The organism is Streptomonospora arabica (assembly GCF_039531585.1).
Lineage (GTDB): Bacteria > Actinomycetota > Actinomycetes > Streptosporangiales > Streptosporangiaceae > Streptomonospora > Streptomonospora halophila.
Genome location: NZ_BAAAQI010000006.1, coordinates 1 through 107486 on the forward strand (window position 1 = coordinate 1; position 107486 = coordinate 107486).

Here is a 107486-nt window from a genome sequence, read left to right on the forward strand (position 1 = left end):
CGAAGCCGGTGGTGGGGTATGTGGCGGGGTTCACCGCGCCGGAGGGTAAGACGATGGGGCATGCGGGGGCGATCGTGTCGGGGTCGGCGGGCACGGCGCAGGCGAAGAAGGAGGCGTTGGAGGCGGCCGGCGTCAAGGTCGGCAAAACCCCCACCGAGACGGCCGAGATCGCCCGCTCGCTCTGTTAACTATCGCCGCACGTCCCGTTTCCGTGAAGAGTCGCCGAAGAGCGCACGCCGCGGCCGTGGCCGCGGACGAGGACTTCGGGGGACCGTTGACGAGGGCCGGCGGCCGCGCGGCCGCCGGCTCCGCAGTTTCGAGCAGCACCGCAACCACCAGGGGAACCCTATGACCCTCATGCTCAAGCCCGGGACCGAATGGACCACCCTGTACCAGCGCTGCCGCGAGATCGCCCCCGAGGCGTTCGCAGCCGAGAGGGTGTACAACCACTGGGGCGGCCGCTGGCGGGCCGACGGCGAGCCGCGGCTGGCCGTCTCGCCCGTCGACGGCACCGAGATCGCCGGCCCTCCGATGGTCGGCGCCGACACCGCCGAGGCGGCCGTGCGCGCGGCGGCCGACCAGCACCGCGCCTGGCGCGTCACGCCGCTGGAGGAGCGGCGCGCGCGGGTGCGCGCGACCGTCGAGGCCTGGACCGAGCACCGCGACACGCTCGCGCTCGCGCTGGTCTGGGAGATCGGCAAGCCGTGGCGGCTGGCGCGCCAGGACGTCGACCGCGCCGTGTCGGGCGTGGAGTGGTACCTCGAACAGATCGAGGACATGATGGAGGGCCGCGCTCCCCTGGAGGGGCCGGTCAGCAACATCGCCAGCTGGAACTACCCGATGAGCGTGCTGACCCACGCCATGTGCGTGCAGGCGCTCGCCGGCAACGCCGCCATCGCCAAGACCCCCACCGACGGCGGCCTGGTGTGCCTGACGCTCGCCGTCGCCCTGGCCGCGCGCGAGGGCCTGCCCTTCACGCTCGTCAGCGGCGGCGGGCGCGACCTCTCGCCGGTGCTCGTGCGCTCGCCGGAGATCGGCTGCGTGTCCTTCATCGGCGGCCGCGACACCGGCGGCCAGGTCGCCACCGACCTCGCCGACCTCGGCAAGCCGCACATCCTGGAGCAGGAGGGGCTCAACTGCTGGGGCGTGTGGGAGTACAGCGACTGGGACACCTTCGCCGGCCAGGTCCGCAAGACCTTCGACTACGCCAAGCAGCGCTGCACCGCCTACCCCCGGTTCGTCGTGCAGCGCTCCCTGTTCGACCGGTTCCTGGGCGCCTACCTGCCCGCGGTGGCCTCGGTGCGCTTCGGCCACCCGCTGGCCGTCGCCTCGGCCGAGGACGACCTGCCCGAGCTGGACTTCGGCCCGCTGATCAACGCCGCCAAGGCCAAGGACCTCACCGCCCAGGTGAGCGAGGCCATCGCGGGAGGGGCGGTTCCGCTCTACCGCGGCTCGCCGGACGACGCCCTGCTGCTGCCCGGCCAGAACACCGACGCCTACGTCGCGCCGGTCTCGCTGCTGGAGCCGCCGCGCTCCTCGCCGCTGTTCCACGCCGAGCCCTTCGGACCGGCCGACTCCATCGTGCTCGTCGACACCGAGGCCGAGCTGATGGCGGCCATGAACGCCAGCAACGGCGCCCTGGTCTCCACGATCTCCACCGACGACCCCGACCTGGGCGCGCGCCTGGCCGCGGAGGTGCGCGCCTTCAAGGTCGGCATCAACAAGCCGCGCTCGCGCGGCGACCGCGACGAGATGTTCGGCGGCTGGGGCGCCTCCTGGCGCGGCGCCTTCGTCGGCGGGAAGCTGCTGGTCCACGCGGTCAGCCGCGGCCCGGTCGGCGAGCGCCCGCCCGGCAACTTCCCCGACTACACCCTGGTCCCGCGCGAGCACTCCTGACCGCGGCACCGACCTCCGCGCCGGCGCCTGAGGGGGCGCCGGCGCGGAGTCCTCGACCGCGGGGTGCGCCGCCCCCGCCACCGCCGGCGGCGCACCCCGTCCGCCCCGCCCCCGCCCGCGTGCTCAGCGCTGCGCTGATCGGCATGGTCGGGGACTGGGCCGATGCGCTGGAGGGCGGCCTGGAGGGACCGCCGGAGTAGGGTGCACCCTCCGCCGTGGGGGCGCCGGTTCCGTCGACCGCTTCCGCACGGCCTGGGAGCGGATCGCGGCCACCTGCGCCGACTCGGCGGGCGACTGGCGCGACGGCATCGAGGCGCCGGCCCGGTCGCGGCACTCTCCGTCCGTCCGCGCGCGGTTGGCCGACGGCTACGAGGAGGGCCGCCGAGCGCTGGGAGCGTGGTTCGGGTTCGGCGCCGGCCCCGGGGCCGACCCTGAGGAGGCGCGCGTCTTCGGCGGATTCCTGTCCCTGCTCATCGGCATGCTCGTCCAGCACGGCATCGATCCGAGCGCGCGCCGACGTCCGGGGACCTCACCCGGGCCCTGCGCCGTATGACCGCCGACGCCGGGGCGGACGGCGCCGGAGCGGCGGCGCGCAAGCGAGGCCCGTGGGGCGGGCCGCCGACCCGCCCCGGCGCGGCGTGCCGCCGACGCCCTCTCCTGGGACAATGGCGCCATGACCTCGTTGCACCTCGTCCAGGAACCCGAAGCCGACGCGCTGTTGGCGTCGGACCCGCTGGCGCTGCTGGTCGGCATGCTGTTGGACCAGCAGGTGGCGATGGAAGTCGCCTTCGCCGGGCCCAAGAAGATCGCCGACCGCATGGGCGGGCTCGACGCCGGCGCGATCGCACGCACCGATCCCGAAGAGTTCGCCGAGCTGTGCGCCCGCCAGCCGGCCGTGCACCGGTTCCCCGGGTCGATGGCCGCCCGCATCCAGTCGCTGTGCGGCTACCTCGTCGAGCACTACGGCGGCGACGCCGCCGCGGTGTGGACCTCGGGCGAGCCCGACGGCCGCGAGGTGCTCAAGCGGCTCAAGTCGCTGCCGGGCTACGGCGACCAGAAGGCGCGGATCTTCCTGGCGCTGCTGGGCAAGCAGCGGGGCCTGCGCGCGCCGGGCTGGCGCGAGGCCGCGGGCGACTACGGCGAGGAGGGCGCGCGCCGCTCCATCGCCGACGTGGTCGACGAGCAGACACTGGCCGAGGTGCGCGCGTTCAAGAAGAGCGCCAAGGCGGCCAAGAAGGCGGCAAAGCCCGAGTAGGCGCGGGCGGCCGGGAGGACGCGGGCGCCGCGCCCGGCGCAGCGCGAACGCCGGTGCCGGGCGCGGCGGCGGTAAGTGTCGGGACCGGCCGGCGCAGGGGGCTGGTGCACGCCGGCCGGTCCCCGCCTACCGGCCCGGTCGGCTGACTCACCCTGGGGCCGCCATAGGCGTCGTGGACGCCGTCTCCAGGGTGATCCGATGCCGGCCGGCGTAGACGTTCATCGAGGCGCCGCGCAGGAATCCCACCAGGCTCAGCCCGGAGTCGGCCGCCAGCTCCACGGCCAGCGACGACGGCGCGGAGACCGCGGCCAGCATCGGGATTCCCGCCATCAGCGCCTTCTGCGCGAGCTCGAACGAGGCCCGGCCCGAGACCATCAGGGCGCTGCCGCGCAGCGGCAGCCGGTCCTCGCGCAGGGCCCAGCCCACGAGCTTGTCGACCGCGTTGTGCCGGCCGACGTCCTCGCGCACGCAGAGCAGCTCCCCCTCCGGAGTGAACAGGCCCGCCGCGTGCAGGCCGCCCGTGCGGTCGAAGACCCGCTGGGCCTCGCGCAGGCGGTCGGGCATCCGCGAGAGGACGGGCACCTCGAAGAGGGGCGCGTCCTCGGCGACCGACCAGTGGGCGACGGTGGTGACCGCCTCCAGACTGGCCTTGCCGCACACTCCGCAGGAGGAGGTGGTGTAGAAGTTGCGCTCCAGCGACGCCTCGGGCACCGCGACTCCGGGTGCCAGAACGACGTCGAGGACGTTGTAGGTGTTGGAGCCGTCGTCGGTGGCGCCGGCGCAGTAGCGGATGGTCGCGATCTGGTCGGGGCCGGTGATGACGCCCTCGCTCACCAGAAAGCCCGCCGCCAGGTCGAAGTCGTGTCCCGGCGTGCGCATCGTGACGGTGAGCGGACGCCCGTTCATCCGGATCTCCAGCGGCTCCTCGGCCACCAGGGTGTCGGCGCGCTCGTCGGCGGCGCCGTCCCGGATGCGCAGGATGCGCTCGCGGACCGTGACCCGTCCCATGGCCCTGCCCCTTTCCGGAGGCCCCTCGGGGCCTCCTGTGCCCGGCGTGCTGTCCCCGACTCGGGTGGCATTCCCGTTCCGGTCCGTTCTCAGTCGCGGCCGGTGCGGGTTCCGCCCGTCTCGGTCGCGGGCGGAACGGATTCCGTCCGCTGCGCCGGGCTGACGGCGGCGGCCCGCGGAGAACGGGCCGCGCCGGCGTCAGTCGTGGCGCCTCTGCTGTACGTGCTGGAAGCCGAACCGCCCCTTGATGCACAGGTTCCCGTGCGTCACCGGGTTGTCGTGCGGCGAGGTGACCTTGACGATCTCGTTGTCCTGCACATGCAGGGTGACGTTGCAGCCGACCCCGCAGTAGGTGCACACGGTGGTGGTCTCGCTCTGGCGCTCCTCGTCCCAGGTGCCCTCCTGGCGCATCTCGTACTCGGTGCGGAACGACAGCGCCCCGGTGGGGCAGACCTCGATGCAGTTGCCGCAGTAGACACAGGCGGAGTCGGGCAGCGCGAAGTCGTGCTCGGTGGAGACGCGGGCGTCGAACCCGCGGCCGGCGATGCCGATCGCGAACGTGTTCTGCCACTGCTCGCCGCAGGCGTCGACGCACTTGTAGCACATGATGCACTTGCCGTAGTCGCGCACGTAGAGGTCGTTGTCGACCTTGGTGGGCTGCTCCACGGTGGCGGCGGTCGCGCCGTCGCCGGCCTCGTGCTCGCCTGCGCGGCGGGCGTCGCGCTCGCCCATCCGTGCGGGCTCGGCCCGGGGGCCGAACCGGTCGGGCCGGGCGTCGTAGCGCTCGTTCCACTCGGGGACGCCGGGTGTGGTGGACAGGTCCACCGACGAGCCCAGCAGCTCCAGCACCATCTTGCGGCTGTGGCGGACGCGCTCGGAGTCGGTGGCTACCGACATGGAGTCCTCGACCTTGCGCGAGCAGGCCGGCGCGAGCGTGCGCGCCCCCTCGACCTCCACCACGCACACCCGGCAGGCGTTGCGCGGGGTGAGGGTGTCGCCGTAGCACAGGGTCGGTACGTCGGTGCCCACGGCCTCGCAGGCGTCCAGGATGGTCGCGCCCTCGGGAACGCGCACCTCCTGGCCGTCGATGGTCACCTCGACCAGGCGGCGGGGCGCCCCAATGACAACCGGTGTGCTCACCGGGCCTCCTTTACGGGTTGTTCCTCCTGCGGACCGAAGACGCCGAGCCGGTCGATGGCCGACTCCACCGCGTTCCACGCGGTCTGGCCCAGGCCGCAGATCGAGGCGTCGCGCATGGCCTCGCCCACCTCGCGCAGCAGCGCGATGTCGGTGCGGCGCGGCCCCGCGTCCTGCGCGAGCCGCACCAGCGCCTCCTCCTGGCGGACCGTGCCCACCCGGCAGGGCACGCACTGCCCGCAGGACTCGTCGCGGAAGAACGCCGCGATGCGCACGAGGATCGCGGCCAGGTCGACGGTGTCGTCGAGGACCAGGATCACGCCCGAGCCCAGGGTGGCCCCGGCCTCGCGCGCCCCCTCGAAGGTGAGGGGGATGTCCAGCTCGTCGCCGCGCACGAACCCGCCGGCTGCGCCGCCCAGCAGCACCGCGCGCGGCAGGCGGGGCCGGCCGTCGGGGCCGGTGCCCACACCGCCGCACATGTCCATCAGGTCGCGCAGGCTGGCGCCGAAGGGGACCTCGTAGACGCCGGGGCGCTCCACCGAGCCGGACACGCAGAACAGCTTGGGTCCGGTGGAGCGGCCGGTGCCGATCGCGGCGTAGGCGGGGCCGCCCATCATCATGATCGGCAGCACGTTGACCAGGGTCTCGACGTTGTTGATCGCGGTCGGCTTGCCGAACACGCCGCGCTCGACCGGGAAGGGCGGCTTGCTGCGGGGCTCGCCGCGCAGCCCTTCGATCGAGTTGAAGATCGCGGTCTCCTCGCCGCAGATGTAGGCGCCTGCGCCGCGGCGGATCTCGACGTCGAAGTCGAACCCGGATCCGAGGATGTCGCGGCCGAGCAGGTTGCGCGCGTGCGCCAGCTCGATCGCGTTCTCCAGCAGCGACAGCGCCCGCGGGTACTCGCCGCGGATGTAGATGTAGCCGTGGTTGGCGTTGTTGGCGAAGCCGGCGATCGTCAGGGCCTCGACGACCGAGAAGGGGTCGCCCTCCATGAGGACGCGGTCCTTGAAGGTGCCCGGCTCGCTCTCGTCGGCGTTGCAGATGACGTAGCGGGGGGTCTCGGGCCGCTTGGCGGTGCCGTCCCACTTGCGGCCGGTGGGGAAGGCCGCTCCGCCGCGCCCGACCAGGCCGGAGTCGGAGACCTCGCGGATGACGGCGCTGGGCCCCATGCGCAGTGCCTCGCGCAGGGCGGCGTAGCCCCCGTTGGCCCGGTAGTCGTCCAGGCTGGCCGGGTCGACCACGCCGATGCGGCGCAGCAGGACCAGGTCGGCCTCGCCCGCCTGGGGAACGGCCTCGCCGGCGGGCGGCTCCGGCGCGGGGCCGGGCAGCGTCGTCGGGGAGAAGGTGGCGCGCCGCCGGGGGCGGCCGCCGTTGAGGGAGGGGCCGTGCCCGTTGGCCGAGGGGCCGGAGGTGCCGGCCTCCGCCGCGGGGACCTCGCCCGGAGCGGGGACGATGTCGTCGGCCGCAGCGGGCGCGGCGACGCTGTAGCGGGGCGGGTCGCCGGCCTCCAGGGAGACCGCGGCCGGCGCGCGTTCGCACAGGCCCAGGCACGGGCTCTCGTGCCAGGTGAACTCGCCCCCCTCGGTGCCCGGTCCTCCGGCGCGCTCGGTCAGCGCCGCGCACAGGCCCTCGGACCCCTTGGCAGCGCACGCGATGTCGGTGCAGACGTGCACCACCCGGCGCGGGCGCTGTTTGAGCGAGAACATGGCGTAGAAGGTCGCGACGCCGTAGGCCTCGGCCGGCGGGATCGTCAGCCGACGGCAGATGTAGTCGAGCGCAGCGGGGCTGATCCAGCCCACGCGGTCGTTGACAGCGTGCAGGGCCGGCAGCAGCAGGTCGCGCCTGCCGCGGGCGGCGTGGCCGCCCTCGGCGAAGCGCAGATCGGAGGCCTGGCGCGTGCCGCCGTCCCACCCCGACTCCGGTGGGCCCAGGACGGCGTCCACGGCCTCACGCTCGGAGTCCTCCGGCACAGCATCCAGGAAGTGCAGGTCCACGTCCCCGGTCACCTCGAATCATGTAAGCCAGGTCACAGACTTTGTATACGGGCTACAGTATGCTTTATTCCGACCGCGGGCAACCCCTGGTCGAACCCGGTTTCGACGCCTCGTGCACGTGCATCAGAGTATGCGCCGAGAGTGATCACGGCAGTCCGCCGGCCGCGGCAGTGGCCGCCCGGGCGCCGTTCGGGCGGCCGCCGCCCCGGTACGCGCCGGGGTGGGCACATCCGTGCCGCTCGGCGGAGCGGGCCGCCTCGGGCCGCGCTCCGCCGTCCGCCGCGTACCCGCGATCCGTGCCCCGGGCACCAGGTGGCGAACAGCGCACCCGGGGACACGGCGCGGACCGCGGGGGAACGGCCGGGACCCCGAGGGGCCCCGGCCGCGGACCGCGGGGCTCGCGGCGCTCAGGGCGAGGCCGGCACCGGCGCATGGTCGGAGGCTCCGGCGGGCGCGGCGCCCTCGGCGACCTTCTCGATGCTCACGGCGGCGGCCTTGTACTCGGCCGTGCCGGCGTCGGGGTCGGTGGCGTCGATGGTCAGCAGCTGGGTGTCCACCTGGTCGGGGAAGTGGAAGGTCATGAAGACCAGCCCCGCCCGCATCTGCGTGGACACCGCGACCGGGACCAGCACCGACCCCCGGCGGGAGGAGACCCGCACGGTCTCGCCGTCGGCGACGCCCAGCTTCTCGGCGTCCTCGGGCGAGATGTCCAGCGTCTCGCCGCGCCGCATGGGCGAGGAGAACCCGCTGCTCTGCACGCCGGTGTTGTAGTCGTCCAGCCGGCGGCCCGTGGTCAGGCGGTAGGGGTAGTCGTCGTCGAGCAGGTCCACCGGCGGGGAGTGGCCCACGATGCCGAACGGCGCCGGCATGCCCCGCTTCTCGGGGTCGGTCGACCACAGCCGCGCGTGCAGGTAGCTGGGCTCCAGGTCCTCCTCGGAGAAGCACGGCCACTGGATGCCCTGCAGCTCCTCCAGCCGCCGGTAGCTCATGCCGCGGTGGATGGGGGAGAGGCTGCGCAGCTCGTCCCAGACGGCCTCGGCCTCGGGCCGCTGCCAGGCGTGGCCCAGGCGCTGGGCCAGCTCGCACATGATCTCGATGTCGTCGCGCGCGCCGGGCGGCGGGTCCAGTGCCTTGCGCACCAGCTGCACCCGGCGCTCGCTGTTGGTGAAGGTGCCGTCGGACTCGCACCAGGAGGCGCTGGCGGGCAGCACCACGTCGGCCAGCTCGGCGGTCTTGGTCAGGAAGATGTCCTGCACCACCAGGTGGTCCAGCCGCTGGAGGCGGCGCGTGGTGGTGAAGGTCTCGGGCTCGGACTGCACCGGGTTCTCGCCGATGATGTAGAGCGTCTTGAGCTCGCCCTCGTCCATCGCCTCGAACATCTGGGTCAGCGTCCTGCCCTTGTGCGGCTGGATGCTGGTGTTCCAGACCGCCTCGAAGCGCGAGCGGACCTCGGGGTCGAGGATGTCCTGGAACCCGGCCAGCCGGTCGGGGATGGCGCCCATGTCGCCGCCGCCCTGCACGTTGTTCTGGCCGCGCAGCGGCTGCAGGCCGGAGCCGTAGCGGCCGACGTGCCCGGTGAGCAGGGCGAGGTTGATCAGCGCCTTGACGTTGTCGGTGGCGTTGTGGTGCTCGGTGATGCCCAGGGTCCACGACAGCTGCGCGCGCTCGGCGGTGGCGAAGGCGTGGGCGAGCTCGCGGATGGCCTCGGCGGGGACGCCGGTCTCGGCCTCGGCCGCCTGCAGGGTCCAGGGCTCGACCAGCTCGCGGTACTCCTCGTAGCCGGTCGTGGCGCGCGCGATGAAGGTGTCGTTGGTCAGGCCCGCGTGGATGATCTCGCGCCCGATGGCGTGGGCCAGCGGGATGTCGGTGCCGACGTTGAGGCCGAGCCAGCGGTCGGCCCACTGGGCCGAGGAGGTGCGGCGGGGGTCGACCACGAACAGCCGGGCGCCCTTGTGCACGCCCTTGAGCACGTGCTGGAAGAAGATCGGGTGGGCGAAGCGCGGATTGCCTCCCCACACCACGATCAGGTCGGTGTCCTCGACCTCGGCGTAGGACGAGGTGCCCCCGCCCGAGCCGAAGGCCGCGGAGAGCCCGGCCACGCTGGGCGCGTGGCAGGTGCGGTTGCAGGAGTCGACGTTGTTGGTGCCCATCACGACGCGGGTGAACTTCTGCGCCATGAAGTTCATCTCGTTGGTGGCCCTGGCACAGGAGAGCATGCCGAAGGATTCGGGCCCGTGCTGCTGGACGCCGTCGCGGAAGCCGTCGGCGGCGCGGTCGAGTGCCTCCTCCCAGGAGGCGGGGCGCAGTCGGCCGTCCTCGCGCACGAGTGGGCGAGTGAGGCGTTCGTAGCTGCTGGGCTGAATGTCGTCCGATCGCATCTTCTAAGGCCTCGCTTGGGTCTCGTGGCCACTGCGGTGCTACAAGTACATCACAGCAATATTGTCTACAGTATGCGCCGCCGGGGCGGCGGGCAAGGGTGCGCAGGCGGGGCGGCGGCAGGGACCGTTCCGCCGGGTGTCGGAAGGCGCGTGCTAGGCGGCGCGCGCGGGTGCGGCGGCGGCCGCGGCGGCGGCCATGCGCTCGGCCACGCTGCCGTCGGTCAGCCGGGCGTTGAGCAGTCGCGCGACCGAGTCGACGGTGCGCAGGGTGGGCACCTCGGCGCCGACCATGTCGGCGAGCTCGACCACGGCGGTGAGGATGACGTCGAGCTCCATGGGCCGGCCGCGCTCGACGTCGTGCAGAGTGGAGGTGCGGTGGTCGCCGGCGCGCTCGGCGCCGGCCAGGCGGCGCTCGACGGAGATCGTGGGGTTGACGCCCAGGCGGGCCGCCACGTCCAGGGTCTCGTTCATCATCGACCGCGCGAGTTCGCGCGAGGAGCGGTCGCGGCAGATCTGGGCCATGGTGGACCGGGTCAGGGCGCTGAGGGGGTTGAAGGTGATGTTGCCCATCAGCTTGACCCAGATGTCCTCGCGCAGGTCCTGCTCGACCGGGCACTTCAGGCCGCCGGCCACCATCGCCTCGCTGAGGTCGGTGCAGCGCCGGGAGATCGTGCGGTCGGGCTCGCCGATGGAGAACCGGGTGCCCTCCAGGTGGCGGATGACCCCGGGCGCCTCGATCTCGGTGGCGGCGTAGACGACGCAGCCGATGGCGCGCTCGACCGGGATCGCCCGGCTGACCGAGCCCCCCGGGTCGACGGTGTGCACCCGGTGGTCGGCCAGCGGCCCCGTCAGCCCGTGGAAGTACCACCAGGGGATGCCGTTCTGGGCGGCGACCACGGCGGTGTGCGGGCCCATCAGCGGGCGCAGCATCGGGCCGCAGGCGGCGTAGTGCTGGGCCTTGAGCCCCAGGAAGACGAAGTCGACCGGACCGACCTCGCGGGGGTCGCTCGTGGCATTGGGGCGGGCGGTGAAGTCGCCCCGGTCGCTGAGGACGCGCACGCCGTCGGCCCGCAGAGCCTCCAGGTGCGGGCCGCGGGCGATCAGGTGGACGTCGGCCCCTCCGCGGTGCAGGGCCGCGCCCGCGTAGGCGCCGATGGCGCCGGCGCCGAGGATGGCGATTCTCATACTGCGCTCCGTTCTCTCGCCCGAACGATTTTGTATACAGTATGCTGATGAGTGCGCAAAGAGCGAGGGGTCTGCAGCGGAAAAGGAACGTGTGAATGCAGGCGAACAGCAAGTTCACCGGTTCTTCTTCGCTGCGGGTCCCTCGCTCGGCAGGGGGCGGATGCGGCCTGGACGGCCACCGCGCCGCCAGGTGCGCTCCGAGCGATCGCGGGCCGGCGAGCCGCCCGCGGGCCCGCGATCGCCGTCCGGACTGCGAAGGGGCGGTGGTTTTCGTAGACTGTCTACATCATTCACTCGAGTCGAGCATCGTGCGACGGGCGGGAGCGGCATGACCACACAGCCGTTGAAGGCCGCGCTGAGTGGACGGGTCCAACGCCCCGTCCCACTTCGTGAGACGGTTTACGAGACCATCCTCAACCTGATCATCACCCGCGAGTTCCCGCCCGGCCGTCACCTGGTCGAGAGCGAGCTCGCCGAGCAGCTCGGCGTCTCCCGCCAGCCGGTGCGCGAGGCGCTGCAGCGGCTGAGCAACGAGGGCTGGGTGGACCTGCGGCCCGGCTACGGCGCCTTCGTCCACACGCCCACCGAGAGCGAGGCCGACCAGCTGCTCGCGGTGCGCGCCGTCCTGGAGACCGAGGCCGCCCGGCTGGCCGCCCTCTCCGCCGCGCCCGAGCAGGTCGAGCACCTGCGCGAGCTGTGGCGCGCCGGCGTCGCCGCGGTCGACGACGCCGACGTCGACTCCGTGGTCACCGCCAACGCCGACTTCCACCGCGGCGTCATCGAGGCCTCGGGCAACCGGGTGCTGGCCGAGCTCGCCGCACAGGTGGACCGCAGGGTGCGCTGGTACTACGCGCCCATCGCGCGCTCGCGCGGCATGGCCTCCTGGGACGAGCACGCCGAGATCATCGTCGCCGTCGCCGAGGGCGACTCCGCAAAGGCCGCGCGCCTGATGAACGACCACACCGAGCGCACGCGGCTCACCTACCACGACAAGATCGACCGCTGACTCCCGCCGCGGCAGGGGGCGCGCGGGTCGCGCGCCCCCTGCCGCGGTCCCCGGCCCGCCGGTGCCGGGCGCGCGGCTCAGACGTGGTCGCGCGGGATGACCGTGTTCCAGGTGCGCGCGGCCACCCGGTCGCCGCCCTCGTAGGCGTCCAGCGTCGCGTTGACGTGGAACTCCTCGGGCGTGGCCGACAGCTCCGTCCGGGTGACCGTCTCCACGTCCCATTCCCCGCGCTTGAAGCGCATCCGCCAGGTCGTCACGCCCTTCGGCGAGGTGAAGTCGTCGCCGCGCACCGTGTAGACCTCCTCGGCGCGGCGGCTCACCTCCCAGCCGATGTCGTCGAAGTACACCGTGCCCAGGTCCTTGACCACCTTCAGCGACGACTCGTAGTCGACGAGGTCGCGCTCGACCTTCCACTGCTGCTCGCCCGGCACCGGGCGGCTGGTGTCCAGCGGCGGGGTCCCCTCGGGCTCGTCGAAGGGCTGCGGAGCGACCTCGTCGGAGCTGTCGGTCGGGCGCACCGGCAGCACCAGCGAGCTCTCGCCCTGCAGCAGGACGGTCAGCAGCACCGGCTGCGGCGGCGGCCAGGCCAGCGGCCAGTACGAGGTCGACACCGAGACCCGCAGCCGGTGCCCCGGCGGGAACGCCTGGGCGACGCCGTTCATCGGCACCGCCACGTTGTAGAGCCTGCCGGGCGCCAGGTCCTCGGCTTCGGCGTGGTCGCCGGAGTGGGTGAGGTTGAGCAGGCCGTAGGTCACCCGGGTGGCGCGCCCGTCGGGGGCCACGTCCGACAGCCGCACGCACACCATCGCCACCGGCCGGTCGACGGTGAACTCCAGGTTGACCACGGGCGCGCCGAGGATCTCCAGCCGCTCGGTGAGCTCGTCGCTGTCGAACACCAGCGACCCGCCGTCGTCCTCGCGCTGGTCGTAGGGCAGGTCCGGAGGCGCGTTGTAGGAGCACCACTTGCCCGCGTACTGGCCCACCGTCAGCGGCGACTCCACCGACGCGGCGGCGGTGGCCACGTCGGCGCCGGGATCGGCGATGCCGTCCTGGGCCAGGGGGTGGGTGCGGCGGTAGACCCGCGGCGAGGGCCAGCGCGGCTCGCCCACCCAGCGCCCGGGGCGCTCGGAGTAGGCGGTGGAGGGGGGAACGCTCTCCTGCATCCAGCTGCGCAGCATGGGCTCGCGCATCACGTCGTTGTCGGCGCCCTTGAGCCAGCGGTCCCACCAGCGCACGCACTGCTGCAGGAAGCCGATGGCCGGTCCGGGCTCGCCCAGGTGCGGGTACTTGTGCGACCACGGTCCGATCAGCCCCAGCCGCGGTACGCTCAGGCCCTCCATCAGCCGGAAGACCGCGTTGGAGTAGCCGTCGGCCCACCCGCTGACGGCCATCACCGGGATCTCGATCGCGGAGAGGTCCTCGCACACCGAGCCGTGCCGCCAGTAGTCGTCGCGCAGCTGGTGGCGCAGCCAGGTGTCCAGCCACAGGCCGCTGCCCTCCAGCCGCCGGCGCCACATCTCGCGCCAGCGCTCGCCCACCACCGCCGGGTCGGGCGGGCAGGAGGTGTAGGCGAACATCGTGGAGGCCCACGAGAGGTTGTCGCCCAGCAGGCAGCCGCCCATGTAGTGCACGTCGTCGGCGTAGCGGTCGTCGGTCGAGCACAGCGTCACGATGGCGCCCAGGCTCGCGGGCCGGCGGGCGGCCAGCTGCAGCGCGTTGAACCCGCCCCAGGAGATGCCCATCATCCCCGTCGTGCCCGAGCACCAGGGCTGGGCGGCCAGCCACGCCAGCACCTCCTCGGCGTCGCGCAGCTCCTGCTCCAGGTACTCGTCCTGGAGCACCCCCTCGGAGTCGCCGCTGCCGCGCAGGTCCACCCGGGCGCACGCGTAGCCGTGCCCGGCGAGGTAGGGGTGGATCGTGGAGTCGCGCTGTGCGGTGAGGTCGCGCTGCCGGTAGGGGATGAACTCCAGGATCGCCGGCACCGGCTCCTCCTCGGAGTCGGGGCGCCAGATCCGCGCGGCCAGCCGGGTGCCGTCGGACATGGGGATCATGACGCCCCGCTCCTCGGCGATCTTGTTGGGCAGTGCCGTGACTTGGCGCATGCGGCCTCTCCCTTCTCGATCACGCCTGGTCGGCGTCTCCCGTCTCCTCGATCTCGAACGGGAGCCGGGCCAGGCACAGCTCGTAGGCGCGCTGCAGGCCCTCGGCGTCGGCGGCGCCGGTGTAGACGACCGCGAGGGCGAAACTGTAGCTGTCCTGCTCGCCCATCTCCGATAGGCGGGTGCCGGGCTCGACCAGGATCTCCGCCGACGTTCCCGGAATATCGCGCTCCATGCGCGCGACGTCCTCCTCGCCGGGGGCCATGCGCACCACCCCGTCGCCGAAGCGGCGCAGGAACCACTTGGCCGCCACCGCGTAGTCGCCGCCGCCCTGCTCCAGTTCGGGTTCGCGGCCCAGCGCGAGGTCGACGCGGTAGGTGTGGTTGGGCCGGCCGTCGACGAAGGACATCAGGCGGGCGTGGGACTGGGAGTGGCGGGGGTTGACCTCCAGCAGCCGCACCTCGTCGGTGTCGGGGTCCCAGAAGAACTCGATGTTGAACGTGGTGTTGTCCAGCCCCAGCCGGGTGACCACGCGGCAGGCGACGTCGCGGACGCGGTTGAGCACGTGCCCGGGGAGCTCGGACGGGTACTGGTAGCGCAGGAAGCTGGGGGAACCGGGGTAGTCGAGGGAGTCGACGACACCGTAGGCGTGGGGGCGGCCCTGGTACACGTAGCCTTCGACCGTCAGCTGCAGCCCGGTGACCTCCTCCTCGGCGAGGCAGGCGGTGCCGCCGGCCTCCGCCACCGCCTCGGGCAGCTCGACCTGCTCCAGCACCCACTCGAAGGGGGCGCCGAGCTTGCCCGCTCCCTCGCCGATCCGGGCGAGGGCGTCGCGGAAGGCGTCGTCGTCCTCGACCCGGAAGGCCAGCTCCGAGGAGAAGCCCTTCACCGGCTTCAGCCACATCGGGTAGCTCATGTGGTCCGGCGGACGCTCGGCGTCGAAGGGGATCGCGGCGAACCCGGGCAGCTCCTCGATGACCTCGGCCTGCTCCAGGCGGCTCCAGTACTTGTGCTCGCACTTGACCACCGCCTCCAGCGGCGGCGCGGGCAGCCCCCGCTCGGCGCACAGGATCGGCACCAGGGTGCTGACCGGGAAGTCCCAGTAGCCCATGATCGCGTCCACCGGGCCGTCGAACGCATCGAGCACGGCGCGGGCCTCGTCGAGCAGGGCCTCCATGTCGTCGCGCTTGCGCACCCGCTCCATGGAGAGGAGCTGGAGGAAGCGGGCACCGGGGATCTCCTTGAGGGATTCGCGGTTGTGCTCGTCCATACCGAGCACGAAAACGTTCTGGCTCATCTCGCACCCCTTTCGGTCCCTCCGTGGTGGCAGCGCCTACCCGCCCGGGGCACGGATGCGACGTGGCCGCCGCGTGATCCACGCCTCGCCGCGGGGCGGTCCCCGCCGGCGCGCGGTACGCCCCCGCCTAAGCTGGGCCCATGGCGCACCGACACCCCAGCAAGCTCAACGCCGAGCACGTGGTCCACCCCGGGGCACGGCGCCTGCTCAAGGCCGAACTGGCCAACTGCGCCGACTGCCGCGCCCACGGCGACGCCGATGCGCTGGCCGACCCCGGGATCCTGGAGTCGCTGCTGCACGGCTTCGTGCTCAAGCGGGCCGAGCAGTGGCGCAACCGCCACTCGCGCTACCCGGTCAACCTCTACGACCTGGCCCCGCCCGACGAGCTGCGCTTCCTGCACATCCCCACCCGCGAGGTGGTGCGGCTGTGCGTGGTCGAGGGGCGCGCGGGCGACCGCGTGGACACCGCCGGCGCGCTGGTCGAGACGGGCAACCTCACCGACGAGGACCGGTCGCGGGTGCTCGGCGACATCGTCGACGGGATCCTGGAGGACGAGGGCTGAGCCCGTGGCCGATACCGGCCCCGATCCGCCCCGCCACGGCTCCGGTGCAGGTCGGCACCGATTGCGGTTGCATCACGATCGGCGGCCTTCGTGCTCCCGCTCGGCGACGGTTCGCCCCCGCCGCGACCGGCTGCCCTGCTCCGCAGCGTGGTGTCGCCGAACCCGCCGGGACGCCAGCGGAGGGGAGCGCACGCGTTCGGCCCCGCCCTGGCGGACGGGACCAGGGGCGCGGCATCGTATGCTGCCCTAGCGGACGCCGAGGCCTCGAACGCCCTGAAGCCGGTTTCGGCGCGTCCCGGAGGCGGTCGCTGCACGCCCGGTTCGGGCAGGCTCCTGCGAATCCATGGAACCTCGGCGGCCGCGTGCGCATCAGACATGTGCGCTTCAGCAACGGAAACATCATCGAGACATCCCGGCGGCGCCGGTGAGCGCGCGCCGCCCAGGGCATTCCGGGGAGGAAACAGCATGAGTTACGGTCCGTCAGGGGGCCAGCCGCCTTACGGCGGAGGAAGCGGAGGTTACGGTCCCCCGCCCCCGCCGCCCCCCGGCCCGCCCGGTGGCGGCGCCTACGGCGCTCCTCCGCCTCCCCCGCCCGGAGCCCCCGGCGGCGGCGGAATGGAGCCTCCGGCCAACAAGGGCAGCGCCATCGGCGCGACCATCGCCAACGGCATCGGCATGTGCCTCACCTGCGGCGGAACCACGATCGGCCTGGTGCTGGGGATCATCGGCATCGTCATGGCCGAGAGCAACCCCAAGGCGGCGCGGACGTGCACGCTGATCTCATGGATCTTCTTCGGGGTGGTCCTCGTCCTCGGGATCATCTGGTGGATCGTCTACGGAATCGCGCTCTTCTCGGCCTCGTCGACGGGCTACTCGACCTATTAGCGCCGCGGGGCCCCGGCCGGCGGACGCGCCGGCCGCTCCGTGCGGCCTCCTCCGCGGGCCCGTCCCTGCGCCCCGGTCCGGCATCGCGCCCGGGCCGGGGCGTTCGCGTGTGCGCGGGCGTGCGCCCGCGCACACGCCGGGCCGCCGGCGCGCCGTCGGCTACCCCTCCAGCGCCGTCTCCACGATGGCGTGCAGCTGCTCGACGATGTCGGCGCGGTCGCGCTCGAAGTCCGGCGTGCTCAGCACCTCGGGGTCGGGCGAACCGACCTCCAGCACCGGCGTGAGGACGTGTCCGGCGGGGATGTCGCGTCCCGTGGCGTCGCGCAGCAGCGTGTTGCGGTAGGCGACCTCGTTGGACACGTAGTCGCCGCCGGCGCCCGCGAGTACGCGCGCGCCGGGCGTGGGCCCGCCCGCCCGCACTGCGGGCTCGCCCGCGCCCGGCACGGCCTCGGTCACCTCGGTGTTGTCGTGGACCGGAAAGCGCCCCTCGGCGTTGGCCAGGACGGCGCGGCGCGGCAGCGTGGAGACCGTCCACTCCGGCAGGGGCCCGGTCGACCCGGGCGCGGGCGGCACCGGCCCCGGCGCGCTCACCCGCTCGTTGTCGGGCGCGGCGCCGCGCATCCCCGCGTTGTAGACCTGCAGGTCGAAGCGGCCCGCCCGGCCCTGGCTCGCCGTGATCACCGCGTCGGCGGCCACCGCGCCCGGCCCGGGGGAGTAGTGCGGCCCCAGCGCCCGCTCGACCATGCCCGCCCCCAGGTCCCGCCAGCGGGTGGGGAAGATCGCGGTGCGCACGGCGGCCCGGCGGCCGCGCGCCTCCAGCACCGACCCGTGCAGGCTCAGCGCCGCGGCGCCCGAGGGGTTGGACCGGCGCACGTCCTCGTCGAGGCCGAAGGGGTCGAATCCGGTGACGATGACGCGCAGCAGCTTGTCGTCGGGCGGGAACACCAGGTCGTCGTGGCCGCGCGAGGCCAGCTCCAGCCGGTCGGCGAGCGCGGCGCGCTGCTCGGCCTCCAACGGGAAGGCGGGACTCCACTCGCGCAGCCGGGCGGTGAGCGTCAGCCGCGCCCAGTACAGGAAGCGGTCGTCGGCGACGCGGTCGCTCTGGCGCACCGCCTCGGTCCACAGCCTGCGCCCGTGCGAGGCGACGACGCCCTCGGCCTCCGGGAGGTCCCGGGCCCCGGCGAGGTCGGCCGCGAACAGCGGGGCCGCGGCCGCGAACCCGGAGCGGCGCAGTATCGCCTGCGGTGCGGCGAAGGAGGTACGGGACTCCTCGGCGGTCATGGCGGTGGCCCTCATGTGCATTGCGGCGTGCTGTCCCCGGCTCCGCGGGGAAACGCCGCGCCTCCTTCCAGGTATAGCGCGGTCGCCGGTCTCGTGCCGAAGCGGTCGCCGGCGGCCCCGCCGCGGCGTTCGGCGCGCAGGACCCGCCGGGTCCGCGGCCGGGCGCGGGGTCCGGCGCACAGCCTCCCACAGGCGGCGGACGATCGGGCGCACGGCCCGCGGCCCCCGCAGGCCCCGCCCGTGCGGGCGCGCGGTCGGCGCCGGCCCGGTTAGGGGCGGGCGGCGCAGGGAAAAAGTCGGATGCCCGCAACCGCCTCTCAACGGAGAGAGAAGGACATGGCAGCCCTTCCTGCGACCGACCACCTGCGCGAGCGCGCCCGAGCGGCCCTGGCCCGCTGCGGGGTCGAGCACCTCGACGAGTCCGCCGGCGGCGGCCACGACGCGCGCACCCCCATCACCGGCGGCACGCTGTTCCAGCTCGCCCCCTCCAGCGCGGCCGACGTCGACAGCGCCGTCTCCACCGCCCGGTCGGCCTTCAGCGACGTCTGGCGCGACACCCCCGCCCCCGAACGCGGCCGCCTCGTGCGGCGGCTGGGCGAGCTGCTGCGCGAGCACAAGAGCGACCTCGCCGACCTCGTCTCAATCGAGGCGGGCAAGATCGGCTCCGAGGCCGCCGGCGAGGTCCAGGAGATGATCGACATCTGCGACTTCGCCGTGGGCCTGTCGCGCCAGCTCTACGGCCGCACCATGGCCTCCGAGCGGCCCGGCCACCGCCTGATGGAGACCTGGCACCCGCTGGGCGTCGTCGGCGTGGTCACCGCCTTCAACTTCCCCGTCGCGGTGTGGTCGTGGAACACCGCCGTCGCCCTGGTGTGCGGCGACACCGTCGTGTGGAAGCCCTCCGAGCTGGCACCGCTCACGGCGCTGGCCTGCCACGGGCTGCTGATGCGCGCCGCCGCCGACGTCGGCGCACCGCAGGAGGTGCACCGCGTCGTGCTCGGCGGCCGCGAGGCCGGCGAGCGGCTGGTCGACGACGAGCGCGTGGCGCTGCTGAGCGCGACCGGCTCGGTGCGCATGGGCCGCGAGGTGGGCCCGCGCGTGGCCGCCCGGCTGGGGCGGTGCCTGCTGGAGCTGGGCGGCAACAACGCCGCGATCGTCGCGCCCTCGGCCGACATGGACCTGGCCCTGCAGGGCGTCGCCTTCGGCGCCGCGGGGACCGCCGGGCAGCGCTGCACCACCCAGCGGCGCCTCATCGTGCACGAGGACGTCGCCGACGAGTTCACCGAACGCGTGGTCGAGGCCTACGGCAAGCTGGGCGAGCGCATCGGCGACCCCTTCGCCGAGGAGACCCTGGTCGGCCCGCTGATCGGCGAGAAGGCGCACCGCTCGATGGACGAGGCGCTGCGGACGGCCGCCGACAGCGGCGGGCGGCTGCTCACCGGGGGCACCCGCCGCCTGGCCTCCGAGGCGCCCGACGCCTACTACGTCGACCCGGCGGTGGTGCGCATGCCGCGCCAGGAGGACGTCGTGCGCCGGGAGACCTTCGCCCCGATCCTCTACGTGCTCACCTACCGCACCTTCGAGGAGGCGCTGGAGCTGCACAACGGCGTACCGCAGGGCCTGTCGGGCTCGGTGTTCACGCGCGACCAGCGCGAGGCCGAGCGGTTCCTGTCATCGGCCGGATGCGACTGCGGGATCGCCAACGTCAACATCGGCACCTCCGGCGCCGAGATCGGCGGCGCGTTCGGCGGCGAGAAGGCCACCGGCGGCGGCCGCGAGTCCGGCTCCGACTCCTGGCGCGCCTACATGCGCCGCGCCACCAACACCGTCAACTACTCCGCGGAGCTGCCGCTGGCCCAGGGCGTGAGCTTCCTGTGACAGCGGCCTGAGCCGGAGGGGGCGGCCGGCGCGGCAGGAGGTCCGGGTGCCGCGCCGACCGGGTCCGGCGTCCGAACGCGCCGCCTGCGGCGGTGGGCGGCCTTCACCGCCGCAGGCCGGCGCATCGCCCGCGCCCCGAAGGCGCGACGCCGGGCCGACTACCCAGAGAGGGGCGCAGCCAACACCTCGGATGCAAAGCCGTCGCAGGTCGTCCCGCATCCGAGACGTGGGCGGGCGCCGCTCACCGCTCGGGCGCCGGATGTGCGGCCAGGCGCTCGTGCACGGTTGCGGCGGCGCGCACCAGCGCCCGGCACCGCGCGAACTCCACCGGTGTGAACGGGACCTCGCGCCGCAGCACCAGCACGCCGCCCTCGGGATCGGGCAGGGTCATCTCCGTGCGCCGCAGTTCCTCGGCCGCCAGCCCGGGCGGGGGAGTGCCGAGCCGCGCGACGTCGCGCGCACCCGACACCGAGGCGAGCACCTCGGCCAGGCTCCTCCGCCCGGCGACCAGGCCCGCCAGCAGGGACAGGGCGCGGGCCGCGGTGTCGGCCGGATCGTGGGCGCCGGCCGGCTCGACGACCGGGCGGCGCCCGCCCGCGCGCGCGGCGGCCCCGCGCAGCGCCTCGGCGCCGACCCCGGGCGGCGCTGCCACGTAGAGCTCGTCGACGGCCTCGTCTGCGGCCTCCTCGGCGGCGGGGTGGACCCGGAGGAGCCGGATGTCCACGCCCTGCCGCGCCATCTGCGCGGTCAGCGCCGCCGGCCCGCCGGGGACGTCGCCGACGGCCACCCGCACCCGCCACAACCGCTCCCGGTCCGTCCCCGCCGCCTGCGGTACCCCCGCGCCTCCGGGTACCGCCGCGGTCCCGCGCGCCGCCGGCCGGCCGCCGGAGGCGCGAGTTCCGGCGCGGTGCCTGCACCAGCGGTGCAGCGTCGAGACCGCCAGCAGGGCGGCCCCGGCCGCCGCCAGCATCCGGCCCCCGTGGTCGCTGTGGCCCAGGGACAGCACCAGCAGGTGTGCGGCGCCCGCCGCCAGCAGCAGCCCGCCCATGTCCACCAGCTCCTGGCCGAGAAAACCCCGCGGCGCCGGCTCGCGGCGCGCACTCCGCCGGCCGCCTCGTGCGTTCGCGTCGGTTCGCAAGTCGTCACCCATGGCCCCGACGATGCCCGCCGCGCGTTTCGCGGGATCGACCGGCCGTGACGGGGCGGTAACGGCCGGGCGTGACGTCGGTCACCGATCGTGACCGGCGGGGGTCCGCTTGCGGCCGCGCCTGCGGCGGACACGCCAATTCGGGGGCTGGTGCGGGATCGTGGGCGGATTCGGGCAGTGTGGAAGTGTGAAATCCGCAGGAGTCGACCCGGAACAGGGCACGGACGAGCGCCTGCCGGCGCTGGGGCCCATCGCGCGCAGGCCGGTGGACCTGCTGGTCGCCGCCGCCGGCATGCTGGCCATCGCCGCCGTGCTGGTCGTCGTCCGCCTCGTCACCGACGGCCAGGAGGCGGCCTACCCGGCCGAGCTGCGCACGCTGCTGCCGCCCTCGGTGCTCGCCCTGGCCGCCGGCGTCGCCAACCTGACGGTCATCGTGCTCGTCGCCGTCACCGCCGTGGAGCGGCTGCTGCGCACCGAGTTCCGCCAGATCGTGCGCGCGCTGGCGGCGGCCGGCTTCTGCTACGGGCTCGTCGGAGCCGCCAACGCGACCGTGCACGCCCTCACCCCCGCGCCGGGGCTGCCGGAGGTCCTCCAGGCGCCGGAGGCCCAGAGCCTGTTCACCTCCCCGCTGCACGCCTACATCGCCGCCGCCGTCGCCTACGTGTGCGCGCTACCGCTGGCCCATCTGCCGCGCGTTCGGGCCGCGATGTGGGGCGGCATCGCCCTGACCTCGGTCTCGGTGCTGCTGGCGGGGGTGACCACGACACTGTCGCTGCTGCTGACCCTGCTGGCCGGATGGACCTGCGCGTCGGTGGCGGCCTATGCCGTGGGCCTGTCGCGGCCGGTCCCGGCCACCGGCCGGCTGGTGCGCGAGCTGCGCCGGTTCGGCTGGGAGCCGCTGGGGCTGACCCCGCTGGGCAGCGACGCCGAGGGGAACCAGCGCTACGCCGTCGACACCGTCGACCGGCGCCTGGACGTGGTGCTGTTCCGGGCCGAGGACACCCACGGGCTGTGGAAGCGGCTGCTGGGCGCGGTGATGCTGCGCGGCCCGGCGGCGCCCTCGGTGCTGCTGGGCGTCCAGCGCAGGGTGGAGCACGCCGCGCTGATGGACTTCGCCGCCCGCGCCGCCGGGGCCGCCGGCCCGCAGGTGCTGGGCGTGGGCGAACTGGGACTGGGCACCGTGGCGCTGGTGACCGAGCACGTGCCGCTGCGCACCCTCGACCAGATCGGCACCGACGAGCTCACCGACGAGGCGCTCGACGAGGTCTACTCCGAGCTCCTCCTGCTGCACCGCAACCGCATCACCCACGGCAACCTGAACGGCTCCACAGTGGGGCGGCGGCTCAACGGGCGGGTCGTGTTCACCGGCCTGGCCAACGGCACGGTCGCCGGCTCGCCGATCAAGGCGTCCCTGGACGTTGCGGCGCTGATGACCCTGCTGGCGCTGCGCGTGGGCGAGCGGCGCGCGGTCGACTCGGCCGTGCGCGTCCTCGGTCGCGACACCGCGGCCGCCGCCCTGCCGTTCGTGCAGACCGCCGGGATGCCGTTCGCGCTGCGCGGCCGGCTGCGCGCCCACCGCGGGACCCTGGGCGCCATCCGGGCCCAGATCACCGGCGCGGTGCCCGAGGCGCAGGCGCGCCCGGCACGCCTGGAGCGGATGCGCCCGCGCACCGTGGTCAGCGTGGTGGTCGCCACCGCGGTGGGGCTCGTCCTCGCCTACCAGCTCGCCGGCGTCGACTTCGGCACCATCGCCGCCGCGGACCTCGGCTGGGCGGCCGCCGCGTTCGCCGCCTCGACGCTGTGCATGGTGGCCGCGGCCATGGCGCTGATGGGCTTCGTGCCGATCCGGCTGAACCTGTGGACGACGGTGCTGGTGCAGTTCGCCGGCTCGTTCGTCCGCATCGCCGCGCCCGCGGGGCTGGGGTCGCTGGCGATCAACACGCGCTACGTCTCCCGGATGGGCGCCTCGGCGGGGCTGGCGATCTCGGCCGTGGGGCTCTCCCAGGCCGTGGGGCTGATCCTGCACGTGCCCCTACTGCTGGTGGCCGCCTACCTGACCGGTACCTCCTACCTCGCCGACTTCTCGCCGTCGGTGACGCTCATCGCGGTCACCGCCGGCCTGGCCCTGGCAGTGGCGCTGGTCCTGCTGGTGCCGGGTTTGCGCCGCGCGGTCCTGGAGCGCGCCCGCCCCTACTTCCAGGACACGCTGCCGCAGCTGCTGGACCTGATGCAGCACCCGCGCCGGCTGGTGATGGGCGTGGGCGGCACACTGCTGCTGACCGCGGGTTTCGTGATGTGCCTGGGCTTCTCGGTGGCCGCCTTCGGCGGCAGCGCCGGCGTCGCCGCGCTGGTCGTGGTGTTCCTCGCCGGAAACGCCATCGGCTCGGCCGCGCCCACCCCCGGCGGGCTCGGTGCCGTCGAGGCCGCGCTGCTGGGCGGGCTGACGACGGTCGCGGGGGTGCCGGCCGCGGTCGGGCTGCCCGCGGTGCTGCTGTACCGGCTGCTGACCTTCTGGCTCCCGGTGCTGCCGGGATGGGGCGCCTTCCATCTGCTGCAGCGCTGGAAGGCGATCTAAAGGCGCCGAGGCGCATCCGGACGTGCGTATCGCGCTTCGGTGCCGCCGCGCGGCCCGGGACGGTGGAATCATGGGTCGGCGACGCAGCCCCGCAGCGGGGGCGGACGGTCCTCGCCGCCGCACCGGTGCGCCCGGACCGCACACGCCTTCGCAGAGCCGGCGCGCGGCGGCGCTGCGGGGCACCCGGGCGCAGGGCCCGCGGGAGCGAGCGCGACGAGGCGGAGGAGCCCGAGGATGGCCAGGAACAAGCTCGCGGAGGAGGCGTGGGAGGAGCTCGCCCGCGCCCAGATCGCGCTGATGCGCAGGTTTCAGGACGACTTCCGCGGGACCGGCATCACCATGCGCGAGTACGACGTGCTCTTCACCCTCTCCCGCTGCCCCGAGGGCTCGCGCATGCGCGACCTCAGCGAGCACGTGCTGCTGACCCAGCCCAGTATCAGCCGCCTGGTCGAGCGCATGGCCGAGGACGGCCTGGTCACCCGCGGCTGCGACCCCGCGGACCGGCGCGGAACCGTGGTCGGGCTCACCGAGCGCGGCCGGGCGGTGCTCAACCGGACCGGCCGCCGCCACGCGGCGGCGATCGAGCAGTACGTGGGCGGTGCGCTGAGCAGCGAGGAGCTGCGCACGCTGCGCGACATCGCCGGAAAGCTGCGCCGCGCGCAGGCGCCGGAGTAGGCCGGGGCCGCGACGGGGGATTGGTTGTGTCCAATTCGATTGTGCTAAATTGACCGCCGTCAAGGAGGGAGAGCCCGAACCATGGCAGACACGCCCGAGCCGCTCGCGCTGGAACACCAGCTGTGCTTCGCGGTCTACGCCGCCTCGCGCGCGATGACCGGCCTCTACCGCGAGCTGCTCGACGGGCTCGACCTCACCTACCCCCAGTACCTGGCCATGCTGGTGCTGTGGGAGCGCGGCGACCTCACCGTCAAGGAACTGGGCACCCGGCTGCGGCTGGACTCGGGCACCCTCTCGCCCCTGCTGCGCCGGCTGGAGGCGGGCGGCCTGGTCCGGCGCAGCCGCCAAGGCGGCGATGAGCGCGTCGTGCACATCACTCTCACCGGCAAGGGCATGCGCCTGCGCGAGCAGGCCGCCGGCATCCCCGCTCAGGTTCTGGACGCCACCGGCGTCTCCGCGGCCCAGGCCGCGGAGCTGCGCCGCACCCTGGAGCGGATCACCGACTCCGCCACCGCCGCCGCCGACGACCTCCGCAGCCGGCAGTGAGCCGGCGACGGCGCACGGCGGGGAAAGCGGCCGCGGCCACCCCAGCCGCGGGCGAAACGCCATCCGAAAGGAAGACAGCGCGATGAAGGTCATGTACACCGCCGAGGCTCACATCGAGGGCGAGGGCCGCAAGGGTCGCGGCCGCACGACCGACGACCGCCTGGACGTCGAGCTCTCGGTCCCCTCGGGCCTGGGCGGCGACGACGGGCCCGGCACCAACCCCGAGCAGCTGTTCGCCGTGGGCTACGCCGCCTGCTTCCACGGCGCCCTCAAGAAGGTCGCCCGCGAGTCCGGCGACTCCGTCGACGGCTCCTCGATCGACTCCACGGTCAGCCTGGGCAGCGCCGACGACGGCCTGACCCTGGCGGTCGAGCTGGAGGTCGCCATCCCCGGCAAGACCCAGGAGGAGGCCCAGAAGCTGGTGGAGGCCGCCCACCAGGTGTGCCCCTACTCCCGCGCCACCCGCGGGAACATCGAGGTGACCCTGACCACCAGGAACGGCTGACACCCCGCCGCAGCGCCGGCCCGCCTCCGCCCGCCTCCGGGCGGGCGCGGGCCGGCGCCCGCGTTAGCCGCCTCCGGCCGCCGGCCTGATCGTCTACCGGGGCGGTGCACCGCTTCGTTACGCTGGCCGCCATGTTGGATCCACTCATCACGCGGGCCGGCCTGCCCGCCGACGCCTCCATGGCCCAGGTGGTCGACGCCGTCCACCGCATCCCCTTCGGGGCCCCGGCCGACCGCAGCGCCCAGGGAACCCTGGACGAGTGGCGGGGCACCAGCACCACCAAGCACGAACTGCTCGCCGCGGCCCTGGAGAAGGGCTGGCCCGAGACCCGGCCGCGGCTGGTGCACCGGGTGCACGTGTGCACCCCCGAGGACGCCCGCGCGCGCCTGGGCGAGGCGGCCGCGGCGGCGGTGCCCGAGTCCGGCGTGCGGGACGTGCACCGCTACCTCGTCGTCGAGCTCGACGGCCGGCGCGTCTCCATCGACGTCACCTACCCCTCGACACCGGGCTGGGACGGCTCCGCGCCGATGCCGGTGGCGGCCGGCGAAGGCCCCGACCACGAGGCCGGCCCCGATGCCGACCGCGAGCTGCGCGTCCTCGAAGCGGCCCACTGCGACCCGCGATCGCGCGAGCACCTCATCACTGCGCTGTCAGCCTCACTGGCCTCCGTCTGAGGTGCGCCGCTGCTGCCAGGCGGCGGGTGGTGTCACTGCGCTGTCGGCCTCGCCGGTCTCCGTCTGAGGTGCGCCGCTGCTGCCAGGCGGCGGGTGGTGTCACTGCTGTCGGCGCCGGCGGCGCCGCCCGAGGTGCGGCCGCGGCCCGCGGAGGCCGCCGCCGTTGTCACCGCGCCGGAGCCTCCGGCCCGGCGCGCCCGTACTCCTCGGCCGCTGCACGTGCCGCGCCCGCCGCCCGAGGCCTCAGCGCGCCGCCGCGGGGGCCGCCGGGCTCTCCTCGGGCACGCGCACGCCCGAGGGGCGCGGTCCCGACCGGCTCAGCGCCATCGCGGTGACGGCGGCGAGCACCACGGCGCCGCCGGCCCACTGGCTCCAGGCCGGCTCCGCGCCCAGCAGCCCGGCGCCCACGGCCGCCGACACCAGCGGGAAGGCCAGCTCGCCCAGCGTGGCGCGGCTGGCCGGTGTCCTGCGCAGTCCCCAGTAGTACAGCGTCAGCGCCAGCAGGCCGGGGATGAGCGCGAGCAGCACCAGCTGCGGCACCTGGGTCCCGCCCACGGCCAGCGAGGCGCCCGACGCGAGGGCGATCGCCAGTGCCACCGGCAGTCCGAACGCGAACCGCAGCGCCGTCACGTGCATGAACGCCAGGCGCGCCCCGGCCAGCCGCCCCAGCACCGTGCCCGCGGCCCACAGCAGCGCCGCCCCCACCGCCAGGGCGGCGCCCTGGGCGTCGCGCACACTCACCGACAGCGGCTCGGGAAAGGCCAGCAGCCACGCGCCGGCCAGCGCCGGCAGTGCGTAGAGCGCGAAGCGCGGTGCCAGCCGCTCGCCCAGCAGCACCACGGCCAGCACGATCGCGAACACCGGCTGCAGCTTCTGCAGGACCTGCGGCGTGATCGGGTCGCCCACGGTGAAGGCCATGGTGAACAGCGTGGTCGCCAGCGCCGACGACCCGCCGCCGACCACGGCGACCGCCGCGATCACAGTGGGACCGGCCTCGGCCAGGGCGCGCAGCGCCGGCACCAGCCACGGCAGCAGCAGCACCACGATGACGGCGTGCTCGTAGAACACGATGGTCGAGGCGGGCAGCACCTGGGCCAGCGGGTCGCGCATCAGCGCCGAGGTCCCCCACAGCCCGGCGGCCAGCGCCACCGCCCACATCCGGTCCGCTCGGCGTGCCTGCACCACGTCGCCGCCCCGATTCCCGCTCGTCGCCGTCACCTGCCTGGTCCGGGCCCACCGTAGCGGCCCCGCCGGAGGCGCACCGGGGCCGCCTCCGCGCCGCCTCCGCCGCGCGATGCGACGGAGCACGCGACACGGCAGAACAGTCCCGCTCCGGCGCTGATTCCCGGGCGCGGAGGCCGATTCGCGTCACAGGGGCGAGAGCGCCCGTCGCGGCCGGTGGCGGAGCCCGCCGGTACCGGCCGCGGAGGCCGCCGCTCCGGCCGTGGAGCGGCGGCCGGGGCGTCCCTCAGGCCGCGGAGTCGAGCAGCAGCAGCCGGTCCAGCATGTCCTGCAGGGTGACCAGGCCGGCGAGGCGGCCCTGCTCCTCCACGAGCGCCAAGTGGGTGCGGCTCTCGCGCATGATGCCCAGCGCGGCGTAGATGGGGGTCTCGCCCTCCATCGTGAGCACCGGCCGCATCAGGTCGGCGGCCGTGGTCTGCGGCGGGCTGGTCAGCGCGTCGCGCACGTGCAGCACCCCCACCGGCTCGGCGCCCTCGCGCACCACCAGCCGCAGGTGGCCGGATTCGCGGGAGACCCGCTGGACCTCCTCCAGCGTCGCCGTGGGCGCCACCGCCGCCAGCTCCTCGCTGGGTGTGGTGATCTCGCGCAGCGGGCGCGAGTTCACCTCCAGCGCGGTGGCCAACTGGTCGCGCCGCTCCTCGTCCAGCGCACCGGTCTTGGCCGAGTGGTCGACCAGCTCGCGCAGGTCGTCGGGTCCGTGCCCGGCGGCGACCTCGTCGACCGCCTGCACGCCCACCCGGTGCAGCGACCAGTTCGCCAGGCCGTTGAGCAGCACCAGCGCCGGGCGGGTCACCCACATGAACGCGCGCATCGGCAGCGCCAGCAGCGTCGCCGAGCGCTCCGGGTGGGAGATGGCCCAGGACTTGGGCGCCATCTCGCCCACCACCAGGTGCACGAACGTCACCGCGACCAGCGCCGCCACGAACGCCACGGCCGTGGCCGCCGCCTCGGGCAGCCAGCCCGTGAACAGCGGGTGCAGCATGTGCTCGACAGCGGGCTTGGTGATGGCGCCCAGGGCCAGGGTGCACAGCGTGATCCCCAGCTGGGAGCCCGCGAGCAGAAGCGAGAGGTCGCGGGAGCTCTTCAGCGCCGCCCGGGCCGAGGCGCTGGTCTCGGCGGCCTCCTCCAGCCGGTAGCGGCGGGCCGCCACCAGCGCGAACTCGATGGCCACGAAGAACGCGCTCAAGGCGATGATGGCGACCGTCGCCGCCATGGCGGCCATCGGACTCATGTCGCTCATGCGCTCACCCCGCTGTCCTGACCGGCGTGCTCGCCGGCCTGTTCCTCACGCAGTTCCAGGCGCACCGTCTCGGGCACGTGCCGGTCGACGGTGCGCACCCCCAGGTCCACGGTGCGCAGCGGCTCCTCCTCGGCGGCGCCGGCGTGGCGGGGGAGCACCACGCTGACGCTGTCGCCCGGGGCGGGGAGCCGCCGGAGCTCGGAGATCACCAGGCCGCCGATGGTCTCGAAGTCCCCCTCGGGAAGGTCGTGGCCGATGAGCCGCTCGACCTCGTCGACGTGCAGCGCGCCGGGGACGAGCCAGCTGCCGTCCTCGCCGACGCGCGCCTCTCCGGCGTCCTCGGGGTCGTGCTCGTCGGCGATCTCGCCCACCAGCTCCTCGGCGATGTCCTCGGTCGTGACGACGCCGGCCAGGCCGCCGTACTCGTCGACCACGCAGGCGAACTCCTCGTCGAAGTCGCGCAGTTGGCGGAGCAGGGACGGCAGCGGCAGCGATCCGGGCACCAGCACCGGGGAGCGCGCCACGTCGGAGACCCGGACGTCGGCCAGCGCGCGGTCGCCCAGCGCGAGCACGTCGCGCAGGCAGATCACGCCCACGATGTCGTCGACGCCGTCGCCCAGGACCGGGAAGCGGGAGTGGCCCGAGGCCATCAGTTCCACGACGCGGCTGACCGGCTCGCCCGCCTCGACCGTGGAGACCTGCGGGCGCGGGATCATGGCGTGCTCGGTGGTGCGGTCGTGGAAGTCCAGCGTGCGGTCCAGCAGCGTGGACAGCTCCGCGGGCAGGTCGCCGCTCTCGCGCGACTCCTCGACGATGTACTCCAGGTCGCGGGGCGTGGCGGCGTGCTGGACGTCCTCGACCGGCTCGATGCGCACCAGGCGCAGCAGCAGGACCGAGGCCTGGTCGAACAGCCGGATGAGCCAGCCGAACACGCGCAGGTAGACGCCCGTGGACAGCGCCAGCCAGCGGGCGACCGGCTCGGGCCGGGCGATCGCCAGGTTCTTGGGGAACAGCTCGCCGAAGACCATCTGCACGACGGTGGAGAACAGCAGCGCGAGGACGGTTCCGACCGCGATACCGGTGCCGAGCGGCACTCCGGCCCAGCCCAGCACCTCGCCGATGCCCTCGCCCACCATCGGCTCGGCGACGTAGCCGACCAGCAGACCGGTGACGGTGATGCCCAATTGGGCGCCCGAGAGCATGAACGAGGTGCGGCCGGTGATGTCCAGCGCGCGCCGGGCGCCGGTGTCGCCCCGGCCGGCGCGGGCCTTCAGGCGGGAGCGGTCCACCGCCATGTAGCCGAACTCCTGGGCGACGAAGAAGCCCGTCGCCGCGGTGATCACCAGGATCACCAGCGCTCCGAGGAGGATGCTGAGGACGACGCTCATTTCGCACGCACCGCCTCGGAGCGACGGACTCCGGTGCGCGCGCTACCTGGTGAAGGAGGCTCGTCGGATTCGGGGGAGCAGCGTCCGGTCAGGGCGCTGCCGGTACTTCGGGACGGGTCCACGTGATCCTCTCTCGACGGGTTTTCAGTGTGGATACGATCGCGGAGCTGGAAAAATTCCCCCGATCCTCCGCTTCGAACCCTGCTCGGGGGGCTTGTTCGCCGGCCGCTCGCAGCGGCGGATGCGTCAGTGCGAGCCGGGGGCCTCCGCGGCCTCGGCGGTGCCCGCGCCCTCGGCGCCGCCGGGCATCTCCCGCCATTCGCGGCGCCGGGTCTCGGCGATGGCGACGGCGGCGGCCACAGCGACGTTCAGCGAGCCGACGCGGCCGATCTGCGGGATGTAGACGGCGGTGTCGGCCGCCGAGAGCAGGCCCGGCGAGCAGCCGTGGTCCTCGGCGCCCACGGCCAGGCAGACGTCGCCTTCCAGTGGGGCCTCGTGCAGCGGCACGGCGCCGCGGGCGAGCTCGACGGCGGCGACGCGGTAGCCCGCCTCGCGGGCGGCGGCCGCGGCCTGCGCGCCGGTGGAGGCCTTCTCCAGGCGGAGCTTCTGCTCGGTACCCAGCGCGGTCTTGCCCACCTGGGGATGGGCCGGATCGGCGGAGTTGCCCGCCAGCCAGACCGTCTCGACTCCGAACGTCGCGCAGGTGCGCAGGATGGAGCCCAGGTTGAACGGCTGGGTGACGGACTCGGCGATGAGGGCGATTCTGCCCTGGGTGCGCCTGCGCCAATGGCGGTTGAGTCGCTTGACGTCAGTGGGGCGCAGCTGCGTGCTCACCTGCGGTGCGTTCCTCGTGTACTGGTCGTTGCCGGTGCGGTTCGTCGTCTCCACGATAGCGGTATCGGGGAGTTCGGGGCAGGGGGCGGGCGCCGAGTGCGGCGCCCCGCCGCCGGGACGGAGGCGTCCCGGTCAGGGCGCGTGGACGCGCAGGACCCGGAATCCGGCACGCGAGGCGGCGCGCTCGGTCGCCATACCCGCCTCCTGCTCCAGCCAGCGGTGCAGCGAGTCGGAGCCCAGGTTGCGCTGGACGACCAGGTGGGCCGTCCCGCCGGGGGCCAGCCGGCCCAGCCAGGTGCGCAGCAGCCGGTGCAGCGCCTCCTTGCCGACGCGGATCGGCGGGTTGGCCCACAGGGCGTCGAACGGCCCGGTAGGCGGGGGTTGCGAGGGCCGGGCGAGGGCGTCGGCCGGCGAGCCGTCCCCGTTCACCAATTGGAAATCTACGTTGTAAAGGCCGTTCTCGGCGGCGTTGCGCCGAGCCAGCTCCAGGGCGCGCCCGTTCACGTCCACGCCCAGCACCGCGGCCTCCGGCGCCCGCGCGGCCATCGCGAGCGCGATCGGGCCGTAGCCGCAGCCGACGTCGAGCAGGCGTCCGCGCTCGGGCGGTGGGGGCACCGACTCCAGCAGCACCCGGGTGCCCAGGTCCACGCGATCGGCGGAGAACACGCCGCGGTCGGTCGCCAGCCGCAGGTGCAGGTCCGGCAGGACCAGGTCGACGGAGGCGGGCCGGCTGGCGGCGGCGGGGTCGGCGTCGAAGTAGTGCTGCGCGCGTTCGCGCCCCTCGCCGGGGGAGCCGCCGTGCTCGCGCCGGTCCACGGCGCCTCCAATCACCACCTGCCCCCGCCGGGGCGTGTCTTGCGGTGCGCCGGGCCTCCGGCGGGACCGCGGGCGGGGTCGCGCCGGGCGCGGCAGCTGTCCGCTCGCGCACCACGGGCGCACGCTACCAGCAGCCGGCCGCCGGCGCGGGTGTGCGCTGGGCCGAAGCGGCGGACCGCCGGTTGCGCAGGGGGACGGTGCCGCACGGGCGCCACGGGGCGGGGCCGGCGCCGAGGCGGTCCGCGCCACAATCCGACCGGTCGGTAGTGTGGTGCCGTCGGAGAGCACGGACGAAGGGAAACAGGTCGTGGGACGTTTTGCCGGCAAGGTCGCCATCATCACCGGAGCCAGCCGCGGGATCGGGCTGGCCACCGCCCGGCGCATCGCCGACGAGGGCGGCAAGGTCGTCGTCACCGGGCGCAACCCCGAGCCGCTGGAGAAGGCGGTCTCCGACCTCGGCGGCGCGGGCACCGCCGTGGGCGTCGCGGGCAAGGCGCACGACGCCGAGCACCGCGACGAGGTCGTCCGGCGGACGCTCGCCGAGTTCGGCCGCATCGACGTCCTCGTCAACAACACGGGCACCAACCCCGTGTTCGACGCGATCGTCAACGTGGACCCCGCCGCGATGGCCAAGATCTTCGAAATCAACGTCATCGCCGCCGCGTCCTGGGTCAGCGCCGTCCACCGCGCGTGGATGGCCGAGCACGGCGGCGCGGTCGTCAACGTCGCGTCGCTGGCGGGCCAGCACCCCTCGCCCGGCCTCGGGATCTACGGCGCCAGCAAGGCCGCCCTGATCAACCTCACCGAGCAGCTGGCCTACGAGCTGGCGCCCGTGGGCATCCGCGTCAACGCCGTCGCGCCGGCCGTGGTGAAGACGAAGTTCGCCGAGGCGCTCTTCGAGGACGAGGAGAAGACCGCGGCGGGCTACCCGCTGGGCCGCCTGGGCGTGCCCGAGGACGTCGCCGCCGCCATCGCCTACCTCGCCTCCGACGAGTCCTCCTGGGTCACCGGCCAGACCCACACCCTCGACGGCGGCCGCACCCTCAGCGCCGGCGTCGAGTAGCACGCCGCCGAGCCGCCGCGGGCCCGGCCCGGCGTACGCGACCGCATCCGCTCCGACCTGCGCAACCGCCCCCCTCCACCGCTCCTTGGAGCGCCATTGCATTCCAACGTGGGCAGGCGGAGGATGGTGGGTAGTCCCGCAGGTGAGGACACTCAGGCGAGCACGTGCCGAGGGGAGTAGCGATGAGAGCCCGGGTCGGAGACCACCTCGTCGTCGAGGGGCCCCGCGACGACATGCACCGCCGCACCGCAGTGGTCACTCAGGTTCGCGGCAGCGAGGGCGCACCGCCCTACCAGGTCCGATGGCTGGACGAGGACGCCGATACCGAGTCCCTGGTCTACCCCGGACCCGACGCCCATATCGAGGAGAACCCCGCCGGGGGCTGAGCCGCCCGGTGCATCAGCTGGAGGTGGGTGACGATGCACACCACGAAGCGGTGGAACATCGACATCCTGCTGTCAGAGGAGTCCGAGGGCGACTCCGCCCGCACCATGGCCGAGGCGGGCCTCGACTCCCAGGACGGCGTGGGGCTGCGCGGCCACGGCATGGCCCGCAAGCACCCCACCGACGACGACGTTCCCGAGATCGGCGACGAGCTCGCGGTGTCGCGCGCGCTCGCCGACCTCTCCCGCCAGCTCCGGCAGGTCGCGGCCGAGGACATCAGCGACCACACCGGAACACCCTGGCGTCCGTGAACCCGGTCCAAAGGCGAGTACGCCGGACTACGGCCGCGGCTCCCGGCCGCCGCGGGGGCGGGACCGGTCCGCGGCCACGGCGTGCGCCGAAGATCCGGCGGCGGGCGGGCCCGGGTGCGGCGTGAGCCGCGCCCCGGCTCGGCGGTGCCGCTGTGCGGCGCGCCCGCGAAAGTGACTCGGGCGCGCGGCGCCGACACGCCCCGCGCGGCCGGATGCGGCCGCCGGGGCACCGACCCCGGGTTTCGGGGCGGACACCGCCTGCGGCCGGTTGTGGTCGCGCTGGGTGTTCGGGTTGTTCACTGATGCGTGATCATGGTGGGGCAGACTCTGGCGGTATGACCACCTCTTCTGGATCGCAGGCCACGCCCTCCCGGGTGCTGGGCACCGCCGACGCGGTCACCGTCGGCGCTGCGGCGATGATCGGAGCCGGCGTGTTCGCGGTGTTCGCGCCGGCGGCGGAGGAAGCGGGTGCGTGGCTGTGGGTGGCGCTGCTGATCGCCGCCGTGGTCGCCTACTGCAACGCCACCTCCTCGGCGCGCCTGGCCGCGCGGCACCCGGAGTCGGGCGGCACCTACGTCTACGGGCGCGAGCGCCTCGGCGAGCTGTGGGGCTACCTCGCCGGGTGGGCCTTCACCGTGGGCAAGGCGGCCTCGTGCGCGGCGATGGCGCTGACCTTCGGCGCCTACGTCGCGCCCGAGCTGGCACGGCCGCTCGCGGTGGCCGCCGTGGTCGCGCTGACCGCGGTCAACTACCGGGGCCTGCGCACGTCGGCGGGACTGGCGCGGGTCCTGCTGGCGGCCGTCCTCGCGGTGCTGGCCGCCGTGGCCGCCGTGGGACTGCTCGGCAGCGAGGCCAACCCCGCCCAGCTGGCGGTGTCGGGCCACTGGCCCGGCTTCTTCGGCCTCCTGGGCGCCGCGGGCATGCTGTTCTTCGCCTTCGCCGGCTATGCGCGCATCGCCACGCTCGGCGGCGAGGTCCGCGACCCCGCGACGACGATCCCGCGCGCGATCGGCATAGCCCTGGCCGGCGTCTTCGTCGTCTACCTGGTGGTGGCCGCCGCGGCGCTGACGGTGCTGGGCCGCGACGGGCTCGCCGAGAGCAGCGCACCGCTGGCCGACACCGTCGCGGCGGCCGGCTGGCCGGAGCTGGTCCCCGTGGTGGCGGCGGGCGCGGCGCTGGCGAGCCTGGGCGCTCTGCTGGCGCTCATCCTCGGCGTCTCGCGGACCGTGGCGGCGATGGCCTCCGACGGCCACCTGCCGCGCTCCCTGGCGGCCACGCACGAGCGCTTCGGCGGCCCGCACCGCGCCGAGGCCGCCGTGGGCGCGGTCGTCTGCCTGATCGTGCTGGTCTCGGACCTGCGCGGCGCCATCGGGTTCTCCGCCTTCGGCGTGCTGGTCTACTACACGATCACCAACGCCTCGGCGCTGCGACTGGGCCCGCGCGAGAACCGGCCGCCGCTGCTGGTGCCCGTGGTGGGCCTGGCCGGGTGCCTGGTGCTGGCCTTCACCCTGCCCCTGAGCTCGGTCGTGAGCGGCGCCGCGGTCATCGCCGCCGGAGCCGCCGTCTGGGCCCTGCGGCGGCTGGTCCTGGACCGCCGGGGCTGACCCCCGCGCCCCGCGGGCCTGCAAGCCCGCTGCGGGCGGAACCGCCCCCGCGCCGCCTCCGCGCTGGGGGAGCGGGTGGAGGGCGGCACAGCCCCTCCTCGGGAGGCGACGGCGAAGACGCGTGCTGCGCGGCCGTTGGCGGCGCCGCGGCGGGTGCGGGCCCCTCGGGCGGGCCTAGCGGGCCGGGGAACCGGTGCCCGACAGCTCCGCGAACGCGCGCAGGGCCGTGGCCGAGAGGGGGATGCGGGCGAGGTCGTCGGCGTCGAACCAGGCGCAGTCCTCGGTGGAGCCGCCGACCTCGACCACCCGCAGCGTCCGCGGATCGGCGACGTGGGCGTGGAAGAACACCCACACCGCGTAGACGTCGCTCTCCGGTCCGGCCGGGCCGAGCTCGCGGGTGCGGCGGTAGTGGCTGATCGCGATGAGCTCGCCCACGCCGCAGCGCTGGTCGGTCTCCTCGACCACCTCGCGGCGCAGTGCCGCGCGGGGCGACTCGCCGTGGTCGACGCCGCCGCCGGGCAGGTGCCAGGTGCCCGCGCCCGGAAACCCCGGGGCGATCCGCGAGAGCAGGATGCGCCCCGCCGGGTCGGTGACCACCCCGTAGCAGGAGAACCGGCGCAGCACGGGCCCGGCGCGCTCGGCCTCCTCCTCGGCCAGAAGGTCGGCCGACGGCTGCGCCGGCAGCGCGAGCGCGGCGCGCACGGGGATGCTCCGCCCGCCGGGGGCGGCCGTGGCCCGCTCCACGGGAGCGGTGTAGTAGATCCGGTCGATGTGCAGCTCCACGGTGCCGCCGCCGGCGCTGCGGGCCTCGGCGAGCTCGGTGCGCACGTCGCAGGGCGCCAACCGGACGTCGGCCGCAAGCCCGGCGGCGGCACGGGCCACCTCGGCGGGGTCGTCGCCGAAGCCGACCCTGGCCCCGGCCAGGCGCTCCTCGCCGGGCGCCCCGCCCGCGTCCAGCACCGCCCGGCCGTCGGCTCCGACCAGGGCGAGGTGGGCGGTGGCGCGGCGCGCGCGCCGCGGTGCGTCCGCGGCGCCGGGGACGCTCACAGTCCCGCGTCGGCGGTGCGGCCGACCTGGGGCTGGGGCCCGGGGGAGGCGGGTGCGCGCGAGGCGTGCACCATCCGCAGCAGGTCGTCGAGTCCCGGCACGGTCTGGACGTCGTGGTCGGCGGCCTCGTTGCGCTCGTGCCGGTCGACGAGCACGGGGTGCAGGCCCGCGGCCACGGCGCCGAGCGCGTCGGCGTGCAGCTGGTCGCCCACGTGCCAGGCGCGCTCGGGCGGGACCTGGACGCTCCGGCAGGCGGCGTGGAAGATGCGCGGGTCGGGTTTGCCCGCCCCCGCGGTGTCGGCGCAGGCCACCGTCGGGAAGAACCCCGCGAGGTCGAGCGCGGAAAGCTTCTCGCGCTGCAGCTGCTCGATGCCGTTGGTGACCACGGCCAGGCGTATGCCGCCGCGGGCGAGCTCGCCGAGAACGGGCACCACGTCGCGGAAGGGCGCCCACGCCGAGCGGTGCGCCGACAGGTAGACCTGGTAGAGCTCGTCGCAGTGCTCGTCGGCGATGTGGGAGTGGCCCGCCTGGATCGCCAGAGCGCGCACGCGCTCGCGGCGCTGCTCCTGCAGGCTGAGGCGGCCGGCGATGTAGGCGCCGAACGAGATGTCGGTCTGGACGTCCCACAACCGGCGGGCGGCGGAGAACTCCGGGTGCCCGAGGCGTTCCATGATCGTGCGCAGTCCCGCCGAGCTGGCGGCGCGGTCGTCGAGCAGGGTGTCGTCGAGGTCGAAGAGGATCGCCTCGGGTGCGGGGGCTGTTGGGGGCATCGTTCCTTTTCCGTCGTCCCTGGTTGAGGGCAACCTCAAACACTGCCACGGTACCGGGCGAACTGCGCAAACGCGGTAGCGGGCCCGGTTCGGGCGGCCCCGTCGCCGCCTCGGACCGGCGCCGATGGGACCGGTCGCGGCCCCTGCCGGCTCCGCACTGGCCGGATGCGGTCACCCCGCTCAGGGCACGCGCTGGTTCCACGCCATCGACGCCACGGCTGCCGCCGCGGCCAAAAGCAGGCCCACGAGCACGAACCGGGTGACGATCTCGCGGTCGACGGTCTCGCTGCCCAGGGAGGATCCGATGTCGTCGTAGACGTCGCTCAGCTCGGCCTCGGACTCGGCCTCGTAGAAGTGGCCGTCGGTGTCGGCGGCCAGCCGCTCCAGGGCGCCCTTGTCGATGTCGGCCTCGACCGGTTCGCCGTTGATCTCGATGATGGCGGCGCCGGTGCCGAAGGCGATCGTGGAGACCGGGACGCCGATGTCGGCCGCCTCCCTGCTCGCGGCGGTGATCGGGCGCCCGCTGGTGTTCTCGCCGTCGGAGAGCAGCACGATCGCCGACGGCGGCGGGTTCCGCCCCGCCTCCTCGTCGAAGGAGCGGATGGACTCCAGGGAGGTGAAGACCCCCTCGCCGATGGCCGTGCCCGGCGACATCTGCAGCGTCTCGATCGAGTCGGTCACGGCCTGGTGGTCGTGGGTGGGCGAGGAGATGACGCTGGCGGTCGAGGAGAACGCCACCAGCCCGACGTTGAAGCGGTCGGGCAGCGAGTCGACGAACCCGCGCGCGGACTCCTTGGCGGCGATCAGCCGGTTGGGGTCGACGTCGTTGGCCGCCATGGAGGGCGACACGTCGATCGCGACCATGATCGTGGCGCGCTCGCGGGGCACCTCGACGGGCATCGCCGGCCGGGCCACCGAGGCGATCAGCACGGCCACGGCCAGGAAGTACAGCGCGGCGCCGACGTGGCGCTGCCAGCCCGACCGCCGGGGCGCCACCCGGTCCAGCAGCGCGAGGTTGGTGAAGCGCAGCGTGTTCTCGCGGCGGCGGAACTGCAGCAGGACGTAGGCGGCGACGAGTGCGGCGAGGGCGAGCAGCAGCCAGAGCCACCCTGGCGATAGGAATGTCACCCGGTCGTCCTTTCTGCGTGCCTGCCTGGATGCCCCCGGAGGCGCTCTTGCTCGGCCGGTGCGAGGCGCCTGCCCACGCGTGCGCGCCGGCCGCCGGGCATCAGCGCGGGATGGCCGGCGTGTGCCGGGACAGCCGGTGGGCGGTGCGGCGCTGCTCGATCACGAACCGCGCCATGTCCGCGATCCAGTCGCGGTCGGTGCGCAGGGTCAGGTGCGGGACCCCGCAGCGGCGCAGCGCCGCCCGGACGGCGGCGCGCTGGTCCTGGGCGGCCTGGCGGTAGTCGCGCCGGACGCGGGGGCTGAGGCGGACCTCGCGCGTGCGTCCGGATTCGGGATCCTGCATCGTGACCAATCCTATGTCGGGAAGGTCGAGTTCGCGGGGGTCGACCACCTCCACCGCCAGGACCTGGTGCCGGCCGGCCAGGCTGCGCAGCGGCCGCTCCCAGCCTGCGGGCGCCTGCGCCGAGACCGCCTCGGGCGGGGTGTCCAGGAAGTCGGAGACGACGACCCGCAGGCCCCGGCGCGACCGGGTGCGCGCCAGGTCCTCCAGCGCGTCGGCGAGGCCGGCGCCCTCGGCGTCGGAGGTGTCGCCCTCGGGCGCGGCCGCCACAGTGGACAGCAGCGACATCAGCGCGGCCTTGCCCGACCGGGCCGGCCAGCGGCGGATGCGGCCGCGGTGCAGGAAGTGCGCGCCGAAGCGGTCGCCCACCCGCTGGGTGAGCACGGTGACCGCGGCCATGGCACCGATCGCGACCTCGCGCTTCTGGTCGTCCACGGTGCCGAAGTCCATGCTGGCCGAGAGGTCCAGCAGCGTCCAGCTCTCCAGTTCGCGGTCGGCGACCAGGTCGCGGACGTGGGGCACGGTGGTGCGCGCGGTCACCGACCAGTCCATCAGCCGCACGTCGTCCTCGCCGGGCTGGTACATCCTGGCCTCGGCGGGCTCGCTGCCCGGGCCGGCCCGCAGCCCCAGGTGCTCGCCGTGCAGCAGGCCCTCCAACCGGCGGACGATGCGCAGGTCCAGCCGGTGCAGGGCCTCGTGCATGCGCGGGTCGAGCCCGGGGCCGATGGGGCGCTGGGGCATCGCCGCCGCCTAGCGCACCGCCGCGGCGGCCTGCTCGCCGCTGGGCGGGTCGTCCCAGATGACGCGGGGCGGCGGCACCGCGGCCAGCACCCGGTCGACGACCTGGGTGGTGGAGACGCCGTCGGCCAGCGCGTCGAAGGTCAGCACGAGCCGGTGCGCGATGACGTCGCGGGCCAGCACGCGCACGTCCTCGGGCAGCACGTAGTCGCGGCCGCGGATGAGCGCCAGCGCGCGGGCGGCGGCGACCAGGCCCAGGCTGGCGCGCGGGCTGGCGCCGACCTCCAGCACCCGCCGCAGTTCGGGCACGCCGTAGCTCTCGGGCTCGCGGGTGGACATGACCAGGCGCACGACGTAGTCGGCGATGAGCTGGTGGACGTGCACCCGCTCGGCGTCCCCCTGCAGCTCCTTCAGCGTGACCGGGTCGAGGATCTGGTGGGGCTCGGGCGGGCGGGCGCTCATCCGCCGCAGGATCTCCATCTCCTCGTGGGCGCGCGGGTGGTCCACGACGACCTTCATCAGGAACCTGTCGCGCTGGGCCTCGGGCAGCGGGTAGACGCCCTCGGACTCCACCGGGTTCTGCGTGGCGATGACGATGAAGGGGTCGGGCAGCGGGTGGGTGGCGCCGCCCAGCGAGACCTGCTTCTCGGCCATGACCTCCAGCAGCGAGGACTGCACCTTGGCGGGCGCGCGGTTGATCTCGTCGGCGAGCACGAAGTTGGCGAAGACCGGGCCCAGCTCCACGTCGAACTGCTCGGTGGAGGGGTGGTAGATGCGGGTGCCCACGATGTCGGAGGGCACCAGGTCGGGTGTGAACTGCACGCGCGCGAACGAGCCTCCGGTGACCTTGGCCAGGGTGGAGACCGCCAGCGTCTTGGCGATGCCCGGCACACCCTCCAGCAGGCAGTGCCCGCGCGCGATGAGCGCGACCATGCTGCGCTCGACCATCTGGTCCTGGCCCACGATGACGGTCGAGACCTCCTGCAGGGCCGCGCGCAGCAGGCGCGTGGGCTCGCCGGTGGAGCCGCCGCCGCGCGGACGCGGCCCGGAGTCCTCGCCGTGCCCGCCCGGGAGCTCGGATCCGGCCATGTCACCAGCCTTTCCAGTGCGGCGCGGTCACCGCTGCCCGCCGCCGGGTACGTTGATGGTCACGCACCGGCGATGCTACCCGCAACGCATGCGGGGAACCGGTCCTCCGGTGCCGACGCGATCAGGGCCGTGGCAGGCGAGAGGAGGCCCCGGTGCCCCTGCACGAGGCGGACCCGCGCCAACTGGGACCGTTCCGGCTGACCGGCCGGGTCAGCGCGAGCGCCGAAGGCGTCGTCTACAGCGGCCGCGACTCCCGCGGACGGCGGGTGAGCGTCGCCATGCTCAGCTCCGGCGCCGCCGCCGACCCCGCCGCGCGCGACCGCTTCGCCGCGGCGGTGCGCGGCGGCAAGGGGATCGCCGACCCGCCGAAGGTGCTCGCCTCCAGCCTCACCAGCCCCGCCGCATCGTGGGTGGCCGTGCGCGGCGGGGGACCGCGCGGCGCCGAGGCCTTCCTGGAGCCCGTGGCGGTGGCGGCGGGCGAGTCGGCCGGCGCCGAGGCGGCGCCCTCCTACGCCCCCTACTGGGCGGGGCGCGGGAGCCCCGGCCCGGCGGCGGCCGCGTGGTCGTGGGCCTCGGTGGGGCACCGGCGGGGGCCGGGGGCGCCGGCGCGCGCCGGGTGGCCCGTGATCGTCGCGCTGCTGGTGGCGCTGCTGCTGATCGCCGTGGTGGTCGTGGCGGTGTTCCTGCTGCTGCAGAACATGTCGGCCCAGGCGAGCCGGCCGCCGCCGCAGCCGTCCTCGGGGACGGGCTCGCCGTCTCCGGGGCCCGGCAGCGGCTCCGACGGGCCGCCGCAGCCCTCGCCGGAGGAGCCCACGCCGACCTCGTCGCCCAGCGGCGACGTACCCAGCGTGGACGTGGACGAGGACGACTACCCGGCGGGCGAGGTCCCCTCCGACCCCGAGGACCAGGCCTAACCGGGCCCGGCGCCGGGCCCGGCCCTTCGTTGCGGAAGCCGGCGCAGCAGGCGGGGGAGCACGCCGGGCGGAGGCCGCCCCCGCACTGCGTAAGCTCAGCAATGCGTACGCCGGGATTGCACAGCGAAACGCATCCTCCGGCGCCCGACCGCAGACCACCTGCCTGCCCTCTGCACGCGGACACATGAGGCAGTGCCCTCAGCCGAGGAGCGCGGCGAGCGGTACAGGAGCACGTTGTGCCACGAGAAGGGCAGGACTGATGCGCCCCATGAAATACACCGTCTCCATCGAGATCGCCCTGCCGCGGGAGAAGACGGCCCGGCTGCTCGCCGACCCGGCACACCTGCCGAAATGGCTGCGGGGCCTGGTGGTGCACGAGCCGCTGAGTGGAGGGCACGGGCAGCTCGGCACGGCGTCGCGGGTCGTGATGCAGATGGGCCGGCGGAAGTTCGAGTGCACCGAGACCATCACCCGCCGGGAACCCGAAGACCTGCGCGAGATCCCGAATACGGGCGTCGTTCACTTCGACCGCGAGATCGTCGGCGAGGGCATGTGGAGCGCCGTGCGCGACCGGCTGACCGAAGCGGGCCCGGAAACGACGCTCTGGGCGAGTGAGAACGAATACCGGTTCGACGGCTTTCTGATGAAGCTGGTGGGGCGTCTGATGCCCGGAGCCTTCCGCAGGCAGTCGCAGCAGCACATGCAGGACTTCAAGGCGTTCGCCGAGCGGGGAGAGGACGTCCGCGAAGCGGCGGACTGATCTGCCGCAACCGGTCAGGCTCCGGCGGCGCGGCGTGGTGGTCTTCCCTTCATGCGTAGACGACCGCTGGGCAGGGTCCGCCGGCGCCGTCCGGAGACGACCGGTGCCGAAGGCGGCGAGACCGCGCTGCGGCGTGCGAAACGCTCCGCAGCCATACCAGGCGTGCGTCCGGAGCGGCCGGCTCGCGGCTCACCACCGAGGAGGGTCCGGTGCCCGATCAGCTTGTCTTCGTCGACGGCGCGGGCCGTCGCTGTGCGGTTCCTCGCAGGCGGAGGGGAGTGCTGCGGAGGACCGCCCGCGGACACGCCGACGCGAAGGGCCGCGTCCGATTTCGGCCGCGTTCGGCGCCCGTGTCCGCAAAAACCGATCACCTCGGCGCCGGCCTGCGTTGCTGCAGTCGTGTGTCCCCGCTGGCGGCGTCCTCGACGAGGGCCGGCCCTCCGCGCGCTCGCCGGTGTCCGGCGTCGGCCACGAGGGAATCTACATCGTAAAGGTGTCCGTAGGAAAACGGCCGCAAGGATTGCCCCGGCCGTGAACGCGGTAGGACCACCACCGCACGTCACCGACCACCGACCCGGAGGAGTCCACCCATGGAGCTGCTCACCGAAGACCAGATCAGCGACGGCCTGCAGCGGCTCGACGGCTGGGAGCGCGACACCGACGGCAGCGACGCGATCCGGCGCATCGTGCGCATGCCCGACTTCATGAGCGGGATCCACCTGGTCACCTCGGTCGCCCACGCCGCCGAGGAGGCCGGGCACCATCCCGACATGGACATCCGCTACAACCGGATCACCTTCCACCAGACCACCCACGCCGCCGGCGGTCTGACCGCCGCCGACATGCAGCTGGCCGCGCGCATCGACGAGCTCGTTTCCGACGCCCTGTCGCACGCCTGAGCCGGGCCGCGGGGCACCCGCGACCCGGCCCGGCCCGTATTCTCCTGCGCCGATGCGCCGATGCGCCGATGCGCCGATGCGCCGATGCGCCGATGCGCCGGGACTAGGGGCGGGTCAAACCCGCCGTGCCCCCAGCCGCGAGCGGCGGATCTTGCCCGAGGGGCTGCGCGGCAGCTCCTCGGCGAACGTGATGTGGCGCGGGTAGGCGTGCGAGGCGAACCGGGTGCGCACGATCTCGCGCAGGTCCTCGGCCAGGTCGTCGTCGCCGACGGCCCCCTCGCCGAGCACCACCGTCGCCGCCACGAGCTGTCCGTGCACCTCGTCGGGCAGGCCGTAGACCGCCGCCTCCTCGACCGCGGGGTGCTCCAGCAGCGCAGACTCGACGTCGAAAGGGCCGATGCGGTAGCCCGCGGAGAGGATGGCGTCGTCGTCGCGCGAGGCGAAGTACAGGTTGCCTGCGCGGTCGCGGGTGCCGGCGTCGCCGGTCAGGTACCACCGGCCGTCGGGGGTGAACCGGGCCGAGGTGGCCGCGGGGGCGTCGCGGTAGCCGGTGAACCACATGAGCGGGCTGTGTTCGGTGTCCACGCCGATGCGGCCGAACGCGCCGGGCGGGGCCTCCTCGTCGGCGACGGCCTCCAGCACGCCGGCGCGCCAGCCCGGCAGCGCCGTGCCCAGCGAGTCGGGGCCGGGCTCGGCGCCCTCGGCGCCCTCGGCGGCCGCGGCCGGGTCGTTGGGGCGGCCCACACACATGCCCAGCTCGGTCTGGCCGTAGTGGTCGCGTACGGGCACGCCGAACACGTCGCGCGCCCATTCCAGCACGTCGGCGCCGAGCGGCTCGCCCGCGCTGGAGAGGCGGCGCACCGCGATCTCGGGCGGCAGGGTCTTCAGGATCGCGCGCAGCGAGCGGTACACCGTCGGCGCGGCGGCCAGGTTGGTGACACCGTGGATGGCCAGGACGTCCAGCACCAGCTCGGGGTCGAAGCCGGCGTCCAGGTGCAGGGTGCGGTGCCCGGCCAGCAGCGGGGAGATCAGGCCGTGGTAGAGCCCGTAGGCGCCGCTGGGGTCGGAGGTGTTCCAGTAGACGTCGTCGCCGGTGACGTCCAGCCCGAAGCGGTGGTAGGCGTGGAAGGCTGCCAGGGCGCGCACGGGAACCGGGACCCCCTTGGCCGGCCCGGCGCTGCCCACGGTGTGCATCAGCACGAAGGGGGAGCCGCCGCCCACCGCGGCGGCGGTGACCGGCGCCCCCGCACCCGCCGCCGCGAGCCCGGCGAGGGTGCGGTCGCCCTCGCGCAGCGGGGCCTCGCCCGTGGTGACCACCCGGGAGACGGACCCCTCGGGAAGGTCGGGGCCGGGGTCGAGCTTGGCGCGCTGGTCGTCGTCGGCGACGACGAGCCTGGTACCGGGCGTGAGGCGGTGGGCGATGGCCGAGGGGGCGAAGGTGGTCAGCAGGGGCACGTGGACCGCGCCGAGCCGCCATGTCGCCAGCGCCGCCACGGCGAGGTCGGCGCCCCGGGCCACCATGGTGGCCACGTCGTCGCCGGCGCGCACGCCCTCCGCGGCCATGCCCGCGGCCAGCGCCGCGGAGCGGTCGGCCAGCTCGCCGTAGGTCACGTCGCGCGCGGCGAGGTCGGCCCCGACGTCGGTGAGGGCGACGCGGTCGCGGGGGTGGCGGTCGCAGAGGAGTTCGGCCACTGATGCGGTGGGAGTGTCGTAGGTGGCGAGCCAGTCGCGTACCTGCTGCGCCGGGTCGGGCATCGGTGGTCGTCCCCTTGTCCGGTGGTGGGTTGGGTGTAGGGCCTGTCTCGTACCAGACTATGTCCCTTCCTGTGATGTGCGTCCCAGGGGCCGGGCGGCCGCAAAGCCGGTGGCGCCCGCGGATCGGTGAGGCGAGGATGTCGGGCATGAACGCAGACGCGGAGGAAGCCGCCCGGAGGCTGGGCCTGGACGAGCAGGCGCGGGCCTGGCTCGACGAGGCCGCCGGGCTGGAGGCGCCCGGCGGGGGGCCGCACCTGGCGCCGCCCTCCCGGGCCCGGGAGGCACTGGCGCCGCTGGGGCCGGCGCGGGCCGACGAGGACGAGATCGCGGCGCTGTGGCCCGACGGCTCCTGGCCCGAGGAGCTGATGTGGGTGGTCGGGCGCATGTACGCGCGCCTGGCGGCAGACCTGGCCGAGGGCCGGACCGAGTGGCGCGACTGGCCGGTGCTGGTGCACTCCGCGGACGCGCGGGTGCGGTGCGCGATGCCGGTCGCTCTGACGGCCGCGGTTCCGCCGGTGCTGGCCGAGCACGCCCGCTGGGGCGTTCCCGCGCCGGTGAGCGCGGCGACCCTCGCCGACATCGGTCGCCACCTGGCCCAGACCCGCGCCATGTTCGGGCGGGTGGGGCTGGAGACGGCGACGTGGGCGGCGCTGCACTTCCGGTGCGGCCTGTACGAGCTGGGGCGGCTGCAGTACGAGCCCGCCACGGTGCGCTGGAATGCGCCGCAGGAGACGCCGGGGCTGGAGTCGGAGTCGGAGCCGGAGCCGGAGCCGGCCCGCGGCGCGCCGGTGCTGCGGCTGCACATCCCCGCCGACGGGCCGCTGGACCCCGAGCAGGTGGACGCGTCGCTGGCGCGGGCCCGGGGCTTCTTCGCCGACTGCTTCGGCACCGACTACCGGATCGCCTCGTGCTCGTCGTGGCTGCTGGATCCGCAGCTTGCGGAGTACCTGCCGGAGTCGTCCAACATCATCGCCTTCCAGCGGCGGTTCGCGCTGGTGGGGGAGGACGCGCCCGGTGACGGCGACGTGTTCCGGTTCGTCTTCGGCATGCCCGCCGTCGACGTGGCCCGCGCTCCGCGGCGGAGCCGGCTGGAGAAGGCCGCGGTCGAGCACCTGCGGGCGGGCCGCCACTGGCGGGTGCGCACGGGCTGGCTGCGCCTCTAGACGAGTGAGTCCGCTGTCGTCAGCGGTCGTAGGCGATCAGGGTCCGTTCGACAGGTGCGTCGGTCTCCCGGTCGGGCCGGATCGCCGCGGCCACAGACGGCAGTCGCCTTCCGGTGCGGGCATGATCCCGGCCGGGCTGCGTCCGCCGCGGGACTCCGGGCCGAGCCGGCCTTTGCGGGTGTCGACGACCGCCGCGGTCCACCGGCGGAACCGGGCCGGGCGGCCGTGGCGCGGGGACTCGTTCTTGCGGTCGGGCCGCACGCGGCGGCGGCGTCGCCTCGGTGACGAAGCGCGCGAACCCCGTTCCGGCGAAGCCCGTGTCGGCCGGGATGACCTGTCCTGCGCGCACGAGGTCGTGGTCGCGCCGCGGCGGTGCGAGCCGGGCGCTAGTCCGCGGAGTCCGGACCGTCGTCGGGATCGGCACCGGCGCTCCAGCCGGCGGTGCCGACCCGGCCGGCGCCGGAGCACTCGCGGCAGCGGCGGGGGACCACCATCTCCCCGGTGATGTCGCTGCCGGAGTAGCCGACGACGGAGACGCGCAGCCCGCTGCCCTGGCAGGCCTGGCAGACGATCATGAGGTCCATCCCCGCAGCATAGGCCGGCGCGCCCCCTGCGGTCAGCCGGCGGCGCGCTCCACCAGGTCCAGGCCGGACAGCAGGGCGGCGAGGCGGTCCTCGTCGTGCCCGACGACCGGGGCGTACTCGGTGACGGCGACGCCGACGACGCTGTGGTGGGCGGCGACGGCGGCGAGCGCGCGGGCGACGGCGGCGACACCGGGACCCCCGGGCGCCGGCACGGAGACGGCGGGCATCTCCAGGGGGTCGCACACGTCCATGTCCAGGTGCACGTAGGCGGGGGAGCCGGCACGGCGGCCGGCGGTGAGGCCGCGGGGGTCGGCGGCGAGCTCGGCGGGGCCCAGCGCGGTGACGGCGCTGTGGGCGATGTAGGCGCGCTCGGGCGGGTCGAGGTCGCGGACGCCGGCGAGCACGACCTGGTCGGGGGAGAGCGCGGGGGGCGCCTGGCCCATCAGGTCGGGATGGCCCTCGCCCAGCAGGGTCCGCAGCGCCATGCCGTGGGCCAGCCCGCTGGGGGACTGGGCGGGGGCGTTGAGGTCGGCGTGGGCGTCGATCCAGTAGACGGTCATGCCGGGGTGGCGGCGGGCGAGGTGCTGGGCGGCGGCGGTGTCGCAGGCGCAGTCGCCGCCCAGGGTGAGGATGCGCGCGGGGTCGCGGCGGGCGAGGCGCTCGCGCATGCGCTGCGCGGTCTGGGCGAGGGTGTCGAGGTTGCGGACGCCGTCGCGGGCGGTGCGGGGGCCTTCGGAGACGGCGATGTGCAGCCGCCCGGCGTGGGTGGGCACCAGGCGGGCCAGGGCGCCGGCTCCGGCGGCCACGCGCACGTCGTCGCCGCCCTGCCAGAGGGGGACGACCAGATCGACCTCGCGTTGCCACACCATGGGTTCACCCTAGGGCCGCGGGGCGCCGGTCGCAGGGGAACCCGGCTACGGACCGTGACCGGCAGCGGCCACGCCCGCGGGTAAACCGTTCCGGCAGCACGGGAGGAAGGGGGCGGCGCCGCTTCGCGGGGGAGGCGGCCACAGCCTCCCCCGCCCGGCCCGGGCCGACCTCAGCCGGCCGGCTTGGCGGCGGTCACGCGGAGGCGCACGTAGTCGGCCCACCAGCTGCCGCTGTGGTGGAGCACCGGGCCCAGCCGGTCGGTGAGGCGGTCGATGAAGGCGTCGGTGTCGGGTGCGCCGGACAGCAGGGGGGCGCCGAACATGCGCAGCCAGTCGGCCAGCCCGTCGTCGCCCTCCAGGCGGGTGGGGCGGTCGAACAGCCACGCGCCGGTGACCTTCAGCCCGGCCTCCTCCAGCACGGCGGAGTACTCGTCGATACCGGGGAAGTACCAGCCGCCGTCCGCCTCGGGCAGGCCCTGTTCGGCGCGCAGGGCGCGGGCGGCGCCCTGGATGGTCCCGACGTTGCCGGCGCCGCCCAGTTCGGCGACCAGGCGGCCGCCGGGGCGCAGCGCGCGGGCGATCCCGGCGGCCGCGGCGCCGGCCTCGGGGATCCAGTGCAGCACGGCGTTGCTGAGCACGGCGTCGAAGCCGGGCTCCAGGTCCAGGCTGCGCAGATCGGCCACACGCAGGTCGAGGTGGGGGAAGCGCTCGCGGGCGCGGTCGATCATCTCCGGGCTGGAGTCGACCCCGACGACCTCGGCCCCGGCGTCGGCCAGAGTCGCGGCGAGGTCGCCCGTGCCGCATCCGGCGTCGAGGATCCGTTCGCCGGGGCGGGGGTCGAGCTCGCCGATGAGGTCGCTGCCGTGGCGGGCGACGAAGGAATGGCGGTCGTCGTAGAGGAGGGGATCCCATCGCTGTACTGCCATGGCGGAAACCTATCGTTTCGTCTCATTGTGCGAAATTCAAATCTCATGATTCGGACGACAGGAGTACGCCTGCGCCCGCTTCCGCGTCCGGGAGCGGGCGGGTGGCCGCGGATGGCGACAGCCTGCCACGCCCGGGCGCCCGCGCGGCAGGGGGGCGTGCGCCGCGCACCGGCCTCGCCGACCGGTCGCCCGGCCGGGTCCGGGGTGCCCGGTGCGCCGCGGAGCCCCGCGGATCGCCGCCTCCGGCGCACCCGGGTGGAGGTTCGCCTGTCGCCCGCCGTGCCCGGCTGGATTCGGTGCGCACGACGTGATAAGCATGGGGTGCTCGGCTGAGAGTTTTCACAGGAACATCGTTCCGGTATCCCATCGGCAACGAAGTTATCACGACGCGACGGTGCCGTCCGGACGTCCTGCGGGCTCCCGGACACCGCCGGCCCCCGGACCAGCGCTCCCGTCACGAAAAAACGCACCCCCGTGGCCACACAGACGCGAAACGACGCTCCCGCCCGCACCCCGGACGCGGCGGGCACCCCGTCCGGACGCCGGTTCCTGCCGGAGGTGCAGGGGCTGCGCGCCGTGGCGGTGGGGCTGGTGCTCGTCTACCACCTCGACCACGACCTGCTGCCCGGCGGCTATGTGGGCGTGGACGTGTTCTTCGTGATCTCGGGGTTCCTGATCACCTCGCTGCTGCTGCGCGAGGCGCGCACCGAGGGGCGGGTGTCGCTGGGGCGGTTCTACATCCGCCGGATCCGGCGCATCCTGCCCGCAGCGAGCGTGGTACTGGCGACCACCGGGCTGGCGGCGTTCTGGCTGCTGCCGGAGCCGCGGCTGGACGAGACCGCCGAGGAGCTGGCGGCCAGCGCCCTGTACGTGGAGAACCTGTTCCTGGCCGACAAGTCGGTGGACTATCTGGCGGCCGAGAGTGCGGCCAGCCCGGTGCAGCACTTCTGGTCGCTGGCGGTGGAGGAGCAGTTCTACCTGCTGTGGCCGCTGCTGTTCGCGGTGTGGGCGGCGCTGGGGGCGCGGTGGTTCCGGCTGCGGGTGGTGGGCGCGGCCATGGGGGCGGTTCTGGCGGTGTCGCTGGTGTGGTCGGTGGTGGTGACGTTCGCGGACCCGGCGCCGGCCTACTTCCTGCCGCAGGCGCGCGTGTGGGAGCTGGCGGCCGGGGGTGTGCTGGCGCTGCGGGCGGGGTCGGGCCCGGGGGAGTGGCCGGCGGGGCTGCGGTGGTGTCTGGGCTGGGCGGGTCTGGGCGCGATCGGGTGGGCGGCCCTGTCCTACAGCGATCAGACGCCGTTTCCGGGGGTGGCGGCGGTGGTGCCGGTGGCCGGTGCGCTGGCGGTGATCGCGGCGGGCGAGAACGGGGGCCGGTGGTCGTCGTGCGGGGTGCTCTCCAGCGCGCCGGCGGTGTGGGGCGGCGGTGTGTCCTATGCGCTGTATCTGTGGCATTGGCCGGTGGTGGTGTTCGCGCCGGCGGTGGCAGCGGGCGGGGTGCAGTCGCCGGTGGGGGCGGCGGTGGCGGCGGCGGTCTCGGTGGTGCTGGCGTGGGTGACGAAGGCGGCGGTGGAGGATCCGGTCCAGCGGTGGGGGCGGCTGCGGTCGGGCCGCGGGGCGGGGGTGTTCGCCGTGGTGGCGGCGCTGGTGGTGGTGTCGGTGGGCGGGGGGTTGTTCTGGCGGCACGAGTGGCTGCGCACCGTCCCGTTCGACCCCGCCGTCCACGTCGGCCCGCGGGCCCTGGGTACCTCCGAGCCCGCGGCGTCCTTGGGCGCACCCGTCTACCCCTCGCCCGTGGCTGCCGGGGACGACCTGCCCGAGGTCTACCGCGACGACTGCCAGGCCGCCAAGGACGAGACCACGCTCGCACCCTGCGTCTACGGCCCCGGCGACGCCGACACCGCGGTCGCCGTCGTCGGCGACTCCCACGCCACCCACTGGGTGCCGGCGCTGCGCAGCATCGCCCGGGAGCGCGACTGGCGGGTGCACGTCTACACCAAGGCCTCCTGCGGGTTCACCTCGGCGCGTCTGGAGCTGCCCGGCGCCGACCGCGCCTACAGCGAGTGCGAGCGCTACAACCGGGCCGTCCTCGACGAGCTGACCGGCGACCTGCGCCCCGACCTCGTCTTCACCAGCTCCAGCGCGCTGGCCACCAAGGACGGCGCCTCCTCCGAGGCCCGGGACCGCGCCGGGATCGCCGCGGGCATGATCCGGCTCTGGGAGCCGCTGGACGAGGCCGGCATCGACATCGTGGTCATCCGCGACACCCCCGCGACCCGGCCCCGCCCGTCCGAGTGCGTCTCCCGGTACCCGACGGAGCCGGAGCGGTGCGGGCGCGCCCGTGACGAGGCCTTCGCGGCCGAGGACCCCCAGCTCATCGCCGCCCGCGAGACCGAAGCCCGCGTCACCGTCGCCGACCTCAGCGACGCGTTCTGCACCGGCGGCATCTGCCCTCCGGTGATCGGCAACGTGCTGGTCTACCGCGACAGCCACCACATCACCGCCACCTACTCCCGGCTGCTGGCACCCGATCTGGAGTCCGCGGCGCAGCAGGCCATCGGCGACCGCTGAGGCGCCCCTCCACGGCGGTACGTGCGCCGCAGCCCGGCGCCCGCCGGTCGCGCCGCCGGATCTGAGTACCGGTACTCGGGCGCCGCCGCCCGGCCGCGGCCAGCATGGGGCACATGAGCACTACACCGGTACGCCCCAGCACGACCTCGGCGTTCTACCTGCAGTCCGCACTGTCCTTCGGCGTCTCGGCCGTCGCCGTGGGCACGGGCATCGTCTTCCTGCCCGTCGACGCGTGGATGCGCGCGTTCCTCGCGCTCGGCGTGCTCTACGTCATCACCTCGGCCTTCACCCTGGCCAAGTGCGTACGCGACCGCCAGGAGGAGACCACCGTCTCCGGGCGGGTGGACCAGGCCCGCCTGGACAAGCTGCTCGCCGAGCACGACCCGTTCAAGACCGACGTCCACTGAAGCCGCGGGCCCGCGCTCTCACTCCTCGAACAGCAGCGCCGCCACCTGCGCCGATCGCCACGTGCCGCGGGCACCGGGACGGGAGGCCAGGTAGGCGGCGCTGCGGCGGGCGCTCCAGCCGTGGCCGCCCCGCAGCCCCGAACCGATCACCCCGAGATAGGACGCGGCGGGCGCCGCCGGCTCCACCGCCGCACTCGGCCAGTGGGCGGTGAAGGTCAGCACCGGGTGGCCGTCGACGTCGCCGCAGTGCACCAGCGTCTCGTAGCGCCCCGCGCCCAGCCGCAGCCTGCCGCGCTCGGGCACGCGCGCCAGGTCCGGGTCGCCGTCGGGGGAGCGGTACATCTCCTGCGCGGCGAAGTCGCCGAGCTGCCCGGACGTGACCAGGTAGGCGCGGGCCGGGGCCGCGCCGGGCAGGTCGGGGTCGTACAGCGCCAGGCCGCCGCCCCACATCCGCGAGGCCAGCGCGAAGTACACGCCGCCGGGCAGCCACACGGCGCACCGTGCGCGCGGCGGCGCGGTGTCGCGGCAGCCGGGGTTGGCGCGGCTGCCGCCGGGCGGGACCCCGCCGGCGAGGTAGCAGGAGAACCGCTCCAGGGACATGTTCGCGCCATAGCTGGCATACCAGACCAGCTCCGGGGATCGCGGCACCGCCGGCCTCCTGCCCGCACGTCCAAGCGACCGGCGTCGCCGGCCGCCCCTCCGCCGGCGCCGGATCAGGTCTGGGCGGGTGCCGGCGCGGGTTCGGGCGCGGCCCGGAGGTCGCGCTCGTAGCATACGCTCTGCGCGCAGGCCGCATACGGGCCGTAGCGCGGGATCCCGCGGTATCCGCAGCGCTCGTAGAGCCGCATCGCCTCCGGCTGCTCCACCCCGGTCTCCAGCCGCATCCAAACCGCACCGCGCTCGCGGCCGGCGTCCTCGAGCGCGTGCAGCAGCGCCGCGCCGATCCGGCGGCCCCGCCAGGCGGGCACCACGTACATCCGCTTCAGCTCGAAGGTGTTTTCGTTGAGGCGCCGCAGCCCGCCGCAGCCCACCACCTCGCCGCCGGGGGACTCGGTGGCCGCCAGGAACACCGCGGTGTTCGCGGCCGAGGGCTTCTCACCCTGCTCGAGGTCGCCGCCGTAGCGTCGGACCGTCTCGGCCTCCTGGTCGCGGCGCAGCCGGACGCCGACGGGGTCGTCCCAGGCCATCTCGCCGATCTCGATGTGCACGATGGACCAGGATAGCCGCGCCGGCGCGGGCCGGCCTCACCGGTCGTCGGCGCCCAGCCGGTAGAGGACGTGCCGTTTCAGCGGATGGCTCTCCGGCAGAGCCGGATGGTCGAAGTCGTCGGCGGAGGAGTGGCGCATGCCCAGCCGCCGCATCACCGCGCGCGAGCGGACGTTGGCGGGGACGGTGAAGGAGACGATCTCGCCCAGTCCGCACTCGTCGAACCCGAACGCCACGGCGGCCCTGGCAGCCTCGGTGGCATAGCCGCGGCCCCAGGCGTGGCGTGCCAGCCGCCAGCCCACTTCCACGGCCGGGGTGAAGTGCGCGGGAAAGACGGTCTGCTGCAGTCCGGTGAAGCCGACGAACTCGCCGGTGGCGGCGACCTCGACCGCCCACAGGCCGAAGCCGTGCTCGGCCAGGTGCGCCTCGATGCGGCCGACCCCGGTGTCGGACTCGCGGCGCGTCCGCAGCCGCGGAAAGTGCTCCATGACCGCGGGGTCGGCGTTGAGCCGGGCGAAGGGCTCCCGGTCGGCGGCCCGCCAGCCGCGCAGCAGCAGACGGGGAGTGCGCAGCCGCACGTCGTCGTCCATGGCGCCAGGGTATCGGCGCCCGCCCGGGCCCGCGGCGCCTGCGCACGCGGGGTCCGGGCGGGCCGCGGGCTCAGGCGTTGGGCGGTAGGCCGGTGCCCGCGCCCCGGCGGCGGAGGCGCACCGGGTCCGGCCGGAGCGGGGGCGCCCCCGCCTCCTCGGCGCCCTGCACCCGAAAGCCCGCGTCGCGCACCATCTGCAGGTCCTCGGCGCCGGGCCCGCCCTCGCTGGTCAGGTAGTCGCCCAGGAAGACCGAGTCGGCCAGGTGCAGCGCGAGCGGCTGGAGGCCGCGCAGGTGGATCTCGCGCCCGCCGGCCAGGCGCACCTCGGAGTCGGGGAAGACCAGCCTGGCGGCGGCGAGGATGCGCAGGCAGCGCTGCGGGGTCAGCTCCCAGCGCCCGGCCAGGGGCGTGCCGTCGAAGGGGATGAGGAAGTTGACGGGCACGGAGTCGGGGTCGAGTCCGCGCAGGTCCCCGAGGACGCCGACGAGGTCCTCGTCGCTTTCGCCCATGCCCGCGATCAGCCCGGAGCAGGGGGAGAGGCCCGCGTGCCGGGCCTGCCGCACGGTGTCGACGCGGTCGGCGAAGCCGTGCGTGGAGCAGATGTCGGCGTAACGCTCGCCGGAGGTGTTGAGGTTGTGGTTGTAGGCGTCGACGCCGGCCTCGCGCAGCCGCTCGGCCTGGCCGGGCGAGAGCAGCCCGAGGCAGGCGCACACCTCGACCCCGGGGTTGTCCTCCTTGATGCGGGCGACGGCGGGGGCCAGGCGGGCGACGTCGCGGTCGGTGGGGCCGCGGCCGCTGGCCACCAGGCAGACCCGCGCCGCGCCGCCCGCGACGCCGCAGGCGGCGGCGTCGCGGGTCTGCTCGGCGCTCAGCCAGGTGTAGGTGACGATGTCGGCGGTGGAGCCCAGCCGCTGGGAGCAGTAGGCGCAGTCCTCGGGGCACAGCCCGCTTTTGAGGTTGACCAGGTAGTTGAGCTTGACGCGGTCGCCGAAGAACCGGCGGCGCACCCGGCCGACGGCTGCGACCAGCTCCAGCAGTCCCTCGTCGGGCCAGGACAGGACGCTGAGCAGGTCCGCGCGGGAGGGGCGTTCGCGGCGCAGGGCCGCCTGGGCGAGTCCGGCCGCGGCGGGCCGGTGTTCGGGTCGGGCCATGGACACGATCCTGGGCCGCCGGGGTCCCGCGGGCCATCGGGCGAACCGGCCAAAGTTCGGGCGCCGGAGTTTGTGCGGGTCGCCCTCGCACCCCTCCAGCCTCGCCACCGGGCACCCGCGCGCGGGCGGGGCGGCACGCAGCCGCTTTGCGCGCTACACGCGCCCGCTCCGCGGATCGTCGAGCCCGCGCCGCACCGCCGGGTTCCGACCGTCCCAGCGGCGGCCACCGTTCCGGTCGGAGGTAAGGCCCGGTCTCATGCGCGGCGCCCGGTCAGGGCCAACAGGCGGCTCTGGGGGCCGGCGTCGTCGCCGACCGGCACCTCCGGTGCGAACAGGGCGCCCGCGCCCGGGCTCCGCCCGCCCAACCAGTCCAGCAGCGCCTCGACCAGGCCGGGGTCGAGCTTCTCGTCGTCGCCGATGGCGCGGGCCAGGTCCCAGGCGTGCACGCCCAGGTCGAAGGTCATCTGCCAGAGGTAGCGCTCGCCCTCGGCGTCGCCGAAGGACAGGTGCACGGTCCGCTCCAGGGCGCCCGGCTGCAGCCAGGCCGACCGCGACTCGCGGGAGGCGACCTCCCAGGTGGCCACGGGCTCCTCGCCGAGCACGTCGCCCTCGTAGCGGTCGCCGGCCTCCTCGATGCGGCCGCCGGCGAGCAGGAACGGCACCCACAGCTGCTCGCCGGTGAGGTGGTTGAGCAGGTCGTGCACGTCCCAGTCGGCGCACGGAGTGGGGTCGGCCCACTGCGTCACCCGGATGGCGCGGACCCTGCGGTCGAACTCCGCCATGGCCCGGCCGTGCAACTCCAGCAGGTCGGTCATCGTGCTTTCCCCCTCGGACTGTGGCATGGGCGATGCGTGTCCCTACCCGGCGCACCGGGAGGGCAATCGGGCGTCCGCCCGGCGAACGGCCCGGGCGGAGCAAGGCTCAGGCGACCAGGTCCCAGCCCTCGCCGCGCAGCTCGGCGGCGATGCGCGCCATCACTCCCTGCAGGGCGGCCGGCGTGGGCACGACCCCTTCGGCGAGCAGCAGGTCGCGGGAGTAGGCCTCGCGCTCGGCGGCGCCGACCTCGGAGCGCGGGCAGACGCGCGCGGTGCCCTCGGCCGACACGGCGATGACCGCATCGGTCGTGGCGTGCATCAGGGCCACCAGGTGGCCGAAGAGCGTGGAGGGAGCGTGCATTGGTCCTTCCGGGGTCGCAGGGCGTCGCGGCCAGTGTCTCAGCCCACGGGCGAATCGCGGGTATCGGAGAGTACGCAAGTCGTATTCTTCATCGACCGAATTGGAGAACCGCAGGACACGGGGCCGACTCCGGCGCCCGAGGCAAACAGCCCGACGTGTGCCGCCCGACGGGGGCCGCGGGTACGGGCGTGCGGCGGCCCCGGCCCCGCGGCCCCACCGGCCCGCCCGAGGGCCGCGGGGCCGCGAACCGTAGCCTGGAACGCACCGCCGCCGAGCCACGGGAGCCGCATGCGCCTACTGCTCGTGGACAACCACGACTCCTACACCTTCAACCTGTTCCAGCTGATCGCACGGGCCGCGGGTGGCGAACCCGACGTGTGGGCCAACGACGACGCGCGCCTGCGTGACGCGGGCCCCGGCGGACTGGCGGGCTACGACGCCGCGGTGGTCTCGCCCGGCCCCGGCCGCCCCGCGCGCCCCCGCGACGTGGGCCTGCTCGGCGCCGCGCTGAACCGCGCACCCGAGGTCCCCGTGTTCGGCGTGTGCCTGGGGCACCAGGCGCTCGTGCACCTGGCCGGCGGAGAGATCGCGGTCGCCCCCGTACCGCGCCACGGCCACCTCAGCCGCATCGGCCACGTCGGACGGGGCCTCTTCGCCGGGATTCCGCAGGACTTCACCGCCGTGCGCTACCACTCGCTGGCCGCGCGAACACCGCTGCCGGCGGAGCTGGAGGCGACGGCCTTCGCCGAGGACGGCGTCGTCATGGCCGTGCGGCACCGCTCCCTGCCGCGGTGGGGCGTGCAGTTCCACCCCGAGTCCGTCTCGTCCGAGCACGGGGCCGAACTCGTCGCCAACTTCCTGCGCATGGCCGCCGGGCACCCCCGGCCCGCCGCCCGCGCGGCCCGCCCCGCCTCCGCCGGCCGCGCACGGGCGCCCGAAGGACCGGCCGTCCGCGGCGCCGCCCCCGGGCCCCCGCCCCCGCACGTGCGCACCCTGGAGCACGCCGTGGACGCCGAGGCGGCCTTCGCCCGCCTCTACGCCGCCCGCAGCCACGCCTTCTGGCTGGACAGCAGCCGCACCGGCGGCACCGCCCGCTTCTCCTTCCTCGGCGACGCCGGGGCGCCCGGCGGCGAGGTGCTGACCTACCGCGCCGGCGAGGGCGCGGTCTCCGTCGCCCCCGCGGACGGGCCGCCGCTCCGCGAGGGCGGGACGATCTTCGACGCCCTGCGCCGGCGCCTCCCCGCCCGGCCCGCTCCCCCCGACGGGCTGCCCTTCGACTTCACCGGCGGCTACGTGGGCTACTTCGGCTACGAGCTCAAGGCCGACTGCGCAGGCGCGGCCGCCCACCGCTCGCAGGCGCCCGACGCCGTCTGGCTGCGCTGCGACCGCCTGGTCGCCGTCGACCACGAGGGCGATCGCACTTACCTCGTCGCCCGCGGCCCCGGGGCCGCGGGCTGGGCCGAGGAGACCGCCGCCGCCCTGGCCGGGCTCGGCCCCGCCCCGCCGCCCGCACCGGCGCCGGCGCCGCCCGGCGGCGACCTGGAGCCGCTGCTGGAGCGCAGCCGCGAGGGCTACCTCACCGACGTCAAGGAGTGCCTGCGCCGGCTGGAGGAGGGCGAGAGCTACGAGATCTGTCTGACCAACCGGCTGCACACCGCCGCTCCAGCCGACGACCTGGACTTCTACCGCCGGCTGCGCCGCGCCGCCCCCGCCCCCTACGCCGCCCTGCTGCGGCTGGGCTCCACCACGGTGCACAGCGCCTCGCCCGAGCGGTTTCTGCGCGTCGACGCCTCGGGAACCGCCGAGAGCCGCCCGATCAAGGGCACCGCACCCCGCGGCGCCGACGCCGCGGCCGACGCGCGCATCGCCGAGGAGCTGCGCACCGGTGCCAAGACCCGCGCCGAGAACCTGATGATCGTGGACCTGCTGCGCAACGACCTGGGACGGGTCTGCGAGGTCGGCAGTGTGCAGGTGCCGCGGTTCATGTACACCGAGTCCTACAGCACCGTCCACCAGCTGGTCTCCACCGTGCGCGGGCGGCTGCGCGCGGACGTGCACCCGGTCGACGCGGTGCGCGCGTGCTTCCCCGGCGGGTCGATGACCGGCGCGCCCAAGGTGCGCACGATGGAGATCATCGACCGGCTGGAAGGCTCGGCGCGGGGCGTGTACTCCGGCGCGCTGGGCTATCTGTCCCACCAGGGCACCGCGGACCTCAGCATCGTCATCCGCACGGCGGTGCGTCGGGGGCCGGATCTGGCCATCGGCGCCGGCGGCGCGATCGTGCTGGACTCGGTGCCCGCGGAGGAGTACGCGGAGATGCTGCTCAAGGCCGCCGTCCCGCTGAGCGGCGGTCGGCCCGCGCCGCTCCCGGCCGCGCGCGGCCGGTGCGACAATACGCGTCGTCGGCACACGAGCACACGCGAGGACGGCCTATGACCCAGCCCTTCGACCCGGGCCCCTTCGACGGCTCCGGCGGCCGTCCCCCGCAGGAACCGCCCCGCCCCGGCTTCGCCCCCGCCGACCCGGCGCCCGGCCCGGCGGGGGTGCCGCCCGGCCCGCCGCCGGGGCGGGCGCCGCGGCCCCCGGCGGCCGACCAGACGCCGCGCCTGGTCGCGGCCTGCGTCGACCTGGTGCTTTCCGTGCTGATCCTCTACGCCGGGTTCATCCTGGTGATGCTGGCCAACCTGGCGGCGGTCACCCTACTGGGGCTGCCCGACAACCGGACCTCGGTGACCGCGGGCACGGTGCTCGCCTGCGCCGTCGCCCTGGCCGCGGTGGTGTGCTACCACTGGCTGCCCGTCGCCCGGCGCGGCCAGACCCTGGGCAAGCGGATCGCCGGCATCCGCGTGGTCGCCTCCGCCACCGGACTGCCGCCGGCTCGCGGTCGGGCCGCCGGGCGCGCCGCCGTGACCGCCCTGCTCGTGCTGCCCTGCCTGCTCGGCCACCTCGTCAGCGGCATCCTGGTCGCCAGCGGCGGCGCGGCCGGCCGGTCGCTGCCCGACCGCGCCGCGCGGACCCGGGTCGTGGCCGCCTGACCGGCTACGCCGGGCGCAGGTCGGCGGCCGCGCGGGCCAGCGCCTGCACATGCTCCCAGTCGCCGGCCGCGACGGCGTCCTCCGGGGTGAGCCAGGTGCCGCCGACACAGCCCACGTTGGGCAGCGCCAGGTAGTCGGGCGCCGAGGCGGCCGTGATGCCGCCGGTGGGGCAGAACCGCACCTGCGGCAGCGGGCCCGACAGCGACTTCAGGTACGGGCGCCCGCCCGCCGCCTCGGCCGGGAAGAACTTCATCGCCGCGGCACCGCGCTCCAGCAGCGCCAGGGCCTCCGAGGCCGTGGCCACACCCGGCAGCGCCGGCAGGCCGGTGGCGGCCATCGCCTCGTACAGGGCGGGGGTGCATCCGGGCGAGACCAGGAAGGCGGCCCCCGCCGCGGCCGCCTGCTCGGCCTGCTCGGGCGTGGTGACCGTGCCGGCGCCCACCGCGGCCTCGGACACCTCGGCGGCGATCCGCTCGACGGCCTCCAGCGCAGCACCGGTGCGCAGGGTCACCTCCACGGCCGGCAGGCCGCCCGCCACCAGCGCGCGGGCCAGCGGCACCGCGTCGGCGGCGTCGGAGAGCACCACCACCGGGATCACCGGCGCCAGCTGGAAGAGGTCCTCACTGCTGCGCGGGTTCATCCGCACCTCCTTGCACGGGGTCGAGGCACTGGTCGAGCCGGGCGGCCGCGCCCAGCAGCGCCGGTTCCTGCGCCACGATCAGCATCGTGGCGACGCTCTGCAGATAGCCGGCCATGCGGTGCTTGTCCTCGAAGCGGCGCCGGAAGCCGCTGGACTGCACGACCGGGATGATACGCGGCAGGATCCCGCCGCCCAGGAAGACGCCCCCGGTCGCGCCCAGCGTCAGCGCCACGTTGCCCGCGAAGCCGCCCAGCAGGCAGCAGAACACGTCCAGCGTCTCGGCGCAGTGCGGGTCCCGCGGCGCCGCGGCGCAGATCTCGGCGGCCGTGCGCCGCGGCGCGCCGAGCCCGCGCACCTCGGCGAGCGCGTCGTGCAGCCGGGCGAGCCCGGGACCGCACAGCAGGCACTCGGCGGTGACCGCGCCCTGGCGGGCGCGCAGGAGGCGCACCACCTCCAGTTCGCGCTCCTCGACCGCGGGCACGTCCACGTGGCCGCCCTCGCCCGGGACCGGGGCCCAGCCGCCGGCCGCGGGCACCAGGCCGGCGACGCCCAGCCCGGTGCCCGGGCCCAGCACCGCCATGGGGCGATCGGGCGCCGCCGGGGGGCCGCCCAGCGGGAGCACGTCGTCCTCACCCAGCCGCGGCAGCGACAGCGCCAGGGCGGCGAAGTCGTTGACGACCTCCAGGCGGTCCAGGCCGAGGCGGTCGCGGGTGGCGGAGGCGGAGAAGTCCCAGTGGGAGTTGGTCAGCCGGATGCGGTCGCCGCCCACGGGCCCGGCCACCGCCACGCACGCCGCTCCGGGACGCGCGGGAGCGTCCACCTGCTCCAGGTAGGCCGCGGCCGCCGCGCCCAGGTCGGCGTGTTCGGCGCCCTCCAGCCGGCGCACCCGGGCCGGGCGGGTCCCCGGCGCCTCCACCAGGCCGAACCGGGCGTTGGTGCCGCCGATGTCGGCGACCAGCCACGGGCGCCGCTCGGACGGCGGCTGAGGCCGGCTCACCGCAGCGCCCCGAAGACGCCGGCACCGCGCTCGGCCGGGCCCACGGCCTGGCGGAAGGCGGCGAACAGCTCGCGGCCGGTGCCGGCGGCCGAGTCCGCGGCCGGCTCGGCGGCCGGACGCTCGTCCAGGTCGTCGGCGCCCCGCACCTCCAGCACGCCCGCGGAGGCGTCCAGGCGGACGAGGTCGCCGTCGCGCACCCGCGCCAGCGGCCCGCCCGCCGCGGCCTCGGGGGAGACGTGGATGGCGGCGGGCACCTTGCCCGAGGCCCCCGACATGCGGCCGTCGGTGACGAGCGCGACCTTGTGGCCGCGGTCCTGCAGCACCCCCAGCGGCGGCGTGAGCTTGTGCAGCTCGGGCATGCCGTTGGCGCGCGGGCCCTGGAAGCGCACGACCGCCACCACGTCGCCGTCCAGCTCGCCGGCGGAGAACGCCTCCTGCAGCCGGGCCTGGCTGTCGAAGACGCGCGCGGGCGCCTCGACGACGTGGTGCTCCGGCTCCACCGCCGAGACCTTGACCACCGCCCGGCCGAGGCTGCCGCGGACCATGCGCAGGCCGCCGTCGGCGCTGAAGGGGTCGTCGGTGCCGCGCAGCACCGTGGTGTCGGTGCTCTCCTCGGGCTCCTCATCCCAAATCAGGCCGTCGGCGCCGAGGGCGGGGCGCCGGCGGTAGCGGTCCAGGCCGGCGCCGGCGACGGTGGCGACGTCCTCGTGCAGCAGCCCGCTGTCCAGCAGCCGGCCGATCAGGTACGCCATGCCGCCGGCCTCGTGGAAGCGGTTCACGTCGGCGGCGCCGTTGGGGTACATGCGGGCCAGCAGCGGCACGACCTCCGACAGTGCGGCGAAGTCGTCCCAGGTCAGCTCGATTCCGGCGGCCTGGGCCACCGCCACCAGGTGCAGGGTGTGGTTGGTCGAGCCGCCCGTGGCCAGCAGCGCGACCACCGCGTTGACGACGGCGCGCTCGTCGACGACCTCGCTGATGGGGGTGTAGCGCTCGCCCAGCGCCGTCAGGCCCGTCACCGCCCGCCCGGCCGCGGCGGTCAGCGCGGTGCGCAGCCCGCTGCCGGGCTGTTCGAAGCTGGCGCCGGGCAGGTGCAGGCCCATGACCTCCATCAGCATCTGGTTGGAGTTGGCGGTGCCGTAGAAGGTGCAGGTACCCGGCGCGTGGTAGGCGGCCGACTCGGCCTGCAGCAGCTCGGCGCGGTCGGCCTTGCCCTCGGCGAAGCGCTGGCGGATTCCGGCCTTCTCCTTGTTGGGCAGGCCTGAGGGCATGGGTCCGGCGGGCACGAACGCGACCGGCAGGTGGCCGAAGGACAGGGAGCCGATCAGCAGTCCGGGCACGATCTTGTCGCACACGCCCAGCATCAGCGCACCGTCGAACATGTCGTGGGACAGCGCGACGGCGGTGGCCATCGCGATCACGTCGCGGCTGAACAGGGACAGCTCCATGCCCGCGCGGCCCTGGGTGATGCCGTCGCACATGGCGGGCACGCCGCCGGCGAACTGGGCGACGCCGCCGGCCTCGCCGACGGCCTCCTTCAGCAGCGCCGGGTAGTCGGCGAGCGGCTGGTGGGCCGAGAGCATGTCGTTGTAGGCCGAGACGATCGCGATGTTGGGCTTGGCGGAGTGGCCCAGCGCGAGCTTGTCGCCCGGAGAGCAGGCGGCGAACCCGTGGGCGAGGTTGGTGCAGCCCAGCCCGGAGCGGGCCGGGCCCTCGGCGGCCGCCGCGCGCATCCGCTCCAGGTAGGCGCTGCGGGTGTCGGCGCTGCGTTCGGCGATGCGCTGGGTGACCTCGGCTATCCGGGGGTGGGGCGTCATCGTGGGGGCTCCGTTCCGTGGCGGGGGAGGGTGTGCTCGGTCCGACGCGGCCGCGCCGTGCCCCCGGGCGCGGGGGCCGGGGGAGCGGGGCCGTCGGGAGGCCGGCGCGGGCCCCGTGCCGGTGCAGGGGGCGTGTCGGCGCTCCAGGGGGCGGTGGGAGGGGCGTGATCGGCGGGCGGGGCGCGCCGACGGCCGGGTGCGGGCTCCCCGGAAACATAGCGGCCGCTTCAGTTACTGGACAAGCTCACTTCTGAACATTGCTTTACAAAAGTGCACATGTTCGCGTCGGTTGCGTGCGGAAGCATGGTTCAATTGGGCATGCCCCGCAGCAAGGCCGCATCCGCCGCCCCCGCCTCCAGCGGACGCGTGCTGGAGCTCATCCGCACCGGCGAAGCCGCCACCCGCACCGAGATCGGCCGACTGACCGGGCTGTCGCGGCCCGCTGTGGCGCTGCGCGTCACCGAGCTGCTGCGCCACGGCCTGGTCACCGAGGGCGCGACCGCACCCTCCAGCGGCGGCCGCCCGCCCGCCCGACTGGAGTTCAACGCGGCCGGCGGCGTGGTCCTCTCCGCCGTACTGGGTATCTCCCGCAGCCAGGCCGCGGTCTACGACCTGGGCGGCGGCCTGCTGGCCGTCGCCGGAGGCTCGCCCGAGGTCGAGCACGGCCCGCACATCGCCCTGCCCTGGCTGCTGGACACCTGGCAGCGGCTGCTGGAGGAGTGCGGGTGCAGCGCCGCGGACGTGCGCGGCAGCGGCATCGGCGTGCCCGGCACCGTCGAGTTCGCCACCGGGCGCACCGAGACCCCGCCGGTGCTGGCCGGGTGGGGCGGCGCGGACATCGCGCCCCTGGTGGCCGAGCGGTTCGCCGCCCCCGTCGTGGTCGACAACGACGTCAACGCCATGGCGCTGGGCGAGCACCGCGCCGTGCACCCCGGCGTCGGAGACCTCCTGTTCGTCAAGGTCTCCACCGGCATCGGCGCGGGCGTCGTCGCCGGCGGCGCCCTGCTGCGCGGCTCGCTGGGCGCGGCCGGAGAGATCGGGCACATCCCCGTGCGCGACGGCGGCGGCACGCCCTGCCGCTGCGGCAACACCGACTGCCTGGAGGCGGTGGCGGCCGGACCGGCGCTGCTGGAGCGCATGGCCGAGCAGGGGCGCCCGGTCGCGGGCGTGGCCGAGCTCGCCGGCCTCGCCCAGGAGGGCGACCCCGACGCCGTGCGACTGGTGCGCCAGGCCGGCCGCAGGCTGGGCGAGGTGCTGGCGGGGGCGGTCAACCTGCTCAACCCCGAGGTGATCGTGCTGGGCGGGCTGTTGGGCCGGGCCCACGACCACCTGGTCGCCGGAGTGCGCGAGGTCGTCTTCAAGCGCTCCATCCCGCTGGCCACCCGCCAGCTGCGCGTGGTCGGCAACCGCAGCGGCGAGCAGGCGGGGCTGCGCGGCGCCGCGGCCGCGGTGCTGGAGAGCGTCCTGGCGCCCGAGGCCGTCAACGCCCGCATCGCCGCGCAGCGGTGAGCGCTCGGCGAGCGATCCGAACCTCCGTTGCGCGGGTTCGGATCCGCTGGCTAGGCTGGGAGCGGCGGTGTTTCGCGCCCAACCTCCCTACCGGTGCTCACGCCACCGGCGTCGGCGGAGGCAAAGGGGACCTCGCGTTCTCGAAACAGCGCGTCGCATACCCGATCGGTCCGCGGCGGAGCCGGAGCGTGAGTCCGCTCGGCCGTTGCGTGGCCAAGGAGTATGCGATGACCGGCAACAAGTCGTTCAAGAGCCGGGTGCGCGCCCGCATGGAGAAGACCGGCGAGAGCTACACCGCCGCACGCCGCCACCTCGTCGGCGCGGCCGAGGACTCCGCCGCCCCCGATGCGACCGCCCCCGCCGGCCCCCGCCCCGAGGGCGTCAGCGCCCTGCTGCCGCCCGACGCCTCAGTGCGCGAGCGCACCGGACGCGGGATCGAGGAGTGGTTCGCCCTGCTCGACGAATGGGGCGCCCGGCAGCGCACCCACACCGAGATCGCCCGCCACCTCACCGCCGACCAGGGCGTGGACGGCTGGTGGGCGCAGTCGGTCACCGTGGCCTACGAGCAGAGCCGCGGTATGCGGGCCCCCGGCCAGCGCTCCGACGGCTCCTTCTCGGCCACCGCGAGCAAGACCGTCGCGGTCTCCGCCGATCGCCTCTTCGCCGCCTTCGCCGACTCCGGGGTGCGCGAGCGGTGGCTGCCCGGCGCCCCACTGCGGGTGCGCACCGCCACCCCGGCCAGGTCGTGGCGCGCCGACTGGTCGGGCGCCGGCGCCGGACGGCTGGTGGCGGCCTTCACCGCCAAGGGGCCGGACAAGGCGGCCGTCTCCCTCGAGCACGAGAAGCTGCCCGACGCGGAGGCGGCCGCGGCGATGCGCACCCACTGGCGCGAGCGCCTCCAAGCCCTCAAGCACCTGCTCGAAGACTCCTGACCCGGCAGGCGGCCCGGCCTGGCGGCAGCATCCGGGCCGCCCGCCGCAATGCCGTCTGGCAGAGGGCCTGCGCCGGTTGCCGAGTAGTGCGCGTGGGGTGCCGGCGCACCGTTGTGCTTGCGGGGGGTTTAGCGGGCCTGGCGGGGTGCCGTGCGGTAGTGGGTGGTCATCCGGCCCGCGTCGTCGAGGACGTGGAAGGCCACCGCCGGGGGGTGGGTCTCGTAGGCGCTGCGGGCGTCCTCCCACGGCAGCGGCGACATCCCGACCGTGCCGGGCGCGACCAGCAGCGGGCGCTGGGCGAACGCGGTGGCCGCCGGCGTGTGGGCGTGGCCGCACAGCAGGCCGGCCACCTGCGGGTGGCGCGACAGCAGCACCGCCAGCCGGTCGGGCCCCTGCATGGCGATCCCGTCGACGTAGGGCACGTGCAGGGGGACCGGAGGATGGTGGAACCCCAGCACCACCGGGGTGCCGCGCAGCCCGGTGAGGGTCTCCTCCAGCCACTCCAGCGTCTCCTCGGAGAGCAGGCCGCCGGCCTCGCCGGGCACCGTGGAGTCGCACAGCACGACGGCGCCGCCGCCGGTGCGGTGCACCGCGTTGACCGGGGCCTCGCCGGCGGCCTTCTCGCCCAGCACCACCCGGCGGAAGGCCGCCCGCCCCTCGCCGACGTCGTGGTTGCCGGGACAGCTCACCACCGAAAGCCGCCCCGACAGCAGCGCGCGGGCCTCCTCCAGTTCGCCGACCGCGCCGTGCTCGGTCAGGTCGCCGGTGACGACCAGGGCGTCCAGCGAGCCGGCGATCCCGTTGAGGTAGGCCATCACCTGCTCGACCCGCTCGCGGGAGCGGGCGCCGCCGTCGATGTGCAGGTCGCTGATGTGGGCCAGGGTGATCAAGGTCCGTCCTTCGCGCGTATTCGGCCGTGGGGGCGGGCCGGCGCTGCGGCCCGGGACCGAACTCTAGCCGCGGAACGCGGCCGCTTCCTGCGCCGGAGGCGGTGTCGTCGGCACCGGCGCCGCTCCTCGCGCTCACCGGCCGGCGCTTCCCGGGCTGGCGTGCCAGAGCTTGCGCGGCGCCGCAGCGGCGCCCGCCGGCGCGATGTCGGCGTAGGTCGACAGCTCGTAGCCGTTGGCGTAGCGGATCCGCCGCCCGCCGACGCCGCTGACCGGCACGCTCTCGGGATCTTTTTCCAAGCGCTCGCGCAGCGCCGCAGCGGCGCCCTCGCCGCCCTCGTGCCAGATCCGCGCCAGCTCCTCCAGGTCGTAGGCGTGGGTGGCGTTGACCGTCGCCATGCCCGAGCCGACCCGGCGCACCCTGCCGCGCACCGCCAGCAGCCAGGACCCGAAGACGGTGGCGGCGCAGCGCTCCTGCACCGACTCGAAGAACGTCAGGTCCACCAGGCCGGTGGCGTCGTCCAGTGTGGTGAAGATGATGCGCTGGCCCGAGCGCACCGCCGGGGTCTGGGTGGCCACCTTCACCCCCAGCACCAGCACCTGCGAGCCGGCCGGGACCGCGGCCAGGTCGCGGGCGCGCACCGCGCCGCACAGCGCGCCCAGGGCGGCGGTCAGCTCCGCGTAGCAGTCCAGCAGGTGCCGGGAGGCGTCGTAGCCCAGCACCTCGAGCTCGGCCTGGACCGCGTCCACCGGCGTCATCGGCGGCAGCCCCCGGTCGCAGGGCTCCTCGGCGGCGGCCTCCAGGGCGATGGGCAGCTGACCGCCGCCCAGCGACCGGCGGGCGGCGCGGTCCAGCGCGCTCACCCGCAGCAGCAGGTCGCGCCGGCTCGGGCCGCCCGGGTGCGGGGAGCCCTCGTCGATGCCGTAGAGGGAGTCGAAGGCGCCCACCCGCACCAGCCCCTCCAGCACGCCGCGGGAGAGGCGGGCCCGGTTGGCGGCGTCGTTCAACGAGGCGTAGGGGCGCCCGGCCGCGAGCGCGTCGATCTCGGCGTCGGTGATGCCCTTGACGTCGGCCAGCGCGGCGCGGATGCCCGGCCCGCCCTGCGGCGCGGTCTCCACGCGCCACTCGCGCCCGGAGCGGTTGACGTCCACGCCCAGCACCGCGACGCCGAAGCGGCGGGCGTCGTCGAGGATGGCGCGGCGCGGGTACATGCCCGGGTCGTGGGTGAGGACCCCGGCGTAGAAGGCCGCCGGGTGGTGCCGCTTCAGCCACGCCGACTGGTAGGTGGGCAGCGCGAACGCCGCGGCGTGGGCCTTGCAGAACCCGAAGGCGCCGAAGGAGGAGAGGATCCGCCAGACCTCCTCGACCACCGGCTCGCTGTGGCCGCAGTCGCGGGCCATGGCCGTGAAGCGCAGGCGCACCTCCTCCTTGCCCTCGTCGGTGCCCAGCTGCCGGCGCATCGCCTCGGCCTGGTCCAGCCCGCAGCCGGTCATGGCGTGCAGCACGGCCGCGACCTGCTCGTGGAAGACGACCACCCCGCCGGTCGAGGCCAGTACCCGCGACAGCACCGGGCTGGGGGCCTCGGGGTCGCGCTCGCCGTCGCGCGCGGCGATGAAGGGGGTGATCATGTCGCTGTTGACCGGGCCGGGGCGGAACAGCGAGATGTCGGCGATGAGGTCGTCCATGCTGTCCGGGCGCAGCCGGCTGACCAGCTCGCGCTGGCCGGGCGACTCGATCTGGAAGCAGCCCAGGGTGGCCGAGGAGCGGATCATCGCATAGGTCGCGGGGTCGTCGTCGGGCAGCGAGTCGAGGTCGATGCGCGCGCCCCCGGTGCGCTCGACCTCCGACAGCGCGTGCGTCATGGCCGACTGCATGCGCACCCCGAGGACGTCGAGCTTGATCAGTCCCATCTCCTCGACGTCCTCCTTGTCGTACTGGACCATGTCGTAGCCGATCCGGCTGGGCTCCAGCGGCGCCCGGTCGCCCAGGGAGGCGTCGGAGACGACGATTCCGCAGGGGTGCAGGGCGATGTGGCGGGGCAGCCCGTCCAGGCGCTCGGCCAGCCTGAACAGCGTCTCCACCGGGTAGTCGGCCAGGCCGCCGGAGCGCAGTTCGGGCAGGTCGGCGCAGGCCGCCCGGATCTGGCGGGCGCGGATGTGCGGGAACGCCTTGGCCAGCACGTCGATCTCGTGCGGCGGGATGCCCATCACCGAGCCCACGTCGCGGATGGCGCTGCGTGCGCGGTAGGTCTCCATCATCGACACGCAGGCGGCGTCGGGGTAGGCGTCCAGGATCACCCGGTAGGCGTCCAGCCGGCGGGCCGACTCCACGTCCAGGTCGATGTCGGGCAGGCCGGTGCGGCTGTCGGTGAGGAAGCGCTCCATCAGCAGCCCGTGGGCCAGGGGGTCCACGGCCGAGATGCCGATGAGGCGGTTGACCAGGCTTCCGGCGCCCGAGCCGCGGATGGAGCAGCGGATGCCCTGCTCGCGGATGCGGTGGGCGATGTCGGCCACGGTCAGGAAGTAGGCGCAGAACCCCTTGCGTTCGATGACCGCCAGTTCGTGGGCGAGCCGGGAGCGGGCGCGCCGGTCGCCCTCCAGGCCCAGCCGGGCCATCCCCTCCCGGCAGGTCAGCCACAACCGCTCGCGGGCGGCGGGGATGTCGGGCAGGTGGTGGCGGTCCATGCCCAGGTCGGCGCCGGGGTCCAGGCGGCAGGAGGCGGCCAGGGCGCGGGTGTGGGCCAGCAGCCGCCGCACGGCGGTGCGGTCGGGGCCGCAGATCCGCTCGGCGACCTCGGTCATCTCGGCGGTGGTCTTCAGGTAGGCCTGGGACCCGCCGGACTCGGACGGCGCCCCGCCGCCCGGCAGCCAGCGCCGCGCCTCGTCCAGGACGCGGGCGACCTCGGCGCCGGAGCGGCGGGGATAGCGCACGGCGTTGCCCAGTACCGCCAGGGTGCGGGTCTCCTCGGCCAGGCGCAGCATCGCGGTCGCCCGGCGGTGCTGGGCGGGCCCGTAGTGGTCGACCAGCTCGACGGCGGTCTCGGCGGCCTCGCGCCAGGCCTCCAGGCACCGGCGGGCGCGCTCCATGCGGTGCTCGGCCGCCGCCAGGCCGACGTCGGACTCGGGTCCGGCGAGCACGACCAGCCCTTCGGCGTGCTCGGCCACCATCGCGTGGGAGACGGCGGGAACACCGCGCGCCCCGGCGGCGTGTGCGGCGCTGACCAGCCGGCACAGGGAGGCCCAGCCGCGCCGGCCGCGGGCCAGCACGACCACCCGCCCGCCCTCGGGCGCGGCCACGGCCAGGTCGGCACCCAGAACCGGGGCGATCCCGACCCGCTCGCAGGCGCGCACGTGCTTGACCGCGCCGTAGAGGCCGTCGCGGTCGGTCAGCGCGAGCATGTCCATGCCCAGTTCGGCCGCGCGCTCGACCAGCGCGTGCGGCGGCGCGGTGCCGTGGCGCATCGACGCCGAGGAGGCGGTGTGCAGGTGCGCGAAGGCGTCGGTCATCAGCGTCGGCCCTTCGGGCGCGCCGCGGTGGTGACGAGTACTGCGGCCATGGCTCCCCCCGTTGGCTCGGCCAAAGCGGGGCAGTCGGCGCCGCGCCCGGGGAAGAGGGCCGAAATCGAACCCGTGTACGAATACTAGCGCACGGATGATCATGGATAAAACCATGAGCAGGCAAATCACGGTCGCGGCCCGTGCCGAGGCCCTCCCGGATGCGGCGTGGCGGCGGGGGTTCCCATCTTCCGCGGCGCCACGATGGTGGCGCGCGGCACACCCGTCACCCGGGCGGCGAACCGGCGCCGCGCCCCGAACACGGGGCGCCGATCCCACCCCTTACCCGAGACGGAGACGCCCGGCCATGTGGAGCGGAATCTGGAGCGACCTGATGATCATCGGCGTGCCGCCGGCGGAGAAGGTGATCCGCACGGTCGCGGTCTACGCGGCGCTGGCGGTGCTGCTGCGCGTCCTGGGCAAGCGCGACACCGCCCAGCTCAACACCATGGACCTGGCCGTGATGCTGCTGCTGGCCAATGTGGTGCAAAACGCCATCTACGAACCGACATCCCGCACCGACCCTACTCCGAACCCACCGACCAGCAACGGAACCGCACGTCAGCGAGGCACTAGGCCACAATACCGCGAACCGGCGCCCGGCGACAGCCCGACTCATCTGGAGTGGATCTGGAGCAGCAATCGCGGTACGGCGCCAGCAGCCCGTCCACCACCCCCACCGGCGAGTGCGGCTCCATCCGCGCACGGGACGCCAGCGTGGCCTCCCACCGCTCCTGCAGCCCCTCCACCAGACGCCGCCGCATCCCCTCCGTGGGGTGGGAATACCTCGCCTGCACCGACCCGTCAGAGTGGCCCATGCGCTCATCCATCAGCGGCGACGGGACCCCCAGCTCCTCCATCAGGGTCTTGTGGGAGTGCCGCAGCGAATGCAGCACCATCCCCGGCGCGAGCGGCGCCCAGCACGCCACGGCCAGATCCGGCCGCGCATAGGTCCGTGTGGAGCGGTCCATGATCCCGATCTCGCGGCCCTCGGGCGGGGCGTCCACATACACCGGCCGGCGCGCCTGCTGCGTCGGGTATAGCACCCCCCGCGCGGCCGGGTAGAAGCACTGGTCACCGAAACCGGTGCGCCGCCAGTGCGGGTTCCCGCGCACACCCGCGAACACGTGGATCCCCGGCGGGTGCCGGTACCTCTTAGGTTCACCCTCCCCGCAGGGGCACCATTCGCCGACTGCGGCCGGGTGGGTCACCTGCCGGGCCTGGCGCGCCAGCAGGTCGGCGAGGAACGGCGGTAGATCCACGTCGCGCACGGAGCCGTCCTTGGGGTCTCGCCGCTGCAGGGCGGAGCCGTGGCGGGCGAGCTGCCACCGGATCTGGAGCGCCTCAGCGGATAGGAGGCTTCTTTCCAACCCGATCGCCTCGCCCCAGCGGACGCCGGTGTAAAACATCGCCGTGGTGAGAGTGAACTCGTCGCCGCGCCCGCTCATTACGGCTGTCCGCTCGGCGATGAGGAACGCGGTGAGCGGGTCGATGGCGCCGCGGGCCGCCCGCTCCTGCTGCCGCTGTTTGCGTTTGGGTGCGACCCGCCCCCGGCCCCGCCGCACGGCGGCGGGGTTGCGAGACATGTGCCCGCGGGCGGCGGCGTCGGCGCACAGGGTGTAGAGCATCCACCGGATGCCGTTGATGCTGTTGCGGGCGTACCCGGCGTCTTCGAGGTCTTTGACCCAGCGGGCGACGTCGTTGTCGGCGTCCTGCAGGTCGCGCAGGGTCCAGTCGCCCCACCGGGGGATGACGTGGTTCTGCAGCCAGGACAGGTAGCGCTCCATGGTGGAGGGTTCGAGGTCGAGGGCCCTGTACCAGTCGAGCGCCCATTCTTCGAGGCTCATGTGGGAGCGGGAGTTGGCGCGGGATCCGCGCCGGCGGATGTCGGCTTCCTGGTCGTTGGCGTGGTCCAGCGCGCTCTTCTTGGTGTCGAAGCCGCTGAGCTTGAGGAGCTTGCCGTCGGGGCCTTTCCAGCAGGCTCGCCAGGATTTCACGAGCTTTTCGGCGTAGGCCACGGCGGCTCCTCGGGGTCGGGGTCTCCTATTGTGCCCGGACCTGGTGCCGGCCGGGGAGTGGTCCGCGACATGACTGGGCCCCCGCCTCTCCCTCCCTGGGCGGGGGCCGTGGTCGTCATTCCCAACGGAACTGGGTGGGGATGAGGTGCGGGAGGCACCGCATCCACAGCAGGTGCGACAGGTAGCGCCTCCAGTCGGCTCGAATCGCCTCGGGGGGCGCGTCGACGCCGAAGATCGGGAAAAAGGCGCGCTGCTCGGGGATGGTCATGTCGGTCACGAGGTGGGGGATGATGCTCTCGGCGAGCTCGCCCCGCCTCTCGATGAGCAGTGTGCAGTGCGCTTTGCGCTGGATGCGCAGTGGCGCGTCGGTGTCGGTCATGGTGTCGGTGGTGATCCGGACTGGTCGGATCGTCGGGTCAATGATCCGGTGTTTCGGTAGGTAGAGTCCGTATTCGTCGTTGAATTCGGGTTCCACGGATCCCCCCTTTGGATTTTTGGGCCATCGCCCCCCTCTGTTTTGCGGGCCGCCATATCCCGGGGAAGGACCTTGATCCTATGTCGGACATGTGTTCGTGACCAGGGGTGATCCGCAGGAAATTCGTGTGACGGGTGTTTATCGGACGTGTCCACGAAATGGTGCGGGCATACGTAAGCCGCCGGTCCGCGCCTCGACCGGCGGTTAAATTTAGCCTGCCCTAAATTGTGTCAGTCCTCCCGAGGGTCTTTTGGGGGGTTCGCCCGGGGAAGCATCGACGCCTCTGGGTAGGCGTCAAGATCGTCGCGGAAACGCTGGACGACATAGCCGATGCCGCGTTCCGCGCTCAGCGTTTGCAGCACATGCTCATCGCTCCGGGTCGCTGGGTTGTGCCTGGTCAGCACGTAGCGGATGCGGGCATCGCCGACGCGCCGCCACCGCAGCACCTCGCCCTCGCGCAGGTGGGGCTCGCCGGCGAGGTAGCCGTCCCACTGCTCGTCGGCGGGGTCGCCGGAATCGTGGGGCGGCGCCGATAGCGGGGCGGCGCCGCCTGCGGCCGGCGTCGATTCGCCGACGAGGATCGCCTCGATGGTTCCCGGGGGGAATTCGTAGGCGAGGTCGAGCTCGACGAGGGTGCCGCGGCCGAACGTGTGCTGCCGCCCGCCCTCGGCGCGCTGGAGGGTCTTGTAGTTGACGCCGGTGGCGCGTGAGAACTCGCTGAGGTTCTTGTATCGCGGGTCGAGTTCGACCCGGCGTGTTCGTAGTCGTCTGGCCAGGTCAAGCCAGACATCGTCACTGTTGGTCACCGGGTGCTCCTCTCGGCGTCACGACGAGTATGCGGACTCAGTAGGACGCGCGCAACACAGCATAGACCCCGTGTCACCCCGGGGATAGATGCATGTCCCCTCAAGGCCATGCGCGTCCTACTGAGTACTAGGAATCGCGATTGCATGAGCATTCGTGTCCGAGCAGGTCTTGCATCTTCGGACTGTGAGTCCTAACGTGTCCTACATGCCAGCCAAACCGACCGCCCGACACAACGGAGCCGCCATCCGCGGCATCCGCGTCAGCCAGGGCCGCACCTGCCGAGAGGTCGCAGAGCGCGTCGGCATCCACGAACAGACCCTGCGGAACCTGGAGCTCTACGACTCCACCAACCAGCCGCAGGACGCCGAACGCCGCCGCCACGTCGGTATCGAACTCGCCTACAAGATCGCCCGCGAGCTGAGCGTGCCCATCAACGCGATCCTCCTCGACCCCATCGGCCATGAGCAGGCCGAGCCCGAGGAGGTGCCCACCTCATGAGCACTGAACTGCTTTCCGATCGCGACGTCGCCGACCGGCTCGGCCTCAAAGGCACCCGGTGGGTCGCCGACCAGGCCCGCGCCGGCGTGTTCCCGCACCTCAAGGTCGGGCGCAGCCGCCGCTACACCGAGGCGCACGTCGAGGAGATCCTCCGGATCTGCGAGGAGCGCCCGCGTGCGGCCCGCACACGACCCGAGCCCGCTCCCGGGCGGGCGGCGCCCCGCGGCGGCGAGGTGCGCCGGTTCGAGCGCAAGGTCCCCCGCAAGCTGCGGCCATCTTCCTGACCGCATGAAGACGGCGCCCGGTCGCAGCCACGACCGGACGCCAGGCCCCTACTCGGAATCCAGAAGAAGGAGATCAGGGCCATGACGATTATGCACCCCGCGCCGCTGGGCGCGAACACCACCACCGACAACGCCATCCCCGACGCCGCCCGGATCGCCGCGACCATCGCCGCGATCGTCCAGTCCGCCGGCGTCACCCGCGAGGTCGCCTTCAGCATCGATCACTTCGGTGAGCGCGGCGAGCGGCCCACGGTGACCGTGACCGCGGCCCGGTGGGTGGCCTACGCCGACCGTGAGGAGCTGCTGCGCCGCGTCGCCCGGTCGATCGGCCTCGCGCTGGGCCTGCGGGTGAGCGAGCACCACGGCCGCCGGTGGATCTCCGGGTCCATCACGCGCGACGGGGTGGACTACTTGGTGACCTCCGCGCTGTCGGGAGGCGAGCAGTGATGGCCGCGCCGACCCGCCCGCACCCGCTCGCTGACCTGCTCGCCGAGGCCGGTGTGGAACTGACCCCCGAGCAGGCCGCCTACGTCGAGATGACCGAGGCCACCGGCCACGACCAGGCCGCGTGCTCGCTGCTGCGCACGTTCGCCGCGCACCTGGCGCCCGCGCCCCGGCAGGAGCTGCGGTCCGCGCACTTCGTGGACCTCGTCTCCCACCCCGCCGGCGCCGACTGCGACGCCGCGCGCGGCCTGCCCACGTACATGACCGTCGGGCTCGACCACGAGGGCCCGTGGTGGCACTGCAGTCGCCACTGCAAAGCACACCGCGGCCTGGTGGACACGGCCTACGAAGCGGTCTCCGCCCGCGACCACCTGGACACCTACCACCAGGGCTGGAGGTCCGGAGATGACCGCTGAATCCGCCGTGCTCTTGGGCATCGCCGCCGCCGTGACCGTCGCGGTCGTGATCGGGTCCATGGCGCTGGGGTGGGTGCTGCGCGGCCGCGATGACCGCCGCATGCGCGACACCGCCCGGGCGCTGCGGGGCCGTGTGCACGAGCTGGAGGACTGCCTGGCGCTGGAGCAGCGCGTGGTCCTGGCCCTGGGTGAGCACCTGCCCGAGGACACCGTCCGCACCGCTGTCGACTCGGTCACCGGCGCTTCCGAGGGGAGGCACGGGCGATGAGCGAGACCCGCCCCGACGCCGCCCCCGCTTCGTTCAGCGACGCCTTCGACGGCATGGACTCCTGCATCGAGCACGTCCTGACCCTGCGCGAGCAGTGGGCCGACGGCGACGACGTCACCGCAGAGATCCACGACCTGCTGGGCCAGGTGGGCGCGTTCGCGGGGCTGCTGGCCGCCGCCCACGACGCCGAAACCGAGGAATCCGCACTGCTCGCCGAGGCGACGCCCGAGGACTTCATGGAGGACCCCCGATGAGCTACCGATCCGACGCCGACCCGCCGCCCACCCAGCACCTCATCAACGAGCTCGGCGACCGCTTCGACCGCATCGAGCACTTGCGCGATGAGTGGGTCGCCGGCGCCCAGACCGGCCGGGAGATGCAGGTCCGCATCACCGAGGTGGTCGACCTGGCTGCGCGGCTCGCTGACGCGCAGGCCGCTGACGACATGCTCGCCGCGGCGCACGCGACCGCGCTCCGCCAAGCGGGAGGTGTCCAGTGACCGCCGCTGAGTTCGTCTACGAGGTCACGTCGGGGCTGCTGCTGGTCGCCGCGTGGGTGGCCGCGGCCCGCATCAAGGAGGCCCTGCGATGACCGCCACGCAGACCCCGACCGGCCGCCTCCTCGGCACCTGGCCCGACGGCTCCGCGGATTGGCATGCCGCCCGCGCCGGCCGGTTGGGCGGGTCCGACATGGCCGCCGTTCTCGGCCGGTCCCCGTGGACCAGCCCGTACCGGCTGTGGCACCTCAAGGCCGGGCGCGTGCAGGAGGAGCCCACCACGCCGGAGCAGGCCCGCGGCCACTACCTCGAAGACGGCATCCGCCGCTGGTGGGGTGACCAGAATCCCGAGTTCGAGATCTCCACGGGCGGCACCTACGTGCACGCCGAGCGGGACTACCAGCTCGCCAACCCCGACGGCATCGTGCTGGAGGGCGGTGAGCCGGTCGGGATCCTGGAGGTCAAGACCGACGGCCAGGACGACCCCGACACCTGGGGAAAGTCCGGCACCGACGAGATACCGCTCTACTACCGCACCCAGATCCTCTGGTACCTCGACGCGCTGGGCCTGGAGGTCGCCCACGTCGCCGTGCTCACCGCCCGGCTGGAGTTCCGCCACTACACGGTGCGCTACGACGCCGACGAGGCCGCGGCCCTTCGGTTCCGCGCCGAACTGTTCCTCGACTCGCTGGCGTTCAACGCCCCGCCGGACTTCGACGGCGCCACGTCGACCTACCAGACCGTGCGCGAGCTACACCCGGCCATCGACGGCACCCCCGTCGAACTGACCTACGCCGAGGCCGCGGCCTACTGCTCAGCGAAGCACGCGCTGGAGGCCGCGAAGGAGCGCGAACTCTACGAGCGGTCCGTGCTCGCCGACCGCATGGGTTCGGCGAAGAAGGCCACCTACTGCGGCGTGACCATCGGCACCCGCCAGTCCCGAGGCGGCGGCGACCCGTTCTTCGTTGCCGGCCGGAAGCTGCCCGACATGCCCGCCCCCACCGCCCAGGAAGCAGAGGCTGCCTGATGAGTACCACGACCGACCTCGAAGTTTCCCGCGCCGGCGCTTTGGCGCTGGACCCGGCCCAGACCGAGTGGACCGATCCGCAGCGTTCCGCGCTGGAGCAGCTCGGTATCGCCAATGCTCCGGCCGGGGATCAGTTGGTGTTCTTGCACCAGGCGCAGCGCACCGGATTGGACCCGTTCGCGAAGCAGATCTATATGATCGCGCGCCGTGATTCCCGCGCCCCGGGCGGGTTCAAGTACACGATCCAGGCCGGGATCGACGGGCTTCGGGTGATCGCTGAGCGCACGGGCCGCTACGAGGGTCGCACCCCGATCAGCTGGTGCGGCGAGGACGGCATCTGGCGCGACGTGTGGCTGGACCCCAACCGGCCGCCGGTGGCCGCCCGGTGCGGGGTCTACAAGCGCGGGTTCCGCGAGCCGCTGGTCTCGGTGGCGATCTTCCGCGAGTACGCCGCGACGAACAAGGACGGCACCTACAGCAGCATGTGGTCGACGAAGGGCGCCCACATGATCGGGAAGGTCGCGGAGTCCCTCGCACTGCGTGCGGCCTTCCCTCAGGACCTGTCGAGCATCTTCACCCCGGAGGAGACCGAGAAGGACGCCGACGTGCCGCAGGACGAACCCGGTGCGGGGAAGCCGGGGGAGCGCATCGAGACGGTGTCCGGCCCTCCCGCGGAGTACGCCCAGCCGGTAAGCGAGCCGATGATCGGCCCCAAGCAGACCGACGAGATGTTCGGCCGGTTCAAGGACCTGGACCTCGGCAAGGACGCGGCGCTGGCGCTGTGCTCGGAGGTCGCGGGCCGCGAGATCGCGGTGACGCGGCTGCTGACGGCGGCTGAGGCTGACGCGGTCATCGACCGGCTGGCCGACCTGGCCCGTGAGCGCTCGGGCGAGCAGCAGATTGAGCCGCAGGGCGAACCGCCGGAGACGGACGAGAACGGCGTCGTGGACGCCCACATCGTCGAGGACGAGCCGGCCAGCGCCGACGAGGCCGACGCCCTGTGGCCGGAGGTTGCGCAGCCGGGGAGCGCCCGGTGATCGCCCGCTTGTTTGGCCGCCGCCCCGTGCGGGCGGCGGCCCCCGCCCCCGAGGTGCCGCTGACGCCGGGCGAGGTCCACGCCGCGATCTCCGTGGCGTCGGTCAACCTCGACCAGGCCGGCCACACCCTCACCGACGCGCACGCGGCGCTGGACGCCTACTGGGACACGCTCGACCCCGCCGACCTGCAGGCCGCGCACCAGGCCGGGTCCGATCTGATCCGCGCGGTGGGGCGCTACCAGTCCGCGCTCGCACGCACCCGCCGAGGAGGTGCCTCATGAACCGCATCCGCACCGCGCTGCACGAGGCGTACCTGACCATGCGGGACTTCGCGGCCCCGCCCGAACTGGAACCGGCCCCCGCCCCTGTCCAGCCGCGCGCGGCCGCGCCCGAGCCGCACACCGACGTGGTGCACCCGACCGGGACCGACCCGACCGAGGACACCGTGCAGGCGTGGCTCGACGGTGTGGTCGCGCCGGTGCCCGAGGACGGCTGTTTCCACTGCGACCTGCCGCCCTACAAGCACGGCGTGAAGGTCGAAGGTCACAAGGCTCCCGACCTCGGCGACGACGGGTTCCGCTACGCCGCCCTGGTCGGAAAGCACCAGTACGCCGAGCCCACGATCTTCCAGATCAACCAGCGCAGACGCGCCCAGGGGGTGACCCAGTGACCCCCGAAGAGGCCGCGTGGGTGCGCGAGCACGCGTGGATGGGCCAGCTCCAACGCGAGTACGCAGCCCTGCCCGGGGTGACGCACACGTGCACATGCCAGTTCGGTCCGACCGGGCACTGCGGGGTGGGCCAGCACGACCAGTGCCAGAGCACCGCCTGGGAGCCAAAGCCCGAGACCTACGTGACCGACGGCAAGGGCAGCGTCCGCTACTTCGCGGATCCGCGGGAGCCCGCGCGGGTGTGGCTGGCACCGACAGCGTGCGGGTGGCTGTGCCCGTGTGGATGCCACCGGCCCGCCGTGGCGGATTGGGCGCCGACCCGCATCGAGCAGCCCGCGCTTTTCTGACCACCCCTGGAACGCGCCGCCCGGGACTGCGGGGGCCCGGGCGGCGCACACCCGCCAACCCCCGCCGCACACGAAAGCAGGAGCCATGGATCAGCCCCGAGTCCTCGGGCTCGACCTATCCGTCACCGCATCCGGAGTCGCCCGCGACGACGGCGCCACCGAGACCATCAAGCCCAAGCGCCAAGGCGACCAGCGCCTCACCGAGATCCGCAAGATCGTCGGTGACGTCACCGGCGGAGCCGAGCTCGTAGTCATCGAGGACTTCGTCGTCCGATCCGCCGCTTCGTCCATCACCGGGATGGTCCACGGCGCCGTCCGCGAGCTTCTGCTCTCCCGCGGCATTCCCTACGCCGTGATCGCTCCGGCGACCCTCAAGGCCTTCGCGACCGGCAAGGGCAACGGCGACAAGACCGCGATGGCCATGGCCGCCTATAAGCGCGCTGAGCGGGAGTTCGCCGACGACAACCAGTGCGACGCGTGGTGGCTGCGCCAGGCCGGGCTGCACCACCTCGGGCGCCCGGAGTTCAGCTTGCCTGCGGATCAGGTGGCGCGGCTGGACAAGGTGGCCTGGCCGGCGCTGCCCAAGGCGGTGGCGTGATGCCGGGCCCGCCTCCTCCGCCGCCGACCGAGGGCGCCCGTACCGCGGCCCGCGAGTCGGTCGCCGAGCGCAACACCAGCCGCGCTTTCGAGGTGGCGGCGCTGCTCGCGCAGGGCCGCACCCGCGGCGAGATCGCCGCCGAGCTCGGCGTGCACCCGAACACCGTCAGCACCTACGCCCGCGCGACGGGGGCCCGCTGCCCCCGCAAGAAGAAGCAGAAGGAGCCCCGATGACCGGCTACCGCGCCTCCGAGCCCGGCACCGTCCGGCTGGCCGCCCGATCCCGGTGGGACTGGGCACAGCACGCCGGGTGTGCCGGCGAGTCCCTGGAGTTGTTTTTCGGCCCCGACGGGGAGCGCCAGCCCGAACGCGAGCAGCGGGAGGCCAAGGCCAAGGAGATCTGCCAGGCGTGCCCGGTGAGGCCTGCTTGCGCCGACTACGCCATCGCCGCGAACCAAAAGCACGGCACGTGGGGCGGCTACACCCCCGAGGAGCGGGTCACCATCCGCCGCTCCCGCATGCGCCGCGCACAGGCAGGGAGGGCCGCCGCGTGAACCCCGACACCCTCCGCCACCGCCGACGCGCCCAACTCGTCGCCGCCGGCCAATGGAACCCGTGGGGCGACCTCGACCAGGTCCGAACCCACATCCGCCACCTGCGCGACACCGGCGTCAGCATGAAGCGCATCGCCGCCCGCGCCGGGGTTGGCGTCTCCACCCTCAGCTACATCATGGGGCCCGCCAGGCTCGTCCAGCGCGGCACCGCCGACCGGATCCTGGCCGTGGCCCCCGATGACCGCCTCAAGGCCGCGATCGACGCTACGGGGGCCCGCCGCCGCGTCCAGGCGCTGCAGGCTCTGGGCTACTCCGGCGCTGATCTGGCGCGGGCCGCGGGGATCTCCCGCCGCACGGTGACGGCTCTGAGTAGCCCGGCCGGCGCCGACGCGGTGCTGCCGTCGACGGCCGGGCGGATCGCCCGCGCCTATGACGAGCTGTGCATGCGCCCGGCGGCGGACTCCAAGTCGGCCCGGACGATGCGGACGTGGGCGGCGAAGCAGGGCTGGTTGCCGCCTCTGGCGTGGGACGACGACAGCATCGACGACCCGGGCGCGGTCCCGGACCTGGGGGAGGCCGTGCCGCGGTTCGTGGCGATCGGTGAGGACGCCGCGGAGCTCGAAGCCCTGGGCTATCCCCGCGACGCGATCGCGGAGCGGTTGGGCGTCACCCGGGGCTATGTGGTGCAGGCGTTGACCGCGCACCGCCGCCGCACTACCGCCCACGAGAAGGCGGCATGAGGACGCCCCGCCGGGGTCTGGCCGGCGGGGCGCACACCCACACAACCACAGGAGGACCGATGGACCTGACCGCAGAACAGCACCAACAGCTCATCGACCAGGGATGGACCCCGCCGCCCGACACCGCCGGGATGCTCGCCGCCGAACGCGAGCGCATCACCAGTGGCAGCAATGTCCTCGGCGGCGGCGAGGGCGACACCACCCCGATCTACCTGCTGGTGCAGGAGCGCACGGACTTCGTGATCGCGGTCGAGCGAAGCACCTACGACCTCTTCGCCGAGACCGACGACTTGCCGGAGCTGCTGGACGACCGCCCCGACGACTACCGCACCACCACCTACACGCTGTTGGACGCCTGACCCCGCTACGGCCCGCGCCGACCTGGCGCGGGCCACAACCACAGGAGGACATGTGAAGTACCGCAAGAAGCCCGTAGAGATCACCGCCCACCAGTGGCTCCGCAACGGCGACCACCCCGACGACTACACCGAAGACCTCATCGACCCCGTCGACGGACGCGTGTGGACCGCCGAGCAGCGCCGCGCGGAGAACTGGGAAGGCGCCGTCGTCCGCTACTTCCGCCACCCCGACATCCCCGGCGACCAGACGTGCAGCAAGTGCGAGCTGCCCATGGACGCCCACGGGTGGATCGACACGCTCGAAGACGGCCACAACGTGTGCCCCGGCGACTGGATCGTGACCGGCGTCGAGGGTGAGCGCTACCCGGTCAAGCCGTCCGTGTTCGAGGCCACCTACGAGCCCGTACCCGCCAACGTAAACGCCTGACCCGACGAGCCGCCCGGGGCCGACCGCCCCGGGCGCAGGAGGCTGCAGTGGACCCCTACTACTCCGACACCAACGTCCAGCTCTACCTGGGCGACGCCCGCCAGGTGCTGCCCGCGCTCAGCATCACCGCGGACTGCGCCGTCGCCGATCCACCGTACTCAGAGACGTCGCTTGCCTGGGACTTCTGGCCCGACGGGTGGCTCGACACCGTAGCCGCGCACACCAGCAGCCTGTGGTGCTTCGGGTCCATGCGGATGTTCCTCGCCCGCGGCGGCGAGTTCGCGGCGGCCGGATGGAAGCTCAGCCAGGACATCGTGTGGGAGAAGCACAACGGCAGCGGGTTCGCGTCCGACCGGTTCAAACGCGTCCACGAAACCGCCACCCACTGGTACCGCGGCCCGTGGTCAGGCATCCGCCACCAGGCGCCCCGCGTGCCCGCCACCTACGACCCCAAGGGCCGCACCGCATCGGCGAGCGCGGTCCGCGTTCCCCACACCGGGACGATCGGCGCCCACGCCTACACCGACGACGGCACCCGCCTCGCCCGGTCGGTGCTGCGGTGCCCCTCGGTGCGGCGCGGTCACCACCCCACCGAGAAACCGGTGCGCGGCCTGCTGGAGCACCTGGTCACCTACGCGTGCCCGCCCGGCGGACTGGTCCTCGACCCGTTCGCGGGGTCCGGGTCCGCGCTGGTGGCCGCCCGCGAGACGGGGAGGCGCTGCATCGGCATCGAGGCTCACGAGCCCTACGCGGAGGCCGCCGCCCGCCGGTTGGCGCAGGACGTGCTGCCCATGGAGGCCGAGTGATGGCGGGCATGCGAAACGCCCGGCGCGCAGGCCGGGGGAGCGGACGAGGGGCGGATTACCGGCCCTCGCCTCGCGGCGCCTTCGGGCCTTCTCGGCGCAGCTTCGCGATGTACTCGCGCGACCAGTCGACCGACCGGGCGATGCGCGCGTTCGACTCGCCGCGCTCGATGGCCTCGAAGATCAGCCGCATCATCAGCTCGCGGTCTTTGTCGATCCGGTCGCGGACATCGCGCAGCTCGGGGATCTCGTCTCGTGCCATGACTGCCATGTTGTCACGCCCTCTATTCAGAACTCTAAGCGGAACTAAGTTGACAGTCGCATGGCGGGGCGCTAATGTCAACTTAGTACGCAACAGAGTTGACACAAGGGAGGCTCCGATGGGCCACGAACCCACCCTCACCCCCGGCCAGCGAGTGCGCGGCTTCCACACCGGCGACGAAGGAACCTTCCTCCGCTACACCAGCGCGGGCTCACCGGTCATCGCCTTCGACAACGCCGTGCACTACCCCGAACTCGCCGTCGAGCCCGGCCTCGCCGTGGCCATCGAGGAGCCGAAGTGACCTACGCCGACATCCTCCGCCGCGCCGCCACACTCCTCGAACGCGAGGGCTGGTGCAGATGCACAACCCTCTACCACCGCGACGCCCGCAACGGCGAAGGCGCGATCTGGGAAGCCGCCGGAGTGCACGAGCCCCCCTTCTACCGCGAGTGCGTCGAGACCGCCAAGCACGTATGCAACCTCGCGGACCGCCACCTGCGCAACCGCGGCCTCGGGCACCTCAGCGCCTACGAGGCCCGCCCCGAAACCACCGCAGCCGACGTGATTACGGCCTTGCGCGCCGCCGCCGAGGAACACGACCACACCTGAGCCCGCCCGATGCCTACGCCGCCCCCACTGGGGGGCGGCCAGGGGACCAGGACGGACCACCCCGACAGATCGGAGACTCCCGTGAACCAGCAGGAACCCCGCACCCTCGCGCAGGTCGAAGAGTACGCAGCGAGCGCATGGCGGCGGATCCACGAGTTCGAAAAGGACCTGCGCCGCTACATCCGCGAAGACAAGCTGCAGCGCCACCTCGACGACATCCGCAAGCGCGGCGACGACTTCGCCCGCATGCACAACTCCCTGGCCAACAAGGTCGCCAAGCTCGAAAGCCGGCTGCGCAAGGTCGAGGAGGTCGCGACCTCCGGCCAGGAGTCCGCCGTTCTCGCCGGGGTGGTCTCGGAGATCGCCGCGGCGCACGGCCGGGAGGCGGTGGAGGCCGACACCGAGGCCGCCCGCCGCGTGCTGGCGCTGCTGCGCGGCGAGAAGAGCTGACCGCACGCAAGTGGGGCCGCCCCCAGACGTAGGAGGGGCGGCCCCGCCACCAGGAAACCACGGGAGGACCCGGATGGACATCTACGAGGCGCAGATCAACCGCCTGCTCGACCGGTACCAGGAGTTCCCCGAGGACGACCTGGAGCGCCGCATCGCCCGGCTGCGGCGCAAGCAGGCCGCCGCCCAGGAGCAGGTGCGCGCCCAGGAGGAGGCCGAGCGGCACCGGCTGCGGCTCGTCGCCGCCGGCATGCGGCGACGCTCCCGCCCGGCGCCTGACAAGCCCGACCTCGCCGCGATCGAGGCCCACTTCGCCGCCCTCGGGTTCCCGGTGGTGGACATCGACGAGTGGGCTCCGGTGCACGCCCCCGACTGGCTCGCCGAGTTGGAGGCCCGCGCGGGGGTGCCGCACATCAGCCACCGGGCGGAGAGCCTGCCCGACCACATCGACCTCTGAGGAGCACCCCATGCCCATCCGCCTCACCCCACCCGGACACAACCCAGGCGGCCCCGACGGTCAGGGCTGGAACCGCGTATCGCTCAACGCCCACATCGGTTCCGAGCCCGCGCAGTGCGCACTGCGCCCCCGCCGCTTCCCCCAGTTCGCCGACACCATGCGCAGCACCCAGCACGCCCGGTGGGGCGGCTATGGGGTCTGCGTCCGCGACGACGGCGACTGCGGCTCCTGCCCGCTGTTGCGCGACCACATCCGGATGGACGCGGCGCCAGGCGAGGACCGGGTGCTGTTCCGCATCGGCGACCACGACATCCCCTACCGGATGGCCGAGGCCGACACCGGATGGGACGGGCCGGCCGAGAAGTGGCCCTTCGAGGAGTTGGCCCGCCTGGAGGACGGGTGGGTGCTGGAGCGCGGCGTCCCGTCCCGCGACGAGCACGGCGAGTTCTTCTGGGTCCGCCGCACGCCCTGACCCGGTTGTTGCCGCTGCCGCCCGCGGGGCGGTGGCGGGAGCACCCGACACACCATCTGGAGGAGCCCATGCACGTAACCCCGCCGCTGTCGAGCTTCCCGACGCCCGGATGGCACGAGGTGACCGTGGACCGCTACGACACCCCGCCGCCCACCGAGTACCGGGCGGGCTGCCTCACCTGCCGGTGGATGGGCTCGTACTTCGACGAGGAGCGCGACGCCAACGCCGAGGGGTCGCGCCATGAGAACCCCGCCCACCGCAACCGCACCTGAAGGAGCCCGCCGTGTCCTGCTCGATCACCGACACCGGAGACGCCGACGCCACGTGCTGCGCGGTCTACGGCGACACCTGCACCCACACGACCGGCTGCCACTGGCGGGTCACCGACGAGGACGCCACCGGCCAGGTCCGGTGGTGCGACACCCACGAGCGCGAGTTCGGCCTCGCCGCCGACTGCACCTGAAGGAGCCCCGCATGACCGACACCGCCCGCCCCGACCTCGACGCCATCGCCGCCCGCGAACAGGCCGCCTCCAAGGAGGTCGCCCGCCTGTGCGAGGGCGGCCGGTGGGAGATGCGCGTCCCCGCCCGCGACGACGCCGACAGCGACATGGTGATCAGCCGTTCCCTGTCCGACATCGACGTCCTCACGGCGGAGGTGCGGCGGCTGACCGCCGAGCTGGAGACCGCCCACGCGGACCGCGACTACTACCGCGACCGGCTCACCGACACCGACCAGGCGCTGGAGCGCGCCGCCGCCGAGCGGGATCAGTGGCACGACGCCCTGCACGCCGAGACCGCCGCCTACGCGCGCCGCTACAGCGTCATGGACACCCGCATCGCTGAGGCCCGCCGCGAGGAGCGCGAACGGTGCGCCCGTGTGGCGGCCACCACCGCGACCCAGGACCCCAGGGGCGCGAAGGCGATCCACGACATCATCCGCGCCCTGCCCGACGCCACCCCCACCACCGAGGAGAGCCAGTGACCCCTGCCGAGGTCATCCCCCGTGCCCGCGCCGCATACCAGCGCGTCCACGGCCACACCCACCAGTGGGACGCCATCACCGCCGCCGCCAACAGCCACACCACCCCCGCGGGCGCGGCCGACGCGGTCGCTCAGGACGCCCCGTCGGCCGCCGACATCATCACCGGCGGCCCGTGGGGCACCGCCCTGCACGCGCTGGACGAAGCCGCCGGCCTTGACTGGCCCGCGCACAGGGCCGCCTGCACCCGCCGACACCAGACCCGCACCACCGAGGAGACCTGATGGCCACCGACCTACCCCCGCTCACTGCCCGACAGCAGAGCGTCCTGGATTACATCCAGCGCACCACGGGAGACCGCGGATTCCCACCGTCGTACCGAGAGATCGGCGAAGGCGTCGGCCTCTCCAGCGCGGCCAGCGTCGCCCACCAGGTGAAGGAACTCGAACGCAAGGGCCACCTCCACCGCGCCCCCAACCTCGCCAGGGCCACCTTCCTCGCCAAGGACGATGCCGAGGCCGCAAAGACACACCCCGAGATTCGCGGGGTGGGGCGCACCGCCTGGCGAGACGGCTACGAGTTCGCGCTGCGAAACCTCCACGACGAAGCCGTACAGGCCGACCTGGCGCGCCTCGCTCGCGACACCGCCTGACAGCCCGCCCGGATCGAGCCGGCGCCCCGCGAGCAACGCGCGGGGCGGGCACGCAGAACCACCCGACCGAAGGAGACCCAGATGGGCCCCGTAGAGCCGCTTCCCGACCTCACCCCCGAGCAGTGGGCCGCCCTCGCCGAAGCTGCCCAGCGGCTCGCCGAGAAGCACACCCACGCCTGACCCGCGCGCCGGGCGGGCCCGCCACCGCCCGGCCACACACGCACCAGGAGGACACCATGACCCACCCCGTCAACGCCGCCGCACCCGACCCCGTCGCCCACCCCGAGCAGGCCACCGCCCAGGCGTTCGCGCGCCGCTACGCCGCCTCCGCCGTCTACAACACCGGCCGCCTCCACCAAGACCCCGACCCCGGCAGCCCCGCCTGGACCCAGGTACTCACCGCCGTCGTCGCCAACTACACCGCCGCCCACCTGTTCCGCGCCCTCATCCAGCACGCACCCGAGCACGCCGACCAGGTCGCCCGCGAACTCGCATCCGGACTGGAAGACGGCGGCCACGTCCACGAAATGCCGTGGGAGTGGCTGGACGAGTACGGCATCGACCCCGAAGTGCTGCACACCGCAGGCGATCAGGCCGCACACGTCGCGAGGGCCGACGCATGAGCGCCCATCCCGTCCACCAGGTCGAAGCCGAACTCGCCCGCCTCGCCGTCATCGGCAACAAGCCCGCCTGGCAGTACGAAGGCACTCTCGCGATCGCCCGCGAGCTCGCCCGCCACGGAGCCACCGGCCGGCGCCGCTCCCGCGGGAACTGCGCCCTCGCCAACCACCTCAAGCGCGTCGCGGGAACCGGCGACATCGAGGTCACCCGCTACGAGGTCCTCGTCGGACCGGAAGGCGACGAGCAGATCATCAGCCTCGTCGAACCGCCCGGTGACCTGTGCATCCTCCGGTACTTCGTGTGCGACTTCGACGACCAGCCCCAGCGGTTCCGCCGGCTGCGCGCAACCGCCTGACCCCGCGGCCCTGACCCCGCCGCCTTCCTGAACGCCAACCCAACAACCCTGAAGGACCACCACGCATGGCGATCAGCAAGCGGCTCCGCTACGAAATCCTCCGCCGCGACAACCACACCTGCCGCTATTGCGGAGCCACCGCGCCCAACGCGGAACTCACGATCGACCACGTCACCCCCAAAGCACTCGGTGGCGACGACAAGCCCGAGAACCTGGTCGCCGCCTGCGTCGACTGCAACGGCGGCAAGACCTCCACGTCCCCCGACGCTCCGCTCGTCGCCGACGTGGCCGACGACGCCGTCCGCTGGGCCGGAGCCATGGCCATTGCCGCCCAGGAAGTCATGGAGGACTCCCAGAAGCGGGATCGGGCTCACCAGATCTTCCTCAGGACCTGGAAGGACCGCGGCGACCCCGAACTGCCCGACGGTTGGCGCGGCTCCATCGACAGCCTCCTCGCCAGCGGGCTCCCCGCGGAGCAGATCGCCGAATGCGTGGATATCGCGGCCGACCGCGGCAACGTCGCCCCGCACAACCGGTTTAAGTACGTGTGCGGCGTCGGCTGGCGCAAGGTCGAGAAGCTCCGCGAGCGCGCCGAACAGATCGCCTCAGCCCAGAAGGCGCCCACCCAGGACGAGCAGGACGAGGACGAGGACGAAGACGAAGGCATCCCTTCCGTTCCCACGAGTGTGCTGGAGGCCGCGAAGGAACTTCTGGACGTCTTGCACGACAACGAACGTGAGATCTACCTGAGCGAGGCCGGGGCCGAGTACGGCGACGTCAGCGACACCGCCCTGCACTACCTGGCGATCGACAAGGCGATGGACGCGCTGACCCACCAGCGCTGGAAATTGGAGATGGCACTCCGAGACATCCTCGCGCTCTACCCCGATGACGAGGTGGATCGCCAACTCGAAGCTTCCCGCCAGAAGCACCTGGACCTGATCGGCGACCTCCCCAGCTACGCCGACACGCTCAGCCAGGCGGCCCTGGAGCTCACTCGCCACGACCGGGCGACCGCCTACCTGTCCCGCATCCCCGAAGCCGAGCGCGGGGAATGGGAGGCCGTCGCGCGCACCTACTTGGGCGCTGAGACCAACGACCGCGAAGTCCTGGTCTTTGCAGCAGAGCACGCCGAGAACAACAAGCGCATCGAGCCGGACGGTCAGGTCTACGTGCTGCACGGGATGTGCATGGCGCGCGGCGACCACGGTGCGAGCTGTCCTTTCCACGCCGAGCACCTCGCGTTTGTCGACGCGTGCGGCGAAGACCCCTGCACCGGCCACGAGTTCTGCGGTCGCCATCTCGAACTCCTGCTCGCGGGTGAATACATCTCCCGCCACGGGGGCGCCGTCAACGTCCACGACTTCACCGACCTCCCCGACGCCGGGCGCGCCGGCGTCGCCGAGACGAACACCAAGGGGGAATGACCTATGCCGCGTATCCGCAGCATCAAGCCGGACTTCTTCAAGTCGCTCACCATCGGCAACCTGTCCGAGACCGCGCGGCTGACGTTCATCGGGCTGTGGTGCTACGCCGACGACAACGGGGTCGCGGTCGACGACGCGCGGCTGATCCGCAGCGAGGTGTGGCCCCTCGATGAGGCTCCGGAGATCCTCCAGAGGATTCGCGATGACCTCTGCGAGATCGAGAAGGCGGGCCTCATCGTCCGCTACAGCTACGGGGGCAAGCCGCTGCTGGCGATGAACTCGTGGTACGAGCACCAGAAGGTGAGCCACCCCAAGGAGCCGCGTTTCCCGCGCCCTGAGGACACCCCCCAGGATGAGCAGCCGCCGCCTGACCTGCGGTCTCGTGAGCCTCGTGGGGATTCGGGAAATCCTCCAGAGGGCTCTGGAGAGGCTCCAGAGGATTCCGGAGGTTCTCGGTCTCGCGCGCGCGGGCGCGCGTTCCCTGCTCCCTCCTCCATGCTCCCTGCTCCAGGGGTGGGGGGTGCGGGGGGAGGGGACGACAACCCTTCGCCGCAGGAGCCGCCCAAGCCGACCTTCGATGACTTCTGGTCGGTGTATCCGCGCCGGGTCGGCAAGACCGAGGCGCGCAAGGCGTGGGGCAAGGCGCTCAAGCGCGGTGCCGACCCGGAGCACATCGTCGAGGCCGCTCGGATCTACCGCGACGACCCGCGGCGCGCCCAGAGCGACATCAAGTACACGGCGCACGCCTCCACGTGGCTGAACCAGGAGCGCTACGCCGACGAGCCCGAGCCGCCGCCGCAGAGCAACGTCGTGCCCTTCGCCTCCCGCCAGCAGCAGTCCGACGACCTGTTCGACCGTGCCATGGCCCGCGCCCGTGAGCGCGAAGCCCAGATGGGAATTGGAGACGCCCAGTGACCCCTTCTCAGACGACCACGCTGGCCCGCCTGGCGCGGGCGTGCTGCCCCCAGCAGCACTTCGACGAGTACACCCCCGACGTGTGGTTCGACATCCTCGGCGACCTTGCGTTCGACGACTGCAAGGACGCGCTGGTCGCCGCGGCGAAGGCCAAGCCGTTCGTGTCGCCGGCCGAAATCCGGTCTGAGGTCAAGCGGATCCGCAAGGACCGGCTGGCCAACGCCGACCTGGCGCTGCCTCCCGCCGACCCCGACGCGCGCGACTACAGCGCCCAGCTCAAGCAGATGCTGTCCACCCTGGCTGACGGCAAGCGGGTGGGTCCTGCGATCACTGCGGCGCCCCGCACACCGTCGGCGCCCACCGACGAGTACGTGGCCGCCCGGGCTCAGGCCGCCCCGCCGCGCGTAGTGGAGGCGCCGGAGCCGCGGTTCGGTGAGGAGCAGTTGGACCCGCCCGGCGCGCCGCCGTGGTGCGGCCGGTGCCACCAGCAGTCGCGCACGCTCGCGGTGCTGACCGAGTCCGGTGACGGGTTCGACCGGGTGGCGTGCCCGACGTGCTCACCGAAAGGAGGCCGGTCATGAGCCCGATGACCGCTGAGCTGGTGGCGTCGCTGGAGGCGGAGCGGTTGCGGCCGACGCCCCCGCCGCCGCGGGAGTACCCGGACGGGCCGTCGGCGCACTGGCGGGAGCTGCCGCCCCCCTCCACTGCCCCTGAGCGGGGGGTGCGGGATGCAGGACGCTGAGGCGCCGTACCGCGCCCTGGTGGCTCGGGTACTGCGCGAGGCTCCCGCAGACGCGGACCCGGAGGTGACGGCCGCGGACGTTCTCCACGTCTTGCGGGGGCACGGTTTCCGGCCGTCGCAGGCCCGCACCGATGCGGAGGAGTGGCGGTCGGGGAGCGCGGCGCCGGCCACACCGGAGCAGGCGCGGGCTTACGCCGAGCGGATCCGCCGGTCGCTGGCGGATGGCGATGGGATCGCCCGGTGACCCGCCCGCCGCTGCCCGCCTTGCTGGTGCTCCCGCCCCCGCCGGCCGCCCACGAGTCGAAGCGCCGGTCGCTGACGTGCTGGGAGTGCCACCGCCCGGTGGGTGCGGGCCGTGTCCGCCACCCCGCCTGCCTGACCGCCGCCTCCGCCCGACGCCGGGCCGAAACCGAAGGAGCCGCACGATGAGCCACCTCGACGACGCGATCGACGCGCGCCGACGCCACCTCGGCCTCAAACGCTGGCAGCTCGCCCACCGCGCCGGTGTCGACCCCGCCACTATCGCCAACCTGGCCCGCGGGGCGACGGTGCGGCCACGTACCGCCGCCCGGGTGGAGGCCGCGCTCGGGTGGGAACCGGGCAGTCTCGCCTCGGTCGCCGCCGGGGGGATGCCGCGCGTGGCCGGGCTGGGTGATGACCCGGTGCCTGACGTGGTGGCCGACCTTTTCACCCAGATGGGCATCGACGGGCAGCCCCCGCGGGAGTGCGTGGCGCACCTGTGCGAGGAGGTCGGGGAGTTGGCCAAGGCCACCCGCACCGGCGACCGCGCCAACTTGGCCGAAGAGGTCGGGGACGTCGGGATCCTGCTGCACCGCATCGCCGCCCTGTACGGCATCGACGTCGACCAGGCGGTGCGCGAGAAGGCCGCGAGCAGGCTGGAGCGGCACCGCCGCGACGCGTGAGGGGCGCACCGGACCGCCGTTACCGGCCCGGTGCGCCGACACCACCCAAACACGAAAGGCAACTGATGCCCAGCTACACCATCCACGTCACCGCCCAGACGGTCGACGACCACGACCCCGACGCCCTACTCGAAGTCGTCGAACGCGTCGCCGCCGCACTGCGGCCCGCCCTGCCCTACGGGACCGCGATCGAGGGCGTCCACGTCAGCCGCGACAAGCCCGGCACCGACGACACCGACCGGTCCCTATTCGTGGAGGCGGGCGACACCATCGAGATCGCCGACAACGCCGCACGCCGGACCGTGCGCGTGATCGCCGTCGATGAGGCCACCGACGAGCAGCCCGCGCGGCTCACGGTGCGCGAGTACGGCACCACCATGCAGGACGCACTCACGGCCAGGATGAACGCCGGAGGTGCCCAGTGAGCGCCGCCCTGCTCCGCTGTGCTGCCCGTGTGGCGCGCGAAACCGCCGACGCCGCACCCCGCGGCCCGTGGGATATCACCATCATCCCCGGCCCGGAGGGCACCAACTGCCTCGTCGCCGCCGACGGCGACCCCATCGCCTATGTCCGCGACTGGCCCGGCGGCATCGGCGACGGCACCGGAACCGTCGATCAGACCGGCGCCCATATGGGCCTGTGGCACCCGGCGGTGGCCCGCGCGGTCGCCGACTGGCTGGAGCAGCACGCCGACGCGATGGAGGCCGACGAGCGCGACTACGTAGACGCGCCCGCAGAAGCCCTCGCCCGCGCCCTGCTGAAGGAAGGAACCACCCATGAGTGACGCGACCATCGCCGTCGACTTCGACGGAGTCATCCACGACTACGACAAGGGCTGGCACGACGGCAGTATCTACGGCGACTTCAAGTCCGGCGCCATGGAGACGCTGCTGTGGCTGCTCGACAGTAGCCCCTACGCCGTCATGGTCCACACCACCCGCTCGCCGCGGCAGGTCGCCCGGTGGATCGACCAGCAGTCCGGCCACCACATCGAATGCGTCACCTGGCTGCCGCCCTGGCGCAAGTTCTGGAACACGCGAGGGCTGCTGCTGGTGACCCGCCGCAAGCTGCCCGCCGTGGCCTACATCGACGACCGGGCGGTGCGGTTCGAGTCGTGGCGGCAGGTGAGCGCCGACATGACCGCGCTGGGCTACCGCTTCCCGAAGGCACTGGGAGGCCAGCATGAGTGACCTGCGTGGACGCATCGCCGACGCGCTCGCTTCCGCCGCCATGCACCCGGACCCCAACGCGGACTGGACCGACGCGGTGATGGGCGTCGTCGGCCCCGAGATCGCGTCCATGTGGGACCAGATCGACCGCGACCAACACGCGGCCATGGACGCCCACGCCGCGCTCGCCCGCGTCCGGGAGCTGCACGCCAGCGACGACGACAGCGAGGACGCGTTCTGCGACCACTGCCGAGTGCCCTACCCCTGCCCGACCATCCGGACGATCGACGGGAGCACCGATGAGTGACCGACTCCGCCAGGGCCGCAAGGTTCTGCGCACCCTCTACATCCAGCGCGGCGACGCCCCGTCCGACAGCGACACGTTCATCGGGTCGGTCGACAGCGCGGACCTGGCCGCGGAGATCGTGGCCGCGGTCAACTCCCGCCGGGAAGCCGCCGAGGGCGACCTGGCCGACCGGGTCCGCCGGGCGCCCGACACGGACTGGCTCACCGAAGAACAGACCCACGCCGTCATGCAGGCGGTCGCCCCGCACCTCGCCGACACCGCCGAACTGCAGCGGCTGCGCAACCTCGAACGGGACCTCTCCGCCGCGGTGTGGGTCCACCCCGGCATCCGAGGCGGCACCCCGTGCGTCGGCGGGACACGGGCGGCCGTCGATCAGGTGGTGTCCCTGATGGTCGACGTGGACGCCGAGGAGATCAGCGAGGAATACCCGTCCGTCACCGCCGAAGGGGCGCGCGCCGCGCAGGCGTTCGCGGACCGGTTCGTCGACCGGCGCGCCCGCCCTGCCACCGAGACGGACCCGCGCACCGAGGTCGACGCGCACTGGGGAGGCGACCCCGAACGGATCGTGGCCGCGTGGGAGAACGACCGGGCGGAGCTCAAGGCGGAACTGGATCGGCTCGACACCGCTCTCGCCGAAGCCCGAACCGAGCACCGAGACGCCCTCGACAGCCTGCAGCGGACCCAGGCGGTCGCCGAGCACTGGCGGGCGGCCGCCGTCACCTGGCCCGAACCCATGAACACGGCGGCACACCCGCTCAACCTCGTGCTCGACGCGGCCCGCGGCGAGACCGACCCGCAGATGCTCGGGATGTCGGCCGACGACCTCGCCGACGGGGTGCTGGCCGTCCGCCGGGCCGCGCGGGAGGAGGGCCAGTGAGGATCATCGTCACCGGCGGGCGCGGCTACGGCGACGCCGGCACCGTCGAGCGCGCCCTCCGCGGGCACCTACCCGGGCCGCACACCATCGTGCACGGCGGCGCGCCAGGGGCAGACCGGCTCGCGCACTCCGTCGCCCGCGGCCTCGACTGGGAGGTCGAGCCCCACCCTGCGGACTGGGAGCGTCACGGCCGCGCCGCCGGGCTCATCCGCAACCAGGGCATGGCCGACATGGGCGCGGACCTGTGCCTGGCGTTCCCGGGCGGGCGCGGCACCGCGGACATGGTGGCGCGCGCTGAGGCCGCGAGGATCCCCGTGCGCCGCGTCCCGCCCCGAGAGGAGACCCCGCATGCATGACCCCGAAACCCTCGCCTTCGAGATCAAACGCCCCTGGCCCGAACGCCGCGGCACCGCGGGCCGCCGATACTGGCCGACCATGGTCGACGTCTGGCACCACGAGCCCGGTGGCCACGACAGCCTCACCGTCTGCGGTCCCCGGTGGCGGTGGCACGTCCACCACTGGCGCATCGTCGTGCCCGCCCTGCGCGAGCTCCGCCGGCGGCTGCTCACCCGGTGCGCCTGGTGCCGCGGGCGCTCCACCAAGGCCGACCCGGTCAGCCACGTGAACATGGAGCCCCGGCGGACCCCGTGGTGGCAGGGCGAGCGGGAGCACTTCCACGGCGACTGCATCGCCATCCGCCGGGCCCACCGGACGTGCCTGTGCCTGCTCCCGGATCTGGAAAACGGCGACCACGGGCGGTGCCGCTATTGCCGACGCAGCCGCTCGTTCGGGGCGACCGATGAGTACCTCGACCGGGCGCGGGAACTGGCGTCCATCCCCGTCGGCGAGCGGGGGAGGTGACGTGACCCCGAGCTTCTGGCCCGGCCGGATCCGCTCCGGGGCGGGCACACCCGACCCGCGCTGACACGGGCCGCCCCATGACCCAGGGCGGCGCCGCGGCGCGACACAGGAGCCACAACAGCCGCGCCCCACCCAGGGACACCCGGCACACCCCGAAAGGCCCGCATTTTTCCACGGTCACACCAAACGGAGGCATTCATGAACCACAGGCCCACACCGCCCGGACAGTCCGGGTGCGTCTGCGCCGCCTGCTGGCACGTCTTCAACAGCCCCAGCGCGTTCGACAAGCACCAGCCCCGCGGCACCTGCGCCGACCCCGAACAGCTCGGCATGGTGATGCTGCGCGAGCACCAGGGCCGCCCCGTGTGGGGACTGTCCCGCCGCACCGACCTGCCCGCACGAACCGAGGAGGCCGCGTGATGACCAGCCAGCCCAGCATCGACACAACCGCCGTCCACCTCACCCGCGAGCAGATCGACGCGCTCATCACCGCCACCAGCAGCGGGGCCACGCTCCGGCTCGTCAACCCCAACTTCGCCGCCGACCGCGACCACGAGACAACACTCGCCAGCGCCAAGCAAGCGCTCCGCGCCGCACGCCCCGACACCGCGGACGCTTAACCCCAACGGGGCCCGCACGAACAGCCCTCCGGGACACACAACCCCCCAGCGCCACACGGCGCCCGACGAAAGGAACCGCGATGGACAACGCCGAACGCGAAGCCGTCACCAACGAAGCCCGCCGACACCACTGCGGCAACCTCCGCGTCACCCCCGCCAAGCAACCCGTGTGGGGCAAAGCCATCTACCGGTTCACCTGCGAAGGATGCCGCGCCGCCTGGACCGCCGACCTGAGCCCCGACACCGAGTAGACCCCCGGGCACGCGAAAGGGGCCGCCCGGTCCAACCCGGACGGCCCCCGTGTCTGGCCCCGCAAACCTGATGCCCCCGAACGGGGACACGATCAGCGTAAACCGGCCCGCAGACAAAAACGGGGCCCGCGCCCCCCAGCGCAGGCCCCACCCGAATAACCCCCCACTCACCTGCTGAAAGGCGGAAGCAGTAGGCGCCGACCAGTATAAACGGTCCAGGCCGATCTTGGGGGGCGCTTTGAGCAGCAACAACACCACCGGCACACCCTGCCACCTCTGCGGACGCCCATCAGGCGACGACGCATACGCCTGCACCACATGCGCCGAAACCCTGCGCGACGCGCTGCGCGAGATCACCGGGGAGGACCTGCCGCACGGGCTCGCCGACGACCTCGACACCGCCCTCGCCAAACAGGGCACCAAGCCGGAACGCGACGGCGCCCGCACCAAAGCGTCCGAGGTGCCGCTGCCCATCGACGTCCGCGCCAGTGAGGCCGCCGGCGTGCTGCGGAACACCCTGGCGACGTGGGTCCGCGTCGTCCACGAAGACCAGCCGAAGCCGCTGCCCGTCGACGCGCTCCCGGCCATGGCCGGCTGGCTCCTGCCCCTGTGCGGGTGGCTGCGCGGCCGCGACTACGGGCCCGAGTGCATCGACGAGATCACGCACGCCGTGCAGCAGGCGCGGCGCGCCGTGGACATCCCCGCGGTGTCCGTGTACGTCGGGCCGTGCGAATGCGGTGCCGCCGTCTACGCCCGCACCGGATCGCCGCTCGGGACGTGCCGAGAGTGCGGCGCCCAGTGGGGTGTTGCCGAGCAGCGCGAATGGATGCGCAACGCGGCCGAAGACACCCTCATGACCGCAGCCGAGATCGCCCGCGCCACCTCACGGCCCTCCGCACTCGTCTCACCCGGCACCGTCCGGTCGTGGGCCTCACGCGGACGTTTGGAAGCGCACGGGCACAACGAGCGCAAGCATCCGCTCTACCGGCTAGGAGATGCACTCAACCTGCTCGCACCCGAAGGACAGATCGCATCATGACCGAGAAGATCTACACCCTGAACGACCTCCCCGAGCAGGGCGGCATCGGCCCGTACTGCTACGACGCCTGCTACGAGAAGACCGTCGACGGGCACGACATGTGCCCCGGCAATATGGTCTTCTTTCAGTGCGGGTGCCCCTGTCACTCCACAAGAGATCAGACGGCAACTGCCGACTACGACGAGACGCTCGCCATTCGCGGCCCCGGCGGCGAACTCATCGACACCCTTATGCGCTCCGGACACCAAGACGGGTGCCGCGACGGGCGTCACGCCCCCGGATGCATCCACGCCCCCGACTGCCCCAGCATCGCTGGACGCGACGGGCCACGATGCGACTGCGGCATGCCCGGACGTGAACCCCTCGATGACGGGGTTGACTAGCCACGCCTGGTGTTGTAGTTGCGCGTGAGGTGCCCGGTGTGCAACGCTTAGATCAGCTTCAATAGAGCTTCTGTCGCAAAGGCCCGGTGAGCACTCGCTCCCGGGCCTTACGCATGCCACGCGCCACCCGGCCCCGGTACCGTCGCTTCATGGACACCCCCCACACGATGCCCGCCTGGAAGAAGTGGGTCATCGGCGCAGGTATCGTCCTTGCGCTCGGACTCGTCGGAGGCGCCATGCAAGCCGCCGGCATCACCCCCGACCCACAGGGGGAGCCCCAACCCGACCCCACCCCCCGGGCCACCCACAACGCCCCCGCCCCCCAAGCCGAGGGCACCCCCACCAACGGGGCACCCCGGGAGGGCGCCTACCTGGAGGCGGTGTACCGGGACGCCCGGGCCAACGGGTCCGGCATCCACGGGTACGGGGACGAAAAGGTGCTCAACCTCGGCTACGGCGTGTGCGACGACCTCGCCAACGGCATGGCGCCGACCGACGTCGTGAAGTCCCTCAAGGGCACCAGCCACGCCGTGTCCGCCATCGCACCCCAGATCGTGGGCCACGCCCAGACCTACCTGTGCCAGTGAGGTGAGCGCGTGCAGCCGCTGGACTACAGGCGAGGACGCAGCGGCCGCCCGCTCGCGCGCGCCAAGGCCCGACTCAAGCGCGAAGGCTCCAACGTGTGCTGGTCGTGTGGCAAGCCGATCGATCTGAGCCTCGACGTTCGCCATCCGATGTCATGGACGCTCGACCACGCGACGCCGCTCAGCCGCGGTGGTGACCCGCTCGACCCGAGCAACCACCGCGAAGCGCACCGGCGCTGCAACTCGATCCGCGGCAACCGCGCCGACGTCACCTGGCCCAAGCAGGCCACCAGCCGAGCCTGGTAGTCCCAGCACGGCCAGGAGGGGGAAGCCCGGTGACCTGCGGCGATACCACCCACCCCCCACCCCCACCCCCACACGGGGGGGCTCTGACCTGCGGTTTTGTGGCGCCGGTTGACCCCGCCGCCTCCTGACCGTTTTTCTCTCTGGCGTGAAATCCCCGAGGGGGTGGGCCTGGTGGGCTTCTCCGAGGAGGTCGTCTCGGGCGATCGCCGCCGCGCACTCCAGGCGCTGCGCGACGAGCTCGCGGCGCGGATTCCCGCGGCCTCCGACCGGGAGGCGGCGCCGCTGGCGACCCAGTTGCGGCAGGTGCTCGCGGAGCTTGATGCACTGAATACCGGCGAGGAGGGCGACGTTGTCGACGATCTCTCCGCCCGCCGGGCTGCGCGGCGTGCAGGTGCCGCGGATCAGGGTGGCGCCGCCGGCGCCGAGTAGCGCTGGGCAGGACGCGATCGATTTGGCGGCCTCCTGCGGCCTGGTGCTGGACCCGTGGCAGAAGCTGGTGCTGAACGAGGCGCTGGGGGAGCGGGCCGACGGGCAGTGGGCGTCATTCGAGATCGGGCTGATCGTGGCCCGGCAGAACGGCAAGGGCAGCATCCTCGAAGCGTTGGAGTTGGCCGGCCTCTTCCTGTGGGAGGAGGAGCTGATCATCCACAGCGCGCACGAGTTCCGCACCGCCAAGGACGCGTTCCGGCGGCTGACGAACCTGATCGAGCGCAACCCGAAGCTGAAGGCCCGGGTGCGGCAGGTGTCGCTGTCCAAGGGCGAAGAGGGCATCGAGCTCAAGGACCGGCGCCGGATCCGGTTCACGACCCGCACGGGCGGCGGCGGGCGCGGCCTGACGGCGGATCGGATCATCCTGGATGAGGCCTACAACCTGAGCGATGACCACATGTCGGCGCTGCTGCCGACGATCAGCGCGCGGCCGAACCCGCAGATCCTCTACACCACGAGCGCGCCGGACAAGGACCTGGCGCCGTGCGAGGTGATCGCCCGGGTGCGCCGCCGCGCGATCGACGGTGACCCGGTGGGCGACCGGCTGGCGTTCTTCGAGTGGTCGGCCGACACGCACCGGGCGTGGTGCCCGCCGGAGTGCGCCGAGCACGACGACCGCGAGGACCCGCAGGTGTGGGCCAAGACCAACCCCGGGCTGGGGATCCGGCTGGGCACGGAGAAGATCGAAGGGTTCCTTCGGTCGATGTCGCCGCAGGGGTTCGACCGCGAGGTGCTCAGCGTCGGGAACTACCCGGTGGAGGGCAACGGGTGGCAGGCCATCGGCGAGGACGCGTGGACCGCCCTGGAAGATGCGCTGTCACAGCCGCGCAACCCGGTGGCGTTCGCTGCCGATGTGACGCCGGAGCGGTCCATGGGCGCGATCGCCGCGGCGGGCCGCCGCCCGGACGGGCTGTTCCATGTCGAGATCGTCGAGCACCGGCCGGGGGTGACGTGGATGGCGCCGCGGCTGGAGGAACTCGTGAGCAAGTGGAAACCGGCGGCGGTCGCGATCGGGAACTTCGGCCCCGCGGCGGCGCTGATCCCGGACCTGGAGGCAAAGGACATCACAGTCATAAAGGCGTCCCTGAATGAGCGGGCGGCGGCGGCGGGCGGGTTCATCGACGGGTGCGTCCCGCCGACCTCGGCGCCGGCGTCGTGGCGGTCGTCGGTGCGCCACCTGGGTCAGGGGTCGTTGACGGGTGCGGTGGCGTCGGCCACGCAGCACCCGGTGGGCCGCGACGGCGCGTTCGTGTGGGGCCGCGACACGGTGTCCTCGGACATCAGTCCGCTGGTGGCCGCGTCGCAGGCGCTGTGGGCCTACCGCAAGTTCGGGACCAAACCCGCGGCGCCGACGCCGTTCGCTCTGGTGGGTGACTGATGGGGTGGTGGCAGCGGCTGCTGGGCCGCGAGCAGGCGGCCCGACAGGAGTCGCGCGGGTCGACGCAGGACTGGGTGGATGCGGTGCTGGCCGCCCAGGAGGCGGGGCTGCTGCGCACGACGATGGGAACGCTGGAGGAGGAGCAGGTCGGCTCCACCCTCAACGGGCTGGTCAAGTCGAACGGGCCGGTGTTCGCGCTGACGCTGGCGCGGATGCAGGTGTTCTCCCAGGCCCGGTTCCAGTGGACCCGCTTCGAGCGCGGCGAGCCCGGTGACCTGTTCGGGTCGCCGGAGCTGGGGGTGCTGGAGCGGCCGTGGCCGGGCGGCACCACCGCGGACCTGCTGGCGCGCATGGAGTTGGACGTGACGGGTGCGGGCAACGCCTACATCCGCCGTATCCGCCGCCGCTCGGGTGGACGGGTTTCGGCGGATCGGCTGGTGCGGTTGCGTCCGGACTGGATGACGATCGTTCTGGGCTCCAACGAGGACGCCGACCACCCGGCCGAGGCCGCCGACGTTGAACTACTGGGCTATGCCTACCTCCCTCGGGGCGGCCGAGGCGAGCGCGCGGTGATGCTGGCGCCGGATGAGGTGGCGCATTTCGCGCCGTACCCGGACCCCGACGGGGTGTTCGTGGGCATGTCGTGGATCACCCCGGTGATTCGGGATGTGCTCGGCGACAACCTGCAGACCGACCACAAGCGGGCGTTTCTGCGCAACGCGGCGACGCCCAACCTCGGGCTGAAGTTCGATCCCAGCGTCACCCTGGAGCAGGTGCGCGAGTTCAAGGCGATGTTCGAGGCCGAGCACCAGGGCGCGGCCAACGCCTACAAAACCGTCTACCTGGGCGGCGGCGCTGACCCGATCCCGCTGGGCAAGGACTTCCAGCAGCTCGAATTCTCCGTGACCCAGGGCAAAGCCGAATCGCGGATCGCGTCCGCGGCCGGTGTCCCCCCGTCGTGGGTCGGGTTCTCCGAAGGCCTCCAAGGCTCGGCGCTGAACGCGGGCAACTTCACCGCAGCCCGCCGCCGCATGGGCGATGGGACGCTGCAGCACCTGTGGGCGAACGCGGCGGCGTCGCTGCAGATGATCCTGGAGCCGCCCGATTCGCAGACAGGGGCTCCGCCGAACCTGTGGTTCGCGACCCGCGGGATGCCGTTCCTGGCGATGGACGCCCAGGATCAGGCGCAGGTGCAGTCGCAGGAAGCCAGCACGATCGTGACGCTGGTCAAGGACGGGTTCACCCACGCCAGTGCGGTCGCCGCGGTGATCAACCGGGATTGGAACCGGTTGGAGCCGCAGACCGACGACAAGGGTCGCCCGCTGGCGAGCGTGCAACTGCGGCCGCCCATGACATCGACAGACGGTGACCAGGACAACGGGGCCGGTCAGGCGCCGGGAGGTGCAGAAGAGTGACCGATCTGATGGAGGGGCGGCGCGCCGAGGTTCCGCCTCGTGATGACGTGCTGCGGCAGGCGCCGTTCGCGCTGCGCGCGGCCGCCGACGACGGTGAGGCCGACGACGGTGAGGCCGATGACGGGCTGACGCTGGACGGGTTCGCCGCGGTGTTCAACCGCGAGACGATCATCGACTCGTGGGAGGGCCGGTTCCGCGAGGCCATCGCGCCGGGGGCGATGAAGAAGAGCTTCCGGGAGAACCCGCCGCGGATCCAGTTCGACCACGGCCGGCACCCGCTCATCGGGTCGATCCCGATCGCGTCGGTGCAGCGGATCGCTGAGGAGTCCGACCCGGAGCTGGCGCCTGATGGCGGCGCCCATGTGATCGGGCGGCTGCACGACAACTGGCTGATCGAACCCGTCCGCGACGCGATCGCGTCCCGGTCGGTCGACGGCATGTCGTTTCGCTTCGGCGTTGTCCGCCAGCGGTGGTTCGACGCGTCCGGCAAGGAGATCCGCGACGAGGAGGCGCTGCGTGAGGCGCTCATGCGGTCCTGGCTGGAGGACGTGCCCGACGACGAGCTGATCCTGCGCGAGTTGCGCGAACTGAAGGTCCCCGAGGTCGGCCCTGTTGTGTGGCCGGCCTACGAGGCGACGTCGGTGGGGGTGCGCTCCACCGTCATCGACCTCTCCACGATCCACGAACCGGACACCCGCAAGGCTCTCGCCCGCGCCGTCCTCATGGCGGACGCGGCCGAGCAGGAGCCCGAGCAGGCGGCGGCGCCGCCCGCCACCGACGCACGCGCGCATGACGCGTCGGCCGGCGAGCACGACGAGCAGCCTGCCCGCGAGGCTCCACCCGAAGAAGAGAAGAAGGACGACGAGCCGCAACCCACCGAGCAGGCGCCCGCGGCGGCGTCTCCGGCCGGCACGCACTCGGTCTACGCAGGCAGGGACTACGACGCTGACTGGTATCTCCCTGCCCCTGATCAGATGCGCCCCTGGTAGAGGGGCCGACCGAACCCTGGAAACCCCGCCCGTGTGCGGGGTTTTCGCATGCCTGGAAGGAGGCGACCCCATGGGCGCGATGCCTGATGAGGAGCCGCGTTACCTGGAGGAGCGCGAAGAGCGCATCAAGGAGATCGACAGCAGGATCGCCGAGCTGGACGCTGAGTTCACCGGCACCCGCATGTCGGCGGAGGCGCGTGAGGAGTGGAACGGGCTCAACGCCGAGCGCGACGAGCACGCCACCACCGTGAAGGAGATGCGGGCGCGCCGCGACCGGCTGCAGCAGATCACCGCGAACCCCGCTTCGGCGGCCGGTTCGACGGAGCGGGGCGCCCCGGAGGCGCCGTCGTTCATCAAGTCGCGCGGCAACGACATCTACGAGCTGTCGCGGGTGCGCGCGGAGTCCTCCTCGGAGGAGGAGTTCCGCGAGAAGGTGCACGACAACGCCCGCCGTGCGGTGGAGCGCGCGAAGTTCCCGATGGTGGGCGGCCAGTCGCGTGAGGCCACCGCCGAGCACGTCGAGGATCTGCTGGCGCGCACCGACGGCCGGGACGGGTGGCTGGCCAAACGCATCCTGACCACCGGAAACCCCGTCTACGACCGCGCATTCGGCAAGGCCGTCATGTACGGGCCGCACACCTGGACGACCGAGGAGCAGCGGCAGATGGCGCTGTCCCCGGACTCCGCGGGCGGGTTCGCGGTCCCGTTCCAACTCGACCCCACCGTGATCCTGACGTCGGACGGCTCCACGAGCCCGCTGCGGCAGATCGCCCGGGTGGAGCAGATTACCTCCAAGACGTGGCAGGGCATCACCTCCTCGGGTGTGACCGTGTCCCGGTCGGACGAGGCGGCAGAAGCCGGCGACGAGTCCTTCACAGTGGGCCAGCCCGAGGTCACCCCGACCCGGGTCATCGCCAACGTCGAGTTCTCCGTGGAGGTCGACCAGGACTGGCCGCAGCTCCGCTCGGAGATCTCGCGGCTGCTGATGGACGCCAAGGAGCGCGAGGAAGACAGCTCGTTCGTCACCGGCGACGGCACGGGCAACAACCCTGGCGGTATCGCCCAGACCCTGGCGGCCGGCTCCGAGGTGGAGATGGCCAGCGCGGGCACGCTGAGCGTGGAGGACCTCTACGACCTGGAGTCGGAGACCCCGGTGCGGTTCCGCTCCCGGGGCCGGTTCCTCGGCAACAAGAACACCTACAACAAGATCCGCGACCTGAGCACCGGCAGCGACGGCGGTGACCTGTGGGTGCGGCTCGGCTCGGGCCAGCCCTCGGAGCTGCTGGGCTACCCGGCCTACGAGGCGTCGGCGATGGACTCCATCGGCGACGCCGACGGGCGGGTGCTGGTGTTCGGCGACTTCTCCCAGTTCCTGATCGTGGACCGGCTGGGGATGACGGTGGAGCTGCAGCCGCACGTGCTGGGCAGCTCGAACCGGCGGTGGACGGGTCAGCGCGCGGTCGTCGCGATCTGGCGCAACACCTCCGAAGTCCTGGTCAGCAACGCGTTCCGGGTGCTGGTGGACCCGACCGCCAGCTAACCCGCTTCGCGGCCCCGCCCCGGTGAACGGGGCGGGGCCGCTGTCTGGAGGCATGATGAGCGAACCGAAGTTGCTGATTGCGCGCACGAGCGCGGTGATCACCGAGGGGCGGCGCAGCTACCGCATCAAGCGCGGTCAGACTGTGGTCCGCGCCGACGACCCGGTGGTGCGCGGCCGCGAGCACCTGTTCCGTGAGCTGACGGTGACCCGACTGGGGCACCGCGCCACGGCGGAGCCGACCCCGCCGCGTCCGGCGCGGACGATGGAGGACGCCACGGCGGTCCCGGGCCGGCCGCGTGAGGCCGACGTAACCGCGGGCGCGCCCGTCGAGCCGGAGCCCGAGCAGCCACGCGAAGAACCGGCGGAGCAGTCAGCCGAGGCCGCGGACGAACCCGCCTCCGAGGAGGAAGCGCCGGAACCGTCGACGCGCGAGGTGCGGGCGTGGGCCCGCGAGAACGGCATGGACGTTCCCTCCCGCGGCCGAGTGCCCGACGAGGTGGTGGCCGCCTACAAGCGGGCGCACGGCCACGGGTGGTGACCGATGGCGCTCGGCGACCCCTACGGCACCCTGCAGGACCTCAAGGATCGGCTGAGCATCGTCGACACCGACGACGACGCAGAGCTGACCAGCGCCCTGGCGGCGGCGTCGCGGGGTGTGAACCGGTTCTGCAACCGCCAGTTCAACAAGACCACCACGGCCACAGGCCGGCAGTTCGACGCGACCACCGCGACCCTGCTGCTGGTCGACGATTTCCACACGACCACTGACCTGGTGGTCGACGGCACCGCCTACGACTCCAGCGTGCATGTGCTGGAGCCGCTGAACGGGATGGTCGACGGCGAACCGGGGTGGCCCTACTGGCGCATCCGCAACGCCGGCGGCGACTACACGACCAGCGCGACGGTGACGGTGACCGCCCAGTGGGGGTGGGCGGAGGTGCCCGCGTCGGTGACCGAGGCGGCGCTGATCACCGCCATGGAGATCACGAAACTGTCCGACGCGCCCTTCGGTGTGCAGGGCAACGCCGAGATGGGCCTGATCCGCATCCGGGAGAACCATCGGATCTCCAGCATGCTCGCGCCGTACCGGCGCCGCGCCGTCGCCGTCGCCTGAACTGATCAAGACCCGAGGAGAACGACAGTGGCCTCTGTGAGTGCGGTCCGCCAGGTACTGGCCGCTCGCCTGGCGACGATCGACGGTCTGCGCGTCAACGAGTACGTCGCGGGGTCCATCACCCCGCCCGCCGCGGCGATCCTGCCCGGCCTGGGCAGTGAGACCTCCACCGGCCGCCCGGCGATCGAGTACGACAAGGCGTTCGGTCGCGGCGCCCACAAGATGCACTTCCTGGTCAAAGTGGCCGTGTCCACGGCGCACAACGAGGCGTCGCAGGCCGAACTGGACGCCTACCTCGACTCCGACGGGGCGAAGTCGCTGAAGGAGGCGATCGAGGCCGACATGGACGCGTTGGAGCTCGACGACGAGCACGTCGCCGACTACGCCAATGTGCCCGGTGTCGTGCACTACGGCATCATCCAGTGGGGCAACGTCGACTACCTCGGCGCTGACGTGCACGTCGAGGTGCTGGCGCGGTGACCGTGCGGGTGCTGCTGCTGGGGGCGCCCCAGAAGCAGGGCGACGGCGACTGCTGGCATGACGACATCGCCATCGGCGGCCGCGAACTGGGTTGGCAGGTGGACTACCGGCAGGTGCACGGCGCCTCCGTCGAGGACCTGGTGCGGGCCGCCAAGGGCGCGGACCTGGTGGTGTGGGCGCGCACCCACGGGCACGAACCCGACGGGGACGCCGCCGCGATGCTGCGGCGCATGGAGGATGCCGGGTCGGTCACTGTCGGGATCCATTTCGACCTGTACTGGGGGCTGTCGCGGCGCGAGCAGCGCATCGGCAACGACGACTGGTGGACGTGCCAGTACGTGTTCACCGCTGACGGCGGCGACCGCGACTGGGCGGGCCGCGGCGTCAACCACCACTGGCTGCCGCCCGCCGCGAGCACGCGGTTCTTCGGCCGCGGCGACGCCCATCAGGCAAAGCGCGGCTACGAGGCGGTGTTCGTCGGCGGAAACGTCGCCACGATCCACGGGCGCCACCGCGCCGACCTGCTGGCGTGGTGCCGACGGCGGTGGGGGGAGCGGTTCGCCCACATCGGCGCGCGCGACCGCAGCAAGGTGTGGGGGCGAACGCTCAACGACCTCTACGCCGCGACCGGTGTGGTGGTGGGGGATTCGGCGCCGGCCGACTACTACTGGTCGGATCGGCTGCCGCGCACGCTGGGCCGCGGGGGACTGCTGGCCTACCCGCGGACCGAGGGCATGGAGCAGCTCGGATTCACCGGCGACGTACTGCTGCCCTACGCCCGGGGCCGGTTCGACCAGATCGGCGCCCAGCTCGACGCGCTCTCACCCGCGCGGGCGCGGGAGATGACCGACGCGGCACTGACCCTGGTGGAGGAGCGGCACCTGTTCCGCCACCGCATGCGGCAGGTCGCCGAGACGGTGGGGCTGGCGTGAGGGTCCTCGTCGCCGCGTCGGGCGACCAGTCCAAGTGGGGAAACCACCTGGGGGTGCCGTCGCATCTGGCGCCAGTCGGCGGTCGGCCGCTGCTGGCGCGCACCGTCGACCAGGTGCTCGCCCACACCGGCGACGTGCATGTGACCGTCCCGCCCGGCGATGAGCGCTACACCGCCGCGGCTTCGGGCGCCGTCGCGCACGAACGTGGGCCCGGCATGGCGAGCGAGTATGCCGCCACCCGCGACCTGTGGTCGACCGAGGGCCGCACCGTGCTCCTTCTCGGGGATGTCTACTTCACCGACGCCGCCACCACTCAGATCCTCACCTGCCGCCGGCGGATGTTCCGGGTGTTCGGGCGGCGCCGCGGCAGTCGCCTGACGGGGTGCGGCCACGGGGAGATCTTCGCGGTGTCGTGGTGGCCCGCCCACCACGCCCAAATGGATGAGCACCTGGGGCTGGTGCACAGCATGCGAGCCTCGGGTGCCATCACGCGGCCGCCGGGGTGGATGCTGCTGCGGGCGTGGCAGGACACGCCGTTGGAGCAGCACCGGGTGCGCGCGCAGTACTTCGAGACCATCGACGACCTCACCGACGACTTCGACTACCCCTCCGACTACGACCGCCACCCTGCGGTGGGGCGGCCGCAGTGACAGTCGAAGCGCTGCCCGCGCTACTGCGGCGGCACGGGGTTGCTCCGCGCGGCGTGGTGCACGTCGGCGCGCACCTAGGCCAAGAGGTCCCGGCCTACCGCGCGGCGGGTTTCGCGCGGATCGTGCTCGTCGAGCCCCACCCGGTCCTGGCCGCCGCCCTGCGCGAGATGCCGGGGGTGGAGGTGGTGGAGGGCGCGTGCGCGGCAGAGCCGGGAACCGGCCTACTGCACGTGACCTCCCACGACAAGCTGTCGAGCCTGCAAGAGCCGGTCGCGGGCCGCCGAGTCGTTGCCACGGTCGACGTCGCGGTGCACCGCCTGGCCGAGCTGGTGGATGCCACGGTCAACGTCGCGGTGATCGACGCCCAGGGCGTCGAGCTGGAGGTGCTGGCGGGCGCCCCACTGGACACGCTGGAGGTGGTTGTGGTCGAGACCTACGTCCGCCGCAAGCAGGGCGGGGCTCCCGCCCATGCGGAGGTCGTCGGGTTCATGGCCAGGCAGGGCTGGGTGCCGGTGGCGCAGTGGCCACTGGACCGGGCCGGCCGCAATCTCGACGTGGTGTTCGCGAGACCCCGGTGAGGCGCCTGGTGGTGACCGGCACGGGCCGGTGCGGCACCCGGTACGCCTCCCATGTGCTGCGCGCCGCCGGTGTGGTCTGTGGCCACGAGCAGGTGTTCACGTTCGGCGTCGCCCGCGGGCGCACGCCGCGGTGGCGCGGCTTCGAGGCGGACGCGTCCTGGCTGGCAGTGCCGCGGCTGAGCGAGGTGCGGGCGCGGACGGTGCTGCTGGTGCGCCACCCGCTCGACGTCGCCCACAGCATGCTGCAGCTGGGCTGGTTCACCCCGCAGCGGGCCAGCATCAGCCGGGTCCTGGCCGCGGTGGATCCGCGGATCCTCGGCGAGCCCACACGGGCGGATCAGGCTATGGCGTTGTGGCTGCGGTGGAACACCGTGGCGCGCCCACACGCCGCCCACGTGGTGCGGTTCGGCGACCTAGTGGCCGACCCCGCAGTGCTGCTTCGGGCTGCCGGAGTGGCCGCCCGGGCGGCGCCGGGAGCGCTGGAGGCGATCCACGCCGACACGACCAAGACCAACAGCAAGGTCGACCGCAAACAGCCGCACCCGCGCCCCGCATGGGGCGACATCCGCCCCAGCCTGCGCGAGCAGGCCCAGGAGCTGGCCGCGGAGTTCGGCTACCCGCGAGAGGAGACATGACATGGCCAAGCGGTATGTGGTGGTCGGCCGGATGCCGGTGCTCGGCAAGCGCCGCGGCGACCACGTGTACCTGGAGGACGACCACGCGGCCCGGATGATGCGCCAGGGCCACGTGGAAGAGGCCGCCGAACCGGCGTCCACCCCGAAGCCGGCTGCGGCCGAGCGCGCGACGCCGCGCCGCTCGACCCGGCGCACTTCGCGTGTCAGCGCACCCCAGTCTGAGGAGTCGGCCCCCGCGGCCGTGGCCTCCTCGCCCGAGCCGCCCGAACAGGCGGCTGATCAGGACACGTCGGCCGGCGAGCGGCCGCAGGAGATGAAGGAGGCCGGCGATGGCTAAGCCGATCGTGCTCAAGAACTGCCACATCGAGGTCGACGGGGTGACCCTGTCGGACAACTCCAACTCGGTGACGGTGAACCGCACGAAGAACGAGGTGGAAACCACCAGCTTCGGCAGCGGTGGAACCCGGCGGGCCTACGGGCTTTCCGACGACAGCTTCGAGATCCAGTTCATGCAGGCCTACGTTGCCGGGTCGGTCGACTCCACCCTCGCCCAGCTCCACGAGGACGAGGAGGAATTCGAGGTCGTGGTGCGGCCCAAGGGCGACCCGGTCGGCGCCGACAACCCCGAGTACACCGGTACGTGTGTGCTGCTGGAGTACACGCCGCTGGACGGCGCCCCCGGCGAGCTGTCGGAGGTCAGTGTGACGTTCCCGGCGCAGGGGTCGATCTCGCGGGCGACGGCCTCGTCCTGATGCCGCCGCGCACCAGGACCCCGGCGGGCGGTGGCGGCGGTCAGGGTTTCGGAATCGAGATCGAGACCGGGCGGGAAGTCGCCCGGGTGGCGGCCGAGCTGCGCGCGATCGACAAGAAGGCGCCCACGCGGTTCCGCGCGGAGCTGCGCAAGGCCGCGGCCGCCGGGGTGAAGAAGGTCAAGTCCGAGGTCAAGCAGGTGCCCGCCAAGGGCGCCGGGGGCGGCACGAAGCAGCACCCGCACAAGCGCGGCCAGTTGCGGCGCACGGTCGCGCGCGGGGTGCGGGCCCGGGCTTCCACCAAGTCGGGGCTGCGGATCGTCACCGCCATGCCTGAGCCCAACCAGAAGGTGATCCCGCGAGCACTGGATTCACGGATCCGCCAGGGCGGGTGGCGCCACCCCGTCTTCGGAAACCGGGAGGCGTGGGCGACCCAGACGACCGGCGGGTCCTGGTTCCTGGAGCCGCTGGGCGAGATGCGGTCGCAGGTGCTCGGCAACGTCCGCAAGGTGCTCGACGGCGCCGCCGAGCAGGTCGCCAAGGCGGGCGAGTGAGCCCGCAGGGGGCGCCCACGCGTGACGAGGCGCTCGCGAACGCGGCGCGGCTGCTGCGTGAGGCTGAGCTGATCCAGGACCGCGGGCTGATGGAGCGCTACACCGAGATGGCCAACTCTTGGCTGACGATCGCCTCGGTGCTGCAGGA

General features: G+C 73.6%; 130 protein-coding genes and 1 pseudogene (1 of these 131 running past the window's edge). 93 read left to right on the top strand and 38 right to left on the bottom strand.

Annotated features, from left to right (window positions below):
- The 4 genes and pseudogenes from ABD284_RS11730 to ABD284_RS11745 form a co-directional block, all read left to right on the top strand.
- A pseudogene (locus tag ABD284_RS11730) lies at positions 1 to 188 on the top strand (succinate--CoA ligase subunit alpha); the annotation flags it as partial.
- Between the two features lie 160 nt (positions 189 to 348).
- Positions 349 to 1896, top strand: a complete 1548-nt coding sequence (locus tag ABD284_RS11735) for an aldehyde dehydrogenase family protein (RefSeq protein ID WP_344142855.1) — start codon at positions 349 to 351, stop codon at positions 1894 to 1896.
- A gap of 355 nt (positions 1897 to 2251) precedes the next feature.
- Positions 2252 to 2449, top strand: coding sequence for a hypothetical protein (locus tag ABD284_RS11740; RefSeq protein WP_344142857.1), 198 nt, complete (start codon positions 2252 to 2254; stop codon positions 2447 to 2449).
- 120 nt (positions 2450 to 2569) lie between these two features.
- Positions 2570 to 3151: an HhH-GPD-type base excision DNA repair protein gene (locus ABD284_RS11745; protein WP_344142858.1), complete on the top strand. Its 582-nt coding sequence runs from the start codon at positions 2570 to 2572 to the stop codon at positions 3149 to 3151.
- 147 nt (positions 3152 to 3298) lie between these two features.
- On the opposite strand, the gene fdhD is transcribed toward ABD284_RS11745, so the two are convergent.
- The 5 genes from fdhD to ABD284_RS11770 all read right to left on the bottom strand — a co-directional run bounded on the left by fdhD (position 3299) and on the right by ABD284_RS11770 (position 10853).
- Complete coding sequence (gene fdhD / locus ABD284_RS11750; RefSeq protein WP_344142859.1) at positions 3299 to 4159, bottom strand: formate dehydrogenase accessory sulfurtransferase FdhD; 861 nt, start codon at positions 4157 to 4159, stop codon at positions 3299 to 3301.
- A 198-nt stretch (positions 4160 to 4357) separates the two neighbouring features.
- The gene (locus tag ABD284_RS11755; protein ID WP_344142860.1) at positions 4358 to 5299 is read right to left on the bottom strand and encodes a 2Fe-2S iron-sulfur cluster-binding protein; all 942 of its coding nucleotides are present in this window, start codon (positions 5297 to 5299) and stop codon (positions 4358 to 4360) included.
- Positions 5296 to 7290: an NAD(P)H-dependent oxidoreductase subunit E gene (locus ABD284_RS11760; protein WP_344143257.1), complete on the bottom strand. Its 1995-nt coding sequence runs from the start codon at positions 7288 to 7290 to the stop codon at positions 5296 to 5298. Before ABD284_RS11760 ends, ABD284_RS11755 begins: the two co-directional genes overlap by 4 nt.
- Before the next feature lie 407 nt (positions 7291 to 7697).
- Positions 7698 to 9668, bottom strand: a complete 1971-nt coding sequence (locus ABD284_RS11765) for a molybdopterin oxidoreductase family protein (protein WP_344142861.1) — start codon at positions 9666 to 9668, stop codon at positions 7698 to 7700.
- Positions 9669 to 9821: 153 nt separating this feature from the next.
- On the bottom strand, positions 9822 to 10853 hold the full coding sequence (locus ABD284_RS11770; RefSeq protein WP_344142862.1) for a 2-dehydropantoate 2-reductase: 1032 nt from the start codon (positions 10851 to 10853) through the stop codon (positions 9822 to 9824).
- A gap of 328 nt (positions 10854 to 11181) precedes the next feature.
- On the opposite strand from ABD284_RS11770, the gene ABD284_RS11775 reads away from it, so the two are divergent.
- A complete protein-coding gene (locus ABD284_RS11775; RefSeq protein ID WP_344142863.1) occupies positions 11182 to 11859 on the top strand; it encodes a GntR family transcriptional regulator in 678 nt (225 codons plus the stop codon).
- Positions 11860 to 11936: 77 nt separating this feature from the next.
- Here the strand turns inward: ABD284_RS11775 and ABD284_RS11780 are convergent, their stop codons facing one another.
- Together ABD284_RS11780 and ABD284_RS11785 are read right to left on the bottom strand one after the other, a co-directional pair.
- Complete coding sequence (locus ABD284_RS11780; protein ID WP_344142864.1) at positions 11937 to 13961, bottom strand: CocE/NonD family hydrolase; 2025 nt, start codon at positions 13959 to 13961, stop codon at positions 11937 to 11939.
- A gap of 19 nt (positions 13962 to 13980) precedes the next feature.
- Positions 13981 to 15255 carry an ATP-grasp domain-containing protein gene (locus tag ABD284_RS11785; RefSeq protein ID WP_344142865.1) on the bottom strand — a complete coding sequence of 425 codons (1275 nt, stop codon included), beginning with the start codon at positions 15253 to 15255 and terminating at the stop codon, positions 13981 to 13983.
- A gap of 140 nt (positions 15256 to 15395) precedes the next feature.
- Between ABD284_RS11785 and ABD284_RS11790 the strand changes: the two genes are divergently transcribed.
- On the top strand, positions 15396 to 15818 hold the full coding sequence (locus ABD284_RS11790) for a hypothetical protein (protein ID WP_344142867.1): 423 nt from the start codon (positions 15396 to 15398) through the stop codon (positions 15816 to 15818).
- A gap of 615 nt (positions 15819 to 16433) precedes the next feature.
- The gene (locus ABD284_RS11795) at positions 16434 to 16703 is read left to right on the top strand and encodes a hypothetical protein (RefSeq protein ID WP_344142868.1); all 270 of its coding nucleotides are present in this window, start codon (positions 16434 to 16436) and stop codon (positions 16701 to 16703) included.
- 159 nt (positions 16704 to 16862) lie between these two features.
- Here ABD284_RS11795 and ABD284_RS11800 read toward each other — a convergent pair whose 3' ends face one another.
- Positions 16863 to 17999 carry a pyroglutamyl peptidase gene (locus tag ABD284_RS11800; protein WP_344142870.1) on the bottom strand — a complete coding sequence of 379 codons (1137 nt, stop codon included), beginning with the start codon at positions 17997 to 17999 and terminating at the stop codon, positions 16863 to 16865.
- Between the two features lie 321 nt (positions 18000 to 18320).
- Between ABD284_RS11800 and amaB the strand changes: the two genes are divergently transcribed.
- The gene (amaB, locus tag ABD284_RS11805) at positions 18321 to 19862 is read left to right on the top strand and encodes an L-piperidine-6-carboxylate dehydrogenase (protein WP_344142871.1); all 1542 of its coding nucleotides are present in this window, start codon (positions 18321 to 18323) and stop codon (positions 19860 to 19862) included.
- A 241-nt stretch (positions 19863 to 20103) separates the two neighbouring features.
- Here the strand turns inward: amaB and ABD284_RS11810 are convergent, their stop codons facing one another.
- Positions 20104 to 21012, bottom strand: a complete 909-nt coding sequence (locus ABD284_RS11810) for a hypothetical protein (protein WP_344142873.1) — start codon at positions 21010 to 21012, stop codon at positions 20104 to 20106.
- Positions 21013 to 21196: 184 nt separating this feature from the next.
- Here ABD284_RS11810 and ABD284_RS11815 point away from each other — a divergent pair, with 184 nt between their 5' ends.
- From ABD284_RS11815 to ABD284_RS11835, 5 genes are all read left to right on the top strand, one after another.
- Positions 21197 to 23584 carry a lysylphosphatidylglycerol synthase transmembrane domain-containing protein gene (locus ABD284_RS11815; protein WP_344142874.1) on the top strand — a complete coding sequence of 796 codons (2388 nt, stop codon included), beginning with the start codon at positions 21197 to 21199 and terminating at the stop codon, positions 23582 to 23584.
- Between the two features lie 234 nt (positions 23585 to 23818).
- Positions 23819 to 24259: a MarR family winged helix-turn-helix transcriptional regulator gene (locus ABD284_RS11820; protein ID WP_344142876.1), complete on the top strand. Its 441-nt coding sequence runs from the start codon at positions 23819 to 23821 to the stop codon at positions 24257 to 24259.
- An 81-nt stretch (positions 24260 to 24340) separates the two neighbouring features.
- The gene (locus ABD284_RS11825) at positions 24341 to 24805 is read left to right on the top strand and encodes a MarR family winged helix-turn-helix transcriptional regulator (RefSeq protein WP_344142877.1); all 465 of its coding nucleotides are present in this window, start codon (positions 24341 to 24343) and stop codon (positions 24803 to 24805) included.
- An 82-nt stretch (positions 24806 to 24887) separates the two neighbouring features.
- On the top strand, positions 24888 to 25310 hold the full coding sequence (locus tag ABD284_RS11830; RefSeq protein ID WP_344142879.1) for an organic hydroperoxide resistance protein: 423 nt from the start codon (positions 24888 to 24890) through the stop codon (positions 25308 to 25310).
- A gap of 131 nt (positions 25311 to 25441) precedes the next feature.
- Positions 25442 to 25984, top strand: a complete 543-nt coding sequence (locus ABD284_RS11835) for a hypothetical protein (RefSeq protein ID WP_344142880.1) — start codon at positions 25442 to 25444, stop codon at positions 25982 to 25984.
- A 243-nt stretch (positions 25985 to 26227) separates the two neighbouring features.
- On the opposite strand, the gene ABD284_RS11840 is transcribed toward ABD284_RS11835, so the two are convergent.
- The 5 genes from ABD284_RS11840 to ABD284_RS11860 form a co-directional block, all read right to left on the bottom strand.
- Positions 26228 to 27169: a DMT family transporter gene (locus tag ABD284_RS11840; protein ID WP_344142881.1), complete on the bottom strand. Its 942-nt coding sequence runs from the start codon at positions 27167 to 27169 to the stop codon at positions 26228 to 26230.
- Between the two features lie 283 nt (positions 27170 to 27452).
- Complete coding sequence (locus ABD284_RS11845; RefSeq protein WP_344142882.1) at positions 27453 to 28466, bottom strand: hemolysin family protein; 1014 nt, start codon at positions 28464 to 28466, stop codon at positions 27453 to 27455.
- A complete protein-coding gene (locus ABD284_RS11850; protein ID WP_344142883.1) occupies positions 28463 to 29854 on the bottom strand; it encodes a hemolysin family protein in 1392 nt (463 codons plus the stop codon). The genes ABD284_RS11845 and ABD284_RS11850 overlap by 4 nt, the downstream gene beginning before the upstream one ends.
- 246 nt (positions 29855 to 30100) lie before the next feature.
- Positions 30101 to 30688: a TrmH family RNA methyltransferase gene (locus ABD284_RS11855; protein ID WP_344143258.1), complete on the bottom strand. Its 588-nt coding sequence runs from the start codon at positions 30686 to 30688 to the stop codon at positions 30101 to 30103.
- A 132-nt stretch (positions 30689 to 30820) separates the two neighbouring features.
- Positions 30821 to 31504 carry a class I SAM-dependent methyltransferase gene (locus ABD284_RS11860; protein WP_344142884.1) on the bottom strand — a complete coding sequence of 228 codons (684 nt, stop codon included), beginning with the start codon at positions 31502 to 31504 and terminating at the stop codon, positions 30821 to 30823.
- A gap of 307 nt (positions 31505 to 31811) precedes the next feature.
- On the opposite strand from ABD284_RS11860, the gene ABD284_RS11865 reads away from it, so the two are divergent.
- The 4 genes from ABD284_RS11865 (at position 31812) to ABD284_RS11880 (ending at position 34866) form a co-directional block, all read left to right on the top strand.
- Complete coding sequence (locus ABD284_RS11865; protein ID WP_344142885.1) at positions 31812 to 32567, top strand: SDR family oxidoreductase; 756 nt, start codon at positions 31812 to 31814, stop codon at positions 32565 to 32567.
- Between the two features lie 182 nt (positions 32568 to 32749).
- The gene (locus ABD284_RS11870) at positions 32750 to 32953 is read left to right on the top strand and encodes a DUF1918 domain-containing protein (protein WP_344142887.1); all 204 of its coding nucleotides are present in this window, start codon (positions 32750 to 32752) and stop codon (positions 32951 to 32953) included.
- Between the two features lie 33 nt (positions 32954 to 32986).
- Positions 32987 to 33262 (top strand): DUF1876 domain-containing protein, encoded by a 276-nt coding sequence (locus tag ABD284_RS11875; RefSeq protein ID WP_311546291.1) that lies wholly within the window; start codon positions 32987 to 32989, stop codon positions 33260 to 33262.
- A gap of 335 nt (positions 33263 to 33597) precedes the next feature.
- Entirely contained in the window at positions 33598 to 34866 is a 1269-nt protein-coding gene (locus ABD284_RS11880) for an APC family permease (protein WP_344142888.1), read from the top strand.
- A gap of 174 nt (positions 34867 to 35040) precedes the next feature.
- Here the strand turns inward: ABD284_RS11880 and ABD284_RS11885 are convergent, their stop codons facing one another.
- The 5 genes from ABD284_RS11885 to ABD284_RS11905 form a co-directional block, all read right to left on the bottom strand.
- Positions 35041 to 35913 (bottom strand): NUDIX hydrolase, encoded by an 873-nt coding sequence (locus tag ABD284_RS11885; RefSeq protein ID WP_344142889.1) that lies wholly within the window; start codon positions 35911 to 35913, stop codon positions 35041 to 35043.
- Complete coding sequence (locus ABD284_RS11890; protein ID WP_344142891.1) at positions 35910 to 36683, bottom strand: HAD family hydrolase; 774 nt, start codon at positions 36681 to 36683, stop codon at positions 35910 to 35912. The genes ABD284_RS11885 and ABD284_RS11890 overlap by 4 nt, the downstream gene beginning before the upstream one ends.
- Positions 36684 to 36863: 180 nt before the next feature.
- The gene (locus ABD284_RS11895) at positions 36864 to 37811 is read right to left on the bottom strand and encodes a VWA domain-containing protein (RefSeq protein ID WP_344142892.1); all 948 of its coding nucleotides are present in this window, start codon (positions 37809 to 37811) and stop codon (positions 36864 to 36866) included.
- A 100-nt stretch (positions 37812 to 37911) separates the two neighbouring features.
- Entirely contained in the window at positions 37912 to 38892 is a 981-nt protein-coding gene (locus ABD284_RS11900) for a DUF58 domain-containing protein (protein WP_344142893.1), read from the bottom strand.
- 9 nt (positions 38893 to 38901) lie between these two features.
- Positions 38902 to 39978: an AAA family ATPase gene (locus ABD284_RS11905; RefSeq protein ID WP_344142895.1), complete on the bottom strand. Its 1077-nt coding sequence runs from the start codon at positions 39976 to 39978 to the stop codon at positions 38902 to 38904.
- A 152-nt stretch (positions 39979 to 40130) separates the two neighbouring features.
- Here ABD284_RS11905 and ABD284_RS11910 point away from each other — a divergent pair, with 152 nt between their 5' ends.
- From ABD284_RS11910 to ABD284_RS11920, 3 genes are all read left to right on the top strand, one after another.
- A complete protein-coding gene (locus tag ABD284_RS11910) occupies positions 40131 to 40892 on the top strand; it encodes a hypothetical protein (RefSeq protein ID WP_344142896.1) in 762 nt (253 codons plus the stop codon).
- A gap of 259 nt (positions 40893 to 41151) precedes the next feature.
- Entirely contained in the window at positions 41152 to 41652 is a 501-nt protein-coding gene (locus ABD284_RS11915; RefSeq protein WP_344142897.1) for an SRPBCC family protein, read from the top strand.
- 590 nt (positions 41653 to 42242) lie between these two features.
- Positions 42243 to 42551, top strand: coding sequence for a 4a-hydroxytetrahydrobiopterin dehydratase (locus ABD284_RS11920; RefSeq protein ID WP_344142899.1), 309 nt, complete (start codon positions 42243 to 42245; stop codon positions 42549 to 42551).
- 114 nt (positions 42552 to 42665) lie between these two features.
- Here the strand turns inward: ABD284_RS11920 and ABD284_RS11925 are convergent, their stop codons facing one another.
- Entirely contained in the window at positions 42666 to 44306 is a 1641-nt protein-coding gene (locus ABD284_RS11925; protein WP_344142900.1) for an AMP-binding protein, read from the bottom strand.
- 146 nt (positions 44307 to 44452) lie between these two features.
- On the opposite strand from ABD284_RS11925, the gene ABD284_RS11930 reads away from it, so the two are divergent.
- Positions 44453 to 45469: an acyltransferase domain-containing protein gene (locus ABD284_RS11930; RefSeq protein ID WP_344142901.1), complete on the top strand. Its 1017-nt coding sequence runs from the start codon at positions 44453 to 44455 to the stop codon at positions 45467 to 45469.
- Between the two features lie 386 nt (positions 45470 to 45855).
- Here ABD284_RS11930 and ABD284_RS11935 read toward each other — a convergent pair whose 3' ends face one another.
- The 3 genes from ABD284_RS11935 to ABD284_RS11945 all read right to left on the bottom strand — a co-directional run bounded on the left by ABD284_RS11935 (position 45856) and on the right by ABD284_RS11945 (position 47848).
- Positions 45856 to 46053 (bottom strand): hypothetical protein, encoded by a 198-nt coding sequence (locus ABD284_RS11935; protein ID WP_344142902.1) that lies wholly within the window; start codon positions 46051 to 46053, stop codon positions 45856 to 45858.
- A 32-nt stretch (positions 46054 to 46085) separates the two neighbouring features.
- A complete protein-coding gene (locus ABD284_RS11940; protein ID WP_344142903.1) occupies positions 46086 to 46922 on the bottom strand; it encodes an arginase family protein in 837 nt (278 codons plus the stop codon).
- Positions 46923 to 47092: 170 nt separating this feature from the next.
- Positions 47093 to 47848: a class I SAM-dependent methyltransferase gene (locus tag ABD284_RS11945; RefSeq protein ID WP_344142904.1), complete on the bottom strand. Its 756-nt coding sequence runs from the start codon at positions 47846 to 47848 to the stop codon at positions 47093 to 47095.
- 474 nt (positions 47849 to 48322) lie between these two features.
- Here ABD284_RS11945 and ABD284_RS11950 point away from each other — a divergent pair, with 474 nt between their 5' ends.
- Together ABD284_RS11950 and ABD284_RS11955 are read left to right on the top strand one after the other, a co-directional pair.
- Positions 48323 to 50410 (top strand): acyltransferase family protein, encoded by a 2088-nt coding sequence (locus ABD284_RS11950; protein ID WP_344142905.1) that lies wholly within the window; start codon positions 48323 to 48325, stop codon positions 50408 to 50410.
- A gap of 113 nt (positions 50411 to 50523) precedes the next feature.
- Complete coding sequence (locus ABD284_RS11955; protein WP_344142906.1) at positions 50524 to 50817, top strand: YiaA/YiaB family inner membrane protein; 294 nt, start codon at positions 50524 to 50526, stop codon at positions 50815 to 50817.
- An 18-nt stretch (positions 50818 to 50835) separates the two neighbouring features.
- Here ABD284_RS11955 and ABD284_RS11960 read toward each other — a convergent pair whose 3' ends face one another.
- From ABD284_RS11960 to ABD284_RS11985, 6 genes are all read right to left on the bottom strand, one after another.
- On the bottom strand, positions 50836 to 51465 hold the full coding sequence (locus ABD284_RS11960) for a histone deacetylase (RefSeq protein ID WP_344142907.1): 630 nt from the start codon (positions 51463 to 51465) through the stop codon (positions 50836 to 50838).
- A 65-nt stretch (positions 51466 to 51530) separates the two neighbouring features.
- On the bottom strand, positions 51531 to 52025 hold the full coding sequence (locus tag ABD284_RS11965; RefSeq protein WP_344142908.1) for a GNAT family N-acetyltransferase: 495 nt from the start codon (positions 52023 to 52025) through the stop codon (positions 51531 to 51533).
- A 36-nt stretch (positions 52026 to 52061) separates the two neighbouring features.
- Positions 52062 to 52613: a GNAT family N-acetyltransferase gene (locus ABD284_RS11970; protein ID WP_344142909.1), complete on the bottom strand. Its 552-nt coding sequence runs from the start codon at positions 52611 to 52613 to the stop codon at positions 52062 to 52064.
- Positions 52614 to 52683: 70 nt separating this feature from the next.
- A complete protein-coding gene (gene bioB, locus ABD284_RS11975; RefSeq protein ID WP_344142910.1) occupies positions 52684 to 53763 on the bottom strand; it encodes a biotin synthase BioB in 1080 nt (359 codons plus the stop codon).
- A 254-nt stretch (positions 53764 to 54017) separates the two neighbouring features.
- A complete protein-coding gene (locus ABD284_RS11980; RefSeq protein ID WP_344143259.1) occupies positions 54018 to 54578 on the bottom strand; it encodes a TIGR03086 family metal-binding protein in 561 nt (186 codons plus the stop codon).
- A gap of 106 nt (positions 54579 to 54684) precedes the next feature.
- Entirely contained in the window at positions 54685 to 54939 is a 255-nt protein-coding gene (locus ABD284_RS11985; protein ID WP_344142912.1) for a hypothetical protein, read from the bottom strand.
- A 288-nt stretch (positions 54940 to 55227) separates the two neighbouring features.
- On the opposite strand from ABD284_RS11985, the gene pabB reads away from it, so the two are divergent.
- Complete coding sequence (gene pabB, locus ABD284_RS11990) at positions 55228 to 57375, top strand: aminodeoxychorismate synthase component I (protein WP_344142914.1); 2148 nt, start codon at positions 55228 to 55230, stop codon at positions 57373 to 57375.
- Positions 57372 to 57974 (top strand): RDD family protein, encoded by a 603-nt coding sequence (locus ABD284_RS11995; RefSeq protein WP_344142915.1) that lies wholly within the window; start codon positions 57372 to 57374, stop codon positions 57972 to 57974. Before pabB ends, ABD284_RS11995 begins: the two co-directional genes overlap by 4 nt.
- 4 nt (positions 57975 to 57978) lie before the next feature.
- Here the strand turns inward: ABD284_RS11995 and eda are convergent, their stop codons facing one another.
- From eda to edd, 3 genes are read right to left on the bottom strand one after another with little or no spacing between them, the layout of a single operon-like run.
- Positions 57979 to 58614, bottom strand: coding sequence for a bifunctional 4-hydroxy-2-oxoglutarate aldolase/2-dehydro-3-deoxy-phosphogluconate aldolase (gene eda / locus ABD284_RS12000; RefSeq protein WP_344142917.1), 636 nt, complete (start codon positions 58612 to 58614; stop codon positions 57979 to 57981).
- Positions 58595 to 59611 carry a glucokinase gene (glk, locus tag ABD284_RS12005; RefSeq protein ID WP_344142918.1) on the bottom strand — a complete coding sequence of 339 codons (1017 nt, stop codon included), beginning with the start codon at positions 59609 to 59611 and terminating at the stop codon, positions 58595 to 58597. Before glk ends, eda begins: the two co-directional genes overlap by 20 nt.
- A complete protein-coding gene (edd, locus tag ABD284_RS12010) occupies positions 59608 to 61425 on the bottom strand; it encodes a phosphogluconate dehydratase (protein WP_344142919.1) in 1818 nt (605 codons plus the stop codon). Before edd ends, glk begins: the two co-directional genes overlap by 4 nt.
- A 318-nt stretch (positions 61426 to 61743) precedes the next feature.
- Here edd and ABD284_RS12015 point away from each other — a divergent pair, with 318 nt between their 5' ends.
- A complete protein-coding gene (locus tag ABD284_RS12015) occupies positions 61744 to 62934 on the top strand; it encodes an ROK family transcriptional regulator (RefSeq protein WP_344142920.1) in 1191 nt (396 codons plus the stop codon).
- Positions 62935 to 63161: 227 nt separating this feature from the next.
- The gene (locus ABD284_RS12020; RefSeq protein ID WP_344142921.1) at positions 63162 to 63866 is read left to right on the top strand and encodes a hypothetical protein; all 705 of its coding nucleotides are present in this window, start codon (positions 63162 to 63164) and stop codon (positions 63864 to 63866) included.
- 128 nt (positions 63867 to 63994) lie between these two features.
- On the opposite strand, the gene ABD284_RS12025 is transcribed toward ABD284_RS12020, so the two are convergent.
- The 5 genes from ABD284_RS12025 to ABD284_RS12045 form a co-directional block, all read right to left on the bottom strand.
- Positions 63995 to 64756 carry a metallophosphoesterase gene (locus tag ABD284_RS12025; protein ID WP_344142923.1) on the bottom strand — a complete coding sequence of 254 codons (762 nt, stop codon included), beginning with the start codon at positions 64754 to 64756 and terminating at the stop codon, positions 63995 to 63997.
- Between the two features lie 132 nt (positions 64757 to 64888).
- The gene (locus ABD284_RS12030; RefSeq protein ID WP_344142925.1) at positions 64889 to 68260 is read right to left on the bottom strand and encodes a DNA polymerase III subunit alpha; all 3372 of its coding nucleotides are present in this window, start codon (positions 68258 to 68260) and stop codon (positions 64889 to 64891) included.
- A gap of 620 nt (positions 68261 to 68880) precedes the next feature.
- A complete protein-coding gene (locus ABD284_RS12035) occupies positions 68881 to 70326 on the bottom strand; it encodes a tyrosine-type recombinase/integrase (protein ID WP_344142926.1) in 1446 nt (481 codons plus the stop codon).
- A 115-nt stretch (positions 70327 to 70441) separates the two neighbouring features.
- Positions 70442 to 70705 (bottom strand): hypothetical protein, encoded by a 264-nt coding sequence (locus ABD284_RS12040; protein WP_344142927.1) that lies wholly within the window; start codon positions 70703 to 70705, stop codon positions 70442 to 70444.
- 326 nt (positions 70706 to 71031) lie between these two features.
- Positions 71032 to 71607: a hypothetical protein gene (locus tag ABD284_RS12045; RefSeq protein ID WP_344142928.1), complete on the bottom strand. Its 576-nt coding sequence runs from the start codon at positions 71605 to 71607 to the stop codon at positions 71032 to 71034.
- Between the two features lie 205 nt (positions 71608 to 71812).
- On the opposite strand from ABD284_RS12045, the gene ABD284_RS12050 reads away from it, so the two are divergent.
- The 19 genes from ABD284_RS12050 to ABD284_RS12140 all read left to right on the top strand — a co-directional run bounded on the left by ABD284_RS12050 (position 71813) and on the right by ABD284_RS12140 (position 80578).
- Positions 71813 to 72106: a helix-turn-helix transcriptional regulator gene (locus tag ABD284_RS12050; RefSeq protein WP_344142929.1), complete on the top strand. Its 294-nt coding sequence runs from the start codon at positions 71813 to 71815 to the stop codon at positions 72104 to 72106.
- Entirely contained in the window at positions 72103 to 72390 is a 288-nt protein-coding gene (locus ABD284_RS12055; RefSeq protein ID WP_344142930.1) for a hypothetical protein, read from the top strand. The genes ABD284_RS12050 and ABD284_RS12055 overlap by 4 nt, the downstream gene beginning before the upstream one ends.
- Before the next feature lie 81 nt (positions 72391 to 72471).
- Positions 72472 to 72837 carry a hypothetical protein gene (locus ABD284_RS12060; protein WP_344142931.1) on the top strand — a complete coding sequence of 122 codons (366 nt, stop codon included), beginning with the start codon at positions 72472 to 72474 and terminating at the stop codon, positions 72835 to 72837.
- Positions 72837 to 73250 (top strand): hypothetical protein, encoded by a 414-nt coding sequence (locus ABD284_RS12065; protein WP_344142932.1) that lies wholly within the window; start codon positions 72837 to 72839, stop codon positions 73248 to 73250. The genes ABD284_RS12060 and ABD284_RS12065 overlap by 1 nt, the downstream gene beginning before the upstream one ends.
- Positions 73240 to 73518 carry a hypothetical protein gene (locus ABD284_RS12070; protein WP_344142933.1) on the top strand — a complete coding sequence of 93 codons (279 nt, stop codon included), beginning with the start codon at positions 73240 to 73242 and terminating at the stop codon, positions 73516 to 73518. The genes ABD284_RS12065 and ABD284_RS12070 overlap by 11 nt, the downstream gene beginning before the upstream one ends.
- A complete protein-coding gene (locus ABD284_RS12075) occupies positions 73515 to 73772 on the top strand; it encodes a hypothetical protein (protein ID WP_344142934.1) in 258 nt (85 codons plus the stop codon). The genes ABD284_RS12070 and ABD284_RS12075 overlap by 4 nt, the downstream gene beginning before the upstream one ends.
- Positions 73769 to 74017 (top strand): hypothetical protein, encoded by a 249-nt coding sequence (locus tag ABD284_RS12080; RefSeq protein ID WP_344142935.1) that lies wholly within the window; start codon positions 73769 to 73771, stop codon positions 74015 to 74017. The genes ABD284_RS12075 and ABD284_RS12080 overlap by 4 nt, the downstream gene beginning before the upstream one ends.
- An 88-nt stretch (positions 74018 to 74105) precedes the next feature.
- Positions 74106 to 75041 carry a YqaJ viral recombinase family nuclease gene (locus tag ABD284_RS12085; RefSeq protein ID WP_344142936.1) on the top strand — a complete coding sequence of 312 codons (936 nt, stop codon included), beginning with the start codon at positions 74106 to 74108 and terminating at the stop codon, positions 75039 to 75041.
- The gene (bet, locus tag ABD284_RS12090; RefSeq protein ID WP_344142937.1) at positions 75041 to 76078 is read left to right on the top strand and encodes a phage recombination protein Bet; all 1038 of its coding nucleotides are present in this window, start codon (positions 75041 to 75043) and stop codon (positions 76076 to 76078) included. The genes ABD284_RS12085 and bet overlap by 1 nt, the downstream gene beginning before the upstream one ends.
- Positions 76075 to 76359 carry a hypothetical protein gene (locus tag ABD284_RS12095; protein WP_344142938.1) on the top strand — a complete coding sequence of 95 codons (285 nt, stop codon included), beginning with the start codon at positions 76075 to 76077 and terminating at the stop codon, positions 76357 to 76359. The genes bet and ABD284_RS12095 overlap by 4 nt, the downstream gene beginning before the upstream one ends.
- The gene (locus ABD284_RS12100; protein ID WP_344142940.1) at positions 76356 to 76748 is read left to right on the top strand and encodes a hypothetical protein; all 393 of its coding nucleotides are present in this window, start codon (positions 76356 to 76358) and stop codon (positions 76746 to 76748) included. The genes ABD284_RS12095 and ABD284_RS12100 overlap by 4 nt, the downstream gene beginning before the upstream one ends.
- On the top strand, positions 76745 to 77095 hold the full coding sequence (locus tag ABD284_RS12105) for a DUF6248 family natural product biosynthesis protein (protein ID WP_344142942.1): 351 nt from the start codon (positions 76745 to 76747) through the stop codon (positions 77093 to 77095). The genes ABD284_RS12100 and ABD284_RS12105 overlap by 4 nt, the downstream gene beginning before the upstream one ends.
- A gap of 85 nt (positions 77096 to 77180) precedes the next feature.
- Entirely contained in the window at positions 77181 to 77693 is a 513-nt protein-coding gene (locus tag ABD284_RS12110) for a hypothetical protein (RefSeq protein WP_344142944.1), read from the top strand.
- A complete protein-coding gene (locus tag ABD284_RS12115; protein WP_344142945.1) occupies positions 77693 to 77926 on the top strand; it encodes a LuxR C-terminal-related transcriptional regulator in 234 nt (77 codons plus the stop codon). The genes ABD284_RS12110 and ABD284_RS12115 overlap by 1 nt, the downstream gene beginning before the upstream one ends.
- The gene (locus ABD284_RS12120) at positions 77923 to 78246 is read left to right on the top strand and encodes a WhiB family transcriptional regulator (RefSeq protein WP_344142946.1); all 324 of its coding nucleotides are present in this window, start codon (positions 77923 to 77925) and stop codon (positions 78244 to 78246) included. Before ABD284_RS12115 ends, ABD284_RS12120 begins: the two co-directional genes overlap by 4 nt.
- A complete protein-coding gene (locus ABD284_RS12125) occupies positions 78243 to 78986 on the top strand; it encodes a helix-turn-helix transcriptional regulator (RefSeq protein ID WP_344142947.1) in 744 nt (247 codons plus the stop codon). The genes ABD284_RS12120 and ABD284_RS12125 overlap by 4 nt, the downstream gene beginning before the upstream one ends.
- A gap of 59 nt (positions 78987 to 79045) precedes the next feature.
- On the top strand, positions 79046 to 79345 hold the full coding sequence (locus tag ABD284_RS12130) for a hypothetical protein (protein WP_344142948.1): 300 nt from the start codon (positions 79046 to 79048) through the stop codon (positions 79343 to 79345).
- A gap of 52 nt (positions 79346 to 79397) precedes the next feature.
- Entirely contained in the window at positions 79398 to 79772 is a 375-nt protein-coding gene (locus ABD284_RS12135; protein WP_344142949.1) for a hypothetical protein, read from the top strand.
- Positions 79773 to 79819: 47 nt separating this feature from the next.
- Entirely contained in the window at positions 79820 to 80578 is a 759-nt protein-coding gene (locus ABD284_RS12140; protein WP_344142950.1) for a DNA-methyltransferase, read from the top strand.
- Between the two features lie 55 nt (positions 80579 to 80633).
- Here the strand turns inward: ABD284_RS12140 and ABD284_RS12145 are convergent, their stop codons facing one another.
- Complete coding sequence (locus ABD284_RS12145; protein WP_344142951.1) at positions 80634 to 80837, bottom strand: hypothetical protein; 204 nt, start codon at positions 80835 to 80837, stop codon at positions 80634 to 80636.
- Positions 80838 to 80955: 118 nt separating this feature from the next.
- Here ABD284_RS12145 and ABD284_RS12150 point away from each other — a divergent pair, with 118 nt between their 5' ends.
- The 47 genes from ABD284_RS12150 to ABD284_RS12380 form a co-directional block, all read left to right on the top strand.
- Positions 80956 to 81138, top strand: coding sequence for a hypothetical protein (locus tag ABD284_RS12150; protein ID WP_344142952.1), 183 nt, complete (start codon positions 80956 to 80958; stop codon positions 81136 to 81138).
- Positions 81135 to 81446: a DUF6197 family protein gene (locus tag ABD284_RS12155; RefSeq protein ID WP_344142954.1), complete on the top strand. Its 312-nt coding sequence runs from the start codon at positions 81135 to 81137 to the stop codon at positions 81444 to 81446. Before ABD284_RS12150 ends, ABD284_RS12155 begins: the two co-directional genes overlap by 4 nt.
- Positions 81447 to 81527: 81 nt before the next feature.
- Complete coding sequence (locus tag ABD284_RS12160) at positions 81528 to 81896, top strand: hypothetical protein (protein WP_344142955.1); 369 nt, start codon at positions 81528 to 81530, stop codon at positions 81894 to 81896.
- Between the two features lie 73 nt (positions 81897 to 81969).
- Complete coding sequence (locus ABD284_RS12165; RefSeq protein ID WP_344142956.1) at positions 81970 to 82350, top strand: hypothetical protein; 381 nt, start codon at positions 81970 to 81972, stop codon at positions 82348 to 82350.
- Positions 82351 to 82360: 10 nt separating this feature from the next.
- Positions 82361 to 82822: a hypothetical protein gene (locus ABD284_RS12170; protein WP_344142957.1), complete on the top strand. Its 462-nt coding sequence runs from the start codon at positions 82361 to 82363 to the stop codon at positions 82820 to 82822.
- A 68-nt stretch (positions 82823 to 82890) separates the two neighbouring features.
- Positions 82891 to 83094, top strand: coding sequence for a hypothetical protein (locus ABD284_RS12175; RefSeq protein WP_344142958.1), 204 nt, complete (start codon positions 82891 to 82893; stop codon positions 83092 to 83094).
- 11 nt (positions 83095 to 83105) lie between these two features.
- Positions 83106 to 83285, top strand: a complete 180-nt coding sequence (locus tag ABD284_RS12180) for a hypothetical protein (RefSeq protein ID WP_344142960.1) — start codon at positions 83106 to 83108, stop codon at positions 83283 to 83285.
- An 11-nt stretch (positions 83286 to 83296) separates the two neighbouring features.
- Positions 83297 to 83806, top strand: coding sequence for a hypothetical protein (locus tag ABD284_RS12185; protein ID WP_344142961.1), 510 nt, complete (start codon positions 83297 to 83299; stop codon positions 83804 to 83806).
- Positions 83803 to 84087, top strand: coding sequence for a hypothetical protein (locus ABD284_RS12190; RefSeq protein ID WP_344142963.1), 285 nt, complete (start codon positions 83803 to 83805; stop codon positions 84085 to 84087). The genes ABD284_RS12185 and ABD284_RS12190 overlap by 4 nt, the downstream gene beginning before the upstream one ends.
- On the top strand, positions 84087 to 84455 hold the full coding sequence (locus ABD284_RS12195; RefSeq protein ID WP_344142964.1) for a LexA family protein: 369 nt from the start codon (positions 84087 to 84089) through the stop codon (positions 84453 to 84455). Before ABD284_RS12190 ends, ABD284_RS12195 begins: the two co-directional genes overlap by 1 nt.
- 236 nt (positions 84456 to 84691) lie before the next feature.
- Positions 84692 to 85078 (top strand): hypothetical protein, encoded by a 387-nt coding sequence (locus ABD284_RS12200; protein ID WP_344142966.1) that lies wholly within the window; start codon positions 84692 to 84694, stop codon positions 85076 to 85078.
- Positions 85075 to 85431 carry a hypothetical protein gene (locus ABD284_RS12205; protein ID WP_344142967.1) on the top strand — a complete coding sequence of 119 codons (357 nt, stop codon included), beginning with the start codon at positions 85075 to 85077 and terminating at the stop codon, positions 85429 to 85431. The genes ABD284_RS12200 and ABD284_RS12205 overlap by 4 nt, the downstream gene beginning before the upstream one ends.
- A gap of 65 nt (positions 85432 to 85496) precedes the next feature.
- On the top strand, positions 85497 to 86858 hold the full coding sequence (locus tag ABD284_RS12210) for an HNH endonuclease (protein ID WP_344142969.1): 1362 nt from the start codon (positions 85497 to 85499) through the stop codon (positions 86856 to 86858).
- A gap of 3 nt (positions 86859 to 86861) precedes the next feature.
- Entirely contained in the window at positions 86862 to 87773 is a 912-nt protein-coding gene (locus ABD284_RS12215) for a hypothetical protein (RefSeq protein WP_344142970.1), read from the top strand.
- Positions 87770 to 88354 carry a hypothetical protein gene (locus ABD284_RS12220; RefSeq protein ID WP_344142971.1) on the top strand — a complete coding sequence of 195 codons (585 nt, stop codon included), beginning with the start codon at positions 87770 to 87772 and terminating at the stop codon, positions 88352 to 88354. Before ABD284_RS12215 ends, ABD284_RS12220 begins: the two co-directional genes overlap by 4 nt.
- On the top strand, positions 88351 to 88515 hold the full coding sequence (locus tag ABD284_RS12225) for a hypothetical protein (protein WP_344142972.1): 165 nt from the start codon (positions 88351 to 88353) through the stop codon (positions 88513 to 88515). The genes ABD284_RS12220 and ABD284_RS12225 overlap by 4 nt, the downstream gene beginning before the upstream one ends.
- Before the next feature lie 425 nt (positions 88516 to 88940).
- Positions 88941 to 89438: a MazG nucleotide pyrophosphohydrolase domain-containing protein gene (locus ABD284_RS12230; RefSeq protein WP_344142973.1), complete on the top strand. Its 498-nt coding sequence runs from the start codon at positions 88941 to 88943 to the stop codon at positions 89436 to 89438.
- Between the two features lie 65 nt (positions 89439 to 89503).
- Complete coding sequence (locus ABD284_RS12235; RefSeq protein WP_344142974.1) at positions 89504 to 89863, top strand: hypothetical protein; 360 nt, start codon at positions 89504 to 89506, stop codon at positions 89861 to 89863.
- A 29-nt stretch (positions 89864 to 89892) separates the two neighbouring features.
- Positions 89893 to 90222 carry a hypothetical protein gene (locus ABD284_RS12240; RefSeq protein ID WP_344142976.1) on the top strand — a complete coding sequence of 110 codons (330 nt, stop codon included), beginning with the start codon at positions 89893 to 89895 and terminating at the stop codon, positions 90220 to 90222.
- Entirely contained in the window at positions 90215 to 90628 is a 414-nt protein-coding gene (locus ABD284_RS12245) for a hypothetical protein (RefSeq protein ID WP_344142977.1), read from the top strand. Before ABD284_RS12240 ends, ABD284_RS12245 begins: the two co-directional genes overlap by 8 nt.
- The gene (locus ABD284_RS12250) at positions 90621 to 90914 is read left to right on the top strand and encodes a hypothetical protein (protein WP_344142978.1); all 294 of its coding nucleotides are present in this window, start codon (positions 90621 to 90623) and stop codon (positions 90912 to 90914) included. The genes ABD284_RS12245 and ABD284_RS12250 overlap by 8 nt, the downstream gene beginning before the upstream one ends.
- Positions 90907 to 91791, top strand: coding sequence for a DUF433 domain-containing protein (locus tag ABD284_RS12255; RefSeq protein WP_344142979.1), 885 nt, complete (start codon positions 90907 to 90909; stop codon positions 91789 to 91791). Before ABD284_RS12250 ends, ABD284_RS12255 begins: the two co-directional genes overlap by 8 nt.
- On the top strand, positions 91788 to 92147 hold the full coding sequence (locus ABD284_RS12260; protein WP_344142981.1) for a DUF2493 domain-containing protein: 360 nt from the start codon (positions 91788 to 91790) through the stop codon (positions 92145 to 92147). The genes ABD284_RS12255 and ABD284_RS12260 overlap by 4 nt, the downstream gene beginning before the upstream one ends.
- Positions 92140 to 92652 carry a hypothetical protein gene (locus ABD284_RS12265; protein ID WP_344142982.1) on the top strand — a complete coding sequence of 171 codons (513 nt, stop codon included), beginning with the start codon at positions 92140 to 92142 and terminating at the stop codon, positions 92650 to 92652. The genes ABD284_RS12260 and ABD284_RS12265 overlap by 8 nt, the downstream gene beginning before the upstream one ends.
- A 198-nt stretch (positions 92653 to 92850) precedes the next feature.
- Entirely contained in the window at positions 92851 to 93072 is a 222-nt protein-coding gene (locus ABD284_RS12270) for an FDXHR family putative zinc-binding protein (RefSeq protein ID WP_344142983.1), read from the top strand.
- Positions 93072 to 93272 (top strand): hypothetical protein, encoded by a 201-nt coding sequence (locus ABD284_RS12275; protein ID WP_344142984.1) that lies wholly within the window; start codon positions 93072 to 93074, stop codon positions 93270 to 93272. The genes ABD284_RS12270 and ABD284_RS12275 overlap by 1 nt, the downstream gene beginning before the upstream one ends.
- Before the next feature lie 80 nt (positions 93273 to 93352).
- A complete protein-coding gene (locus ABD284_RS12280) occupies positions 93353 to 93523 on the top strand; it encodes a hypothetical protein (protein ID WP_344142986.1) in 171 nt (56 codons plus the stop codon).
- Between the two features lie 238 nt (positions 93524 to 93761).
- Positions 93762 to 94562: a hypothetical protein gene (locus ABD284_RS12285; RefSeq protein WP_344142987.1), complete on the top strand. Its 801-nt coding sequence runs from the start codon at positions 93762 to 93764 to the stop codon at positions 94560 to 94562.
- Complete coding sequence (locus ABD284_RS12290; RefSeq protein WP_344142988.1) at positions 94559 to 94945, top strand: hypothetical protein; 387 nt, start codon at positions 94559 to 94561, stop codon at positions 94943 to 94945. The genes ABD284_RS12285 and ABD284_RS12290 overlap by 4 nt, the downstream gene beginning before the upstream one ends.
- A gap of 149 nt (positions 94946 to 95094) precedes the next feature.
- The gene (locus ABD284_RS12295; RefSeq protein WP_344142989.1) at positions 95095 to 95532 is read left to right on the top strand and encodes a DUF732 domain-containing protein; all 438 of its coding nucleotides are present in this window, start codon (positions 95095 to 95097) and stop codon (positions 95530 to 95532) included.
- 9 nt (positions 95533 to 95541) lie between these two features.
- Positions 95542 to 95835, top strand: coding sequence for an HNH endonuclease (locus ABD284_RS12300; protein WP_344142990.1), 294 nt, complete (start codon positions 95542 to 95544; stop codon positions 95833 to 95835).
- A 171-nt stretch (positions 95836 to 96006) separates the two neighbouring features.
- Entirely contained in the window at positions 96007 to 96264 is a 258-nt protein-coding gene (locus ABD284_RS12305; RefSeq protein WP_344142991.1) for a hypothetical protein, read from the top strand.
- A gap of 22 nt (positions 96265 to 96286) precedes the next feature.
- Entirely contained in the window at positions 96287 to 97702 is a 1416-nt protein-coding gene (locus ABD284_RS12310) for a hypothetical protein (RefSeq protein ID WP_344142992.1), read from the top strand.
- The gene (locus ABD284_RS12315; RefSeq protein ID WP_344142994.1) at positions 97702 to 99117 is read left to right on the top strand and encodes a phage portal protein; all 1416 of its coding nucleotides are present in this window, start codon (positions 97702 to 97704) and stop codon (positions 99115 to 99117) included. The genes ABD284_RS12310 and ABD284_RS12315 overlap by 1 nt, the downstream gene beginning before the upstream one ends.
- Positions 99114 to 100106: an HK97 family phage prohead protease gene (locus ABD284_RS12320; protein ID WP_344142995.1), complete on the top strand. Its 993-nt coding sequence runs from the start codon at positions 99114 to 99116 to the stop codon at positions 100104 to 100106. Before ABD284_RS12315 ends, ABD284_RS12320 begins: the two co-directional genes overlap by 4 nt.
- A 70-nt stretch (positions 100107 to 100176) precedes the next feature.
- Complete coding sequence (locus ABD284_RS12325) at positions 100177 to 101646, top strand: phage major capsid protein (RefSeq protein WP_344142996.1); 1470 nt, start codon at positions 100177 to 100179, stop codon at positions 101644 to 101646.
- Positions 101647 to 101701: 55 nt separating this feature from the next.
- On the top strand, positions 101702 to 102184 hold the full coding sequence (locus tag ABD284_RS12330) for an Lsr2 family DNA-binding protein (protein WP_344142997.1): 483 nt from the start codon (positions 101702 to 101704) through the stop codon (positions 102182 to 102184).
- 3 nt (positions 102185 to 102187) lie between these two features.
- Positions 102188 to 102760, top strand: a complete 573-nt coding sequence (locus tag ABD284_RS12335) for a head-tail connector protein (protein ID WP_344142998.1) — start codon at positions 102188 to 102190, stop codon at positions 102758 to 102760.
- 27 nt (positions 102761 to 102787) lie between these two features.
- A complete protein-coding gene (locus ABD284_RS12340; protein WP_344142999.1) occupies positions 102788 to 103240 on the top strand; it encodes a hypothetical protein in 453 nt (150 codons plus the stop codon).
- Positions 103237 to 104172 (top strand): glycosyltransferase family protein, encoded by a 936-nt coding sequence (locus ABD284_RS12345; protein ID WP_344143000.1) that lies wholly within the window; start codon positions 103237 to 103239, stop codon positions 104170 to 104172. The genes ABD284_RS12340 and ABD284_RS12345 overlap by 4 nt, the downstream gene beginning before the upstream one ends.
- On the top strand, positions 104169 to 104822 hold the full coding sequence (locus tag ABD284_RS12350; protein WP_344143001.1) for a hypothetical protein: 654 nt from the start codon (positions 104169 to 104171) through the stop codon (positions 104820 to 104822). Before ABD284_RS12345 ends, ABD284_RS12350 begins: the two co-directional genes overlap by 4 nt.
- Positions 104819 to 105400, top strand: coding sequence for an FkbM family methyltransferase (locus ABD284_RS12355; RefSeq protein WP_344143002.1), 582 nt, complete (start codon positions 104819 to 104821; stop codon positions 105398 to 105400). The genes ABD284_RS12350 and ABD284_RS12355 overlap by 4 nt, the downstream gene beginning before the upstream one ends.
- A gap of 11 nt (positions 105401 to 105411) precedes the next feature.
- Positions 105412 to 106035 carry a hypothetical protein gene (locus tag ABD284_RS12360; RefSeq protein ID WP_344143004.1) on the top strand — a complete coding sequence of 208 codons (624 nt, stop codon included), beginning with the start codon at positions 105412 to 105414 and terminating at the stop codon, positions 106033 to 106035.
- 1 nt (position 106036) lies between these two features.
- Positions 106037 to 106372 carry a hypothetical protein gene (locus ABD284_RS12365; protein ID WP_344143005.1) on the top strand — a complete coding sequence of 112 codons (336 nt, stop codon included), beginning with the start codon at positions 106037 to 106039 and terminating at the stop codon, positions 106370 to 106372.
- On the top strand, positions 106365 to 106787 hold the full coding sequence (locus tag ABD284_RS12370; RefSeq protein WP_344143007.1) for a hypothetical protein: 423 nt from the start codon (positions 106365 to 106367) through the stop codon (positions 106785 to 106787). Before ABD284_RS12365 ends, ABD284_RS12370 begins: the two co-directional genes overlap by 8 nt.
- Positions 106787 to 107338, top strand: coding sequence for a hypothetical protein (locus ABD284_RS12375; protein WP_344143008.1), 552 nt, complete (start codon positions 106787 to 106789; stop codon positions 107336 to 107338). The genes ABD284_RS12370 and ABD284_RS12375 overlap by 1 nt, the downstream gene beginning before the upstream one ends.
- Positions 107335 to 107486 carry the 5' portion of a hypothetical protein gene (locus ABD284_RS12380; RefSeq protein WP_344143011.1) on the top strand. 16 nt of this gene lie beyond the right edge of the window, so the window shows 152 of its 168 coding nt (coding positions 1-152); it begins with the start codon at positions 107335 to 107337; the stop codon falls past the right edge of the window. The genes ABD284_RS12375 and ABD284_RS12380 overlap by 4 nt, the downstream gene beginning before the upstream one ends.

Excerpts from the sequence above, each read along its gene's own strand:
- ABD284_RS11735 (WP_344142855.1), top strand. The coding sequence starts at position 349 with ATGACCCTCATGCTCAAGCCCGGGACCGAATGGACCACCCTGTACCAG.
- ABD284_RS11745 (WP_344142858.1), top strand. The coding sequence starts at position 2,570 with ATGACCTCGTTGCACCTCGTCCAGGAACCCGAAGCCGACGCGCTGTTG.
- fdhD (WP_344142859.1), bottom strand. The coding sequence starts at position 4,159 with ATGGGACGGGTCACGGTCCGCGAGCGCATCCTGCGCATCCGGGACGGC.
- ABD284_RS11765 (WP_344142861.1), bottom strand. The coding sequence starts at position 9,668 with ATGCGATCGGACGACATTCAGCCCAGCAGCTACGAACGCCTCACTCGC.
- ABD284_RS11770 (WP_344142862.1), bottom strand. The coding sequence starts at position 10,853 with ATGAGAATCGCCATCCTCGGCGCCGGCGCCATCGGCGCCTACGCGGGC.
- ABD284_RS11775 (WP_344142863.1), top strand. The coding sequence starts at position 11,182 with ATGACCACACAGCCGTTGAAGGCCGCGCTGAGTGGACGGGTCCAACGC.
- ABD284_RS11780 (WP_344142864.1), bottom strand. The coding sequence starts at position 13,961 with ATGCGCCAAGTCACGGCACTGCCCAACAAGATCGCCGAGGAGCGGGGC.
- ABD284_RS11785 (WP_344142865.1), bottom strand. The coding sequence starts at position 15,255 with ATGAGCCAGAACGTTTTCGTGCTCGGTATGGACGAGCACAACCGCGAA.
- ABD284_RS11790 (WP_344142867.1), top strand. The coding sequence starts at position 15,396 with ATGGCGCACCGACACCCCAGCAAGCTCAACGCCGAGCACGTGGTCCAC.
- ABD284_RS11795 (WP_344142868.1), top strand. The coding sequence starts at position 16,434 with ATGGAGCCTCCGGCCAACAAGGGCAGCGCCATCGGCGCGACCATCGCC.
- ABD284_RS11800 (WP_344142870.1), bottom strand. The coding sequence starts at position 17,999 with ATGAGGGCCACCGCCATGACCGCCGAGGAGTCCCGTACCTCCTTCGCC.
- amaB (WP_344142871.1), top strand. The coding sequence starts at position 18,321 with ATGGCAGCCCTTCCTGCGACCGACCACCTGCGCGAGCGCGCCCGAGCG.
- ABD284_RS11810 (WP_344142873.1), bottom strand. The coding sequence starts at position 21,012 with ATGGGTGACGACTTGCGAACCGACGCGAACGCACGAGGCGGCCGGCGG.
- ABD284_RS11820 (WP_344142876.1), top strand. The coding sequence starts at position 23,819 with ATGGCCAGGAACAAGCTCGCGGAGGAGGCGTGGGAGGAGCTCGCCCGC.
- ABD284_RS11825 (WP_344142877.1), top strand. The coding sequence starts at position 24,341 with ATGGCAGACACGCCCGAGCCGCTCGCGCTGGAACACCAGCTGTGCTTC.
- ABD284_RS11830 (WP_344142879.1), top strand. The coding sequence starts at position 24,888 with ATGAAGGTCATGTACACCGCCGAGGCTCACATCGAGGGCGAGGGCCGC.
- ABD284_RS11835 (WP_344142880.1), top strand. The coding sequence starts at position 25,442 with ATGTTGGATCCACTCATCACGCGGGCCGGCCTGCCCGCCGACGCCTCC.
- ABD284_RS11845 (WP_344142882.1), bottom strand. The coding sequence starts at position 28,466 with ATGAGCGACATGAGTCCGATGGCCGCCATGGCGGCGACGGTCGCCATC.
- ABD284_RS11850 (WP_344142883.1), bottom strand. The coding sequence starts at position 29,854 with ATGAGCGTCGTCCTCAGCATCCTCCTCGGAGCGCTGGTGATCCTGGTG.
- ABD284_RS11870 (WP_344142887.1), top strand. The coding sequence starts at position 32,750 with ATGAGAGCCCGGGTCGGAGACCACCTCGTCGTCGAGGGGCCCCGCGAC.
- ABD284_RS11875 (WP_311546291.1), top strand. The coding sequence starts at position 32,987 with ATGCACACCACGAAGCGGTGGAACATCGACATCCTGCTGTCAGAGGAG.
- ABD284_RS11880 (WP_344142888.1), top strand. The coding sequence starts at position 33,598 with ATGACCACCTCTTCTGGATCGCAGGCCACGCCCTCCCGGGTGCTGGGC.
- ABD284_RS11890 (WP_344142891.1), bottom strand. The coding sequence starts at position 36,683 with ATGCCCCCAACAGCCCCCGCACCCGAGGCGATCCTCTTCGACCTCGAC.
- ABD284_RS11900 (WP_344142893.1), bottom strand. The coding sequence starts at position 38,892 with ATGCCCCAGCGCCCCATCGGCCCCGGGCTCGACCCGCGCATGCACGAG.
- ABD284_RS11905 (WP_344142895.1), bottom strand. The coding sequence starts at position 39,978 with ATGGCCGGATCCGAGCTCCCGGGCGGGCACGGCGAGGACTCCGGGCCG.
- ABD284_RS11915 (WP_344142897.1), top strand. The coding sequence starts at position 41,152 with ATGCGCCCCATGAAATACACCGTCTCCATCGAGATCGCCCTGCCGCGG.
- ABD284_RS11920 (WP_344142899.1), top strand. The coding sequence starts at position 42,243 with ATGGAGCTGCTCACCGAAGACCAGATCAGCGACGGCCTGCAGCGGCTC.
- ABD284_RS11925 (WP_344142900.1), bottom strand. The coding sequence starts at position 44,306 with ATGCCCGACCCGGCGCAGCAGGTACGCGACTGGCTCGCCACCTACGAC.
- ABD284_RS11930 (WP_344142901.1), top strand. The coding sequence starts at position 44,453 with ATGAACGCAGACGCGGAGGAAGCCGCCCGGAGGCTGGGCCTGGACGAG.
- ABD284_RS11935 (WP_344142902.1), bottom strand. The coding sequence starts at position 46,053 with ATGGACCTCATGATCGTCTGCCAGGCCTGCCAGGGCAGCGGGCTGCGC.
- ABD284_RS11940 (WP_344142903.1), bottom strand. The coding sequence starts at position 46,922 with ATGGTGTGGCAACGCGAGGTCGATCTGGTCGTCCCCCTCTGGCAGGGC.
- ABD284_RS11945 (WP_344142904.1), bottom strand. The coding sequence starts at position 47,848 with ATGGCAGTACAGCGATGGGATCCCCTCCTCTACGACGACCGCCATTCC.
- ABD284_RS11955 (WP_344142906.1), top strand. The coding sequence starts at position 50,524 with ATGAGCACTACACCGGTACGCCCCAGCACGACCTCGGCGTTCTACCTG.
- ABD284_RS11970 (WP_344142909.1), bottom strand. The coding sequence starts at position 52,613 with ATGGACGACGACGTGCGGCTGCGCACTCCCCGTCTGCTGCTGCGCGGC.
- bioB (WP_344142910.1), bottom strand. The coding sequence starts at position 53,763 with ATGGCCCGACCCGAACACCGGCCCGCCGCGGCCGGACTCGCCCAGGCG.
- ABD284_RS11980 (WP_344143259.1), bottom strand. The coding sequence starts at position 54,578 with ATGACCGACCTGCTGGAGTTGCACGGCCGGGCCATGGCGGAGTTCGAC.
- ABD284_RS11985 (WP_344142912.1), bottom strand. The coding sequence starts at position 54,939 with ATGCACGCTCCCTCCACGCTCTTCGGCCACCTGGTGGCCCTGATGCAC.
- pabB (WP_344142914.1), top strand. The coding sequence starts at position 55,228 with ATGCGCCTACTGCTCGTGGACAACCACGACTCCTACACCTTCAACCTG.
- ABD284_RS11995 (WP_344142915.1), top strand. The coding sequence starts at position 57,372 with ATGACCCAGCCCTTCGACCCGGGCCCCTTCGACGGCTCCGGCGGCCGT.
- eda (WP_344142917.1), bottom strand. The coding sequence starts at position 58,614 with ATGAACCCGCGCAGCAGTGAGGACCTCTTCCAGCTGGCGCCGGTGATC.
- edd (WP_344142919.1), bottom strand. The coding sequence starts at position 61,425 with ATGACGCCCCACCCCCGGATAGCCGAGGTCACCCAGCGCATCGCCGAA.
- ABD284_RS12015 (WP_344142920.1), top strand. The coding sequence starts at position 61,744 with ATGCCCCGCAGCAAGGCCGCATCCGCCGCCCCCGCCTCCAGCGGACGC.
- ABD284_RS12020 (WP_344142921.1), top strand. The coding sequence starts at position 63,162 with ATGACCGGCAACAAGTCGTTCAAGAGCCGGGTGCGCGCCCGCATGGAG.
- ABD284_RS12030 (WP_344142925.1), bottom strand. The coding sequence starts at position 68,260 with ATGACCGACGCCTTCGCGCACCTGCACACCGCCTCCTCGGCGTCGATG.
- ABD284_RS12040 (WP_344142927.1), bottom strand. The coding sequence starts at position 70,705 with ATGACCGACACCGACGCGCCACTGCGCATCCAGCGCAAAGCGCACTGC.
- ABD284_RS12050 (WP_344142929.1), top strand. The coding sequence starts at position 71,813 with ATGCCAGCCAAACCGACCGCCCGACACAACGGAGCCGCCATCCGCGGC.
- ABD284_RS12055 (WP_344142930.1), top strand. The coding sequence starts at position 72,103 with ATGAGCACTGAACTGCTTTCCGATCGCGACGTCGCCGACCGGCTCGGC.
- ABD284_RS12060 (WP_344142931.1), top strand. The coding sequence starts at position 72,472 with ATGACGATTATGCACCCCGCGCCGCTGGGCGCGAACACCACCACCGAC.
- ABD284_RS12065 (WP_344142932.1), top strand. The coding sequence starts at position 72,837 with ATGGCCGCGCCGACCCGCCCGCACCCGCTCGCTGACCTGCTCGCCGAG.
- ABD284_RS12070 (WP_344142933.1), top strand. The coding sequence starts at position 73,240 with ATGACCGCTGAATCCGCCGTGCTCTTGGGCATCGCCGCCGCCGTGACC.
- ABD284_RS12075 (WP_344142934.1), top strand. The coding sequence starts at position 73,515 with ATGAGCGAGACCCGCCCCGACGCCGCCCCCGCTTCGTTCAGCGACGCC.
- ABD284_RS12080 (WP_344142935.1), top strand. The coding sequence starts at position 73,769 with ATGAGCTACCGATCCGACGCCGACCCGCCGCCCACCCAGCACCTCATC.
- ABD284_RS12085 (WP_344142936.1), top strand. The coding sequence starts at position 74,106 with ATGACCGCCACGCAGACCCCGACCGGCCGCCTCCTCGGCACCTGGCCC.
- bet (WP_344142937.1), top strand. The coding sequence starts at position 75,041 with ATGAGTACCACGACCGACCTCGAAGTTTCCCGCGCCGGCGCTTTGGCG.
- ABD284_RS12100 (WP_344142940.1), top strand. The coding sequence starts at position 76,356 with ATGAACCGCATCCGCACCGCGCTGCACGAGGCGTACCTGACCATGCGG.
- ABD284_RS12110 (WP_344142944.1), top strand. The coding sequence starts at position 77,181 with ATGGATCAGCCCCGAGTCCTCGGGCTCGACCTATCCGTCACCGCATCC.
- ABD284_RS12115 (WP_344142945.1), top strand. The coding sequence starts at position 77,693 with ATGCCGGGCCCGCCTCCTCCGCCGCCGACCGAGGGCGCCCGTACCGCG.
- ABD284_RS12120 (WP_344142946.1), top strand. The coding sequence starts at position 77,923 with ATGACCGGCTACCGCGCCTCCGAGCCCGGCACCGTCCGGCTGGCCGCC.
- ABD284_RS12130 (WP_344142948.1), top strand. The coding sequence starts at position 79,046 with ATGGACCTGACCGCAGAACAGCACCAACAGCTCATCGACCAGGGATGG.
- ABD284_RS12145 (WP_344142951.1), bottom strand. The coding sequence starts at position 80,837 with ATGGCACGAGACGAGATCCCCGAGCTGCGCGATGTCCGCGACCGGATC.
- ABD284_RS12150 (WP_344142952.1), top strand. The coding sequence starts at position 80,956 with ATGGGCCACGAACCCACCCTCACCCCCGGCCAGCGAGTGCGCGGCTTC.
- ABD284_RS12165 (WP_344142956.1), top strand. The coding sequence starts at position 81,970 with ATGGACATCTACGAGGCGCAGATCAACCGCCTGCTCGACCGGTACCAG.
- ABD284_RS12170 (WP_344142957.1), top strand. The coding sequence starts at position 82,361 with ATGCCCATCCGCCTCACCCCACCCGGACACAACCCAGGCGGCCCCGAC.
- ABD284_RS12175 (WP_344142958.1), top strand. The coding sequence starts at position 82,891 with ATGCACGTAACCCCGCCGCTGTCGAGCTTCCCGACGCCCGGATGGCAC.
- ABD284_RS12185 (WP_344142961.1), top strand. The coding sequence starts at position 83,297 with ATGACCGACACCGCCCGCCCCGACCTCGACGCCATCGCCGCCCGCGAA.
- ABD284_RS12195 (WP_344142964.1), top strand. The coding sequence starts at position 84,087 with ATGGCCACCGACCTACCCCCGCTCACTGCCCGACAGCAGAGCGTCCTG.
- ABD284_RS12200 (WP_344142966.1), top strand. The coding sequence starts at position 84,692 with ATGACCCACCCCGTCAACGCCGCCGCACCCGACCCCGTCGCCCACCCC.
- ABD284_RS12205 (WP_344142967.1), top strand. The coding sequence starts at position 85,075 with ATGAGCGCCCATCCCGTCCACCAGGTCGAAGCCGAACTCGCCCGCCTC.
- ABD284_RS12210 (WP_344142969.1), top strand. The coding sequence starts at position 85,497 with ATGGCGATCAGCAAGCGGCTCCGCTACGAAATCCTCCGCCGCGACAAC.
- ABD284_RS12215 (WP_344142970.1), top strand. The coding sequence starts at position 86,862 with ATGCCGCGTATCCGCAGCATCAAGCCGGACTTCTTCAAGTCGCTCACC.
- ABD284_RS12225 (WP_344142972.1), top strand. The coding sequence starts at position 88,351 with ATGAGCCCGATGACCGCTGAGCTGGTGGCGTCGCTGGAGGCGGAGCGG.
- ABD284_RS12230 (WP_344142973.1), top strand. The coding sequence starts at position 88,941 with ATGAGCCACCTCGACGACGCGATCGACGCGCGCCGACGCCACCTCGGC.
- ABD284_RS12235 (WP_344142974.1), top strand. The coding sequence starts at position 89,504 with ATGCCCAGCTACACCATCCACGTCACCGCCCAGACGGTCGACGACCAC.
- ABD284_RS12245 (WP_344142977.1), top strand. The coding sequence starts at position 90,215 with ATGAGTGACGCGACCATCGCCGTCGACTTCGACGGAGTCATCCACGAC.
- ABD284_RS12250 (WP_344142978.1), top strand. The coding sequence starts at position 90,621 with ATGAGTGACCTGCGTGGACGCATCGCCGACGCGCTCGCTTCCGCCGCC.
- ABD284_RS12255 (WP_344142979.1), top strand. The coding sequence starts at position 90,907 with ATGAGTGACCGACTCCGCCAGGGCCGCAAGGTTCTGCGCACCCTCTAC.
- ABD284_RS12265 (WP_344142982.1), top strand. The coding sequence starts at position 92,140 with ATGCATGACCCCGAAACCCTCGCCTTCGAGATCAAACGCCCCTGGCCC.
- ABD284_RS12270 (WP_344142983.1), top strand. The coding sequence starts at position 92,851 with ATGAACCACAGGCCCACACCGCCCGGACAGTCCGGGTGCGTCTGCGCC.
- ABD284_RS12275 (WP_344142984.1), top strand. The coding sequence starts at position 93,072 with ATGACCAGCCAGCCCAGCATCGACACAACCGCCGTCCACCTCACCCGC.
- ABD284_RS12280 (WP_344142986.1), top strand. The coding sequence starts at position 93,353 with ATGGACAACGCCGAACGCGAAGCCGTCACCAACGAAGCCCGCCGACAC.
- ABD284_RS12290 (WP_344142988.1), top strand. The coding sequence starts at position 94,559 with ATGACCGAGAAGATCTACACCCTGAACGACCTCCCCGAGCAGGGCGGC.
- ABD284_RS12295 (WP_344142989.1), top strand. The coding sequence starts at position 95,095 with ATGGACACCCCCCACACGATGCCCGCCTGGAAGAAGTGGGTCATCGGC.
- ABD284_RS12315 (WP_344142994.1), top strand. The coding sequence starts at position 97,702 with ATGGGGTGGTGGCAGCGGCTGCTGGGCCGCGAGCAGGCGGCCCGACAG.
- ABD284_RS12325 (WP_344142996.1), top strand. The coding sequence starts at position 100,177 with ATGGGCGCGATGCCTGATGAGGAGCCGCGTTACCTGGAGGAGCGCGAA.
- ABD284_RS12330 (WP_344142997.1), top strand. The coding sequence starts at position 101,702 with ATGAGCGAACCGAAGTTGCTGATTGCGCGCACGAGCGCGGTGATCACC.
- ABD284_RS12335 (WP_344142998.1), top strand. The coding sequence starts at position 102,188 with ATGGCGCTCGGCGACCCCTACGGCACCCTGCAGGACCTCAAGGATCGG.
- ABD284_RS12365 (WP_344143005.1), top strand. The coding sequence starts at position 106,037 with ATGGCCAAGCGGTATGTGGTGGTCGGCCGGATGCCGGTGCTCGGCAAG.
- ABD284_RS12370 (WP_344143007.1), top strand. The coding sequence starts at position 106,365 with ATGGCTAAGCCGATCGTGCTCAAGAACTGCCACATCGAGGTCGACGGG.
- ABD284_RS12375 (WP_344143008.1), top strand. The coding sequence starts at position 106,787 with ATGCCGCCGCGCACCAGGACCCCGGCGGGCGGTGGCGGCGGTCAGGGT.